We start from the raw sequence: 112,494 nt of genomic DNA, 5'->3' as shown, positions 1-112,494 counted from the left end.
GCCGGATCGGCATCAACGTCACGCTGGCCTCGCGTCCGGTGGCGCAGCATTCGCCGCTGGTGACCTCGAACACGACCGATTTCTACCTGCTGGGCTGGGGCGTTCCGACCTTTGATTCGGCCTATGTCTTCAACGATCTGGTCCATACCAAGGAAGGCAGCTTCGGCGCCTATAACGGCGGGCTCTATTCCAACCCGGAGCTGGACGCCAAGATCCAGTCGCTCGGGACCGAGACCGACATGGAGGTCCGCGACGCCACCGTGGCCGAGATCTGGCAGGTGGTGAAGGAGGACCGCGTCCTGCTGCCGATCCACAACCAGGTGCTGGCCTATGCGATGCGCGACGGGCTGACCCTGCCGGTCCATCCGGAAAACCAGCCGCTGCTGACCGACCTGACCCTGGGCGAGTGAGCCTGACGACCTGACCACCGCCGCGCCCGGGCGATCCCCGTGCGCGGCGGTTCCCTATTCGAGAGGATCTGGCCCATGCTGGCCTTCATCATCCGCAGGCTGGCCCAATCGGTGCTGGTCATGCTGTTCGTGGCGCTGATCGCCTTCATCGTCTTCCGCTATGTGGGCGACCCGATCGCCAGCATGGTCGGCGTCGAGACCCGGCTGGAGGATCAGGAGATCATGCGCGACAGGCTGGGGCTGAACGACCCGGTCATCTGGCAATTCCTGCGCTTTGTCGGCAATGCGCTGCAGGGCGAATTCGGGATATCCTACCGGCTGCAGCAGCCGGTGACCGAACTGATCCTGTCGCGCCTGCCCGCGACGCTGGAACTGGCCTTCGCATCCGCCACCATCGCGCTGGTCTTCGGCCTGACGCTCGGGGTGTTCACGGCGCTGAAGCCGAAAAGCTTCCTGACCGGGCTGATCATGGCCGTGTCGCTGATCGGGGTGTCGCTGCCGACCTTCCTGATCGGGATCGGGCTGATCTATATCTTCGCGGTCGAGCTTGGGTGGTTCCCGTCCTTCGGGCGCGGCCAGACGGTCGATCTGGGCTGGTGGCGCACGGGCCTTCTGACCGAAAGCGGGTTGCGCTCGCTGGTGCTGCCGGCGATCACGCTGTCGCTGTTCCAGCTGACGCTGATCATGCGCCTCGTCCGGGCCGAGATGCTGGAGGTGCTGCGCACCGAATACATCCGCTTTGCCCGCGCGCGCGGGTTGTCGCAGCGCGCGATCCATTTCGGCCATGCGCTGAAGAACACGCTGGTCCCGGTGCTGACCATCACCGGCCTGCAGCTGGGATCGGTCATCGCCTTCGCCATCGTGACGGAAACGGTGTTCCAGTGGCCCGGCGTCGGATCGCTGTTCATCGTGTCGGTGCAGGTGGTCGATGTGCCCGTGATGGCGGCCTATCTGATGTTCATCGCGCTGGTCTTCGTGCTGATCAACCTGATCGTCGATATTCTTTACTACGTCGTCGACCCGCGCCTGCGCGTCGATGCCGGAAGCGGGAAGTAACGCAATGGAAAACCCCACCCGAGGCAAGGCCGCCCCCATCGCGCCGCCCAAGCCCCAAGGCAGGCTCAAGGCCGCGCTGGACAGCGACATCTTCTATTCCTGGCGCCGGTCGCCCGTGACCATCGTGGCGACGGTCGTCGCGCTGTCGCTGATCCTGATGGCGATCCTGGCGCCGTGGATCGCGCCGCACAACCCGTTCGATCCGTCCAGCCTGAACCTGATGGACGGCTTCACCCCGCCGATGACGGAAAACCAGTTCACCGGCAACAGCTATGCCATGGGCACCGACAACCAAGGGCGCGACGTGCTGTCATCCATCATGTATGGCAGCCGGATCAGCCTGTTCGTGGGCGCCATGGCCACGGCCTTCGCGATCACGCTCGGCGTCTCGCTCGGGCTTGTCGCGGGCTATAACGGCGGGATGATCGACGGGATCATCATGCGCATCGCCGATATCCAGCTGTCCTTTCCCGGCATCCTGATCGCGCTCTTGATCTTCGGCATCGCGCGCGGCCTGATCCCCGCCAACCAGCAGGAGAGCATGGCGATCTGGGTCCTGATCATCGCGATCGGCCTGTCGAACTGGGCGCAGTTCGCGCGCACCGTGCGCGGCGCCACGATGGTCGAGCGGCAGAAGGACTATGTGTCCGCCGCGCGGATCATGGGGGTGCATCCCTTCCTGATCCTGCTGCGTCATGTCCTGCCGAACGTCCTCGGGCCCGTGCTGGTCATTGGCACGATCGGCCTGGCCTTGGCCATCATCGAGGAGGCGACACTGTCCTTCCTGGGCGTGGGCGTGCCGCCGACCCAGCCCTCGCTCGGCACGCTGATCCGCATCGGGCAGCAGTTCCTGTTCTCGGGCGAGTGGTGGATCCTGCTGTTCCCGGCGCTGACGCTGATCCTGCTGGCGCTGTCGGTCAACCTGCTGGGCGACTGGCTGCGCGATGCGCTGAACCCCAAGCTGCGGTGAGGACATGACAAAACCCGTTCTTTCCGTCCGCGACCTGACGGTCGAATTCCCGACCCGGCGCGGCATCCTGACCGCAGTCCAGGACATCACCTTCGACATCATGCCCGGCGAGGTGCTGGGCATGGTGGGCGAAAGCGGCGCCGGCAAATCCATGACCGGCGCGGCCATCATCGGCCTGATCGACCCGCCCGGCCGCATCGCCAAGGGCCAGATCTGGCTGGGCGATCAGCGCATCGACAACCTGTCCCCCGACCGGATGCGCAAGATCCGGGGCCGCCGGATCGGCATGATCTTTCAGGATCCGCTGACCTCGCTCAATCCGCTCTATCGCATCTCGGACCAGCTGATCGAGACGATCCGCACCCATCTGCCGCTGTCCCAATCGGATGCGCGCAAGCGGGCCGTCAAGCTCTTGGACGATGTGGGCATCCCCGATGCCGCGCGGCGGATCGACGATTACCCGCACCAATTCTCGGGCGGGATGCGGCAGCGCGTGGTGATCGCGCTGGCGCTCTGCGCCGATCCCGAGGTGGTGATCGCCGATGAGCCGACGACCGCGCTGGATGTGTCGGTGCAGGCCCAGATCATCGACGTGATGAAGGAGATCTGCGCCGAACGCGGGGCGGCCATCATGCTGGTCACCCATGACATGGGGGTCATTGCGGAAACCGCCGACCGCGTGGCGGTGATGTATGCCGGCCGCCTGGCCGAGATCGGGCCGGTCGCATCCGTCATCAAGGATGCCAAGCATCCCTATTCCCAAGGCCTGATGGGCGCGATCCCCAAGCTGGGCGAGAATCTGGACCGGCTGGTCCATATTCCCGGATCCATGCCGCGCCTGAACGCCATTCCGCAGGGCTGCGCCTTCAACCCGCGCTGCCCCAAGGTCTTTGACACCTGCCGCATCCGCCGCCCCGCCGCATCCGAGGTCGAACCCGGTCGCCGCGTCGCCTGCTGGCTTTACCCGGAGGTCACCGAAGCATGAGCGACACCCTTCTGGACGTCCGCCACCTGTCGCGGCGCTTCGACGTGTCGGCCCCTTGGCTCAACCGCAAGATCGAGGGCAAGGACAAGGTCTATGTCAACGCGGTCAAGGATGTCAGCTTCACCGTCGAGCGGGGCAAGACCTTCGCGCTGGTGGGGGAAAGCGGATCGGGCAAATCGACCATCGCCCGCCTGATCGTGGGCCTGCTGGAGCCGACCGAGGGCGAGATCGTCTTTGACGGCACCTCGCTGGCCCGCGGTCTGCGGGGCGCCGAGGCGCGCCGCCTGCGCCGCCGGTTCCAGATGATCTTTCAGGACCCGCTGGCCAGCCTGAACCCGCGATGGCGGGTGACGGACATCATCGCCGAACCCCTGCGCGTCTTCGAGAAATCCATGAACGACTGCGCGCGTCGTCTGCGGGTGGGCGAATTGCTGACGCTGGTGGGGCTTTCGCCCGAGGATGGGGTCAAGTTCCCGCATCAATTCTCGGGCGGTCAGCGCCAGCGGATCGCCATCGCGCGGGCCTTGGCGGCGAAACCCGAATTCATCGTCTGCGACGAGCCGACCAGCGCGCTGGACGTGTCGGTGCAGGCCCAGATCCTGAACCTGATGAAGGATCTGCAGGACGAATTCGGGCTGACCTATGTGTTCATCTCGCACAACCTTCAGGTCGTGCGGCATATGGCGGACGAGATCGGGGTCCTCTATCTGGGTCGCCTGGCCGAGGTCGCGCCCGCCGAGGCGCTGTTTGCGACACCCCAGCATCCCTATACCCGGATGCTGCTGGACGCGGTCCCGGATATCGAGATGACCGGCCGTCGCCGCAAGCCGGTCGAGGGCGAGATCCCGTCCCCCATCGACCCGCCGCCGGGCTGTCCGTTCCACCCGCGCTGCCCCTTTGCCAATGACCGCTGCCGGATCGAGATCCCCGGCCTGACGCGGCGCGGCGATCAGGCCGCCGCCTGTCACGCGGTCGAGGAAGGGCGCATCTGACCCCGCCTCACCGGTCGCGGGTATTGACCGGATAGGCGGTGCTGTGGCGCAGGCTCTCCAGCGCGAATCGGGCGGTGACGGCCTTGATCGGCACCGCCCCCGTCAGCTGGCGATAGAAGGCGTCATAGCCCGCCATATCCGCCACCGCGATACGCAGCAGGTAATCCGCATCCCCCGCCATCCTCCATGCCTCCATCACCTGGGGCAGGCGGGTCAGGGCCCGGGCGAAACCCTCGCGCCATTCGGCGGAATGATCGGGCGCCTCGATCCCCACGAAGACGGTCAGCCCCAGCCCGAGCCGCGCCGGATCGGCCAAGGCCACGCGGCGCAGGATGACGCCCGAGGCCTCCAGCCGCTGGATGCGTTTCCAGCAGGGGGTCTGGGACAGGCCCACCGCATCCGCGATCCGGGCGATGGGGGTGGTGGCATCGGCCATCAAAGCCGCCACGATCTTGCGGTCGATCAGGTCCAGCGTCGCGTCATGGGTCATGATGCCTCCCTCCGTTCGCGGCAGGATGCCACGAATGAGCGTAAAGTCTAGCGCCATTGTCGTTATTTAGGCGGAAACCCGCGCCGCGCTGTCGTCTTTTCTTTCCCAAGCGCGGGCCGCTGCGTTATACCCGGTGAACGATATCGCATCCGGGGGCCGCGCCATGATCACGCAAAAGATGAAATACGCGCTGAAATCCCTGCTGGTGCTGGGCGACGAATCCCGCCGCGACCGCCCTGAGGCCCTGACCATCGAGGAGATCGCCCGCCGGTCCGGCACCCCCAAGCGGTTCCTGGAACAGATCCTGCTGGAGATCCGCAATGCCGGGATCGTCGCCTCGATCCGCGGCAGGGCAGGGGGCTACACCCTGATCAAGCGCCCCGAGGACGTGTCCATATCCGAGCTGCTGCGCCTGATCGACGGGCCGATCGCGCCCTTGCCCTGCCTGTCGCGCCGCGCCTATCAGCGCTGCGAGGATTGCACCGACGAGGCCAGCTGCCGCCTGCGCCGGGTCTTTTCCGAGGTCTTCTGGTCCTATCTGATCCTGATCGAATCGCTGAGCCTGGCCGACATGCTGGGCACCCCCGATCTGGCCGACAGCGTGATGCAGGACAGCGCCGCGCGCTGATCCGCCCGGGGTCGCGGAGAAGTTTCTTCCCCAATCACGACCAAAATGAGCGTCTTTTTTCCGTTGTCAAACACGACTGATTCGGTCGTTAATAGAGGTATTGAACCGCCACCCATGGCCCGCATCGAAAGGGAAGACCCGATGACCTCGACCAGCCTCCCCCGCACCTCCTGCGCGATGACCCTGTCCGATCGCCGCCCCGGCCCGATCCGCCGTATCCCCGCCCACCGCCGCTGAAGGAGGCCCGCCATGACCCACACCCCGCCCATCGTGACCATCGCCACCGGCGGCCGATCCTCGGCCCAAGGCCCGCGCGTCGCCACCGCCCCCGACGGGCGCGTGACCGTCCAGACCGGGCGCGGCACGCTGACCGGCTGGCCGCTCGCCCGCCTGACGCCCATGGGCATCTGACGCCCTCATTCTCTGACGCAACGATCACCGGGGCGCCGCGCGGAAACTGCGGCAGGGCAGTGACCCGACCCGGCCCACCATAGTTCCAAGGGACCGCATGATGATCCTCCGCACCACCGCCCTCGCCCTGATCCTGCTGGCCCCCGCCGCCCATGCGGAAAGCCTGCTGAATGTCAGCTACGACCCCACGCGCGAGCTCTATCGCGAGTTCAACGAAGCCTTTGCCGCCCATTGGCAGGCCCAAGGCAACCCCGCCCCGCAGATCGAGACCAGCCATGGCGGGTCCGGCGCGCAGGCGCGTTCGGTGATCGATGGGTTGAACGCGCAGGTGGTGACGCTGGCGCTGGCGGGTGACATCGACCGCATCGCGCAGGACACCGGCAAGCTGCCCGAGGACTGGCAAACCCGCCTGCCGCATAATTCTAGCCCCTATACCTCGACCATCGTGTTCCTGGTGCGCGACGGGAACCCCAAGGGCATCGCCGATTGGGGCGACCTGACCGCCGATGGCGTCGAGGTCATCACGCCCAATCCCAAGACCAGCGGCGGCGCGCGCTGGAACTACCTCGCGGCCTGGGCCTGGGCCGAGATGAACGGCCGCGACCCGCAGGACTTCGTGGGTCAGCTGTTCGCCAATGTGCCGGTGCTGGACACGGGCGCGCGCGGCTCGACCACGACCTTCGCGCAGCGCGGCATCGGCGACGTGCTCTTGGCTTGGGAGAACGAGGCCTATCTGGCGTTGGAGGAGCTGGGCGAGGACAGCTTCGACATCGTCGTCCCCAGCCTCTCGATCCTGGCCGAGCCGCCGGTGGCCCTGGTCGACGGCAACCTTGCCAATGACGAACAGCGGGCCTTGGCCGAGGCCTATCTGGATTACCTCTATACCCCCGAGGGGCAGGCGCTGGCCTTCAAGCATTTCTACCGGGCCTGGGACGACAGCGCCGCCGACCCCGAGGATGTCGCCCGCTTCCCCGAACTGGAGCTGGTCACCATCGACGATCTGGGCGGTTGGGCCACGCTGCAGCCCGAACACTTTGGCGATGGCGGCATCTTCGATCAGATCTACACCGTTCGCTGATGGCCAGCCGCGCCCACCTGGTGCAGCGCACCGCGATCCCCGGTCTCGGCCTTTCGGCCGGGATCACGCTGTTCATGCTGTTGCTGGTGGTGATCCTGCCCATCGGCGCGCTGCTGGCCAAGGGCGCCAGCTTCGGCGCGGCCAATGTCTGGGAGGTGGTGAACCGCCCCCGGGTCTGGGCGGCGCTGTGGCTGTCCTTCCGCCTGTCCTTCCTGGCCGCCGCCTTCAACCTGGTCTTCGGCGTGATCCTGGCCTGGGTGCTGGTCCGCTACCGCTTTCCGGGCAAGCGCATCATCGACGCGGCGGTGGATCTGCCCTTCGCCCTGCCCACGGCCGTGGCGGGGATCGCCCTGACCGCGCTTTATGCACCCAACGGCATGCTGGGCAGCCTCACGAACCAGATCGGCTGGCAGATTGCTTATACGCAATGGGGCATCTGGCTGGCGCTCGTGTTCGTGGGCCTGCCCTTCGTCACCCGCACCGTCCAGCCGGTGATCGAGGAGATCGAGACCGAGGTCGAGGAGGCATCCGCCACGCTCGGCGCGGGCCGCCTGCACACGATCCGCCACGTGATCCTGCCCATGCTGATGCCCGCCGCCCTGACGGGCTTCGCGCTGTCGCTGGCCCGCGCGGTGGGGGAATACGGATCGGTCATCTTCATCGCGGGCAACATCCCGCTGCGCACCGAGATCGCCCCCCTGCTGATCGTCATCCAGCTGGAGGAATACAATTACGACGCCGCCGCCGCGATCGGCATCGCCATGCTGGTGATCAGCTTTGCCATGCTGCTGGCGATCAACCTCATCCAGATCTGGTCTCGCCGGAGGATCGGTCATGTCTGACGCCGCCCTGAACACCCCCGCGCGCCCCCGCGCCGCGACGGAGGAACCCGCCGCCGCCCGGATCGCGCTGATCGCCATCGCCGTCGGCGGGCTGATGCTGCTGGTCGGCGCGCCCCTGGTCATCGTCTTCGTCGAGGCGCTGGCGCGGGGCTGGGCCGCAGCCGTCGCCAGCCTGGGCAGCCGCGACGCCCAGGCCGCGATCCGCCTGACGCTGCTGATCACCGCCATCGCGGTGCCGATGAACGCGGTCTTCGGCATCGCCGCCGCCTGGTTCATCACCAAGTTCGACTTTCGCGGCAAGGCCTTCCTGATCACCCTGATCGACCTGCCGTTCAGCGTCAGCCCGGTCGTGGCGGGCCTGTGCATCGTGCTCTTGTTCGGGGCGAACTCGGCCATGGGCGGCTGGCTGGTCGCCAATGGCTATCCGATCGTCTTCGCGGTCCCGGGCATCGTGCTGGCCACGGTCTTCGTGACCTTCCCCTTCGTCGCGCGCGAGCTGATCCCCGTGATGATCGAGCAGGGCCGATCCGAGGAGGAGGCCGCGCTGACCCTCGGCGCCTCCGGCTGGCGGGTCTTCCGCACGGTGACCCTGCCCAACATCCGGTGGGCGCTCCTCTACGGCACGCTGCTCTGCACCGCCCGCGCGATGGGCGAGTTCGGCGCCGTGGCCGTCGTCTCGGGCAAGATCCGCGGCCAGACCGCCACCATGCCGATCACCATCGAGATGTTCTACAACGAATATCTCTCGGTCGCGGCCTTCTCCATGGCGGCGCTGCTGACCGGGTTCGCCCTCTTCACCCTGCTTCTGAAAACCGTGTTGGAGCTGCGTCACGCCGATCAGCTCGCCGCCACCCGCCGCCATTGAGGGACACGCCCATGCACATCACCATCGACGAGATCGCCAAGGAATTCGGCGCCACCACCGCGCTGCATCCTGTCTCCCTCTCCATCCCCTCGGGCGCGCTGGTCGCGCTCCTCGGGCCGTCCGGATCGGGCAAGACCACGCTCCTGCGCATCCTGGGGGGCCTGGAATTCCCGACCTCGGGGCGGGTCCTCTTCAACGGGCAGGACGCCACCGGCCTCTCGGTCCAGGAGCGTCGCGCGGGCTTCGTGTTCCAGTCCTATGCCCTCTTCCGGCACATGACGGTCTTCGACAACATTGCCTATGGCCTGCGCGCCCGGCCCCGCGCCTCGCGCCCGCCCAAGGCCGAGATCGAGCGCCGCGTCCTGAAACTGCTGGACCTGATCCAGCTGCCCCAGATCGGGTCACGCTATCCCACCCAGCTCTCCGGCGGTCAGCGCCAGCGCGTGGCCCTGGCCCGGGCGCTCGCCATCGAGCCGCGCATGCTGCTGCTGGACGAGCCCTTCGGCGCGCTGGACGCCAAGGTCCGCAAGGAGCTGCGCCAGGGCCTGCGCGACATCCATGACGAGACGGGCCTGACCACCGTCTTCGTCACCCATGACCAGGACGAGGCGATGGAGCTGGCCGATCTGGTCGTCGTCATGTCCATGGGCCGCATCGAGCAGATCGGAAAACCCCAGGATATCCGCGCAAAACCCGCAACCGAATTCGTGCGCGCGTTCATCACCGCGTAGGGGACCTCACGCCTCGATGGCGTCGAACATCTCCGGGCGGTCCTGCTTCAGGCGGTCCAGGATCGCGCGGATCTGGCTCAGATGCCCGCGCACGGCGGCCGAGGCGGCATCCCCGTCACGGTCCCGCAGCGCCTTCAGGATGGACAGATGTTCGTCGATGACCCGCGGCGCGCCGAAGGACAGCGACAGGAACCGCGCCCGGTCCATATGGCCCTTGTTCTCGCGCACCAGGGTCCAGACGAAATCCAGCCCCGCCGCGGTGCAGATGTCGCGGTGGAAACGGTCGTCCAGGTCGTGAAAGCGCGCGTGGTCCCCCGCCTGCAGCGCATCGCGCTGGCGCTGGATCAGCCCGTCCAGATGGTCGTGATCCGCCGGGTCGAGCGCGCGGGCCGCGTCGCGCATCACCGCCTCCTCCAGCGCGCAGCGGATGAAATAGGCCTGCGTCACCGCCCGCTCCGAGATCGGCGTCACCGTCGTCGCCCGCTGCGGGCGGATCAGGATGAATCCCAGCTGCGACAGCCGGTAGAAGGCGTCCCGCACCGGCTGGCGCGACACGCCCATGCGGCCCGCCACCTCGGCCTCGGACAGGCGCGTGCCGGGGGGCAGGGTCAGGTCGATCACCCGGTGATAGAGCGCGTCGAACACCTGATCCGTGATCGTGCGTGTCCGGGCCTCGCCCAGATGGGGCAGCGCGTCGATTTCCGTGACCGGCATCCCGTCTCTCCGATTGACTGGCTCGTTCAACTAGCATATTAGATTACCAGACTCAGATCAAGCGGAGCCCGAGCCCCGGCCATGACCTTGCTGGACGATGATCGCCTGTTTCCTCTCGAAGCGCAAAGCCGCGATATCGCCCGCGCGCTTTACGCCCAGATCCGCGACATGCCGATCCTGTCGCCGCATGGCCATACCGATCCGCGCTGGTTCGCCGAGGATCAGGCGTTCCCCGACCCCGCGCAGCTCTTCGTGACGCCCGATCATTACGTGTTCCGGATGCTGTGTTCGCAGGGGGTGGCGCTGGCCGATCTGGGCGTGCCGCGCGTCGATGGCGGCCCGGTCCAGACGGATGGGCGCAGGATCTGGCGGCTGTTCGCCGAGAATTACCACCTGCTGCGCGGCACGCCCTCGCGGCTGTGGCTGGATCATGCCTTTCAGGATGTCTTCGGCCTGGACCGCCGCCTGACGGCCGAGACGGCGGATCACTGCTACGACCACATCGCGGATTGCCTCGCGCGCCCCGAATTCCGCCCCCGTGCCCTGTTCGAGCGGTTCAACATCGAGGCCATCGCCACGACCGAAGCCGCGACCGACGATCTGCGCTGGCACCGGATGATCCGGGACAGCGGCTGGCAGGGCAGGGTCATCACCGCCTATCGCCCCGATGGCGTCATCGACCCCGAGATGCCGGGCTTTGCCGAGAACGTCGCCCTGATGGGCGAGCAGACCGGCTGCGACACGGCCACATGGGCCGGATATCTGGAGGCGCATCGCGCGCGGCGGGCCTTCTTCATCAAACACGGCGCGACCTCCAGCGATCACGGCCATGCCACGGCCCGGACCGAGGACCTGCCGCAGGATCGGGCCGAGGCGCTGTTCCTCAAGGCCCTGCGCGGGGACTGCACCGCTGACGAGGCCGACGCCTTTCGCGGCCACATGCTGACCGAGATGGCGCGGATGAGCCTGGATGACGGGCTGGTCATGCAGATCCATCCCGGATCGCGCCGCAACCATTCGGACGAAATCCTGGCCACCTTCGGCCGCGACAAGGGCTTCGACATCCCCGGCCGCACCGATTACGTCACCGCCCTGCGCCCGCTCTTGAACGCGGTCGGCATGGACCCCCGCCTGACCGTGATCCTGTTCACGCTGGACGAGACCGCCTATGCGCGCGAACTGGCGCCTTTGGCCGGCGTCTGGCCCTGCCTGCGCCTTGGCCCGGCTTGGTGGTTCCACGACAGCCCCGAGGGGATGCGCCGCTTCCGCGAGATGACGACGGAGACGGCAGGCTTCTACAACACCGTGGGGTTCAACGACGACACCCGCGCCTTCTGCTCGATCCCGGCGCGGCATGACGTCGCCCGGCGGGTGGATTGTTCCTGGCTGGCGACCTTGGTCGCCACGGGCCGTCTTGCGGAAGACGAGGCGCCCGAGGTCGCGCGCGACCTGACCTATGGCCTGGCGAAACGGGCCTACAAACTCTGAGCTTCACATCGGGAGGATAAGATGAAGTTCCTGTTGACCACCACCGCAGCCCTGCTGGCCAGTGCCAGCATCGGCGCCGCCTGCGAAGTGACCCTGCGCTCGTCCGACACGCATCCCGACGGCTATCCGACCGTCGAGGGCGTCAAGGCCATGGCCGAAGAAGTGCGCGAGCGCACCGAGGGCCGCGTCTGCATCGAAGTCTTTCCTTCGGCCCAGCTGGGCGAGGAGCGTGACACGATCGAACAGACCCAGTTCGGCGTGATCGACATGGTCCGGGCCAGTTTCGGCACCTTCAACGACATCGTGCCGGTGACGCAGACCTTCTCGCTGCCCTATCTGTTCCGCGACGTGGATCACATGCATGCCGTCATGGACGGCCCCATCGGCGAGGAGATCGGCGCGGCCTTCGAGGAGCGCGATCTGGTCGTGCTGGCCTATTACGACGGCGGCGCGCGCAGCTTCTACAACTCGCAGCGTCCGATCAATTCCATCGAGGACCTTCAGGGCATGAAGATCCGCGTCATCCAGAACGACGTGTTCGTGGACATGATGACCGCGCTTGGCGCGACCGCGACGCCGATGCCTTACGGCGAGGTCTATTCGGCCATCCAGACCGGCGTGATCGACGGGGCGGAAAACAACTATCCCAGCTATGACAGCTCGGGCCATGCCGAGGTCGCGCGCTACTTCACGCTGGACGAACATCTGATGGTGCCGGAACTGGTCGCCATGTCCAAGACCAGCTGGGACCGCCTGTCGCCCGAGGATCAGGAGGTGCTGCGCGAGGCCGCGCGCAATTCCTCGACCACGCAGCGCCAGCTCTGGGCGGATGCCGAGGCGGAATCGCGCAGCCGCGTCGAGGCCGCGGGGGCCGAGATCGTCGAGGGCATCGACAAGCAGCCCTTCATCGACGCCATGGCCCCGGTCTACGAGAAATACGCGACCAGTGCCGAATCCCAGGACCTGGTCGAGCGCATCCGCGCGACCGAGTGACGCCTGCGGGCCGTCCCCATCCGGGGGCGGCCCTTTCTGTTCGGGGGGCGCGATGCGCAATGCGATGATCGGACTGGCCCGCGCGACGGGCGCCCTGGCGCAGCTGGGGCTGTGGCTGGCGGGGATCGGCCTTGTGCTGATGTGCGCCTTCGTCTTCGCGCAGGTGGTCTCGCGCTATCTGCTGGGCTTCAGCCTGTTCTGGGCGGAACCGGCATCCGTGATGCTGATGGGCTGGTTCATCTTCATCGGCGCGGCCGTCGGCGTGAAGGAGGGCTATCACCTGTCCTTCGACGTGGGCCTGATGGTCGTGCCGGCCAGCTGGCGGCCGTGGTTCCACACCCTGTCGGACCTGGTCGTCGTGGCCTTCGGCGCGGGCATGGTCTGGTTCGGCTGGCAACTGGCGGCGCGGGCGGCATCGGGCGTGGTGCCGGGGCTGGGCATCTCGCGCCTGTGGGATTTCGCGCCGCTGATCGGGGGCGGTGTGCTGCTGGTCCTGTTTTCCGTCGAGCGCATCCTGCGCCGCGCGGCGGGGCTGAGGACGCGGCGCTTCGGCGACATGGACGATGCGGCGGATGGCGCGCGGGACGGGACCGGCGCGCCCGGCCGGGCCGAGGCGATGCTGGAAAGGAAAGAGTGAGATGGAATACTGGATCCTCTTCGGCAGCTTCGCGGGGCTTCTGCTGATCGGCACGCCCGTCGCCTTTTGCCTGGGCGCGGCGAGTTTCGCGACCGTCCTCTATCTGGGCCTGCCACCGGTGGTGGTGTTCCAGCGGCTGAATTCCGGCATCTCGGTCTTTGCGCTGATGGCGATCCCGTTCTTCATCTATGCGGGCGATCTGATGGTGCGCGGCGACATCGCGCGCAGGCTGGTGGCGCTGGCGGGCGCGCTGGTGGGCCATATGCGCGGCGGGCTGGGGCAGGTGAACATCACCGCCAGCCTGATGTTCGGCGGCGTGTCCGGCTCGGCTGCGGCGGATGCCAGCGCGGTGGGCGGCCTGATGGTCCCGCAGATGAAGGCCAAGGGCTATGACGTGGATTATGCGGTCAACATCACCGTCGTCAGCTCGATCATCGCGCTGATGATCCCGCCCAGCCATAACATGATCATCTATTCCATCGCCGCGGGGGGCCGCCTGTCCATCGCGGATCTGTTCACCGCCGGCATCGTGCCGGGGATGCTGCTGGCCCTCATGCTGATGATGGCCGCATGGTGGGTGGCGCGTAAGAAGGGCTATCCGACCGAGCCGTTTCCCGGCCTGCGGATGCTGGGCGTGCTGTTCGTCTCGGCCCTGCCGGGGTTGATCCTGATCGCGATCATCTTCGGCGGCGTGCGCTCGGGCATCTTCACCGCGTCTGAGAGCAGCAACATCGCCGTGGTCTATGCGCTGGCCATCACCGCGCTGGTCTATCGCAGCCTGCCATGGAGCGAATTCGTCGAGGCGACCAAGGGCGCCGTCCGCACCACCGCGATGGTGCTGCTGGTCATCGGCTGCGCGGCCTGCTTCGGCTGGCTCCTGGCCTATCTGCGCGTGCCTGCCCAGCTGGTCGAGCTGCTGCAGAGCGTGTCCTCGAACCCCATCGTGATCCTGCTCCTGATGAACATCATCCTGTTGATCCTGGGGACGTTCATGGACATGTCGCCGCTGATCGTCATCACCACGCCGATCTTCCTGCCCGTCGCCATGGCCTTCGGCGTGGACCCGGTGCATTTCGGGGTGATCCTGATCCTGAACCTCGGGATCGGCCTTTGCACCCCGCCGGTGGGCGCGGTGCTGTTCGTGGGCTGCGCGGTGGGGCGGATCAGCATCTGGCAGGCGATGCGCACCATCTGGCCCTTTTACGGCGCGGCCTTCGCGACGCTGATGCTTGTCACCTATGTTCCGGCGCTGTCGCTCTGGCTGCCGTCGCTCTTCCGCTGAGGTCCCCCATGCCCGATCCCGTCCGCACCGTCCTGGCCCATGCGCCCGAGCTGATGGTCGTCCGCTTCGCCTTTGCGGCGGGCGACAGGGGCGCGCTGCACAGCCACCCGCATGTGCAGTCCACCTATGTGCAGTCGGGCCGCTACCGCTTCACCATCGACGGCCAGCCGTCCGAGGTGGGGCCGGGCGACGCCTTCATCATCCCCTCGGGCGCCGAACATGGCTGCCTGTGTCTGGAGGCGGGCGTGTTGATCGACAGCTTCACGCCGCGCCGCGACGATTTCCTCTGAAAGGCCCCCCGATGACCCAAGTCGAGACCCGCCACGCGGTCCATCCCGACCATGCGAAAGCCATGGACACCGCGACGCTGCGCCGCCATTTCCTGGTCGAGGGGCTTTTCGCCACGGGCGAGATCCGCCTGACCTACACCCATTACGACCGCTTCGTGGTCGGCGGCGCGGTGCCGGACGGCGCGCCGCTGACGCTGGATGTGGTGCCCGAGACGCGCACGCCCGGCTTCCTCGACCGCCGCGAGATGGGGGTCGTGAACATCGGCGGCCCGGGCCGCGTCGAGGCGGCGGGGCAGGGCTGGGACATGGCCGAGGGGGACGTGCTTTATCTGGGCATGGGTGCGGGGCCGGTGACGTTTTCGGGGCAGGGGCGGTTCTATCTGACCTCGGCGCCCGCGCATCGGGCGCTGCCGCATCGGCTGGTCACGGTGGCCGAGGCCAAGCATGTCCACATGGGCGCGGTGGAAACATCGAACAAGCGCACGATCAAACAGTTCATCCACCCGCTGGTGATGGAAAGCTGCCAGCTGGTGCTGGGTTACACCACGCTGGAGGATGGCTCGGTCTGGAACACCATTCCCAGCCATGTCCATGACCGGCGGATGGAGGCCTATCTCTATCACGGCATGTCCCCCGAGGCGCGGGTCCTGCACCTGATGGGCGAGCCGCAAGAGACGCGGCACCTCTTCGTCGCCAATGAACAGGCGGTGCTGTCGCCCCCTTGGTCGATCCATTCGGGCGCGGGGATCGGCGGCTATACCTTCATCTGGGCCATGGCCGGGGACAACGTGGACTATACCGACATGGACTTCATCCAGCCGGAGGACCTGCGGTGAGCCCCTTTTCGCTTGAGGGCCGCACCGCGCTGGTGACCGGCGCGAATACCGGCATCGGGCAGGCCATCGCGGTGGCGCTGGCGCAGGCGGGGGCCGATGTCATCGCCGCGGGCCGGCGTGACTGCGACGAAACGCTGGCGCTGATGGGGTCGGGCCGTTCGCTACGGCTGGACTTCGCGGACCCGATGGCCGCGCGCGATGTGTTTGCCGATCAGCGCATCGACATCCTTGTGAACAATGCCGGCATCATTCGCCGCGACGACGCGGTGGATTTCACCGAGGCCGATTGGGACGCGGTGATGGATGTGAACGCCAAGGCGCTGTTCTTCACCTGCCAGGCCTTCGCCCGCGCCGCCCTGCCGAGGGGCATGGGCAAGATTATTAATATCGCGTCCCTGCTAAGCTTTCAAGGCGGCATCCGGGTGCCGTCCTACACCGCGTCCAAACATGGCGTCGCAGGGCTGACCAAGCTGATGGCCAATGAATGGGCCGCGCGCGGGCTGAACGTCAACGCCATCGCGCCGGGCTATATCGAGACCGCCAATACCGAGGCGCTGCGCGCCGATCCCGACCGTTCCAAGGCGATCCTCGACCGCATCCCCGCCGGCCGGTGGGGCCGCCCCGAGGATATCGCCCAGACCGCCGTTTTCCTGGCGGCCCCTGCGTCCGACTATATCAACGGCGCGATCCTCACTGTCGATGGAGGCTGGCTTGCCCGCTAGACTGACCCGCATCCCGTCCGAGGCCCCCGCGGGCATCGTCCATCTGGGCCTCGGCGCCTTCTTCCGCGCGCATGGGGCGATCTTCGTGGCCGAGGCCATGGCCCGGTCGGGCGGCGATTGGGGGATCATCGGCGTCTCGCTGCAATCGCCCGGCACGCGCGACCGGCTGGCGCCGCAGGGCTGGGCCTATACCGCGCTGGAGCTGGGCCCCGAGGGCGAGACCCCGCAGGTCGTGACCGTGCTGCGCGATGTGCTGGTCGCGCCCGAGGATCCGCAGGCCGTGCTGGACGCGATGGCCGCGCCCTCGGTCAAGATCGTCAGCCTGACCGTGACCGAAAAGGGCTATTGCCACGAACCCGCGACGGGCAGGCTGAACGCCGATCATCCCGACATCCGGCATGATCTGGACCACCCGCTGCCCCGTTCCGCGCCGGGCTTTCTGGTCCGGGCGCTGGCCGCGCGCCGCGACCGGGGCCTGCCGCCCTTCACGGTGCTCTGCTGCGACAACCTGCCGGAGAACGGCCGCGTGGTGCGCGGCGTGGTGCTGGATCTGGCCCGCCTGATCGACCCCGCACTCGCCGACTGGATCGCGGCCGAGGGGGCGTTCCCCGCGACCATGGTGGACCGGATCGTGCCCGCGACGACCCCCGCCGATCTGGACCGGCTGGCGGCGCTGACCGGCACCCGCGACGAGGCGCCCGTGATGCACGAACCCTTCCGCCAATGGGTGGTCGAGGACGATTTCTGCGCCGGCCGCCCCGATCTGGGCGCGGTGGGCGTGCAACTAGTGAAGGACGTCACCCCCTTCGAGCATATGAAGCTGCGGATGCTGAACGGCACCCATTCCAGCCTCGCCTATCTGGGCTATCTGGCGGGACATGAGACGATCGCCGACACGGTGGCCGACCCGGTCTTCGCGGGTTTTGTCCGCAGGCTCTGGCGGGCCGAGATCATCCCCGCGCTGACCCCCCCGCCGGGCGAGGATCTGGCCGCCTATGCGGAGGCGCTGGCCGCCCGCTATGCCAATCCCGCGATCCGCCACCGCACGTGGCAGATCGCGATGGATGGCAGCCAGAAGCTGCCGCAGCGCATCCTCGGCACCATCGCCGAGGGCCGCGCGGCGGGGCGGGCGGTGCCGGGGCTGACCTTGGCGGTGGCGGCCTGGATGCGCTATGCCTCGGGGCGGGACGAGGACGGCGCGGCGATCGAGGTCAAGGACCCGCTGGCCCCCCGGCTGGCCGCGCTGTGGCAGGACGACCCGGCGCGGACGGTCGCAGGGTTCCTGTCGCTGGCCCAGGTCTTTCCCGCCGCCCTGCGCGACGATCCGGGCTTCGCGGCCGATCTGACGGCGGCGCTGGAGGGGCTGATCCGCGACGGCGCGCGCGCGTCGGTGGCTGCGCATGGCTGATCCCTTGGTTCTGAACCCCGCCGATACGGTGGCGATCCTGACCGCGCGGGGCCCGGCCCCCGCCGGGCACAAGATCGCCCGCCGCGCGATGGCGCGGGGTCAGGCGGTGGTGAAATACGGCCAGATCATCGGCTATGCGACCTGCGACATCGCGCCCGGCGATCACGTCCACGGCCATAACTGCGCCTTCGGCGATCACGACCGCAGCCACCGTCCCGGATCGGGGCTGGAGGCCGCGCGCGCCGTGCTGGACCGCCATCGCGGCCCGGCGCTCGGCTTTCAGGGCTATCACCGGCCGGGCGGTCAGGTGGGCACGCGCAATTACATCGCGCTGGTCGCCACGGTGAACTGTTCGGCCACCGTCATCCGCCGCGCCGCCCAGGAGATCGAGGCCGAAGGCAGCTTGGCCGATTATCCCAACGTGGACGGCATCGCCGCCTTTGCCCATGGCACGGGCTGCGGCATGGCCGATCACGGGCCGGGCTGGCAGGCGCTGCAGCGGGTGCTGACGGGCCATGCCGGCCATCCGAATGTCGGCGCGGCGCTGTTTGTGGGCTTGGGCTGCGAGGTCATGCAGATCGCCCGCATGAAACAGGACCTGGGGCAGGCCGCGCGGTTTCACGGCCTGACCATCCAGGACAATGGCGGCACCCGCGCCACGATCGAGGCGATCAAGACCCGCCTGCGCGCCATGCTGCCCGAAGTGAATGCCATCCGCCGCGCGCCCGCGCCCGCCCGCGCGCTGCGCATCGGGCTGCAATGCGGCGGCTCGGACGGGTTTTCGGGGATCACCGCCAACCCGGCATTGGGCGTGGCCAGCGACATCCTGGCCGCGCAGGGCGCATCGGTCGTCCTGTCCGAGACGCCCGAGATCCACGGCGCCGAACGCCTGCTGCTGGACCGCGCCGCCAGCCCCGAGGTGGCCAGCCGCCTGGCCGAACGCCTGCGCTGGTGGGAGGGGTATGCCGCCATGCACGGCGCCTCGCTGGACAACAATCCCAGCCCCGGCAACAAGGCGGGCGGGCTGACCACGATCCTGGAGAAATCGCTCGGCGCGGTCGCCAAGGCCGGGGGCACGCCCCTGAACGCGGTGCTGGATTACGGCCAGCCGATCACCGCGCCGGGGCTGAATTTCATGGACACGCCCGGATATGACCCGGTCTCGGTCACGGGCCAGATCGCGGGGGGCGCGCAGCTGATCGTCTTCACCACGGGGCGCGGATCGGCCTTCGGATCGAAACCCGCGCCGACGATCAAGCTGGCCACGAATGACGCGCTGTTCGCAGCGATGCGCGACGACATGGACCTGAATTGCGGCGATGTGCTGACCGGCATCGACCTGCAGACCAAGGGCCGCCAGATCGTCGATCTGATCCTGGCCACCGCATCGGGCCGCACGACCCGCAGCGAGGCCTTGGGCCTGGGCGACAGTGAATTCCAGCCCTGGCAGATCGGCGCGGTGATGTAGGCCTTTCCCCGCTGCCCTGAATTGCGGCGGATCGCGGGGCAGGGTGGCGCGGGATCGGGCGGTATCGGTTTCCCCCGGCCACAGCCCGCATCAGGGGCCGTTTCCCTTTGACCGGCCCCGGCGGTTTCGACAGCGTCGGCATTGTTAACAATCTTGTTCTCAATCAGCCTTGCTGGCCCGCCCGGCCTTGTCGAAAGGAAAAAGCCCATGGCATCCCGATTGTCGCGCCTGATCGCCGCCTGTCTTGCCGGTTCGGTCCTGACCGTCCCGGTCACGGCCTTGGCGCAGGACCGGATCCTGCGCATCGGCATGACCGCCGCCGACATCCCCCGCACCCTGGGCCAGCCCGACCAGGGGTTCGAGGGCAACCGCTTCACCGGCATGACCATCTATGACAGCCTGACGGCCTGGGACCTGTCCAAGGCAGACGAGCCGTCGGTCATCATCCCCTCGCTGGCGACGGAATGGGCGGTCGACCCCGAGGACAGCACCCGCTGGACCTTCACCCTGCGCGACGACGTGACCTTCCATGACGGCAGCCCCTTCAACGCCGAGGCCGTCGTCTGGAACGTGGAGAAGGTCCTGAACGAGGACGCCCCCCATTTCGACGCCAGCCAGGTGGGCGTCACCGCATCGCGCATGCCGACCCTGACAGGCGCGCGCGCCATCGACGAATTCACGGTCGAGCTGACCACATCCGAGCCCGACAGCTTTCTGCCCTTCAACCTGACGAACCTGTTCATGGCCTCGCCCAGCCATTGGCAGGCCAAGTTCGACGAGACCGGCGATGCCGAGGCGGCCTGGGCGGCCTTCGCCGCCGATCCCTCGGGGTCCGGGCCGTTCCGCGTCACCGCCTTTTCCCCGCGCGAGCGGCTGGAGCTGGCGCCGAACGCGGATTACTGGAACCCCGCCCGCACGCCCAGGCTGGACGGCGTCGTGCTGGTCCCCCTGCCCGAGGCGAATGCCCGCACCGCCGCCCTGCTGTCGGGTCAGGTCGACTGGATCGAGGCGCCCGCCCCCGACGCCATCCCCCAGATCGAGTCGCGCGGCTTCACCATCCATTCCAACCCCCAGCCTCATGTCTGGCCGTGGCAGCTGTCCTTTGCCGAGGGCTCGCCCTGGCTGGACCGGCGGGTGCGCCATGCCGCGAACCTGTGCTTTGACCGCGAAGAGTTGCAGATCCTGCTGGGCGGCTACATGGGCATCCCCAAGGGCACGGTCGATCCCGAACATCCCTGGTGGGGCAACCCGTCCTTTGACATCCGCTATGACCTGGACGAGGCGCAGCGCCTGATGACCGAGGCCGGCTATTCGGCGGAAAACCCGGTGCGGGTCAAGGTCCAGACCTCGGCCTCGGGCTCGGGGCAGATGCAGCCCATCCCGATGAACGAATATCTGCAGCAGGCGCTGCGCGAGTGTTATTTCGACGTCGAGCTGGACGTGATCGAATGGAACACCGTCTTCACCAACTGGCGCCGCGGCGCAAAGGATGACAGCGCCGCCGGGGCCAACGCGATCAACGTGACCTTCGCCACGATGGACCCGTTCTTCGCGATGGTGCGCTTCACCTCGACCAAGGCCTTTCCGCCGGTCTCGAACAACTGGGGCCATTTCGGCAATGACGAGATCGACGCCCTGATCGAGGATGCCCGCACCAGCTTTGAACCCGAGGAGCGCGACGCGGCCTTGGCCCGCCTGCACGCCCGCATCGTCGAGGAGGCGCCCTTTGTCTGGGTCGCCCATGACACCGGCCCGCGCGCCATGTCGGACCGGGTGACGGGCGTGGTGCAGCCGCGCAGCTGGTTCATCGACATCGCGCCGATGGACATGCAGTGATCCCGCGCCCCCCTGGCCGTGGGCCGGGGGGCGCCGAACCCGCGGGGGACAGCCGATGCTCGCCTATACGATCCGCCGGATCATCCTGACCCTGCCCGTGCTGCTGGGCGTGTCGGTGGTCTGTTTCGCCTTGGTCCATATCTCGCCGGGCGATCCCCTGATCTCGATCCTGCCGGCCGATGCCTCGGTCGCGCTGCAGGAACGGCTGATGGTCCTCTATGGCTTCGATCGCAGCTATGTCGAACAGTTCCTGCTGTGGCTGGGCCGCGCGGTGCAAGGCGATCTGGGCACCTCGATCGCGACCGGCCGCCCCGTCACCACCGAGGTGATGCGCGCGGTGGGCAACACGCTGATGCTGGCCTCGGTCGCGACGGTGATCGGGTTTCTGCTGGGCAGCCTCTTCGGCTTCGTCGCGGGGTATTTCGCGAATTCGCCCTTGGACAAGGCGGCTTCGGCGGCGGCGGTCTTCGGCGTCTCGGTGCCGCATTACTGGCTGGGGATGGTGCTGGTCATCGTCTTTTCCGCCCAGCTGGGCTGGCTGCCCGCGGCGGGGGCGGGGCCGGGCGGATCCGGGCAATGGCGGCTGGACCTGGAGCATCTGAGCTACATGATCCTGCCCGCCATCACCATGAGCGTGATCCCCATGGGCATCATCGCCCGCACCGTCCGGGCGCTTGTGTCGGAGATCCTGGCCCAGGAATTCGTCATCGGGCTGCGCGCGCGGGGCCTGTCGGAATGGGGCGTGTTCCGCCATGTTGTCAAGAACGCCGCCCCGACCGCGCTGGCGGTGATGGGCGTCCAGCTGGGATACCTGCTGGGCGGGTCGATCCTGATCGAGACGGTCTTCAGCTGGCCCGGCACCGGGATGCTGCTGAATTCGGCCATCTTCCAGCGCGACCTGCCGCTGTTGCAGGGCACGATCCTCGTGCTGGCGATGTTCTTCGTCATCCTGAACCTGATCGTCGACGTGATGCAAAGCGCGCTCGACCCCCGCATCAAGAGGTAAAGCCATGGCTGACGCGACCCTGGGCCTGGCCCCCACCGCCCCCGTCCGCAGCGCGGGCTATTGGCGCAATGTCGGCGCGCGGCTGCGTCGTGACCGCACCGCGATGGGCGCGGCCATGGTGCTGGGCCTGATCGTGCTGGCGGCGATCCTGGCCCCGCTGATCGCGCCGATGGACCCGCTGGAGGGGCGGATGATCAACCGCCTGAAGCCCATCGGGACCGAGGGCCACCCCCTCGGCACGGATGAGCTGGGCCGGGACATGCTGTCGCGGCTGATCTGGGGCGGTCGGCTGTCGCTGTTGATGGGGGTGACGCCGGTGGTCATGGCCTTCGTCATCGGATCGGCCATCGGCATCGTCGCGGGCTATGCGGGCGGCTGGACCAACACGCTGATCATGCGGACGATCGACGTGTTCTACGCCTTTCCCTCGGTCCTGCTGGCCGTGGCCCTGTCGGGGGCGCTTGGCGCGGGGCTGGGGAATGCGCTGTTCTCGCTGACCGTCGTCTTCATCCCGCCCATCGCACGGGTGGCGGAATCGGTCACGACGCGGCTGCGGTCGTCGGATTTCATCGAGGCGGCGCGCGCATCGGGGGCAGGCGCGCTGACCATCCTGCGGGTGCATGTGCTGGGCAATGTGCTGGGGCCGATCTTCGTCTATGCGACATCGCTGATCGCGGTCAGCATGATCCTGGCCTCGGGGCTGTCCTTTCTGGGGCTGGGGGTGCGGCCGCCGAACCCGGAATGGGGGCTGATGCTGAACACGCTGCGTACGGCGATCTATGTCCAGCCTTGGGTCGCGGCGCTGCCGGGGCTGATGATCTTCATGGTCTCGATCTCGTTCAACATGCTGGCCGACGGGCTCCGCTCGGCAATGGAGGTGCGGCAATGACCGTCCAGCCGATCCTGTCCGTGCGCGGCCTGCGCAAGTATTTCCCCGTGACCGGCGGCCTGTTGGGCAGGCGCGTCAAGGATGTCCATGCCGTCGATGGCGTGGATCTGGAGGTCATGCCGGGCGAGACCTTGGGCGTCGTGGGCGAATCCGGCTGCGGGAAATCCACGACCGCGCGTCTCTTGATGCATTTGATACAGCCTGATGCCGGAGAGCTGTTCTTCGAAGGCAAGCTGGTCGGCGGCCCTGATCTGCCGCTGAAGGCCTATCGCCGTCAGGTGCAGATGGTGTTCCAGGACAGCTATTCTTCGCTGAACCCGCGCCTGACGATCGAGGATAACGTGGCGTTCGGCGCCCGCGTCCACGGCCTGCCCGCGGCGCAGGCGCTGGCCCGGACGCATGACCTGCTGACCCGCGTGGGCCTGTCGCCCGCCCGTTTCGCAGGCCGTTACCCGCACGAGCTGTCGGGCGGCCAGCGCCAGCGCGTCAACATCGCCCGCGCCCTGGCCCTGCGCCCCAAGGTCATCATCCTGGACGAGGCGGTATCCGCACTGGACAAGTCGGTCGAGGCGCAGGTCCTGAACCTGCTGGCCGATCTCAAGGCGGAATTCGGGCTGACCTATGTCTTCATCAGCCATGACCTGAACGTGGTGCGCTTCGTGTCGGACCGGGTGATGGTCATGTATCTGGGCAAGGTGGCCGAGATCGGCGGTGCCGACGCGCTCTATGACCGGCCGATGCATCCCTATTCGGGGGCGCTGCTGTCATCCATGCCCTCGATGGATCCGGACAACCGCAACACGGAACCCGCGCTGGCGGGCGATCCGCCGAACCCGATCGACCCGCCGCCCGGATGTCGCTTTCACACCCGCTGTCCCATCGCCGCGCCGGTCTGCGCCACGCGCGAGCCTGCGCTGACCGGCTCAGGCCCCCATCACAATGTCGCCTGCCACGCCCGCGATCCGCAATCGGGCCATGCCGTGACGGAGGCCGCCGAATGACCGAACCCTATCTGTCGATCCGGGACCTGGGCGTCACCTTCACCGGCGGCACGCGGCCCGTGCGCGCGGTGGGCGGCGTCTCGCTGGACATCGCGCCGGGCGAGGCGGTGGCGCTGATCGGCGAAAGCGGATCGGGCAAATCCGTGACCATGCGCGCCGTCATGCGCCTGAACCCCGAGAAACGCAGCCGGATCGAGGGCCGCATCCTGGTCGGCGGGCGCGACGTGATGGCGATGAACGGCCGCACGCTCTCGGCCTTTCGGGGCGCCGAGGCGGCGATGATCTTTCAGGAACCGCTGCTGGCCCTCGACCCGGTCTATTCGGTGGGCGACCAGATCGCCGAGACGATCCGCCGCCACGAATCCGTCACCCGCGAGGCCGCCCGCGCCCGCGCGCTGGAGCTGTTCGAGCGGGTGCGCATCCCCTCGGCCCGGGCGCGGCTGGACAATTACCCGCACGAGATGTCGGGCGGCATGCGCCAGCGGGCGATGATCGCGCTGGCCCTGGCCTGCCGGCCCCGGCTGCTGCTGGCCGACGAGCCGACGACCGCGCTGGATGCGACCGTCCAGATGCAGGTCCTGCTGCTGCTGCGCGAATTGCAGCGCGATCTGGGCCTGTCGATCCTGTTCGTGACCCATGACATCGGCGCCGCCGTCGAGGTCGCGGATCGCATCGCCGTCATGTATGCGGGCCGGATCGTCGAGGAGGCCAGCGCTCGCGACCTGATCCGCGCGCCGCGTCATCCCTACACCGTGGGCCTGCTGAAAAGCCGGGCGCATGACGCGATGGTCAAGGGCACCCGGCTGGAGGCGATCCCCGGCGCGCCGCCCGATCTGGCGCATCTGCCGCCCGGCTGCCCCTTTGCGCCGCGCTGTCCCGTGGTGACCGAGGCCTGCCGTCAGGGCAGCGTCCCGATGCAGCCCGTCGGTCCCGCCCATGCCGCGCGCTGTCTGCGTGTGGGCGAATTCGCGACCTGAGGGATCAGACCGCCGCCCGCACCAAGGCGCCCGGATGGGCGATCACCCGGCGGCTGAGCGCATGGCCCGCGCGGATCGCATCCGCGCAGGTCCCGCCCTCCAGCCGCGCGGCCAGATAGGCGGCGTTGAAGCTGTCGCCCGCCGCCGTGCTGTCCACCGGCCGGTCGCGGGGCAGGTCGTCCACCACGCCCGAGCCTTCGGGGCCGCCATAGGCCACCGGCCCGCCGCCGTTCTTGACCACGACCTGGCCCGCGCCTGCCGCGCGATAGCGTGCGATGGTGGCTTTGGGATCGGCATCGCCGAAATGCGCGGCCTCGTCGTCGAAGCTGGGCAGGACCAGCGCCGCCAACCCCGCCGCCTCGGTGATCGCCGCCCGCATCCGCCCCGCATCCGGCCAGAGCCGCGGGCGCAGGTTCGGGTCGAAGACCACATCGCGGCCCCGCAGCGCATCCAGCAGCGCCGCCCGCCCCGCATCGGGCAGGATCGCCAAGGTGATCCCCGACAGATAGGCGATGTCGCAGCCCACCAGCGCGGACTGCAGCCGGTCGGGACCGTCGGCCAGCCCGCGGGCCGCCGATGTGTCGCGCCAATAGGTGAAGCTGCGTTCACCCTCGGTCAGGGTGATAGCGTAAAGGCCGATCTCGCGCGTGGGGTCGGTCGTGACATGGGAAGTGTCGATCCCCTCGGCCGCCATAAAGTCCACCGCCCGGCGCGAGAAATCGCCCCGCCCCACCCGGGTCAGGTAACCGACATGATGCGACGGCCCCAGCAGGCGGCGCAGATACCAGGCGGTGTTCAGCGTGTCGCCCGCGATGCCCGCGCGCCACAGATCGCCTTGGGCCGACAGCTCGACCATCGCCTCGCCGATGCAGAGGATGCGGGTCACGACCGCCCCCGCGCATGGGCCAGCCCGGCCTCGACCCCGCGCAGTTCGGCCAGGCCCTTCAGCCGCCCGATGGCGGGATAGCCCGGCTGGCCGCCCCGGCCGATATCGTCCAGGATGTCCTGGCCGTGATCGGGGCGCATGGGGATCTGGACGTCCGCGCGCCCGGCGGCGGCGCGGCGGGCCTCCTCGTCCAGGATGGCGGCGATCAGGGCGGGCATGTCGGTCTGGCCGCCCAGATGCTCGTCCTCGAAGAAGGATGCGGGCACGGTATCCGCGTCGCGACGCACATTGCGCAGATGCAGGAAATGCACCCGGTCGCCCAAGCGGCGCATCATGCCCGGCAGGTCGTTGTCATGGCGCGCCCCGAGCGATCCGGAACACAGCGTGATCCCGTTGGCGGGCAGGTCCACCGCCGCCATGCGTTCGGCGTAATCCGCCTCGGTCGACATGATGCGGGGCAGGCCCAGCAGCGGAAAGGGCGGATCGTCCGGGTGACAGCAGAGGCGCATCTCCAGATCCTGCGCGACGGGCGCCACCTGTTCCAGAAAGGCGTCGAAATTTGCCCGCAGCCGCGCCTCGGTCACGGGGGCATAGCTGGCCAACAGGTCGCGCAGATCGGCCATGGACAGCCGGTCGGCCGCGCCGGGCAGGCCGCAGACGATATTGGCGGCCAAGGCCTCGGCGCGATCGGGGTCCATGGCGGCGAAGCGGCGGGCGGCCTCGTCCCGGACGGCCTCGGGGAAATCCCGCGCGGCGTCGGGCCGGGCCAGGATATGGATGTCGAAGGCCGCGAAATCGGCCAGGTCGAAGCGCATGCAGCGCGCCCCCGTGGGCCGGGGCCAAGCCAGGTCCGTGCGCGTCCAGTCCAGCACCGGCATGAAGTTGTAGCACACCACCCGCAGCCCCGCCGCATGCAGGTTCCGCAGCGATTGCGTCCAGGCGGCGACATGGTCGCGCCAGCCGGGGCCTTGGGTCTTGATCGCCTCGCTGACGGGCAGGCTCTCGACCACCTCCCATGCCAGGCCCGACGGGGCGCCGTCGCGCATGCGGGCGATCTGGTCCTGGCGGGCGGCGATCCCCTCCGGGGTCCAGACGGCGCCGGTGGGGATGTGGTGCAGGGCGCTGACGACGCCTTGGACCCCCGCTTGCCGCATGTCATCGACCGAGACCGGATCCACCGGTCCGAACCACCGCCATGTCTGCCGCATCCCTGCACCCCCTTCGCGATCCGCGGGCCGACGCGGCCCGGGATCCGAATATAGCATACTAACATATTAGTAAAGCGTCAGGGCGCGTCGGGGATCGTCTTGCCGGGGTTCAGGATGCCCGCCGGGTCCATTGCCCGGCGCAGGGCGCGCATGGCGGCCAGCCGCGCGGGGTCGCGATAGGCCGCCATCAGGTCCAGCTTGTCCTGCCCGATGCCGTGTTCGGCGCTGAAGGACCCGCCCATCGCCGCCACCCGGTCCAGGATGCGCGCCCGCAGCGCCCCCAACGCCGCCCCGCCGCCCGGCGCGATAGAATAATGCAGGTTCCCGTCGCCCAGATGCCCGACGGTCAGGGCCGTCATCCCGGCCCGGGCCACCTCGGCATCGGTGACCTGCAAAAAGGGCGCGATCTGCGACAGCGGCAGCGACAGATCGAAGATGTAGCCATCCACCGCCATGATGGATTCCGCCGTTGCCTCGCGCATGGCCCAGAGGTCGCGGCGCTGCTGGCCCGATGCGGCGATCACCGCGTCCAGCACCAACCCCCGTTCCATCAACCCGGCCAGGCAGTCCTGGACCAGATCCTCCAGCCCCCCCGCATCGCGGTCCGAGGGGCGGGTCGATGCGGCCTCCAGCAGGATGCCGGTGGGGGCGGGCGCGGCCAGGGGCGGGCGCGCGCCGGTATGGGCGCAGATCCGGTCGATCAGGGGGGCGGGCATGTATTCGAAGGCCTCGACCAGCCCGCCGGTCGCATCCTGCAGCGCGTTCAGCACCCCAAGCGCGGCCTCCGGGCCCGAGAGCGACAGAAAGCCCGTGGTCACCGCCACCGGGGCGGGATGCAGGCGCAGCACGGCGGCGGTGATGACGGCCAGCGTGCCCTCGGACCCGATCAGCAGGTCGCGCAGGTCATAGCCGGTATTGTCCTTGCGCAGCCCCTGCAGGTCGCTGATGGCGGTGCCGTCGGCCAGCACCGCCTCGACCCCCAGGCACAGCGCCCGCGCGGTGCCATAGCGCAGCACGTTCGACCCGCCCGCATTGGTGGCCAGCGTGCCGCCGATGGTGCAGCTGCCCCTTGCGCCGAACATCAGCGGATAGGTCAGGCCGTGATCGGCCACCGCCTCCTGCAGGGTCTGCAGGACGGTGCCCGCCTGCACGGTGGCGGTCCGGGCGGCAGGGTCGATGGCCAGGATGCGCTGCATCCGGTCCAGCGACAGCACGACATGGTCGCGGTCGGGGATGGGCGTCGCGCCCCCGGCGATGCCGGTATTGCCCCCTTGGGTCGTCACCGCGACGCCGTGGCGATGGCACAGGCCCAGCAAGGCCGCCACCTGGTCGGTGCCGTCGGGGCGCAGCACGGCGATGGCCTGCCCCGTCCAGCGCCCGGTCCAGTCGGTCAGATAGCCCGCCATGGCATCCGGCGCATCGACGACCCCGGCGGGGCCGGTGACGGCGCGGAATGCCTCCAGCAGGTCCTTGGTTGCCATGTCGCGCATCGCTGGTCTCCCCCCTTGATCGGCCCGCAGCATGGCGCAGCCGGTCGCGAAAGGCCAGCCATGCGGGATCAGTCGGCCCCGTCCAGAAAGAACCGCATCATCGCATCGGTGGCCGAGGGGCCGGGGGCGGTATGACTGCCCTCCGGCGCGCCACCGGACCAGGCATGGCCCAGGCCCGCGATGCGCCAATCCTCGATCCTGAGGGTGCCTGTGGCATCGCGATGGCGACCGATGCGGACCTCGTGCCCGGCCAGCCGGGCATCGGCGGCGCGGCGGGTCAGGCCCGGCTGGCGGCGCAGGGCCTGGGACAGGACCGCATCGGCATTGCGCGGCGAGACCGTCCCGTCCGCCGATCCGTGCAGGATCAGCAGCCGGCAGCCCACGCCCGCGCCGCCGTCGCGCCCGCCCTGCGACATGGCCGCGAAGGCCGATCCCATATCCGAGGCCGCGCCGTTGGGCAGGCCCGAATGGCAGGCGACCGCGCCGAAATCATCGGCGAAGACCGCGCCCAGGATCACCGCCATCGCACCCCCCGCCGACAGGCCCGCCGCAAAGCGCCGGTCGGGCGCGATCGCATGGTCATGGGCCAGGGTGCGGGTCAGGTCGGTCAGAAAGGCGGCCTCGCCCCCATCGGTGGCGGCGTGACGCGGCTCGAACCAGTTCCAGCATTTGTTCATGTTGGATTGGGCGGTCTGGGCGGGCAGCACGACGATCATGCGCCGCGCCTCGGCCGCGGCCAGGATGGCGGTGCCGCGGGCGAAGTCGTCGGGATCCTGGGTGCAGCCATGCAGCAGCAGCAGCAGGCCCTCGGCCCCGTCTGCCGCCGAGGCCGGGACATAGAGGCGGTATTGCCGCGCCTGGCCCGCCGCCGCGTGCTGGCCCATGGTCCAGCGCGCGCCTTCGGGGATGGCGGGGGTGGCGCGGCCCTGATGGGGCATCTGCGGCATCTGGCCCATCTGGGGCATTTGCGGCATCTGGGGCAGGGACGATCCGCCCAGGCCCGTCTGGATCATCCGCGTCGCCTCGGTCAGTTGACCCGCGCGCATCAGGCGGGTGATCTCGGACATGTTCATCGACATCGGCTTGGTCATGGTTTCGGTCCTTTCGGGGAACGGCAGGCATCCAGCGCGGCCTTGACGGCGGGATCGGCCTGAATGGTGCCCAGCACCTCGATCGAGCGGATGGTCGCTGTCACCAGGTCGGGGGGAATGTCGCGGGCAAAGCGGGCCAGCCCGATCACGCGCAGGTCCAGCATCTGGCGCGCGGCCTGCAGGCCCTCCAGCTCGGCCCGGGTCAGGTCGCGCAGGCCCATGACGAAATCGTCGCGCACGATGGTGGGGGCGATCAGCGCGTCATGGCGGTCCAGCTGGGCGCGGATCGCGGTGCGGATCAGGTCGCTGCGCGAGGCATAGAACCCCTCGCGCACCAACAGGTCGATCCGCCCCAGATCCACGAAGCCCAGGTTGATGGTGATCTTTTCCGTATCGGCTGTGCGGGCCGGTGATGGGGATGCCATGGCTGATTCCTTCCGCTTACCATCCATATGGATGTTTCACGGAAGGAAGTCCAGCCCTCACCCCACCAAGGTCAGGCGCCGCCGCCGTCTGGTGGCCATTCCGGCGGCGATGGCGCGGGCGATGTCGTCGCAGGCGGTGATGCCCTGCACGAAAGGCCGGTCATGCATCAGGTAAGGCAGCGCGGCGAGGCAGAGCCGCCCGGTGAAGGCGCCCGCATCCATCAACCCGTAATCCTCGGCCACCTCCGGGATGTCCTGTCCCGCCGCCGCCAAGGCCGCGCGCAGGGCGGGGAAGGGCAAGTTGGCCGAGCTCAGGGCCTTCTGCCCGCGCGCGTCGATGAAGACGGCGAAACGCTCGGTCCGGTCATGGTGGTCGATGACGGTCTGCGCGCCCTCGCGGGTCAGGTCGTAATCGGTGCCCAAGGTCTGCAGCGACAGGATCCCCGCATCGCGCAGCGCCAGCAGGCGGCGGATCGATTCGGAGGGCACGGCGGCGTAATTGTCGACGAAGACCTTCTTTAGCCCCGCATCGAAGCGGTCGCGATCGGCATCGGGCAGGTCGGGGACGATCTCCTCGACGGCCTCGTGCAGGCGCAGCAGGGCATAGCGCCAGGCGACGGTCACCCGGTCGGCCTTGTTGCGTTCGACCTCGGCCAGGTTGCGGCGCGCCCAACGGAAGGGGTCGGCGGCCTGGCGCGCGGCGAAATAGGCATCCGCGAAGCTGTCCGCATCCAGCCCCCCCAGGCCGATGCGGAGGGCAAAGGCGGGGTCGGCCTGCATGATCTCGGCCCGGACCAGGTCGAAGGCCGCATCCAGGGGCGCCGGGCCCTGCAGGCAGGCGGCCAGGGCGGGGGCGGTGGCGATGCTCAGCGGCTCGTAGGGGATGGGGCAGTAGAAATCCGCCTCGGGCAGGATGCCGCTGCGCGACATCAGCACGATGCGCAGATCGGCCGAGCCGGGGTCCAGGTCGAAGGCCAGATCGTCGCCGTCGCGCCGGAACCGGCCATGCTGGGTCACCACCGCCATGGCCGCGTCGATCGCGCTGAGCGATGTGCCCATGATCCCCACCCGCGCGGCGGGGATGCGGGCCTGGATCAGCCCGGACCAGGGGCTGGGGAAATAGCTGCGGGTGGCCTCGTCCGCGTCGGGGAACTGATGGCCGGTGGCCAGGATCACCCGGTCGAAGGGCCGCGCCGGGCCGCCCGCGGAATCGCTCAGCCAAAGGCCGCGATCGTCGGCCCGGATGTCGGTGACCTCGGTTCCTTCGCGGATGGTGATGCGATGGCCCGCGGCGCGGGCGCGCCGGGTCATCGCCAGCAGCTGGTCGCGGTAATAGCGGCCCAGCAGCAGGCGCGGCGTGAACAGCCGGTCATGCAGGGCGTCGCGTTCCAGCCCGAATTCGGCCAGAACCGCATCGGGCTGGTCGCGCAGCCAGTCCAGATAGGGGTCCAGCACGGGCGGGATCTCGATGCTGGCGATATTGGCCAGCATGGGGGCGCTGACGCTGTCGGGGGAATAGGGCTGGCCGATGCCCGCGCGGGGGCCGCGCTCAAACAGCGTCACCTCCAGGGGGGTGGCCGTGTCCAGCAGATGTCTGAGGGTATAGATGCCGGTCGGTCCGCTGCCGACGATGGCGATTGTGCGGCGGGTCATGCGCGTGTCTCCATGATAGGGGAAACGCGGGCGCCGCGGGGGCGTTCCGATAACTTATGCTGGTCCGCCCGCCAGCACGGCGGACAGCGCCTGCAGCGCGTCGATGCCCGAAGGTTCCTGGGGGGTCTGGGGCACGCGGGTCAGGGGCAGGCGCGGCCAGGCCCGGGTCAGCGGTGCCAAGCGCGCGGCGATGGCGTCGGGCGCGTGTTCGGCGGGAACGCGGTTCACGACGATGCCCGCCAAGGGGATGCCCGCCTGATCCAGCGCCCGGCCCAAAGCCAGCGTTTCCTGGACGGGCATGCGTTCGGGCGTGGTCACCGCGACGAAGCCCGCCCGGTCCGGGTCCGTGATATGGTCGCGAAGACCCGCCAGCCGTTCCCGGCGGCGCCCCAGGGTCTGGCGGATGGCGGCGGCGCGGGGGTCCTCGCCGGTGCTGCCGGTGACCATGGCGCGGGCGCTGGCGGAAAATCGTTCCGCCTGCACGCGGTTCGCGATCATGCCATCGGTCCAGGCGGTCATCATCTCGGGCAGGGACAGCAGGGTCAGGGTATGGCCGGTGGGCGCGGTGTCCAGGACCAGATGGTCATGGTCGCGCCCTATGCCTTGGGCCAGATCGGCGATGCGGTCCAGCAGCGCGGCCTCGGCCATGCCGGGGGCGTGGCGGGCGCGCGACAGGTGGCGGTCGATCTCGGCCCGGCCGCCGCGGGGCATGACCTCGGACAGAAACCCCGCGACCTGGTCCAGATGGGCGGTGACGGTGGCCTCCGGGTCCAGCTCGATCGCGGTCAGGTTCGGGGCGATGGCGACCGGATGCGGCCCGACCGGACGTTCGAACAGATGCCCGAGATTATGCGCCGGATCGGTCGAGACCAGGCACACCCGCCGCCCCTGTCGCGCCAGGGCCAGGGCGGCCATGGCCGACAGGGTGGTCTTGCCGACCCCGCCCTTGCCGCCGAAGAAGATCAGCCCCCGCCGTTCCAGCAGGCTCAGCAGCATCGGATATGGTCCAGCGGCGAATGCGGCATCCCCATGCGCCGGTGCCAGTCGTGGAAATCGTCCCAGACCAGGGGCATCAGCTCCAGCGTGTAGGGGGCGGCGGGATTGGGAATCCCCAACGCCTCGGACAGGACCAGCAGGCGGAACAGGTCGTCGCGGTCCCGCGCCTCGCGCGCCATGGCCTGGCGATAGGGGGCGCGGTAATATTCCGCCAGCCCCTCGGTGATGGCGCGCCAGCTCATTCGGCGGGGTGCCGGTGGGCCAGCAGCGAAAAGCCCGTCTGGCGCAGCGCGGTGACGGCCGAGATGCCGACCATGATCGCCGCGCCCAGGATGAACAGCGCCATGATCGCCAAGGTCCAGTTCTGATCCCCGAGGAAGGTCCCGATCTGCAGCAGCAGCGCATAGATCGCCATGGTCAGGACCAGCACCAAGGGCACCAGCGTGAAGACCACCGGCCGCCCGAGCCGCGCCAGGATCACCGTCACCATCAACAGCGTCAGCGAGGCCAGCAGCTGGTTCGACGTCCCGAAGAGCGGCCAGATCACCATGCCCCCCGTCCCGTCCGAGGCCGCGCCGAAGGCGATCGCCAGGCAGAAGCCGATCGCCAGCAGCGTGGCCAGCGTGCCGTTCTTCAAGGCGGCGATGCCGGTGATGGCCCCCGTCTCCTGGATGACATAGCGCTGCAGGCGCACGCCGGTATCCATGGTCGTTCCCGCGAACAGCGCCGCCGTCACCGTCAGGATGGTCGCGGCCAGCCCGGCGGGGATGCCCAGGCCCTGCGAGACGATGTTGGCCCCGCCGGTCACGAAGGCGCCCACGCTGCCCGCGCCGAAATTGGTATAGACCGCCTGCCAGTCGGCCAAGGTGGCAAAGCCCGCGGTCGCGCAGACGATGGCGGCCAAGGCCAGCATCCCCTCGCCCACGGCGCCGCCATAGCCGACCAGCCGGGCGTCGGTCTCGCGGTCCAGCTGCTTGGAGCTGGTCCCCGACGAGACCAGCCCGTGAAACCCGGAGATCGCCCCGCAGGCGATGGTCACGAACAGCAACGGCGCGATGGGCGGCGTGCCCGCCGGGACCTGGTCGTTGATGAAGGGCACCACGACCGTCGGCGCCGACAGCAGCGCCGCCGCATAGATGATCCCGAGCGCCACGAACAGCTGGATGCCGTTGATGTAGTCGCGCGGCTGCAGCAGCATCCAGACCGGCAGGGTCGACGCGATCCCCGCATAGAGGAACAGCAGCAGCACCCAGACCACCCGGTCGCTCAGCCCGAAGATCTCGGCCGGCAGGGCCACGGGCACGGCATTGCCCAGCAGGATCAGCCCATAGAGCAGTCCGACCCCGATGATCGTGGGCCAGAGCAGCCCCACCTGCGCGCGATAGAGCAGCTGGCCGATGCCAATCGCCACCACGATCGCCCCCCAGACCGGGATCACCGCGGTCGGGAACTGGATCAGCAGGTTGGTGATGACGGTGGCGAAGGCCGCATTCACCATCAGCAGCACCAGGAACATGATCAGCATGAACATCCAGCGCGCCCGGCTGCCCAGCAGCTTCTCGCTCAGGCCGCCGATGGATTGCCCGCGATTGCGCACCGAGGCCCAGAGCGCCCCCATGTCATGCACGCCGGCGAAGAAGATCGTCCCCAGCACCACCCACAGGAAGGCCGGCCCCCAGCCCCAGATCACCGCGATGGCCGGCCCCACGATAGGCGCCGCCCCCGCGACCGAGGTGAAATGGTGCCCCCAGAGAACATAGCGGTTGGTCGGCACGAAATCGACGCCGTCGCGGAACTCATGGGCGGGGGTGCGGAACTGGGCGTCCAGCTGATAGATGCGCGCCGCGATGAAGCGCGAATAGAAAAACCAGCCCGACAGGATGCCCAGCAGGCCGACCGCGATCAGCACCAGTGAATTCATGACCCTCGCCCCCCGTTTGATTTGTGCGATCTTAGCATGTCGGGCGGAAAGGGCCAGCCGTCAGGCCGCGCGGCGCCCCTCCAGCGCGGCCTTCAGCAGCAGCGCGACCACCGCGATCAGCGTCAGGGTGGATGCGGCGGCGAAGGCGCCGACCGCGTTCAGGTCGTTGAACAGCAGCTCGACATGCAAGGGCAGGGTGTTGGTCTGGCCGCGGATATTGCCCGACACGACCGACACGCCGCCGAATTCCCCCACCGCCCGCGCCGTGCAGAGCACCGCCCCATAGAGCAGCGCCCACCGGATGTTGGGCAGGGTCACGCGGCGGAATATCTGCCAGCCATTGGCGCCCAAGGTGACGGCGGCCTGTTCCTGTTCGCTGCCTTGGGCCTGCATCAGCGGCAGCACCTCGCGCGCGACGAAGGGGGCGGTGACGAACATCGTGACCAGCACGATCCCCGGCAGGGCGAACATCACCTGCAGGTCGTTGGCCTGCAGCCACGGCCCCAGGAGCCCCTGCCGCCCATAGAGCAGCAGATAGCAGATCCCCGCGATGATCGGGGATATGGAGAAGGGGATCTCGATGATGGTGACCAGGATGCCGCGGCCGGGAAAGCGGTGCTTGGCCACGGCCCAGGCCGCGGCGATACCGAAGCCCACGTTCAGCGGCACGACGATCAGCGCGGTGATCGTGGTCAGCCAGATCGCGTGCAACGTCGCAGGATGCATGATGTTGGCGGCATAGACCTGCCAGCCGCCCGCAAAGGCCCGCACGAAGATATAGACCAGCGGCGCCGCGATGAAGACCAGCGTCAGCGCGACGGCCAGCCCGATCAGCAGGCGGCGCGCGCCCGCGCCGGGGGGTGTCACGGGGGTCATGGCGCGGCCTCGCGGTGACGGGCGGCCCAGTTCTGCAGCAGGTTCGACAGCACCAGCAGCACCAGCGCAAAACCCAGCAGCACCAGTGCGATGGCGGCGGCGCCGTTATAGTCGAACTCTTCCAGGCGGATGAAGGCCAGCAGCGCCGCGATCTCGGTCTGGAAGGGCAGGTTGCCGGCGATGAAGACGATCGCCCCGAATTCCCCGAGCGAGCGGGCGAAGGCGGTGGTGCATCCGGCCAGCCAGGCGGGTAGGATCGCCGGAAAGACCACCCGCGAAAAGATGGTCCAAGGCCGTGCGCCCAAGGTCACGGCCGCCTGTTCCAGCGCGGGGTCCATGTCCTCCAGCACGGGCTGGACGGTGCGGACCACGAAGGGGACCGAGGTGAAAGCCATGGCCAGCGCGATCCCCCAAATGGTATAGACAACCGGGATCCCTGCCGGGTGCAGCACCGACCCGAACCACCCATTGGCGGAAAACAGCGCCGTCAGCGACAGCCCCGCCACCGCCGTGGGCAGGGCGAAGGGCATGTCCATCAGCGCGTCCAGGATGCGCTTGCCCCGGAACTCGTAGCGGACCAGCACCCAGGCCATCAGAAGTCCGTAGATCGCGTTGAAGACCGTGGCGATCCCCGCCGCGATCAGGGTGATCTGGAAGGCCGCCACCGCGCGGGGCGATGTGACGATGGCCCAGAACCGCTGCGGGCCGATCTCGGCCCCCTTCAGGATCAGGGCCAGCACCGGGATCAGCACGATCAGCGTCAGATAGAGCAGCGTGGTCCCCAAGCTGAGCGTGAAGCCCGGCAGGACGCGCTTGGCCCGGATCGGCCCGGCCTGGGTGGTGGCGGCCGCGGTCATCACTGGTTCACGAAGACCTGGTCCAGGATCGCGCCATCGGCCAGATGCTCGGCGCGCACCGCGTCCCACCCGCCGAAGACGTCATCCACCGTCACCAGATCCACCGGCGGCAGGTTGTCGGAATATTCGGCCGACACGGATTCGTCGGTGACGCGGTAGTAATGCTGTGCCAGGATCTGCTGCGCCTCGGGGGAATAGAGCCATTCCAGATAGGCGGTGGCCACCTCGGTCGATCCGTTGCGTTCGGCGTTCTGGGTCACGACCGCGGCGGGGAAGGCGGCGAACAGGCTCTGGGACGGGGTGACGCGCTCGAAGCCTTGGGCCGCGTATTCGGCCGCGATGCCGCCGGTCTCGGCCTCGAAGGTCACCAGCACGTCGCCGATGCCGCGTTCCGCAAAGGTCTGGGTGGCCGCGCGCCCGCCCGTGTCGAAGACCGGGACCGAACCGAAGATCGAACGCACGAAGTCCTGCGCGCCCGCCTGGTCGCCGCCATTGCGGCCCAGCTCGAAGGCATAGGCCGCCAGATAGGTATAGCGCGCATTGCCGCTGGTCTTGGGGTTCGGAAAGACCGGGGCCACGTCGTCACGGGCCAGATCGTCCCAGTCCTGGATGTCCAGCGGATTGCCCTCGCGCACCAGGAAGGCGGGCAGCGAATAGAAGGGCGAGGCCCCGTTCGGCAGCAGCTCGCGCCAGTCGGCCGACAGCAGCCCGCCATCGGCCAGCACGTCGATGTCGGTTTCCTGGTTGAAGGTCACGACATCGGCGGGCAGCCCCTCCAGGATGGCGCGGGCCTGGCGCGAGGATCCGCCATGGCTCATGTCGATGGTGACGGTGCGCCCGGTGGTTTCCTGCCAATGGGCGGCGAAGGCGGGGTTCAGCGCCTCGAACAGCTCGCGCGCGATGTCATAGCTGACATTCAGCAGCTGGTCCTGGGCCAGGGCGGGGGTGGCGGTGGTCAGGGCCAAGGCGGCGGCCAGGATGCGGGGGGTCATCGCGAGATCTCCAGTTTCGGGGAATGGGGGACGGGGGCCGTGGCCGGGCGTGGGCCCGCAGCGGAAAAGATCGTGCCCGCCTCGATCCGCAGGCGCATGGGGGCGCCGGGGGTCAGGGATGCGGCATCGGTGCCGCGGCGGGGCAGGTCGGCCTCCAGCGCGGTGCCTTGGGGGTCCGCCAAGGCGACGCGCAGCCGCGCCCCGGTCGACCCGCGCCCGGTGACGCGCCACGGGGATGCTGCATCGGGCCGAGGGGTGATGTCCTCGGGGCGGACCAGCAGGCGGGCGGGGCCGTCGGGCAGGGCGCGGCGGGGCAGGGCGGTCAGGTCCAGGCCCGGCGCCTCGGCCCGCCCGGCGGCCAGCGTCACCGGCAATTCGACCGTGGCGCCCATGAAGCGCGCGACGAAGGGTGTGGCGGGGTGGTCGTGGATGGCGTCGGCATCGCCGGTCTGTTCGATCCGGCCCTCGCCCATGACCACGACGCGGTCGGCCAGCTCGAAGGCCTCCTCTTGGTCATGGGTGACGAAGATGGTGGTCGAGCCGGTCTTGTCATGCACGCCGCGCAGCCAGCGGCGCAGGTCGCGCCGGATGGCCGCGTCCAGCGCGCCGAAGGGTTCATCCAGCAGCAGGACCTTGGGTTCGATCGCCAAGGCGCGGCCAAGCGCCACGCGCTGGCGCTGACCGCCCGACAGCTGGGTCGGATAGCGGTCGGCCAGATGCGCGATCTGCAGGAAATGCAGCAATTCGTCCACGGTGGCGGCGATCGCGGCCTTTGACGGGCGCTGCGCGCGCGGCCGCACGGTCAGCCCGAAGGCCAGGTTGTCGCGCACCCGCATATGCGGGAACAGCGCGTAATGCTGGAACACGAAGCCGATGCGCCGGTCCTGCGCAGCCAGGCGCAGCCAGTCGGCGCCATCGACCTGCAGCGCGCCCGCATCGGGCCATTCCAGGCCCGCGATGATCTTCAGCAGCGTGGTCTTGCCCGACCCGGACGGACCCAGCAGCGCGACCAGCTCGCCCTTGTCGATGGACAGGTCGATGCCGCGCAGCACCTCGGTCCGGCCGAACCGCTTGGTCATTCCCGTCACGCTGATGGTCATGGATGGCCCTTCCCGCTGCATGTCGCCGCAGCGTGACCTAGGGCGTGGCGGGGGACCGGGCAAGCGGCGGGCCCATGGGGCGGGCGGGGGCCGGGCGACGGATATTCGCCCCGCCCCGGTAGCGCCGCGACAGCATCGACGGGCGCGCGCCCCCGGCCGGGCGGACATTCCGGCGCGGCGGGCGCGGGGCGGATCATCGTCCTTTTTTCGCGCCTTCAGGCGGGGGTGACGGTCCTCAGGATCGCATGGACCGGCTGGCCGGGTTCCAGGCCCATCCCGGCCAGCGCCCGGCGGGGGATGCGCGCGGTCACGCGGTCGGGGCCGATGGCCAGCACGACCTGCGCATCGGGGCCGTCGTCCGGATCGATGGCGGCGATCCGCGCCTGCAGGATGCCCAAGGCCGAGATGTCCCGCGGGCGGTCGCGGGACAGGATCACGTCGCCCGCAGCCACCCGCAGCCGGACCGGCGTGCCGGGGGGCGCGGCCAGGCGGGGCGCAAAGACCGCGCCCCCCGGCGTGGACAGGCGGGTCAGCCCGTCACCCTCATGCGCCTCGATCCGCGCCGACAGCAGCGAGGGCGCATCGCCCAGCACCCGGCCCGGCGGGCCTACCGCCGTCACGCGCCCGGCCTGCAGCGTCACGACCGTGGTGGCCAGGCGCGCGACCTCGGGCAGGGCATGGCTGACATAGAGGATCGGCACGCCGCCCTCGTCGCGCAGCCGTTCGAAATAGGGCAGGATCTCGGTCTTGCGGGCTTCGTCCAGGGCGGCCAGGGGTTCATCGGCCAGGATCAGGCGCGGGGCGGCCAGCAGGGCGCGGCCGATGGCCACGCGGCTGCGTTCGCCGCCCGACAGCGCGCCGGGGCGGCGTGCCAGCAGGGGGCCGATGCCCAGCATCTCGACCACGCGGGCCATGTCGGGACCCGCCGCCCTGCGCGGCGCGAACCAGCGGCCATAGAGCAGGTTCTGGCGCACCGACAGATGCGGGAAGAGCCGCCCCTCCTGAAAGACATATCCCAAGCGGCGGCGATGCGGGGGCAGGTGCCGCCGCGCCGCGCTGTCATCCAGCAGCCAGTCGCCCACCGCGACGCGACCCGCGCGCGGTCGCAAGAGGCCCGCCACCGCGTTCACCACCGTGGTCTTGCCCGATCCGGACGGGCCGAACAGCACGGTCAGACCGGGCGGCGCCTCGAACGCCACGTCCAGGGCGAAGCCCTGGAAGCGATGGGCCAGGCGGACCGACAGGGTCATGCGCCCGACACCCGCCGCCCGACCCGCCGCGCCAGGTATTCCGACAGAAGCAGCGCCGCCATGGCGATGGCGATGGCGATGACGACCAGCCGGCCGGCCGCGCCTTCGCCCCCCGGGACCTGCAGCAGGGCGTGGATGGCCGATGGCACGGTCTGGGTCTGGCCCGGGATGTTCGACACGAAGGTGATCGTCGCGCCGAATTCGCCGATCGCCTTGGCGAAGGCCAGGATCGCCCCCGCGATCACCCCCGGCAGCATCAGGGGCAGGGTCACGGTCAGAAAGACCCAGGGCGGGCTGGCCCCCAAGGTCGCGGCAGCCGCCTCCAGCCGCGGATCGACCGCCTCGACCGCCAGGCGGATGGCGCGGACCATCAGCGGAAAGGCCATGATCGCCGCCGCCAGCGCCGCCCCCGTCCAGCGAAAGGAAAAGACGATGCCCACCGTCTCCAGCCATTGGCCGACGCTGCCGCGCCGCCCGAAGGTGATCAGCAGCAGATAGCCCGTCACCACCGGCGGCAGGATCAGCGGCAGATGGACCAGCCCGTTGAGGATCTGCTTGCCCGGAAAGCTCCATCGCGCCAAGGCATAGGCGGTCAGGATCCCCAAGGGCAGGCTGACCAGCGTCGCGATCAGCCCCACGCGCAGCGACAGCCGCACCGCCTGCCATTCCCCGGGCCCCAGCCAGCCTGTCACCGCATCCATCATTCGGGCAGCGTGAAGCCGAACCGCGCCCAGACCTGCCGCGCCGCATCCGAGGAGAGGTGGTCCAGAAAGGCCTGCGCCTGCGCGGCATCCGATTGCGCGGTCAGGGCGGCGGGATAGGTGATGGGCGGGTGGCTGTCGGCGGGAAAGGTGCCGATGACGCTCACCGCTTCCTGGGCCGCGGCATCGGTGGCATAGACGATGCCCAAGGGGGCCTCGTTCCGGGCGACGAAGGCCAGCGCGGCGCGGACATTGTCCGATTGCGCGACCAAGGGCGCGACCGCGTCCCACAGGCCCAGATGCATCAGCGCCGCCCGGCCATAGATCCCCGCCGGGACCGCATCGACCAGCGCCATGGACAGCCGCCCCCCGCCCAGCAGCGCGGGCAGGTCCAGATCCGCGTCGATGGTCACCGGATCTGCGTCCCCATGCGCGATCAGCACCAGGCGGTTGCCCAGGATGTCGCGCCGAGTGCCCGGGCGCAGGTCGCCTGATGCCTCCAGCGCGTCCATCCAGTCCGGGCTGGCCGAGATGAAGATATCCGCAGGCGCCCCCTCGCGGATCTGGCGGGCCAGGGCAGACGACCCGGCATAGGAGGTCACGACCGCCGCGCCCCCCGCATCGGTCCAATCCGCCGCGATCCGGTCCAGCGCGTCGGTCAGGCTGGCGGCGGCGAAGACGGTGACCTGATCGGCTAGGGCGGGCGCGGCGCCAAGGGCAAGAGCCGCGGCGAGGGCGGCGGGGATCAGGCGCATCGCGGGCTCCGGTTATGGTCACCGGGAAATAACGCGCATGGGGGGCGGAAAGGCAAGCGTTATTTGCGCCCGGACATAGCGCCTGTCGTGCGCCGGTCGCGATGCGCCATGGGCGATGCGACGCCGCGCGGCGGGCGGCCCGCGACGGCCCACGCGGCCCCGGCGATCACCGGGCGCAGGGCCAGGCGGGTCATGCGCCCCGTGGCGCCGCGCGCCCGGACCAGCCGCGCCAGGACCGGGCCGATCCGCCAATAGGCGCGGATGAAGGCCCGCCCCGCCGCCGATCGGACCAGCACCTCGTCGCGCAGGCGGCGCAGCAGGATCACGTCGGGATGGGCCGCATCGCCATAGGCGGCGGTTGCCACGAAGCAGGCCCCGGCGGTGGACGGCTGCGCCTCGTCCTCGGGCGGGGTCTGGTCCTCGGGCAGGTCCTCGGCATCGACGGGGCGGGTGGTGCCGTCGACGGGGACGCCGTTCTCATAGGTGGTCAGGACGGGCTGGCCGTCCGCCTCCTCCTGGACCAGGACGGGGCGGGTGGTGGCGGCGAAGTTCTGGGTGATGAACAGCACGTCATGCTGGCCCAGCTGGCCGGTGGACAGGCCGATCCCCACGTAATCCACGTCCGGATCCAGGATGTTGTCGCGATGGGATTCGCTGTCCATCAGCGCGGCGTGCAGGTTGTCCACATCGCCCCGCCCGGGCGTGCCGCGATAGCTGACATAGCCCACATTCTCGGTCAGCTGCCAGCTGGCGCCGGCCATCGGGAAATCGGCATCCTCGGCCCGGTCGGCGGGACGGCTGTCATCCGCGCCGCGATGGGACAGCCCGCCGCCGCCCGCCATCCAGTCGGAATGGCCTTGGGCGGCGCTGTTCAGATGCACCTCGACATGGACGGGGTCCAGGCCGTTCTCGGCCCGGGCGGCATTCACCAGCTGGGCGGCGTGCAGCTCCAGCGGGGTGGCGATCTCGATGGGCATGGGGCCTCCGGGGTTCCTGTCGGCCCAGCATAGGGCGCAAGGCGGGCCGCGTGAACCCGGAGGCGCCTCACAGATCCTTCACCAGGCGCAGCGCGTCATGGATCGCGGCGTGGGTGTTGCGCGCGGCCACCGCGTCGCCGATGCGGAACAGCTGGAACCGGCCATCCGCGGTTGGGGGCTGGGGGGTGCCCGCGACTAGCGCGTCGTAATCCACCGCACCGCCATTCGCCGACAGGGGCCGCAGCGCGAAGTAAAGGTCGTCCAGCGGCCGCGTGCCGTGATTGACCACCACCTGATCCACCAGCCGGTCGCGCGTCACATCGCCGTAATCGCTGCCGAGCGTGGCGCGCAGGCGGTTGCCGTCGCGCGCCACCGCCAGCAGCCGCCAAGTGACGGTGAAGGTCACGTCGCCTGCCTGCAGGCTGCGCATATAGGGGACCAGGTTCATCGCCATCACCTCCGGGGCGAAGGCGCGGTCGGGGGTCGCGATCTCGACCCGGGCGCCGGTGGTGGCGATGCGGTCGGCCGCCTGCAGGGCCGCATGATCGCCCGCATCGTCGAAGATCAGCACATCGCGCCCCGGCGCCACGTCGCCCGACAGGATGTCCCAGGCCGAACAGACCAGATCGCCGCCCGCCCGCAGGTCCGGGACATGGGGCAGGCCGCCTGTCGCCACGATCACCGCATCGGGCCGGGTGGCCAGCACGTCATCCGCATCGGCCAGGGTGTTGAAGCGGAAGGTCACGCCGCGCGCCTGGCATTGGGCCATGCGCCAGTCGATGATCGCCATCATCTCGCGCCGCCGAGGCTGCCGGGCGGTCAGGCGGATCTGGCCGCCGGGGCTGTCTGCCGCCTCCAGCACGGTCACGGCATGGCCGCGTTCGGCGGCGACGCGGGCGGCCTCCAGCCCGCCGGGACCGGCGCCGATGACGGTGATGCGCCGCGGCGCGGGGGCGGGGGGGACGTGGTGGGGCAGGGTCTCCTCGCGGCCCGTGGCGGCATTGTGCAGGCAGAAGGCCATGCCGCCCTGATAGATCCGGTCCAGGCAATAGTTCGCGCCGACGCAGGGGCGGATGTCGTGTTCGCGCCCCTCGACGATCTTGCGCACCAGATGCGGGTCGGCCATGTGGGCCCGCGTCATCCCCACCATGTCCAGCAGGCCCGATGCGACGGCATGGCGCGCGGTCGCCACGTCGGGGATGCGGGCGGCGTGAAAGGTCGGCATGTCGGTCGCCTGCCTGACCGTGCCGGCGAAATCCAGATGCGGGGCGGCGGGCATGCCTTGGATGGGGATCACATCGGTCAGCCCGGCATCGGTGTCGATATGGCCGCGCACCACGTTCAGGAAATCGACCAGCCCGCTGTCCTTCAGGCGGCGCGATATGGCCAGGCCTTCCTCGGCGGTGATGCCGCCGGGCAGGCCCTCGTCGCCGGTATAGCGGATGCCGGTGATGAAATCCGGCCCGCAGCGGGCGCGGATGCCGCCCAGAACCTCGAAGGTGAAGCGCAGCCGGTTTTCCAGCGATCCGCCGTAATCGCCGTCCAGATCGTTGGTCAGCGGCGACCAGAACTGGTCCATCAGATGACCGTAAGCCTGCAGCTCGATCCCGTCGAGGCCTGCGGCCTGCATGCGTTCGGCCGCATCGACGTAATCGGCGATGATGCGGGCGATGTCCCAATCCTCCAGCAGCTTGGGAAAGGACCGGTGCGCGGCCTCGCGCGCATGGCCGGGCGACACGACCGGCAGCCAGTCGGCCTTGTCCCACCGGGTGCGGCGGCCCAGATGGGTCAGCTGGATCATCACCGCGCAGCCGTGATCGTGGCATTCATCGGTCAGCCGGCGCATCCAGCCCACGACCTCGTCCTTCCATGCCAAGATGTTGTTGAAGACCGGCGGGCTGTCGCGCGAGACCGAGGCCGATCCCGCCGTCATGGTCAGCGCCACCCCCGCCTGCGCCCGTTCGACGTGATAGGCGCGGTAGCGGTCCTTGGGCATCCCGTCCTCGGGATAGGCGGGTTCGTGGCTGGTGATCATGATGCGGTTGCGCAGGGTCAGATGCTTCAACCGGAAGGGCTGCAGAAGGGGATCGTTCGACATGGCGCGGACCCGGGGCATGGGGGATATGGCGGCCAGACTGGGTTGAATGTACACCACTGTCAAGCTTAAGGTCACAGGTGAACAGGATGCGGGGTCGGGGCGGTGGATGCAGGCGGGCGCGGATCGCGCGAAGGCTGGCTGGAGGCGGGGCGCCAGGCCCTGATCGAGGGCGGGGTCGATGCCGTGCGCATCCTGCCCTTGGCGCGGCGGCTGCGGCTGTCGCGGACCAGCTTCTACTGGTTCTTCGACGATCGCGAGGCGCTGCTGGCGGCCCTGCTGGCGGGGTGGGAGGACCGCACCACCCGGCCCCTGATCCAGGCCACGACCCGCTATGCCGTGACCGGGACCGAGGCGATGCTGAACGTGCTGGCGGCCTTTCTGGCGCCCGGGGCCTTCGACGCGCGGCTGGAATTCGCGGTGCGCAGCTGGGCGCTGCAGGACGGCGCGGTGGCGGCGCGGGTCGCGGATGCCGATGCGCGGCGGCTGGCGGCGCTGACCGCGATGCTGGCCGCATGGGGCCACCCGCCGGCCGAGGCCGACATCCGCGCCCGCACCGTCTATCTGGTCCAGATCGGCTATATCTCGATGCAGGCGCAGGAGGATCTGCCGACGCGCCTGTCGCGCATCCCGACCTATGTGACGATCTATACGGGCCAGCCCCCCGACCCGGCCGAGATGGCGCGTTTCGAGGCGGGGCTGATGCCGCCGGGGGGCTGAGGGGTCACGCGCGGCTCGGCTGCAGGGCGGTCATGGACAGCTGATAGCCGAAGCCGCGCACGTTCTGCAGCAGGCGCGATCCGTCCCGGCCCTCCATCTTCTTGCGCAGATAGGCGACATAGACCTCGACGATGTTCGTGTTGGGATCGAAGTCATAGCCCCAGACCGCGTTCAGGATCTCCATCCGGCTGACGACGCGATCGGCGTTTTCAACCAGATAGCGCAGCAGGTTGAACTCGGTCGCGGTCAGGCCCAGATCGGTGTCGCCGCGCCGGGCGGTCTTGGCGGCCAGGTCCACGGTCAGGTCGGCATAGCGGATGACGCGCGGCGCGGGGGCGGGGGCCGCGTCGCGGCGCAGCAGCGCCTCGATCCGGGCCAGCAGCTCCTCGAAGGCGAAGGGCTTGGTGACGTAGTCATCCGCCCCCGCGCGCAGCCCCTCCAGCTTTTCGTCCAGCGCGTCGCGCGCCGTCAGCATCAGGACCAGCACCCCGCTGCCCGCGGCGCGCAAGCGGCGGCAGAGGTCCACCCCCTCGCCATCGGGCAGCATCCGGTCCAGCACCACCAGCCGGATTCCGTCGGTGCGGACCCGGTCCATCAGCCCCGCGCCGTTCGGCTCGACGCTGACCTCGTAGCCTTCGGCGGTCAGGCCGAGCGACAGGAATTCGGCGATCTCGGCATCGTCCTCGACGATCAGGATGCGGGGGGCGGTCATGTCGCGGTCTCCGGCGTCGTATCGGGAAGGGTCTGGGCCAGGGGCAGGTCGATGCGGACCACCGCGCCCTGGCCCGGCTGGCTGTCGATGGCGATGGTGCCGTCATGGCGGTCCACGATCCAGCGCGCGATGGACAGGCCCAGGCCCAGGCCGCGCCCGCTGCGTCCGCGCCCCTGATCGCCGCGAAAGAAGCGGACGAAGGCGCGCTCGGCCTCCTCCGGGGTGAAGCCGGGGCCCTGATCGGCGATGGTGACCACGGCCCGGCCCTCCTCCGCGGTCAGCTCCAGCCGGACCGCGCTGTCGGCGGGGGCCAGGCGGATCGCGTTGTCCAGCGGGATCATGATCGCCTGACGCAGCCGCCCCGCATCGCCGGTGACGATCACCGGCCCCGCCGCCTGGCGCGGCGAGATGGTGACGCCCGCCCGCCGCGACAGGCCTTGGCTGTCCAAGAGCACGTCGGCCATGACCTCCTGCAGGTCGACGGGGCGGCGGTCGACGGTGATGGTCCCGGCCTCGGACCGGGCCAGGAACAGCAGTTCCTCGACCAGGCGGCCCATCTGGTCGGCCTTGGCCACCACCCGCGCAAGGGCCGCGCGCAGCCCCTCGGGCGACTGGCCGGGGGCGCGCAGGGCGACCTCGGCATGGCCGCGCAGCACGGTCAGGGGGGTGCGCAGCTCGTGGCTGATATCGGCGAAGAACCGGGCGCGGTTGCTGTCCAGCGTCTCCAGCCGGGCCACGGCCTGTTCCAGCGCGCCGCGCGCGCGCAATTCGCGGGTCCGCCGCGCGACCTGCTGTTCCAGCCGGTCATTCGTGCGCATCAGGTGGTCACGCTGCTCGCGGATCTGCGCGGTCATGGTGTTGAAGCGCTGCGCCAGCCGCCCCAGCTCGTCCCGGCGGCGGATGTCGACGACATGGCCCAGATCGCCGCGCCCGACCGCCTCGGCCCCCGCATCCAAGGCCCGGATCGGGCGCGAGATCGCCAAATGCAGCATCGATGCGCTGATCAGCGCCAAGGCCGATGCCGCCGCGACCATCGCGAAGGCCAGCAGGCGCAGCCGGTCGGCCAGCCGTTCGGAGCTGGCGATGGTGGCCACCACGTCGTCGCGCTCGCGCGCGGTCGCGGCCCCGATCAGCGCGCCCAGGACCGCGTCCAGCCGGTGTTCCAGCTGGTCGCGATACAGCGCCGCCGCCTCGTCGCGCAGGCCCTGGTCCAACAGTGCCGCGACCTGCAGGCGGGTGCCCTCGGACTGGCCGATGACATGGCGGATCGCCTCGATCCGGGCCAGTTCGGCGGCGCGGTCGGCCTCCGGCCCGGGGCCGGGGGGAAGGGGGTCGGCACGGATCAGCCCCTCCTTGTGATCCAGCGCCGCGGTCAGGTTGCGCCGCGCCTCCTCGATCTCGGTCGGGTCGGTGCCCAGGATGAACAGTTCGGCGATCTGTTCGGCGTAATCGTTGGACCAGGCCGCGACCAGGTTGATCGCCCGGATCCGTTCATAGCTGCTGCGCAGCTCGCGCTGGTTCGCCTCGCCCACGCGCAGGATGGCGATGATGCCGATGGCGATCAGCGTCATGGCGGCGACCGTCGCGCCGTGGCTGGCAAAGAGCTTGGTGCGGATCAGCATGGCGGGCATGTGCCTTCCCTTGGGGCCGGTCGGACGGGGTCCGTCGATCGGCAGGATACAGCCTGTCCCATCGGGGGAAAGCGCCGCGGCGCCATTCTAATGAACTTCTAATTTGAGCCTCGGGAACGGCGGGGGGATGGTGCGGATTGTCCCCGCGAACCGCGACCGGCCACCCCATCCCGCAGCCAGAAGGCGAGAACGCCCCATGTCCCAGATCCACGAATTCCCCCCGGCGCGGCGCGCGCCGCGCATCGTGCTCTATTCGCATGACACGCTCGGCTTTGGGCATCTGCGGCGCAACCTGCTGCTGGCCGGCGCCCTGAAGGAGGGCCTGCCCACGCCCGAGATCCTGCTGATCGGCGGCATGCGCGAGGCGGGCGCGTTCGAGCTGCCGCAGGGCGTCGACTGCCTGACCCTGCCCGCCTATGCCAAGGGGTCGGATGGCAGCTATCGCCCCCGCGACCTGGGGCGCGACCTGGCGCCCCTGACCGCGCTGCGGGCGCAGGCGATCAAGGCGACGGTCCAGGCCTTCGACCCCGATCTGATGATCGTGGACAACGTGCCGCGCGGCGCCCTGTTCGAACTGGACGCGACCCTGGCCGCCCTGTCGCGAAACGGGCACACCCGGCTGGTCCTGGGTCTGCGCGACGTGATCGACCGCCCCGCCGTGGTGCGCCGCCAATGGCTGCGCCAGCGCAATTTCGAGACCGTGCGCCGGTTTTATGACGCGATCTGGATCTATGGCGACCCCTCGCTTTACGATCTGGCCGAGGATTGCGGCCTGGACGGCGCCTTTGGCGGGCGCCAGCGCCATGTCGGCTATCTGGATCATTCCGTGCGGCTGGCATCGCCCACGGCGCGGATGGATGCGGATGCGGTCCTGTGCGGCGATCCCGCGCCCTATGTCTATTGCGCGGTGGGCGGGGGGCGCGACGGCGCCAGCCTTTGCGAGGCCTTTGCCCGCGCGCCGCTGCCCGCCGGGCATCGCGGCATCCTGGTCACCGGCACCCAGATGCCCCTGGCCCTGCGCGAACATATCCGCGACATCACCGCCCGCCGCCCGGAGATCACGCTGGTCCCCTTCGTGCGCGAACCCATTGCGCTGATGCAGGGGGCTGCGCGGATCGTGGCCATGGGCGGCTACAACACCACCTGCGAGATCCTGTCGCTGGAACGTCCGTCGCTGATCGTGCCGCGGGCGCGGCCCCGGGCCGAACAGGTGATCCGCACCGAACGCCTGGCCGCGCGGGGGCTGGTCGCGATGATCCATCCCGACGCGCTGACGCCCCAGGCCCTGGGCGACTGGATGGCGGGCCCGCCCCCGCGCCCGACCGGTCCCGCGCCCGACATGGGCGGATCGGGCCGCGTCCGCGCCCTGGTTCAGGACATCCTGTCCCGCCCACCCGTCCGAGCCATCGCCGCCCGCGCATCCTGACCCCGAAGGAGAAGACCGTGACCGACCAGACGCCCCTTCCCAAGGTGGGATATGTGATGAAGCGCTATCCCCGCTTTTCCGAGACCTTCGTGGTCAACGAGATCCTGGCCCATGAGGCCGCCGGCCAGCAGATCGAGATCTTTGCCCTGCGCGGCGTGGCCGAGACGCATTTCCAGGACATCATCGGCCGCGTCCGCGCCCCGGTGACGCGCATCCCCGAACAGTTCCGCGGCGCGGATCCCCTGTGGCGCCTGATCGCCGAGGCCCAGGCCGAGCTGCCGGGATCCTGGGACGCGCTGCGCGACATGGGCGCGATGGAGGGGCGCGACGTGGCCCAGGCCATCATCCTGGCCTTGGCCGCGAAGCGTCGGGGCGTCGCGCATCTGCATGCGCATTTCGGGACGGTGGCCACCTCGGTCGCGCGGATCGCGGCGGCGCTGGCGGGGATCGGCTACAGCTTCACCGCCCATGCCAAGGACATCTATTACGATTACGACGAGCCGCAGCATCTGGATCTGAAGATGCGCGACGCGACCGATATCGTGACCGTGTCGGATTACAATCTGGACCATCTGGCGCGGCGGTTCCCGGCGGATGCGCCGCGGATCACGCGGATCTATAACGGGCTGGATCTGGACCGCTTTGCCCATGCCGCCCCCCGGCCCGGCGCGGGGCATGTCCTGGCCGTCGGGCGCCTGGTCGAAAAGAAGGGCTTTCACATCCTGATTGAGGCGATCCGCCTGCTGCACGGGGCCGGGCGCCCCGTCACCTGCCGCATCGTCGGCCAGGGCGAGGAACAGGAGAACCTGGCCTTCCAGATCGCCGATGCGGGCCTGTCGCAGGCGGTCGAGCTGGTCGGCCCCATGGCGCAGGACGCCGTCATGGCCCAGATGCGCGAAGCCGCCGTGCTGGCCTGCCCCTGCGTGGTCGGCGGCGACGGCAATCGCGACGGGCTGCCCACGGTCCTGCTGGAGGCGATGGCCCTTGGCCTGCCCTGCGTGTCCACGGATGTGACCGGCATTCCCGAACTGGTGCGCGACGGCCAGACGGGCCTGCTCGTCCCCGAAGGCCACCCCGAGGCCTTGGCCGATGCCTTGGCTCGGATGCTGGACGATGCCGCCCTGCGCGACCGGCTGTCCCACGGGGCCCGCGCGCTGATCGAGGCCGATTACGACGTCACCCGCAGCGCTGAGGCCTTGCGCGGCGTTTTTGCCCGCGCCATCGCGGGGCGGATGGACGGCCTGCGGGGGGCCGCGTGATGCGCATCGCCTATGTCTGCACCGATCCGGGCATCCCGGTCTTCGGCACCAAGGGCGCCTCGATCCATGTGCAGGAGATGCTGCGCGCCTTTCTGGCCCATGGGGCCGAGGTCGCGCTGATCACCCCGCGGGCCGAGGGCACGCCCCCCGCCGATCTGGCGGCCGTGACGCTGCATCCGCTGCCGCCGCTGCCCAAGGGCGACGGCGATCTGCGCGCCGCCGCCGCATTGGCGCAGAACGGGCTGGTCCATGCGGCGCTGGACGGGCTGGGGCCCTTGGATCTGGTCTATGAACGCCACGCGCTGCATGCGCATGGGGCGATGGAATGGGCGCAGGGCCGCGCCTGCCCCGGCATCCTGGAGGTCAACGCCCCCCTGATCGAGGAACAGGCGCGCCATCGCAGCCTGTCCCTGCCGCGCGAGGCCGAGGACAGCGCCCGCCGCGCCATGCGGGCCGCGGAGATCGTGGCGGCGGTCTCGCCCGCGGTGGCGGCGCATTGCAGCCATATGGGCGCCCCGCGGGTCGAGGTCGTGCCGAACGGCGTCACCCCCGATCGCTTTCCCGAACGCCCCGCCCCGGACGGGCCCTTCACCATCGGCTTTCTGGGCGGGCTGCGGCCGTGGCATGACGTGGACACGGCCATCGCGGCCTTGGCCCTGCTGCGCGCGGGCCGGGTGCCCGATGCGCGGCTGCTGATCGTGGGCGACGGCCCGGAACGGCCCCGGCTGGAGGATCTGGCCCGCGATCTGGGCGTGGCGGAGGCCATCGAATTGACCGGCGCGCTGCCCCCCGATCAGGTTCCCGCCCAGCTGGCGCGGATGCATGTCGGCACCGCGCCCTATGCCGCGCGGCAGGATTTCTATTTCTCGCCGCTGAAGCTGCATGAATACATGGCCGCCGGGCTGGCCGTGGTGGCCAGCCGCGTGGGCCATCTGCCGCAGATGATCGACGAGGGCCGCACCGGCCTGCTGACGCCGCCGGGCGACGCGGCGGCGCTGGCGGATGCCTTGGCGGGGCTGGCCGCCGATCCCGTGCGCCGCGCCGATCTGGGGCGGAGGGCACGGGCCCATGTGCTGGCCCATCACAGCTGGCACGGCGTCGCCGCGCGCCTGCTGTCCTGGGCCGGGCTGGCCGGGCGGGCCGCCGCATGAGCCGCAAGGACCGCCTGGCCGAAACGCTGCCCAGCCTGCGCCGCGTCCTGGCGCGGCTGCGGCCCTATCTGCGGCCGCATCGCGCGATGCTGGGCGGGTCGCTGCTGGCGCTGCTGGCGGCGACGGCGATGAAGCTGCTGGAGCCTTGGCCGCTGAAATTCGTCATCGACCGCGTGGTGCCGGGGGTCGCGGCCGACGGCGCCGCCGCGGCGATGGATCCCATGACCCTGCTGACGCTGTGCAGCCTGTCGCTGGTGGCGATCATCGGGCTGCGGGCGGTCTTTGAATACCTGTCGACGATCGGCTTTGCGCTGGTCGGCAACCGGGTGCTGACGGCGGTGCGGGGCGATCTGTTCCGGCATCTGCAATCGCTGTCCCTGGGCTTTCACGCGCGCCGCCGGGCGGGCGATCTGACCATGCGCCTGATCGGCGATGTCGGCATGCTGAAGGAGACCGCCGTCACCGCCGCCCTGCCGCTGGCGGCGAATGTGTTGATTTTCGTGGGCATGATCGGGGTGATGATGTGGCTGGACTGGCGGCTGGCGCTGCTGGCGCTGTCGCCGCTGCCTCTGTTGTGGCTGCTGTCGCAGCGCCTGACCCGGCGCATCCGCGATGTCAGCCGCAAGCAGCGCAAGCGCCAGGGCGAGCTGGCCGCGACCAGCGCCGAGACCATGTCCGGCATCCGCAGCATCCAGGCCCTGGGCCTGGAGGAGACCACCGCCGGCGCCTTTGCCGGATCCAACGCCAAGGACATGCGCGAGGGGGTCAAGGGGAAGCGCCTGTCGGCCGGGCTGGAACGGTCCGTGGACCTGCTGGCGGGTCTGGGGCTGGCGCTGGTCCTGTGGTTCGGCGCGCTGCAGGTGATGCGCGGTCGGATCACGCCGGGCGACCTGCTGGTCTTTCTGACCTATCTGAAGCACACCTTCCGCCCGGTCCGCGATTACGCGAAATTCACCGCGCGCCTGGCCAAGGCCGCCGCCGCGGGCGAACGCGTCGTCTCGATCCTGGACGAGGCCCCGGCCGTCGCCGATGCGCCGGATGCGGTCACAGCACCGCCCTTCACCGGGCGCATCCAGATCGAGGATCTGGCGTTCTCCTATGACGGCGAGGGCGCGCCGACCTTTTCCGAGGTCGATGTGACGGTCCCGGCGGGCACCTCGCTGGCCATCACCGGGCCGTCGGGGGTGGGAAAATCCACGCTGGCCAGCCTGGTGCTGCGCCTGCACGACCCGTCGGGCGGGCGCATCTTGATCGACGGCCAGGACATCCGCGGGGTCACGCTGCGCTCACTGCGCGCCCAGATCAGCCTGGTCCCGCAGGAGCCGCTGATGATCCACGGCACCATCGCCGAAAACATCACCCTGGGCGCGGGCCGCACCGTGACCCAGGCCCAGATCGAGGATGCCGCGCGGCTGGCCAATGCCCATGACTTCATCCTGGCCCAGCCCGAGGGCTATGACACGACCGTGGCCGAACGCGGCGCGACCCTGTCGGCGGGCCAGCGCCAGCGCATCGCCATCGCCCGCGCGGCCCTGCGCGCCAGCCCGATCCTGATCTTTGACGAGCCGACCGTGGGCCTGGACCGGGCCAGCGAGGCCGCCGTGACCGAGGCGATTTGGTATCTGGCGCGTGACCGCACGACGCTGATCGTGACGCATGACCTGTCGCTGGCGGCGCGTGCCGACCGCGTCATCGTGTTGGGCGGCGGCACCATCGCCGAGGCGGGCAGCCCGGACGAGTTGATGCGCCAGGGCGGGCTGTTCGCCAGCCTGCGCGCCCAAGGGGGGGCGGGCCGTGCTGTCGCCTGCTGACCGGGCGCTCTGCGCGCGCGACCCCGCGCTGCCGGGCCTGGCGGCGGTGCTGGATGCCGACCGGCTGAGCGCGCTGGCGGGGCAGGGGGCGCTGCGGCCGATCTATCTGCGCTACAAGCCCGGGACCAGCTGCGTGCTGGGGGTGGTGGCCGATGACGGGGCGGTCTTGGCCGCGATGACCTATCCCCCCGCCCGCTATGCCGAGGTGCGCGCCCGGCCGTCCTGGTGGACGGGGCCGGATGCGGTGCGGTTCCTCGACGCGATCTGCACGGCCTTGGTGCCCCTGTCCCGCGACCGCCACCTGAAGGCCGCGCGGGCGCTGCGCACGCCCGCGCGGCGTCAGGCCTTTCTGCAGGCCCTGGGTCTGGAGGGCGCGGGGCTGACGGTCCTGCGCTACAAGCCCGGGCGGCGGCTGGTGATGCGGGCCGATCTGCCCTCGGGGCGGGTCGCGCTGATCAAGGCGCATGGGACGCGCGATTTCGCAGGCGCGCTGGCCGGCGCGCATCACGCGGGGCCGCCCCCCATGGCGGTGTCGCGGCGGTTTCGCTGCATCGTCCTGCCATGGATCCCGGGCGAGGTGCTGGACCCCGCCCGCCACGGCCCCGAGGGCTTTCACCAGGCGGGGGCACTGATCGCGCGCCTGCATGGCATGGCCGTGCCTGCGGATCTGCGCCCGGACGCCCCCGACCCCCGGGCCGATGCCGCGGCCATGGCGGCGCTGCTGCCCGATCTGGCCGTGGCGGCCACGGCGGATGCCGTCGCCCGCGCCCTGCCCGGATCCCCGATCTGCGCCATCCACGGCGATTTCAGCGCCGATCAGGTGGTGATCGGCGCGGATGGCCCCCGGATCATCGATTGGGACAGGCTGGCCGCCGGGCATCCGGCCCGCGATCTGGGCCGTTTCCTGGCACGGCTGGATGCCGATGCGGCCATGGGCGCGATCACGCCCGAGGTCGCGCAGGCCGCCGGCGCGGCGCTGCTGCAGGGCTATGGGACGGTCGCCGCCCTACCGGACGGAATTGCGCCCTGCCGCGCCGCAGCCCTGCTGGCCCTGCTGCCCGAGGGGTTTCGCGCCCGCCACCCCGACTGGCCCGCCCTGGCCCGGGCCTTGGCCGCCCGCGCGGCGCTGCTCGTCACCCCGGGCCTGGCCCGGGCGCAGGACGGCGATGCCATGGCCGCGCCCTTGGCCCAAGCGCTGCGCCGCCCGCAGGCGGACCGGCCCGCCGTCACGCTGCTGCGGCACAAGCCGGGGCGGCGGGCGCTGCTGCGCTATGACCTGCCGGGCGCGGCGCCGATCCTGGGAAAGCTGCGCGCCAAGGGCCCCGACCGCCGCACCCCCGCGCTGCACCGCGCCCTGCGCGCCGCCGGGCTGGACGGGACCGCCGAGACGGGCGTCCCCGCGGCCTTGGGCGAGATGGGCGCGCTCTGGCTGCAGGAGATGGTCCCGGGGCGGGTGCTGACCGATCTGCTGCGGCCGGGCGGTGCCACCGATGCGGCGCGGCTGGCGGGGCGGGCGCTGGCGCGGCTGCACGGGGTCGCGCCCGGCGCGCTGCCCGCCTCTGCCGACCGGCGCTGGACGCTGGAGGACGAATACCGGGTCCTCGACCGCGCCTTGGGGCAGGCCGCGACGGCCGATCCCCTGGCCGCGCCCCGCATCGCGGGTATCCGGGACGCCGCCCGGCAGGCCTTGGCGGCCCTGCCGCCCGAGGCGCCGGTGGGCATCCACCGGGACTTCTATCCCGATCAGATCCTGATCGACGGGGGTCGGGCATGGATCCTGGATCTGGACCTTTTCACGCAGGGCGATCCGGCGATCGACCTGGGGAATTTCCTGGCCCATCTGGACGAGCAGGGCCTGCGCGCCCACGGCAGCATCACCGCGCTGGAGGCGCAGGGCGAGGCCTTCCTGTCGGGCTATGCCGCGCGGCGTCCCCTGGACCGCCCGCGCATCGCGCTGCTGCGGCGGGTCTCGCTGGCCCGGCACATTTGGCTGAGCCGTATCATCCCCGGTCGGGGAGGCACGACCGAGGCGCTGATGGAGCATTGCGCAGCGTGGTCATGGGGCCTGACGGAGGGCGATGAGGGGCTGGGGGGCCTTTGGCCGGACGGCGTGATGCGAGCCGGGATCACTGCATCGGATACGTTCTCATTCTGTCGACAAAGCCTGACAAACGAGTTCAGCGAAAGCAACGGTAGGAGGTCATAAAGTCTTTTGATACCCACAGGGCGCTTTGCCACTGTATTTCTCATGCTGTCGCGGTGGTTCATTTCTGAGGGCTTTTGCACAGGGCGTTCGCGATGGTGACGAGCTTTCCGGCAGCTGCGGTGATGATGACCTTGTGCGGTTTTCCGGCCTTGCCGAGGCGATCTGCGAAGGGTTTCAGGCTTGGGTTGTGATGTGCTGCGACCAGTGCCGCCTGGAATATCACGTGCCGCAGGGCTCGGCGACCTCCGGCGATTGCCCGTTTCCCACGAAGGGTTCTGCTGTCATGCGCGACCGGGGCCAATCCCGTGAGTGCCGCAGCCTCTTCGCCGGTGATGGTGCTGATCTCGGCCATGTCGGCGATCAGCATCGCGCTGGCCACCGGGCCGATCCCCGGGATGGAGCGAAGGACGATGGCGGTCTCCGAAAGGCGATGGTCACCGGCGATGGCCCGGGTAATCCGATCTTCCAGTTCCTTGATCACGCGGTCGATCCGGTGCTTCAGCTCGGTGTCGATGTGCTCGAACATCGCGGCGGTGCCCAGTTTCTGATGGGCACGGATTTGGGCCGACGGCCGTTTGCGCATTTCGACCATTTGCGCTCTTTTTTGACGTCAAGGCTCTGAGAAGGCGTATCTTGTCCGCCGGAAGACTGCGGCCCGCTTCGGGTCGGAAGGCGAAAAAGCGGGCGATGAGCTCCGCATCGATCCGGTCGGTCCTGGCGCGCGTGCCCCGGCCTTGCGCAAACGCCTTCACCTGAGCGGGAGGCACCTGACGTTCCCCAATGCCTTCTGTCTTCAGAAACGGTCGGAGCTGCCCCTCCTGACCACCAGTCGCCTCGAAGCAGGCGACGGCATCTCTGTCCCGGGCAAGATCCGCCACAGCAGCATGACCTGCCGGATCGTTTGGCATTCTACAGCGATGCCCGTCGGGCAGGCAATGAAGGTCCAGCCGGTCGCGGCTGACATCCATACCGATGACGCGGCCATGGGATAGATTGTCCATGCTCTCGTTCGGGCATTCCTTTGAACCGGTGGCAGCATGCCCTCACTCTGGTGCGCGGTCCTTCGAAGGCCGCGATCAACTGTCCAAGACGATGAAGAGAAGCGGTGCCGACATGCCAAGAGCCGTGGTCATGCCACAAGGGTCAGACGTCGCGCACCACCCGCCATCGGCCCTGCCGGTGACGGGCCGGTTTGGCGGGACGGAGATACAGAAGGGTCAGGATGCAATGATTTTCATTGCGCTGCGTCATTCACGGCCCGGAAACGGAGCGGTGACATGAGCGACCTTTTGTGGCTGACTGACGCGCAGATGGCACGCATGGTCGGCTTTTTCCCAAGGTCAAACGGCAAGCCACGCGTTGATGACAGGCTTGTTCTCAGCGGGATTATCTTCACTATCCGCAATGGCTTGCGCTGGCGTGATGCACCCCGCTTATGGCCCCGCAAGACACTTCACGGCCGTGGGAGGCGTTGGAGCGAAAAGGGCATCCGTGCTGGGGATGATGGCCGGCCTCGCAGCCAAGCCTTGAAGAACGTCGGAGGGCTGCTTGGCGATCGCGGTCTTGACGCTGAATGATCGAGAGGCGCTTCGCAGTACAAGGGGATACGCGCCTGACTCCCTGGTCGGAAGCAGCGCAAGACGCCGATCGCGTATGACAAGCGGCGCAGCCGCATCGAGATCATGGTCGGGAAGCTCAAGGATTGGAGGCGCGTGGCGGTGCGACAGGACAGACGTCCAAAGATCTTCCTCTCGGCCATCGCCCTCCCAGAAACCGTAATCCGTCGGTTATAAAGACTCACCTTAGCCGTCCTGCAGGCGCAATCGGTAATCCGACGGCGATTCCCCCATCCGCCGCCGGAAGCGGCGCGAGAAATAGGACGGATCGCCAAAGCCCAAGCGATAGCCGATCTGCGCCACCGGCATCCGGGTGAAGGCGATCAGGCGGCAGGCCTCGGCCATGGTCGCGGCCTCCAGATGGGCGGTCAGGCTGTGACCCTTGGCGGCGCGGATGATCCGGTTCAGATGGCTGGTCGTCACGTTCATCGCCGCCGCATAGTCCCGCGCCGTCCAGCCGCGGCCCAGATTGGCGGCGATCAGCGATTCCAGCCGGGTCAGGGCATGGCCCGCAGGGGGGGCCGCGGCGTCGCTCTCCTCGGCCAAGCTGGCCAGCAGGACCTGGGTCAGCCCGACCAGCTGCTGGGCGCGAAATGTGCCAGCGCCCGCATGGACCGCCTGCAGGTCGTCCATCAGCGTCCCGGCCCGCGCGCCCACCCGCCCGCGCCGCACCGCGCCCAGCCATGGCGCCATATCGGGCATCATCCCCGCCGTCACGGGGCTGGGAAAGGACAGGACCGCCCCTTCGGCCCCTTGGGAAAAGACGAAGCCATGCACCACCTGCGCGGGGATATAGAGGTAATCCCCCGCCCGCAGCCGCATCGCCTCGCCATCGGCGCGGGCCTGCGCCTCGCCCCCTCGATGCGCAGGATCTGGGACATCTGGGGGTGGCGATGCGGGGTGATCACCCAGTCATGCAGCCGCGCGCGGTCCAGCACGCGTTCGCAATGCACGACATCGGGAAAGGCGCTGGTTTCGCCATAGAGGGAAAAGACCGGGATCATGCGCGAAAAGTACCACTCAATGCCGGGCGCGTCCATTCGCGCCGGACCCGCCGGCGCTAGGCTGGGACCAGACAAGGGGGAACGCGCCATGACCACCATCCGCAGCCAGGTCGCCATCATCGGCGGCGGCCCGTCGGGGCTGCTGCTGTCGCAGCTGCTGAACCGGGCGGGCATCGACACGGTCGTGCTGGAACGCGCCACCCGCGACCACGTCCTGTCGCGCATCCGGGCGGGCATCCTGGAAAGCGGCACGGTGGACCTGCTGGCCGAGGCCGGGGTCGATGACCGCCTGCGGGCCGAGGGCATCCCCCATGACGGCTTCTGCCTGTCGGACGAGGACCGGATGATCCATGTTGACATCCATGCGCTGACCGGGCGGCAGGTCACTGTCTATGGCCAGACCGAGGTGACGCGCGACCTCTATCAGGCGCAGGATGCGATGGGCACCCGGATCCTGCACGGGGTCGAGGATGTGCGCATCACCGATCTGGACCAGCCCCGATCGGTCGTCACCTTCACCCATCAGGGCCGCGCCATGCGGCTGGAGGCCGAATTCGTCGCCGGTTGCGACGGGTTTCACGGCGTGTCGCGCCGCACCATTCCCGAGGATCGGCGCCGCGAATTCGAACGGGTCTATCCCTTCGGCTGGCTGGGCATCCTGGCGCGGATGGCGCCCTTGGCGCCCGAGCTGGTCTATGCCAATTCCCCCGACGGCTTTGCCCTGGCCTCCATGCGCAACGCCGCGCTGGTGCGGATGTATGTCCAGGTCCCCGCCACCGACCGCCCCGAGGACTGGTCCGACGAGCGGTTCTGGCAGGCCTTCGCGCGCCGCATCCCGGCCGAACTGGCCGCAGGCCTGACCCCCGCCCCCTCGATCGAGAAATCCATCGCGCCGCTGCGCAGCTTCGTCTCCGAGCCGCTGCGATGGGGCAACCTGTTCCTGGTCGGCGACAGCGCCCATATCGTGCCGCCGACCGGGGCCAAGGGGTTGAACCTGGCGGCCTCGGACGTGTTCTATCTGCACCAGGCGCTGATCGCGGCGCTGCGCGGCGGCGACCGGGCGGGCATCGACGGCTATTCCGACTGCGCGCTGGCGCGGATCTGGAAGGCGATGCGGTTCAGCTGGCAGATGACCACGATGCTGCACCGCTTCGACGGCGAGGACGGCTTTGCCGCCCAGATGCGCCGCGCGACGCTGGACCACCTGGCCCGGTCCGAGACCGCGCGCCGCGACCTGGCCGAGAATTACGTGGGCCTGCCCCTGTGAACCGGGGCGGGAAAGGGAGGACTCAATGACGCTATCCATGATCATCGACGGGCAGGACAGCCCCGCCGCATCCGGCGCGACCTATGACCGCCGCGACCCGGTGACGGGGGATGTGGCCACCACCGCCCCCGCCGCGGGCCCGGACGACATGCGCCGGGCGGTGGATGCGGCGGCGGCGGCCTTTCCCGCCTGGTCCGCCACCGGCCCGGGCGAGCGCCGCAAGCTGTTGTCCAAGGCCGCCGACGCGCTGGAGGAGATGACCCCCGAGATCATCCGCACCGCCATGGCCGAAACCGGGCGACCGGCCCCTGGATCGGCTTCAACTGCAGCCTGGCCGCCGGGATGCTGCGCGAGGCCGCGGCCATGACCACCCAGATCGCGGGCCAGATCATCCCGTCGAACAAGCCCGGCACCCTGGCCATGGCGCAGCGGCGCCCGCATGGCGTCTGCCTGGGGATCGCGCCGTGGAACGCCCCGGTCATCCTGGGCACGCGGGCGGTGGCCATGCCCATCGCCTGCGGCAACACCGTGGTGCTGAAGGCCTCCGAGATGTGCCCCGCCACCCATATGGCCATCGGCGAGGCCTTCCGCCGCGCGGGCTTTCCGCCGGGCGTGCTGAACGTGGTGACGAACGCCCCCGACGATGCCGCCGCGGTGGTCGAGGCGCTGGTCGGCGACGACCGCCTCAGGCATGTGAACTTCACCGGATCGACCAAGGTCGGGCGCATCATCGCCCGCCTGGCCGCCGAGGGGCTGAAGCCCGCCCTGCTGGAACTGGGCGGCAAGGCGCCGCTGATCGTGCTGGACGATGCGGATGTGGATGCGGCGGTGAACGGCGCGGCCTTCGGCGCCTTCATGAACCAGGGACAGATCTGCATGTCCACCGAACGCATCATCGTCCAGCAGGGGATCGCCGACCGCTTCGTCGCGGCGCTGGTCGACAAGGTCCGCGGCCTGCCCGCGGGCGATCCGCGGGGCGAGGTCGTCCTGGGCGCCCTGGTCACCCCGGAGGCGGTTACCGGATGGACGACATCATCGCCGACGCCACCGCCAAGGGCGGGCGGGTGATCGCCGGGGGCGGCCGCGACGGCGCCGTGGTCGAGGCGACGCTGATCGACCATGTCACCCCCGACATGACCGTCTATGCCGAGGAAAGCTTCGGCCCCGTCAAGCCGATCATCCGCGTGGCCGATGACGACGAGGCCGTGCGGGTGGCCAATGACACGCCCTACGGGCTGTCGGCGGCGGTCTATGGCGGCGACCTGACGCGCGCGATGCGCGTGGCCGACCGGATCGACAGCGGCATCTGCCACATCAACGGCCCGACCGTGGGCGACGAGGCGCAGATGCCCTTCGGCGGGGTCAAGGATTCGGGCTATGGCCGGTTCGGCGGCACCGCGGCCATCGACGCCTTCACCTGGCTGCGATGGGTCACGATCGAGGACCCGCATCAGCATTACCCCTTCTGACGCCCAAGGCGCAGCGGGCCGTGAAGGCCCGCTGCGCCGGTAGCGGACGGGACCGCTTGCAATCCATGATATGTGATATAATAACGCCGCATATCATCGGAGTTGACCATGCGTCCCGCTTTTCTTTCCGCGGCGGCCCTTGCCGCCCTGTCGCTGCCCCTGACCGCGGGGACGAATGACGGTGTCCTGGACATCGTCGCCCCGTTCGAGATCAAGGGGGCCGATCCCGTCACCTCGGGCAACATCTTCATCAAGATGGACTTGGCCGAGACCTTGGTGAATGTCGACCCGGACGGGCGGCTGACCCCGGGGCTGGCGCTGTCTTGGCAGGCCTCGGATGACGGGCTGGAATGGCGCTTCGATCTGCGCCCGGACGTGGTCTTTCACGACGGCAGCGCCTTCGACGCCGATGCCGCCGCCCATGCGCTGAACGTGGCCCGCGCCAAGCCCGGCCTGTTGGAGACCGCGCCCATTGCGGCCATCTCGGCGGATGGCGGGGACCTGGTCGTCACCCTGACCGAACCCTTCGCGCCGCTGCCGGCCTTCCTGTCGGAATACCGCTCGCTGATCCTGGCGCCCGCCGCCTATGGCCCGGGGGGCGAGGTGACCGAGGTGATCGGCACCGGCCCCTATCGCGTCACGCGCCTGGACGCGCCGCTGCGGCTGGAGGCGCAGGGATTCGCCGATCACTGGGACGGACCCCCTTTCATCGACCGCGCCAGCTATCAATCCGTGGGCCGGGCCGAGACGCGCGCCCTGCTGGCCGAAAGCGGCGATGCCGATTACGTCTTCAACCTGGACCCGGCCTCGGTGGCGCGGCTGTCGGGGCTGGACAGGCTGGAGGTGCAGTCGGTCTCGGTCCCGCGTTCGCTGCTGATCAAGCTGAACGGCGATCATCCGGCCCTGTCGGATGCCCGCGCGCGCCAGGCCCTGTCCATGGCCATCGACCGCGAGGGGCTGGCCCAGGCCATCCTGCGCTATCCCGCCGGGGCCGACCAGATCCTGCCGCCCTCGCTGGCCGATTGGCATTCCGAGACGGTCGCGCCCCTGACCCATGACCCGGAGGCCGCGCGCGCGCTGCTGGCCGATCTGGGCTGGCAGCCGGGGCCGGACGGCATCCTGACCCGCGACGGGGACCGCTTCAGCCTGGTGCTGACCACCTATCCCGACCGCCCCGAGCTGCCCTTGTCGGCGGCGGTGCTGCAGCAGATGTTCGCCGATATCGGGGTCGAGGTGGTGATCGATTCCACCAACTCCTCCGAGGTGGCGGTGCGGCACGGGGACGGGTCGCTGGACATGGCGCTGTTCGCGCGCAACTTCGCGCTGGTGCCGGACCCGATCGGCACCTTCCTGACCGATTACGCGCCGACCGGCGATTGGGGGGCGATGAACTGGGACAGCCCGGAATTCACCGCCCTGATCCGCGACCTGGCCCGGGGCGAGGGCGGCCAGCCCGAACGCGACCGCGCCATCGAGATCCTGCAGACCGAACTGCCGGTGATCCCTGTCGCATGGTATCAGCAGACCGCCGCCATATCCGGGGCGATCACCGGCGCGGTGGTCGATCCCTTCGAGCGCACGCTCGGGCTGCGGTCCATCCGGTGGGCGGAATGAGGCGGGCGATCCTGCACCGGCTGGCGCAGGCCGTGATGGTCGCACTGCTGGTCGGGGTCCTGACCTTCCTGATGATGCAGTCCCTGCCCGGCGACATGGCCTTTCGCATCGCGGCGGGGCGCTATGGCTATGACAATGTGAACGCCCAGGCCGCCGAGGCCGTCCGGCAGGAGCTGGGGCTGGACCGCCCGGCCATCGCGGCCTTCGGGTCATGGCTCTGGGACTTGATGCGGCTGGATTTCGGCACGTCGGTGATCTCGGGCGCGCCGGTGATGACCGAGATCCGCCACCAGCTGGGCGCCAGCCTGCAGCTGGCCGGGGCGGCCTTGGCACTGTCCCTGGTGATCGGGCCGCCGATCGGCATCCTGGCCGGGCTGCGCGCGGGGGGCCTGCTGGACCGGGTGCTGCTGGTCCTGTCCACCGCGCTGCGATCGGTGCCGCAATTCCTGATGGGGCTGGTATTGATCGTGCTGCTGTCGATCCAGCTGGGCTGGCTGCCCGCGGCGGGGCATGGCCGGGCCGAGCATTTCATCCTGCCGGCGCTGACCCTGGCCTTGGGGCTGGCGGCGGTCTCGGCGCGGGTGGCGCGGGACGCGATGGCCAGGGTGGCGGGCAGTCCGCATTACGCCTTCGGCCGCTGGAAGGGCCTGTCCGAGGCGCAGATGCTGCGCCGCCACGGGCTGCGCAATATCGGCGTGGCGATGGTGACCTATCTGGGCCTGCAATTCGCGATGCTGGTCGAGGGCGTGGTGGTCATCGAGGCGATCTTCGGCTGGCCGGGCATCGGGCATGCGCTGGTCCATGCGATCTTCGGGCGCGACGTGCCGATGGTGCAGGGGACCGCGCTACTGCTGGGGCTGGGCTTCGTGCTGCTGAACGCGCTGGTCGACCTGGCCGCGCGCTGGATCGACCCCCGCGCAGGGGGGGTCGGGACATGATCGTCGCCGACATCCCCCTGGCCCCCGCCGCCCGCCCTTGGGGCCGCTGGATCGGAGCCGGGCTGCTGGCCGCGGTGCTGGGCCTTGCGCTGCTGGCGCCGTGGATCTTTCCCGCCGATCCGCTGCGCCAGAGCCTGCGCCACATCCTGGCGGGGCCGGATGCCGCGTCGCCCCTGGGTTACGACCATCTGGGCCGGTCGCTGACGGCGCGGCTGGCGGCGGCTTTGCGCCTGTCGCTGGCGATCGCGGCGGCGGCGGTGGTCAGTTCGGCGGTCCTGGGCGTCGCCATGGGGGTGCTGGCGGCGTGGCGCGGGGCTGGGTCGACCGGCTGGCCAGCCTGGTCGCGGACAGCTTTCTGGCCCTGCCGGGGCTGCTTCTGGTGCTGATCGTCCTGGCTATTGTGCCGGTGACGCCGGTGGCCTTCTGGATCGGCCTGACCTTGGTCCTGTGGATCGAATATTTCCGCCTGACCCGGGCCACGGTCAGCCGCCTTCTGGCGGCGCCGGGGGTGCAGGCCTCGCGCCTGCTGGGCTTTGGGCCATGGCACGTCTTCCGCCGCCATCTGTGGCCCGAGCTGGCGCCGATGCTGCTGACGCTGGCGGCCTTCGGTGCGGCGACGGCGGTGATGACCATCGCGGCGCTCGGCTTCGTCAGCGTGGGCATCCGCCCCCCCGAGCCCGAGCTGGGCCAGATGATGGTCGAGATGCTGCCCTATTACCGCGAGGCGCCGATGGCGCTGCTGGTGCCGGTGCTGGCGACATTCGTCACGCTGCTGGGCCTGAACCTGATTGCCGGAGGACGCCGCCCGTGACCGAATTGCTGATCGCCCGCGATGTCGCGGTCACCGCCCGGGGCGTGCCGCTGGTCCAACCCGTCTCGCTGTCGCTGCGGGCGGGCCAGGTCCTGACCATCCTGGGTGAGACCGGATCGGGCAAGAGCCTTCTGGCGCAGGCCATCATCGGCACCCTGCCCGCGGGCCTGGCCGCGCAGGGCGCCGTCACGCTGGAGGGGCGGGCCTTGGACCTGTCGCGCCCGGGCGGCCACCGCGCGCTCTGGGGGCGGGTGCTGGGCGTTCTGCCGCAGGAGCCGTGGCTGGCGCTGGACCCCTTGATGCCTGCCCGCGAGCAGGTGGCGGAGGGTCACGCGCTGGTCCGCGGCCTGCCTTGGGCCGAGGCCCGCGCCGCCGCCGATCGCGACCTGGCCGATCTGGGGCTGGAGGGTGCGGGCGGCCGCCGGCCCGACCAGCTGTCGGGCGGCATGGCGCAGCGCGTGGCCTTCGCCGCCGCGCGCACCGGCGGCGCCCGCATCGTCATCGCGGACGAGCCGACCAAGGGTCTGGACATCGCGCGGCGCGACGGGGTGATCGGCCTTCTGGCCCGCGAGGTCCAGGCGGGCGGCGCGCTGCTGACCATCACCCATGATCTGGCGCTGGCCCGCCGCTTGGGGGGCGAGCTGATCGTGATGCTGAAGGGCCGCATCGTGGAACGCGGCCCCGCCGAGCGGGTCCTGTCGCGGCCCGGTCACGACTATACCCGCCGCCTGATCGCGGCGGATCCGGCCAGCTGGCCCAAGCGTCCGGCCCGGCCCGTCACCGGCGCCCCGGTGATCCGGGCACGGGGCCTGACCGCGCACCGCGGCGGTCGGACCCTGTTCCAGGGTCTGGATCTGGACCTGCATCCCGGCCAGATCACCGGCATCTGGGGTCCGAGCGGTTGCGGCAAGTCCACCTTGGGCGACCTGCTGCTGGGGCTGGCCCCGCCGCAGGCGGGCTGGGTGGAACGGGGCGCGGGTCTGGCCCCGGCGCGGTTCCAGAAGCTCTATCAGGATCCGCCGAGCGCCTTTCCCCGCCATGTCACCCTGGGCCGGTCACTGCGCGACGTGATCCGGCTGCACCGGCTGGACGGCGGGCGGGTCGCGCCGCTGCTGACGCAGCTGCGGCTGGATCCGGGGCTTCTGGCGCGCAAGCCGACCGAGGTTTCGGGAGGCGAATTGCAGCGCCTGGCCCTGCTGCGGCTGCTGCTGCTGGATCCGGTCTTCCTGTTCGCGGACGAGCCGACATCGCGGCTGGACCTGATCACCCAGGCCGAGGTGACGGATCTGCTGATCCGCACCGCCCGTGACGGCGGCATGGCCCTGCTGATCGTCAGCCATGATCCCGACCTGCTGGCGCAGAGCTGCGACCGGGTGATCGCGCTGGACCGCGACCATGCGATGCCCGAACGGCTTGCGGGCTGGGGGCGGTCAGCCCCCGGGGCGTTTGCGGGCGTAAAGCTCCAGCCGGTGCCATTCGATCTCGTATCCCAGCTCGGCCGCGATCTGGGCCTGCAGGGATTCGATCAGTTCGGAATGAAACTCGATCACCTCGCCCGTATCCAGGTCGATCAGGTGGTCGTGATGGGCGCGGTCGGCCAGCTCGAACCGCGCGCCCGCGCCGTCGAAATCGTTCTTCAGCACCGCGCCGACCTTTTCCAGCGCGGCCAGGGTGCGATAGACCGTCGCCTGCGAGATGCTTTCATCCTCCAGCTTGGCCCGGGACAGGATCTCGTCGGCGGTGGGGTGATCGCTACCAGGCGCAGCACGTTGACGATGGCCAGCCGCTGACGCGTGACCTGCACCCCCTTGGCGCGAAGCTGGGCTTCGATATCGTCGATCTCGTGCGTCATGCCCGTGGTTCTAGACCGGTGCGCGGGGCGGCTCAAGCATCTCCGCGCGCAGAACTTGCAAACAATTCTCATTCGCATATCCTGCGCCGGACCGAAGGGGCGAATCAGGATGGGACGAATGGTGATGCGATGCACGACCCTGCTGGCGGCGCTGTGGCTTGCGGCACCGGCCCAGGCCCAAGATGCGCCCTTGCAGGTGCTGGCGACGGTGGGGATGATCGGCGACCTGGCCCAGGGGGTGGCGGGGGATTGCGCCGCGGTCTCGACCCTGATCGGGCCGGGGGTGGATCCGCATTCCTTTTCCGCCACGCCGCGCGACGTGCAGGTCATCGCGGATGCCGAGCTGATCGTCTATGTTGACCGCGCGCTGGAGGAACGGCTGGCCGATGTGCTGGAACGGTTCGACGGGCGGGTGCCGACCCTGGGCCTGGTGCAGGCGACCTTCGGCGCCGATGCGCTGCTGGAGGATCCCGAGGCGCCGGGCCGGATGGACCCGCATCTGTGGATGGATGTGGACCGCTGGTCGCGCATCGTGCCGGTCCTGGCGGATGCCATCGCCGATGCCCGCCCGGCCTGCGCCGACACCTTGGCCGCCAATGCGGATGCGCTGGTCGCGGATCTGGCCGCGCTGCATGACTGGGTGGGGCAGGCCATCGCCTCGATCCCGGAGGAGCGGCGCGTGCTGGTCACGGCGCATGACGCCTTTTATTATTTCGCCGATGCCTATGGGATCGAGGCCTCCGAGGCGATCGAGGGCATCTCGACCGCGTCCGAGGCCAGCATCGGCGACATCCGCCAGGTGGCCGATTTCGTCATCGCGCGCCAAGTGCCCGCGGTCTTCGTCGAAAGCACCATCAGCCCCCGCACCATCGAGGCGCTGCAGGCCGAGGTTGCCAGCCGCGGCCATGACCTGGCCATCGGCGGCACGTTGTTTTCCGATGCGATGGGGGATGCGGGCACGCCCGAGGGCAGCTATATCGGCATGATCCGCGCCAATGCGGTGACCATCACGCGGGCCCTGGGCGGGCAGGTGCCGGATTGGCCCGAGGCGCTGGAAGGCTGGGCGGCCGAATGGGATCTGCCCCGCTGAGCCGCGGGATCTTGGCGAAAGGCCGCATATGGGCAAGGACATGCTGCACGAACCCGACCAGGCCCTGCATGTCGAGGACCTGACCGTCAGCTATGGCAGCATGCCGGCGCTGTGGGACATCGACCTGGACGTGCCGATCGGGGTAATGTGCGCCATCGTGGGGCCGAACGGGGCGGGCAAGTCGACGCTGATCAAGGCGGCCTTGGGGCTGGTGCGCCCGGTCGCGGGCCATGTGCGGTTCCTGGGCCGGCCGGTCGGCGCGATGCGCGGGCGGATCGGCTATGTCCCGCAGCGCCATTCCGTGGACTGGGATTTCCCCACCACCGCCGCCGACGTGGTCGAGATGGGGCTCTATCGCAGCCTGGGCTGGTTCCGTCGACCCGGCCGCGCGGCCCGGGCCCGCGCCATGGCGGCCCTGGCCCAGGTCGGCATGCAGGATTACGCCGACCGCCAGATCGACCAGCTGTCGGGCGGCCAGCAGCAGCGGGTGTTCCTGGCCCGGGCGCTGATCCAGGACGCGCCGATCCTGATCCTGGACGAGCCCTTCGCGGGCGTCGACGCGGCCACCGAGGCCTTGATCATCGCCCTGCTGAAGCGCCTGCGCGACGAGGGGCGCACCGTCATCGTCGTCCATCACGACCTGACCACGGTCCAGAGCTATTTCGACTGGCTGGTGATGATGAACATCCGCATCGTGGCCCAAGGCCCGGTGGCGCAGACCTATACGCCCGAGAACCTGCGCGCCGCCTATGGCCGCCATCTGGCGATGATCGCCCTGCCCGACGGGGGCCGCCCGTGACCGAGCTGCTGTCGTCCCAGATCGTGCGCACGGTGCTGCTGGGGGCGGTGATGCTGGGGGCGGTGTCGGGGATGCTGGGCGCCTTCGCCGTGCTGCGCGGCAGAGCCTGCTGGGCGACGCCTTGGCCCATGCGGCCCTGCCGGGCGTCTGCCTGGGGTTCCTGGTCGCGGGCGGTCGCGATCTGGGCAGCATCATGGCCGGGGCCCTGCTGACCGGGGCCTTGGCGGCGCTGTCGGTCATGGTCATCACCCGCCGCACCCGGCTGAAGACCGACCGCGGCGCTCGGCGTCGTGCTGGGGGTGTTCTTCGCGGTGGGGGTGGTGATGCTGACCCATCTGCAGGCCGCGGGCGGATCGGCCAGCGCGGGGCTGTCGGGGTTCCTGTTCGGTCAGGCGGCGGCGATCCTGGTGGGGGATCTGTGGATCATCGGGGCGGGGGGCGCGCTGGCCTTGGCGGTGATCCTGGCGCTGTGGAAGGAATTCAAGCTGGTCAGCTTCGACCCCGACTTCGCCCGCGCCCAAGGCATGCCCGTCGTCGCGCTGGAGGCCGCGCTGACCGTGCTGATCGCGCTGGCCATCGTGCTGGGGCTGCAGCTGGTGGGGGTGGTGCTGATGGTCGCGCTGTTGATCGCGCCGGCGGCGGCGGCCCGGCAATGGACGGACAGGCTGGGGCCGATGGTCCTTTTGTCGGCGGCGATCGGAGCGGCATCAGGCGCCGGCGGCGCGCTGATCAGCGCGGGCGCGCGGGGGCTGGCCACGGGGCCGGTCGTGGTGCTGATCGCATCGGCGGTGGTGCTGGTCTCGCTGATCCTGGCGCCGGGGCGGGGGCTGGCGTGGCGGGCGGTGGCACGCGCCCGCGCCCGTGCGCGCATCAGCGAGGCGCGCATCCTGGCCGCGATGGACGGGCTGGCGCGCGATCACGACGACGCCGCCTATCCGGCCGAACGCGGCATGCTGGGGGCGGCGCTCGGCAAGGCACCATCGCCGCGCCGCCTGGCCGCGCTGGAGGGGCAGGGCCTGATCCGCCCTGTCGCCCATCCGCCCGAGACCGCGCCCCGCTGGCAGCTGACGCCCGCCGGCCGCGACCGCGCCGGGTCCGATCGGGGGGACGCGGGATGATCGACGCCTTCTTCGCCTCGATCCCCGCGATGATCCTTCTGACCGGCATCCTGGTGGGGCTGTCGGGGGCGGTGCTGGGGACGTTCCTGGTGCTGCGCGGCAATGCGATGCTGACCGATGCGATCAGCCATTCCATCGTCCTGGGCGTCATCACCGTCTGGCTGGCCACGGGGCATCTGTCCGGGCCGGTCCAGCTGATCGGCGCGGCGCTGACCGGCGTGCTGACCGTCATCCTGACCGAGGCCTTGGCCCGGTCGCGCCTGGTGCGGATGGATGCGGCCATCGGGCTGGTCTTTCCGGCGATGTTCGCGGCGGGGGTGCTGCTGATCTCGGTCCATGCGCGCGACGTGCATCTGCATGTCGACAGCGTCCTTCTGGGCGAGATCGGCTTTGTCTGGCTGAACATCGTCACGGTCGCGGGACATCCCGTGCCGGTGGCGGTGGCGACCTTGGGGGCGGTGCTGGCGATGAACCTGGCCTTCGTGCTGGCCTTCTGGAAGGAATTGAAGCTGGCCAGCTTCGATCCCGGGCTGGCCGCGGCCTTGGGGTTCCTGCCCGGGGTCCTGCATTACGGGGTGCTGACCCTGACCAGCGTGACGGCAGTCGCGGCCTTCGACGCGGTGGGGGCGATTCTGTTCATCGCCTTCGTCATCGTGCCGCCCGCGACGGCATTCCTGCTGTGCCGGCGGCTGTGGTCGATGATGGCGGTGGCGGTCCTGCTGGCGGTGGCGTCCTGCCTGGCGGGCTACGCGCTGGCGCTGCGCTGGAACGTGTCCATCGCGGGGATGATGGCCAGCATGGCGGGCCTGTGGTTCGTGCTGGCGCTGATCGCAGCGCCCGATCGGGGGCTGGTGGCGCAAGCGCTGCGCCGCCGGGGCCAGCGCATGGACCATGACAGCCGGGCGCTGGTCGCGCATCTCTTCACCCATCGCGACAGCCCCGACATGGCCGAGGAAAGCACCCTGCGCACCCTGACCGACAATCTGGGCTGGTCCGCGCCGCGGGCCCGCGCGGCGATCCTGCGCGCCCATGACCGCGGGCTGGTCACGCGGCGCGACGGTCTGCTGACGCTGCGCCGCAAGGGCCTGGCCGAGGCCGAGGCGATCTTTGGCCGCATGCCCTGAGGCGTCTCAGCGATGCCCGATCCAGCCCCGGTCGTCGGTGAAGGCGCGGGCGGGCGTCACCGCGACCGGGGCGAACCCGTCGGGCAGCGCCGCCAGCGGGGCCAGCGCCCGGTCGGATGCCGCCAGCACCAGGTTCGCCCGGCCCCGCGCGCTGACGGGGCCCTGCACGGCCTGGACATGGGGATAGATCTCGGACAGGATCGCATGGACCCCGCGCAGCAGCGGCCCGTCGGGGCGGTCGATCAGGTTCACATAGACCGGCCCGTCCACCATCGCGCGCAGCCGGGCATAGGCCTCGCGCGTGGCCAGATGCGCCGGGACCGACCCCGAGGAGAACGCATCCATCACCGCCGCGTCGAACCGTTCGGTCGCCTCGTTCAGAAACAGCCGCCCGTCGGCATGGGCGATGCGCAGCCGCGGGTCACCCCCCCCGATCAGTGCCCCGGCGCGGGGCAGGTGGCCTTGGGCGACGCGGGTGATCAGCGGGTCGATCTCGACCGCCATGGCGCGGGCCCGGGGGTCCTGGTCCAGCAGCACCGCGGGCAGGCTGTAGCCGCCACCGCCGATGAACAGGACCGATGGCGCGGGCCCCAGATCGGCCTGCATCCGCGACCAGATCCAGCGCGTATAGGGCAGGGCCAGCATGGCCGGTCCCGGCGCATCCGCCTCGGCCGCCTGCGGGGTGCGGTCCGACAGCAGCCAGACGGTGTCGCCCTGGACCTGCACATCGATGCAGGATATCCCCGATTCATGGCGGCACATCGGCCCGCTGGCCGTCACGCCCAGCACGGCCAGCCCCGCCAGCCCCCGGCCACCGCCATGCCCGGCCCGCCGGGCCCGCGCCCCGCCCCCGGATCAGCGGCACGCAGGCCAGCGCGACCAGCCCGCATCCCGCGAAGGTCGCCACCGACCCCACCACGGGCAGCGCCACGAACCCCGCCAGCACCGCCCCGAAGATCGCCCCGAGCGAGCCCGCGGCCAGCACCAGGCCCAGGGACGACCCCTCGCGCCCCGGCCGGGCCTCGATCGCCATCTGCGCCAGAAAGGGCGAGGGGAAGGTGACCAGAACCGATGCCGGAAAGAAGGCCAGCATCACCGCCGCCAGCATCCCCCCCGTGCCCCGCGCGCCCAAGGCATAGACCAGCCCCAGCACCGCGGGCGAGACCGCCATCAGCAGCGCCGTCGCGATCAGCGCGATCCGCACCGCGCGCACCGCCACCGCCCGGTCGCGATCCGCGACCAGCCCGCCAAGTGCGCTGCCTAGAGAAAATCCCGCCAGGATCACCGCGATCACCGATGTCCATGTCACCAGCGAGGTCCCGAAGAACGGCGCCAGCACGCGGCCTGCCGCGATCTCGTAGGTCAGCCCGACCGCCGAGAGGACGAGGATCAGGGTGATTGTGGTCCAGAACCGCATCGGCATTCTCCCTTGGCGCGGAGGGCGGCCTAGCGCAGCGCGCACCACGGTGCAATCGCGCGCATAGTTTTTATAATCTGTCTTATGTTGCAGTAGCGCGTGTGACTAATTCTGTTGGCGGCCGCTTCGCGGGACGAAGCTGTCGGTCGCATGCGATCGGGCAAGGTAATGAAGCTCTGCCTGACATGTTATCAGCTCTTCAGGCTAAGTGTCGCATTCGGGAACGGAAAGCCGAAATCGTCGATATCGCGCCGAGAAATGAGCTACTCCCCGCCTCTTGGACAGATATCCGGTTAATATAAGCTACTGCCTGCACCTGCTGATCGGTTTCTATGGTTCTGAAGTAGACCACGGCGGGGGGTTGTCCGCCATGGGCGGCGTGGGGCCGCTGGTGGTTGTAGAAAGTGATCCACCGCCCGATGCCGGTTCTAGCCTGCGAGACGGTCTCCCAAGCGTGCAGATAGACGCATTCATACTTCAGGGATCGCCAGAGGTGCTCGATGAAGATGTTGTCGAGGCAGCGCCCCTTGCCGTCCATCGAGCTCCGGGCGCCGACCCGCTTCAGCCGGTCAGTCCAGGCAAAGGACGTGAGCTGTGCCCCCTGGACGCCCTTTTGTGAGTCAAGACGTTGCCGCGGATACTTGGTCGATCTTCTTTTGTCGGGCACGGATAATCCCGAAGACTTCACGGGCGATGTATCGTTTGATCATCCTGATGGCTTCGAGCTTTGAATGTCCCATGGCGATGCGACTGGCCACGTATTCCTTCGTCCGCTGGTCGAGGCGCATTCGGGAGATTGCGATGATGTGCGGTGCGCTGTTGGCCGCCCTGTCGCCTCCGCGGTTCAGACGGTGCCGGATTGTCTTGCCGGAGGAGGCGGGGACTCGACTGACACCGCAAAGTGCGGCGCATCAGGCGGCGGATGCGTCTCTGGTTCACGGCATGGCCCTCGTTCTGCAGGTGCCACGTCATCTGCCGGACAACGTAGAACGGGGTATCCAGGAACTGCTTGTCGATCAGCAGCATGAGGTCGAGGTTCATCGCCGTTTCGCTCTGCGGCTCGTAATAGAACGATGAGCGCTAGATCGACAGCAGGCGACATTGCAACCCAACCGACAGGCTCGGGTGGTTCTTTTCGATCATGCCGCGCCTCACTTGCCGATCCAAGGCTTGAGCTTTCGTGACAAAAAATCGTTGGCGACCGCCAGCTCCCCGATCTTCGCGTGCAGCGCCCGCACCGTGTCTTCATCGACCTCTGGGGCCTTCTTGCCGCCTCGCTCGGAGATGTCAGCCGCGCCCTCCAGCAGAGCCTTCTGCCACTAGTGGATTATCGTCGGGTGAACATCGTATTCGGCGGCCAGTTCTGACACCGTGCGCTCGCCCTTCACCGCCTCCAGCGCCACGCGGGCCTTGAACCCAGAGGCATGGTTCCTGCGTTTCTTCATGTCCTGATCTCCTCGTTCTTGGAGACCAGCAAACGTTAGATCGTAGCTTCCTTCACTGTCCGATTTTCGGTGAGTAGCTCAAACACCTAAGGGATGTTCGCATCCGCCCCAAGCTAGAGCGTAGTCGTGGCGGTTCAGTCAAGGCGCACCATGTAGCTAAGGTCCTCCGTGAGATACAGGCTATGCCGACGCTCGATTGTCCGATCGAGTACATCTCGAGCTAGACGTTCGACTCGCAGCAGCGGAGTGCCAGCCTTGACATTGAGTGAGGTGGCCTCGTCGATTGACGCCACGGACGCACGAATTGCCTCGTCGGCATGCAGGACAATGATCCCGTAGGCCTGCTGATACAGAACATAGAGGGCGCTTGGTAAAGGGCTGCGCCGCTCGATCCCCGAAAAGAGGTCGACCGATATGACGGAGGTCTCCATGACTCCGCGGCGATCCAGTAGGCTGCGCACCCGACGAATCTCGATCACCTCGGTGGGTGTCCCATGCAGCGTTTCACGCTCAATGGGTGTGGCTGCGCGCCTTGCGATCCTCTCTTCCAGAACCTTAGGTTTGATTACGCGTCCATCTGGCGGGCGAAGGCGAAAAAAGTTGAACAGGGACGATTCGGGCGTCCGCGCGGTGACGAATGTACCTCGACCTTGTTCACGTCGGACGATTCCATGCTGTTCGAGCATCATGAGGGCCTTGCGCGCGGTGCCTTGAGACACACCGATATCATGAGCCAGTTGCGTCTCACTGGGCAGCATGCCGCCCGGCAGCAGATCCCCCGCCGCAATTTGGGCGATGATGGAGTTGATGACCGTCTGGTAGAGCGGGGGTGCCATTCAGTTATCCTTTCTTCCCGCATTAGCACCAGCTGACGAGGAAGCGCAATACATATAGGAATAGTCTTGTATATGATATGATATGTATGTTATGGCCTTTGCAGCCGCTTTGGTTTATCTGCAAGGGGAGGATCACTTGAGTATTCCGCAACTTCTGGTCCATGATCGCGAGGACAATGTCGGTGTCGTCGTCGTCGAGGATCTCGCCGCCGGTACCGAGATGCTATGCGTAGTTACCGCCGATAATTCGGATTTCCGCCTGACGGCCAAGGCCGACATTCCCATCGGGCACAAGGTGGCGCTGAAGCCGCTGAAGGCGGGGGACACGGTCATCAAATACGGCGAGGATATCGGCCGGATGATCGGCGATGCCGATGTGGGCGGTCACGTCCACACGCAAAACTGCAAGACAAAAAGGTGGTAATCCATGGCGCTTGATTTCAGCACTGCGACCGTCAAGGCATGGCGTCGCGAGAATGGCCGTGTGGGCGTGCGCAACCACGTCCTGATCCTGCCGGTCGACGACATCTCGAACGCGGCCTGTGAGGCGGTGGCCAACAACGTCAAGGGCACGATGGCCCTGCCGCATGCCTACGGCCGCCTGCAGTTCGGCGAGGATCTGGAGCTGCATTTCCGCACTATCATCGGTACCGGCGCGAACCCCAACGTCGCCGCCGTGGTCGTGATCGGGATCGAGCCGGAATGGACCAAGGTCATCGTGGACGGCATCGCCAAGACCGGCAAGCCCGTCACCGGCTTTTCCATCGAGCAGAAGGGGGATTTCGAGACGATCCGCCAAGCCAGCTGGAAGGCCAAGGAATACGTCCACTGGGCCAGCGAGCTGCAAAAGGAGGATTGCCCGGTCAGCGATCTTTGGATCTCGACCAAATGCGGCGAAAGCGACACGACCACGGGTCTGTCCTCGTGCCCGACGGTCGGCAACATGTATGACAAGCTACTGCCGCAAGGCATCTATGGCTGCTTTGGCGAGACGTCCGAGATCACCGGCGCCGAACATATCTGCGAGACCCGCGCCGCCACCCCCGAGGCCGCCAAAAAGTTCAAGCAGATCTGGCAATCCTACCAAGACGACGTGATCGAGGCCTTCAAGACCTCGGATCTTTCCGACAGCCAGCCGACCAAGGGCAACATCCTGGGCGGGCTGACCACGATCGAGGAAAAGGCCCTGGGCAACCTCGAAAAGATCGGCCGCAGCTCGACCTATATCGACGCGATCGGCCCCGCCGAGACGCCCGAGAAGGGGCCGGGGCTGTATTTCATGGACAGCTCGTCGGCGGCGGCGGAATGTGTGACGCTGATGGCGGCGGGCGGTTATGTCATCCACACCTTCCCGACCGGGCAGGGCAATGTGGTGGGCAACCCCATCGTGCCGGTCATCAAGATCTCGGGCAATCCGCGCACGCTGCGGACCATGTCCGAACATATCGACGTGGACGTCACCGGCGTCCTGACACGCGAGATGACCATCGACCAGGCCGGAGACAGCCTGATCGAGATGATCATGCGCACCGCCAACGGCCGTCTGACCGCCGCCGAGGCCTTGGGTCACCGGGAATTCTCGATGACCAAACTGTATCGCAGCGCCTGAGGGCCGCCCGCCTGCCGCACCTTTGAGGAGGGGGGCGGCAGGCACCGGGCATCATCGGGACCATTCACGAAGCGGGAGGAGAGACCCATGATCGGAACGACGACACGGCGCCTGATCGGCGCGGCCAGCCTTGCACTGATGGGAACCGCGGGGGCCGCGCTGGCCTATCCGGACGGTCCGGTCACCTACATCATCCCGTTCAACGCAGGCGGGGAAAGCGACGTGACCGCGCGCTATCAGCAGGCGCGGTTCCGCGAGCTGACCGGCCACGACATGATCGTGCAGTATCTACCCGGGGCGGGCGGTGCGCAGGCCTGGGCCGGGCTGAACGGCATCAGCGGCGACGGGCAGACGATCATGGGCACCAACCTGCCGCATATCGTGTTGCAGCCGATGCTGCAGGACCCCGGCTATACGACCGAGGTCATCACCAACGTCTATATGTTCCACTTTACCCCCGACGCGCTGATGGTCGCGAATGACAGCCCGTTCCAGACCGTGCAGGACGTGATCGACGCGGCCAATGCGATGCCGGGGGGCGTCACGGCGGGCGGATCGGCCACCAATTCGGCCAATCACATCGCCAATCAGGTGTTCATGAACGAGACCGGGGTCGAGACAACCTATATCCCCTATACCGGCACCGGCGCGACCGAGACCGCGCTGGTGGGCGGAGAGGTGGACATGCTGTGGGGCTATACCACCGTGGCCGTGCGTCAGGGCGATGCCACCCGCGTCCTGGCCGTTGCGACCGAGGAACGCCACCCGCTGTTCCCCGACAGCCCCACCTTCCGCGAGCTGGGGATCGAGATGGTCGGCGGCGCTTATCGCGGCATCGGCGTGCCCGCCTCGACCCCCGAGGAGATCCGCACCCAGCTGTCCGACATCATCGGCCAGATCAACCAGGACCCCTCCTTCCGCGAGCAGATGGAGAATGACGGCTATGCCCTGATCGACGTCCCCTATGCCGAGATGGACGCCTTCATGGCCGAGCGGATCGAGGCCTATACCGCCATCGCCCAGCAATTGCAGCAATAGGCCGCATCACGACCGCCGCCGGACCGCCCGCGCGGCGGCCCGGCGGTGGACCTGTGCCACGTCCAAGGGGGTGAACCATGGCCAATGCAGCAACCATTCTGTTCGAAGCGCTCAGCCCGATGAACCTGCTTCTGGCGCTGCTGGGGGTGCTGGGCGGCACGGTCATCGGCGCCCTGCCGGGGCTGTCGGCCACCATGGCCATCGCCGTACTGGTGCCGTTCACCTTCGTCATGGACCCGGCATCGGGGCTGATCATGCTGGGGGCGATCTATACCGGCGCGATCTATGGCGGGGCCTTTGCGGCGATCCTGGTGAACACGCCGGGCACGCCCAGTGCCATCGCCACCACCTTTGACGGCTATCCCATGGCCCGGCGCGGCGACGGCGATCTGGCCGTGACGCTGGCCACCATCGCCAGCGTCTTCGGCGGACTGGTGGGGGCGATTCTGCTGATCACGTTGGCGCCGGGGCTGGCCACGCTGGCGCTGGCATTTCAGTCGACCGAGTATTTCTGGCTGGCCATCCTGGGCCTGACGCTGATCGCGACCCTGTCGCAGGGCAATCTGGTCAAGGGCCTGATGGGCGGCATGTTCGGGCTGTTCCTGTCGATGATCGGCGTGGCCGTCATCGGCGGCGACATGCGGTTCACGGGGGGCATGCCCTCGATGCTGGGCGGTATCGACATCATCGCGGCGCTGATCGGGCTTTACTGCATTCCGGTGCTGATCGGCATGGTCGCCACCCCGGGCCAGCACCTGGACCCCGGCGAGGCGCGCGGCTTTCGCCTGTTCGAGGCCATCGGAATTTCCGTCAAGAACTGGTTCAACCTCATCCGGTCGTCGCTGATCGGTACGCTGGTGGGCATCCTGCCGGGGGCGGGCGGCTCGATCGCCTCGCTGATCGCCTATTCCGAGGCGCGCCGCGCCTCCAAGAACACCGCCAATTTCGGCAAGGGCGAACCGGGGGGCCTGCTGGCCACCGAAAGCGCCAACAACGCCACCGTCGGCGGCGGCTTCATCCCCACGCTGGTGCTGGGCATTCCGGGCACACCGCCGGATGCGGTCATCATGGGCGCGCTGATGGTGCAGGGCATCCGGGTAGGTCCGTCGCTGTTCCAGTCGGGCGACGGCACGGTCTATGTCTTCATGACCGGGCTGGTCATCGCCACGCTTCTGATGCTGCCGGTGGGCCTGATCATCGGGCGCTATGCCTTCCGCTTCATCACCAATGTCCCCAAGGCGATGCTGGTGCCGCTGATCGCCTTCATGACCGTCATCGGCAGCTTTGCCATCCACGCCAACCCGCATGACGTGCTGGTCATGGTGGTGCTGGGGCTGGTCGGATGGGCCGCGGGGCTGGCGGGGTTCGGCGCCTCGCCCATCGTGCTGGGGCTGGTCCTGGGCCAGATCGCGGAACAGGGCTTCATGCGCGCCTGGATGATCGGGGGCGCGCGCGGCGATTTCATGGGCCAGCTGCTGCTGAACCGGCCGATCAGCTGGGCCATCGTGGCGCTGATCCTGCTGACGATGATGCTGCCGCTGCTGCGCGGCCGCACGGCGCGCCGGCTGGTGGCCCAGGACCTGGCCCGAGACGGCATCGCGGCGGCGACGCGGGTAGACCGGGCGGGCCTTGCGGGATCGGTCGTGTTCCTAGGGCTGGCGGTCGTGATGCTGATGCAGGCGCGGGGCCTGTCGCCCATGGCCGCGGCCTTTCCCTATGCCATCGGCGGCGCGCTGGCGGGGCTGTCGGTCCTGCAGATCCTGCGCAGCCTGCGCGGTCACGGCGGCATCAATGCCGAAGGCGCGGGCGCGGACGGCACGGTGCGCGGCCTGGTTCTGGCCGCCACAATGCTGGGCTGGGCGCTGGTCTTTCCGCATCTGGGTCTGTTCGTCACGTCGCTTGCGGCCTGCATCATCCTGATGCTGACGGGCCAGTTCGGGCGCCTGACCGCACGCCGTCTGGCGGTCTATCTGGCCTGCCTGCTGGCGATGGTGGTGGGCTTTTATCTGACGCTGGACAGGGTGCTGAACGTGCCCCTGCCCCAGGCACTGCTGTTCTAGGAAAGGAAACGCCATGTCGCGTATCGTCATCACCGAATTCATGGACGAGGCTGCGGTGCAGCGGATCGCGGCGTCCCATGACACGCTCTATGCGCCCGATCTGGTCGACCGCCGCGCCGATCTGCTGGCCCAGGTCGCCGCGACCGACGTGCTGATCGTGCGCAACCGCACCCGCGTCGATGCCGATCTGCTGGCGGCGGCGCCCCGGCTGCAGGCGGTCGGGCGGCTTGGCGTGGGGCTGGACAATATCGACATGGAGGGCTGTCAGGCGCGTGGCATCACGGTCTGGCCCGCCACCGGGGCCAATGATCTGGCGGTGGCGGAATATGTCATCACCACCGCGATGATGCTGCTGCGCGGGGCCTATGCGGCGACCGAGCGGGTCATCGCGGGCGACTGGCCCCGCCAGGACCTGATCGGGACCGAGGCCTCGGCCCTGACCCTGGGCCTGATGGGCTATGGCGCCATCGCGCGGCAGGTCACGCGGCGGGCGCAGGCGATGGGCATGAGGGTCATCGCCCATGATCCGCACCTGCCCGCCGATGATCCGGCCTGGGGCGATGTCGCCCCCGTGTCGCGCGCGGACCTGCTGGCGGGATCGGATGTCATCAGCCTGCATGTGCCGCTGACCCCGCAGACCCGCCACATGATCGACGCCGCCGCGTTGCGCGCCATGCGCCCCGGCGCGGTGCTGATCAATGCGGCCCGGGGCGGTGTCGTGGACGAGGATGCCTTGGCCAATGCCCTGCGGCAGGGCCATCTGGCCGGTGCCGCGCTGGACGTGTTCGAGGTCGAGCCCCTGACCGCCAAGGCCGGTCAGCGTTTCGCGGGCCTGTCGAACCTGATCCTGACGCCGCATATCGCCGGCGTCACCGCCCAGGCCAATGTCCGGGTCAGCAGCCTGATCGCCGACCGGGTCCTGGACCACCTTGCGGAGAGGGTCTGAGCCATGGTCACGATGACGCCCGATCAGGTCCATGACCTGATCCTTCGCACCCTGATGCGCTGCCGGACCGCCGAGGCGAATGCCCGCTCCGTCGCCCAAGCGCTGGTCGCAGCCGAGATGGTGGGCCAGTCGGGCCACGGGCTGCGGCGCGTCCCGTCCTATGCCGCGCAGGCGCTGTCGGGCAAGGTGGACGGCTTTGCCACGCCCACCGCCACCCATCCGCGACCCGGCGTCGTGGCGGTGGATGCCGCGATGGGCTTTGCCTATCCGGCGCTGGATCTGGCCGTGGATTGGCTGGCCGAGGCCGCGCCGCAACAGGGCATCGCCGGGGCAGGCATCGTCCGGTCGCATCATTGCGGCGTCGCCGGCGTCACGGTCGAGCGTCTGGCCCGGTCCGGTCTGGTCGCGCTGCTGTTTGCCAACACGCCCGCCGCGATGGCGCCCTGGGGCGGGCGCAAGGCGCTGTTCGGGACGAACCCTATCGCCTTTGCCGCGCCCCGTTCGGGCGGGCGCAGCCCGATCGTCGTGGACGTGTCGCTGTCCAAGGTCGCGCGCGGCAAGATCATGGCCGCCGAGCAGCAGGGCACCGCCATCCCCGAAGGCTGGGCGCTGGACGCCGACGGACAGCCCACCACCGATCCCGCCGCCGCGCTGGCGGGCACCATGATCCCCATGGGCGATGCCAAGGGCACCGCGCTGGCGCTGATGGTGGAATTGTTGGCGGCGGGCCTGATGGGCGCCAATTTCGCGCATGAGGCCTCGTCGTTCTTCGACGCCGATGGCCCGCCGCCGGGCGTCGGGCAGGTGATCCTGACGCTGGACCCGGACGCATTTTCCGACATGGCGCGGTCGCGGATCGACGATCTGGCCGATGCGATGGCCCAGCAGCCCGGCGCCCGCCTGCCCGGCGCGCGCCGCGACGACCTTCGGAAAGCGGCGGCGGACGGCCTGCAGGTCGATGATGCGCTGCTGGCGCAGATCGACGCGCTGGGGGCATGATCAGGTGATTGCGGCCCTTGACCAGTCGCGGATCAGGGCACTGTTTCCGGGCATCGCGGTCGCGACCCTCGTGGCCGTGACCGCGCAGTTCCTGGCCGAACATTACGGCGCGCCCGCCATGCTGATGGCCCTGCTGCTGGGCCTGACGCTGAATTTCCTGGCCGAGCCCGAGACCCGCACCGCCACCGGGGTCGCGTTCTCGGCCAAGACGGTGCTGCGCCTTGGCGTCGCTCTGCTGGGGGCGCGGATCTCGGTGCAGATGCTGGCGGAACTGGGCGGCCCGATGATCGCGCTGGTGATCGCGGGCGTGGTCGTGACGATCCTGTTCGCGCTGCTGGCGGCGCGGCTGTTCGGGCGAGGCTGGCGGCTGGCGCTGCTGACGGGGGGATCGGTCGCGATCTGCGGCGCCTCGGCGGCGATGGCGATCGCGGCCGTCCTGCCCCGAACCGACAAATCCGACCGCAACCTGGCCTTCACCGTCCTGTCGGTGACGATCCTGTCCACCGTCGCCATGGTCATCTATCCGCCTCTGTCCACCGCCCTGGGGTTCAACGCGCTGGAATCGGCGGTGTTTCTGGGCGGGACCATCCATGATGTGGCGCAGGTGGTCGGCGCGGGCTTTTCGATCAGCCCCGAGGTCGGCGAGACCGCGACGCTGGTCAAGCTGATCCGCGTGTCCATGCTGGCGCCGGTCGTCCTGATCTTTTCGCTGGCGATCCGGGGCGGGGGTCTGGGCGATCTAGAGCCGGGCGCCAAGCGTCCGCCGCTGCTGCCGTCATTCGTGGTGGGTTTTCTGGCGCTGGCCACGCTGAACTCCCTGGGGGTGATCCCCCCTGCCCTGTCATCGCTGGCCGAGGGTGCCAGCCGGTGGGCCCTGCTGATCGCCATCGCGGCGGTGGGCATCAACACCTCGCTGGTCCGCATGCTGGATGTGGGCGGCACCGCCATCGCCCTGATCGTCGCCGAGACGGTCCTGCTGGGCACATTCATCGTCGCGGGCGTCCACCTGCTGGGATGACGCGCCCACCCCCGAAAAAGGAGCCAGACCATGCGCATCATCGACATCCGCGAGGTGACCAAGCCGATCGCCTCTCCGATCCGCAACGCCTATATCGACTTCAGCAAGATGACGACCAGCCTGGTCGCAGTCGTGACGGACGTCATCCGCGACGGTCAGCGGGTCGTGGGGTACGGCTTCAACTCGAACGGGCGCTATGGTCAGGGCGGGCTGATCCGCGAGCGGTTCGCCGACCGGATCCTGCAGGCCGCGCCCGAGAGCCTGCTGACCGAAGCGGGCGACAACCTGGACCCGCACCGCATCTGGGCGGCGATGATGGCGAATGAAAAACCGGGCGGGCACGGCGAACGCTCGGTCGCGGTGGGCACCATCGACATGGCCATCTGGGACGCGGTCGCCAAGATCGAGGGCAAGCCCCTGTTCCGCCATCTGGCCGCCCTTCACGGGCGCGAGGCGGACCCCCGCGTCTTCGTCTATGCGGCGGGGGGCTATTACTATCCGGGCAAGGACAACGGCGCCCTGCGCGCCGAGATGCGCAGCTATGTCGACCGCGGCTATACCGTGGTCAAGATGAAGATCGGCGGCGCATCCCTGGACGAGGACCGCCGGCGGATCGAGGCCGTGCTGGACGAGATCGGGTCGCAGGCGCAGCTGGCCGTGGACGCCAACGGCCGCTTTGATCTGGAGACGGCCATCGCCTATGCCAAGATGCTGCGTGCCTATCCGCTGTTCTGGTACGAGGAAATCGGCGACCCGCTGGATTATGCGCTGCAGGCCGCCATGTCGGAATTCTACGACGCGCCGATGGCCACGGGCGAGAACCTGTTCTCGCATCAGGACGCCCGCAACCTGCTGCGCTACGGCGGCATGCGGCCCGACCGCGACTATCTACAATTCGACTGCGCGCTGTCCTATGGGCTGGTCGAATACCTGCGCACGCTGGAGGTCCTGCGGCAGTTCGGCTGGTCACCCGCGCGCTGCATCCCGCATGGCGGGCACCAGATGTCGCTGAACATCGCAGCCGGGCTGGGGCTGGGCGGCAATGAAAGCTATCCCGACCTGTTCCAGCCCTATGGCGGCTTTCCCGACGGGGTCGCGGTGCAGGACGGCCATGTGCTGATGCCCGAACTGCCGGGCATCGGGTTCGAGGGGAAATCAGACCTGATCGCCCAGATGCACGCTCTCGCGCGCTGAGAATGCGCTCAGAGCTTGCGGACTGGCGGCCCCGATCACGCTTCATGATCCCGGCGGCGCAGCCAGCCCGCCGCCAAGATGGAGCCGGGAAAGTTCAGCATCTGGTGTTCCAAATTTGGGAAGCAGCGCACAAGTCGGCAAACTTTGTTATGGATCAGGGATGACCGGGGGCAGGCCAAAAGGCTAGGCTCCAGGCTCATTGAGTTTCAAAGCCAGAACAAGACGGTTGCGTCGAGCATGATCGATCTTTCTTGGCTGACCGACGCGCAGATGGCACGTCTCGCTCCCTATTTTTCGAAGTCCGACGGCAAGCCATGCGTTTTTTGCAGACGTGTTTTCAGCGGGATCACCTTCATGATACGCAATGGCTTGTGCTGGCGTGATGCACCCACCGCCTATGGGCCTCACAAGACGCTTTATAACCGTTGAAGGCGCCGGAGCGAGAAGGGCATTTTCGCCCGGACGATGGCCGGTCTCGCTGCGGAACACGGTGAGGAGACGACTGAGCCGCGCCGGGTTTGCCGGAGGCTCCATGTGTGAATGCCCGTTCCATGCAAATTCCATCTGCGTCTTCGAGCATGTGGTAGGGTGCGTTCATGTGTCACGCCTATGATGCGGCGGCGGAGGTGCCGCTGGCCGTCTTGGATGAACGCGGATCAAGCGCAAATCAACTATACAAGCTTTTTGCTCCTGGAGCCTCGGTGCATTTCCTGATCCCGATCAAACTGATCATTTTCCATAGACGCTCACGACCTCCTCACATGCCGCCAATCATGGCGTCACAGTCGCTTTGCAAACGCTCATGCGGCCGCGCTGTCAAAATCCCGGTTGTTCTCCTTCTTGGGCAATATTGCCCATACCGAGCGAGCCATTTTGTTAGCCAACGCCATGACGACCAACATCAGCGGTTTGCGATTCAGCATGCGCGCAAGCTACCAGCCTAAGCTCGTGCCGCGACGAGAGGCCCATTGGATGACGGACATGGCGCCGATGATCAGCAGTCGTCGGATGTCCCGTTGCCCATTTTCGACGTGCGGCCGGGCCACTGCTTTCCGCCTGTCAAATGTTGAACCCGCACCATCCCCAGTTTGGCTACAAAGTCGCGACAGCGCTTGAAGGTCGGCATTGGAGGCGCAAACGCCTCCATCGCCATCGCCATCGCCATCGCCATCGCCATCGCCATCGCCATCGCCATCGCTGTGACAGGGTCAATAGCAGGGCCTGCGTCTTGCCTGATTTAAGCTTGATGCAGCATCTGCGATCGCTGTTCGTGGCTTGGCGCTGCGCGGTTTCAATGATGAGGCGATGTCAAATCGAACTGCGTGCAATCTGCAGTAGTGCCATGTTTATTTTTTCGCGCCCGGGCAATATGTTGATCCTGCAACCATCGGGGCGATCATCTGCATGCCGGCCATTCTTCACGACAAGTTCTACACGCCCCTCCCGATCGTCCGAAAATGCGTGGGGGCGCTCTGGCGCGCGCTCGGCATGAGGCCTGACGATCTCTTCGTAGAACCCTCTGCCGGAGCAGGCGCTTTCTGCCGGCATCTGCCGCAGAACCGATTGATGGCGCTTGACATCGCCCCGGAGGCCGAGGGCATCGCCACCGGCGATTTCCTGGCGTTTGAGCCGCCGGCCCATGAAGGGCGCGTCGTGGTTATCGGAAATCCGCCCTTTGGTCGCAACGGCGCTATGGCCCGGGCGTTTCTGCGGCACGCCATGGGTTTTGCCGATATCGTGGCGTTCATCCTGCCCGTCTCGTTTGCGAAGCCCTCCATGCAGCGGGGCATCGATCAACGCTTTCATCTGATTCACGAGACGCAGCTCGGTGATCAGCATTTCGAAACCTCGGAAGGTGATCACGTCGTCAACACGGTTTTCCAGATCTGGCAGAAGCGTGACGTGCCGCGCCAAATCGAGACGGATCCGGTGGCGCATGTCGATTTCACGTTTGTCGCCAACATCCATGACGCCGATCTTGTCATCCGTCGTGTGGGTGGTCGTGCGGGTGCGGTGCTTGATCGTCCGATCGCGACTGAGGATGGGACGCTGCCGCCGGGATATTCGCGCAGCTCCAACTACTTCATCAAGGCTGTTGGATGTGATCCCGGGACACTGGAGGAGCGCCTGAGGTCACTGGACCTGTCGCGACCCGCCGGTATCGCCGTTTATCCGTCCCTGTCGAAGCGGGAGCTCATCGGTGCTTATATCGAGGTCACGGAGCCGAAGGTTGCCGTTCGAGTAACAGCTCGTTCCAGCCAGGAACCAAGGCCTATGGTTCCCTCGCAAAGGCATGGTCTTCAAGGCCACAGCGTAAAGGTTATCGTTGGCTGGCCCGCGAACCAGAGCGCGCTGGTCGATCCAGCTTGTGGGGGCAGGGTGCATCTAGAAATGGCCCCACCATCCCGACGACCGCCCGGGCGTGGTAGGATATCGAAAATTTCTGAAGCTTCAGCAGCAGATATCCTACGGAGACATAGCCCCGCTCCAGGCGCCGCCCATTCGGAGGGCCGTTCTCGCGCTGAACAACGAGGGCATCAGGCGACCTCGGCGCCGGGGCTGCGTGGCCCGGTCCGGCCCCCGGCCGCGACGGCCGCGATCTGCAATTCGGCGCAGGATCCGAAGGCCGGAACACCTGCCTCGAAGACCCGTGTCATGAAGCGGGCAGCGGCGCGGGCCTCCGCGCCGTCCCGGTGCATCTGGATGGGGGAGCCGATCAACAGGCCGGATACATATGAGCGATTTCCGAAGTCGTGCCAAATTCTCAATTGCGAACAGCAGCCGACACATACAAAAGGGCCGTGAGCAGGCTCGGGGCTGCCCCGCGCCGCCCCTCGTGCAAAGAGCGGCCGATCGACGTGAAGAGCCCTTCTCTGACATTCGGCACCTCCGCAGCGAATGCATGCGCAGCAAGTGCTGTCGCGTAAAAATCGTTGGCCAAGCTCATATCGTTGCTGCGGTGCAGCTTCCCCATGCCGACACTTGTGGATGCCGCAGCGATATCCGCGATGCGGAACGCAGGCAAAGACTAAGGGTTGTTCTAGCCACCAATTTCAACAGCAAGGAGAAACCGAGATGAACTTCGCAAAGACGAGCTTCGCAGCAGCCATTGCCGCAGCCACCTTCGCCGCACCTGCTCTCGCCCAAGACGGAGAGTTCCGCCTGCCTGAGCAATGCACAGCGGCCGCTGCCGGGGGAGAGATGGATCACGCCAGCATGGGTCACGGCGGGGCGCACGCCGATCATGGTGCGGGGATGGATTCCGGCATGATGGAGATGATGGGCATGGGCGGTATGGACGTTGAGGCCATGCCGGAGCATGTCCAGGAGAACATGCGTCGGATGATGGTCACGATGCCGGCAATGCACGACGGCATGATGAACGAAGATGCCGACGTCGCCTTCGCCTGCGGCATGATTGCTCACCATCAGGGTGCCATCGATATGGCCGAGGTGCTGCTGGCACATGGTGAGGACGAGCAGATGCGCGCCTTGGCCCAGGAGATCATTAACGCACAAGAAGCCGAGATCGAGCAGATGACGACGTGGCTGGTCGAGAACGCTAACTGATCCACCCTGGGGCCGCGCGGCACTGCACCGCGCGGCTTCTGGCACAGCTACCTCTTCCGCATCAGCAGAAACAGAGGAGGTTAGGCATCAGGAAAATCCTGACGCCGCTCTTGACCTTCCCATGATGGGAAGCCCCATATCCGCTCCAAAGACATGATGGAGCTCAGTCCATGAACATCGGAGATGCTTCTTCCCGCTCGGGCGTATCGGCGAAGATGATCCGCTATTACGAGCAGATCGGCCTGATCCCGCCGGCAAGGCGCACCGCCTCCGGCTATCGCGACTATGCTGAGGCCGACATCCACATGCTCCGGTTCATCGCCCGGGCGCGGGATCTGGGCTTCCCGGTAGCGGAGATCACGGATCTTCTGGATCTGTGGCGCGACACCGGCAGGCGCAGCGCCGATGTGAAGGCGCTGGCGCAGGCGCGGGTGCGCGACCTTCGCCAGAAGATCGCGCATCTGCAGGAGATGGCAGAAACGCTCGAGGATCTGGCCCGGTCCTGTGCCGGAAACGACCGTCCCGAGTGCCCCATCCTGCGGAACCTCGAGGCGGCGACATCCCCGGCGCCAGACGATTGCGGGCACCATGCTCGAAACCGCACCCATCCCAAGGAAAGGATCACGTCGTGATCGACAGGCGTATGTTTATCGCCGCGCTTGCCGCGGCCCTGGCCCCCGCAACTGGCGTGCTCGCCGCCCTGCCTGCAGCCGAAACGCTGGTCAAGGTGGTTCGCTCGCCCGATTGCGGCTGCTGCGGCGCCTGGATCAACCATTTGCGGCAGGCGGGCTTCACCGTCGACGTGACCATGGCCGACGACGTTTCAGCCTTCAAGGAGCAGCATGGCGTTCCTCAGGCCCTCTGGTCCTGCCACACCGGCCTCGTTGAGGGCTATCTGATTGAGGGGCATGTCCCGGCCGAAGCCATTCGCGCCCTGCTGGACCAGCGGCCCGAGGCGGCCGGTCTGGCCGTTCCCGGCATGCCCATTGGCTCGCCCGGGATGGAGATGGGCGATGAGACTGAGTCCTTCGACGTGATCGCTTGGAACGCGTCCGGCACCAGCGTCTTCGCAAGATATTGAGGGTTTCCAGTGGCTACAACAACTTCCAAAACCGCGACCCTGCACCGGATGGTGATGACGAAGCACATGTGCCCTTACGGGCTCAAGTCGCTCGATCTCCTCCGCCGCCAGGGCTACAGCGTCGAGGATCATCACCTGACCACCCGCGCCGAGGTCGATGCGTTCAAGCAGCAGCACGGCGTCCAGACCACGCCGCAGACCTTCATCGGCGGCCAGCGCGTCGGCGGCTATGACGATCTGCGACGGCATTTCGGCAAGACGGTCCGCGACAAGAGCGCGACGACCTACCGCCCGGTGATCGCGCTCTTCGCAATGGCTGCCGCGATGGCTCTCGCCACCAGCTGGGCTGCCCTTGGCCAGCTGATCACGGTCGCCGCAGCCGAGTGGTTCGTGGCCTTCGCCATGTGTCTTCTGGCCCTGCAGAAGCTGAAGGACGTGGAGAGCTTCGCGACCATGTTCCTGAACTACGACCTGCTGGCGCAGCGTTGGGTGCGCTACGGCTATGTCTATCCCTTCGCCGAGGGGCTCGCAGGCGTCCTGATGGTCGCAGGGGCGCTGATGTGGCTGTCGATCCCCGTGGCGCTGTTCATTGGCACGATCGGCGCGGTGTCGGTCTTCAAGGCGGTCTACATCGACAAGCGGGAGTTGAAATGCGCCTGCGTCGGCGGCGACAGCAACGTTCCCTTGGGCTTCGTGTCGCTGACGGAGAACCTGATGATGATTGCGATGGCCGTCTGGATGCTGGTCAAAGTCACCGTGCTGCAGCACTAGCTGGATTGTGCGAACCGTTGCCGCGTCCGTCGCGCCTAATACGTGTCCGGGAAGAGCGGTTGAAAATGTCCGCTTTCCCTGATGCCATGCTTCTCATGCTGCATCGCCATCTCGCGGCTTTGTCGCCCTGTGAGCGAATCTGTCTCATGTAAGGATGCCAAAGCTGCAGGTGCAGCGAATGACCGGAAGGTCCCGCATTGCAGACTGTGCCTGCTAGATCTCGCTCCGCCGAGCATGAACGTGCGGTCTCGGAATGCTGCAAGGCAGCTTCAGTCCGGCACTGTCAGGCCGCTCTGGGCCAAGTGCGCGTGTTTTGGACTGCCCCGCGCCGTTCTGATGCACCAGGAAGGGCAGATCAGCAGAATGTTCCACAGTGTCGAAAACAGATGGCGCTTGGTCAGGTCTGTGACAACCTATTGCGATAGGTCTGACACTTACGGCGATCCGTCATCCGTAGTGTCTGTAGACCAGATCAGAAGGATCAGGTCGGCGGGCGTCGTGATCCAGTCTCGCGCCAAGGCGCTCCGCCAATCTGGCTGATCTCCGGTTGCCAGGATCAACATAGCTGACCAGCGTATCAATGTGTCGCACCCCAAGGCTCCATAAGCGCATGGCAACTGCCGCCTCATGGGCGAAGCCCTGTCCCTCGGCCTCGGGGTAAAGAAACCATCCAAGTTCGAATTCCGGAAACAGCGGACCTGAATTGATGCCCACCTGTCCCAGGCATCCGCCATTGGCCCTGTTCTCGATCATCAGGGCGCCGCAGCCAAACAGGCTCCACTGGGCGTGATCCGCACAGAACATTCCCCAGGCCACAGCTTCCGAAAACGGACCGCCCATGTAGACCGAGCGGTCGGATACCATGAGGCGATGATAGGCGGGCCAATCGTCTGCCTGCATTGGCCGGAGGGACAGCCGATCCGTGACGAGTGTTGGTATCGTTGTCATGCGAAAGCTCTCCTCCTGCTTCTGCGCCGTCCGCCAGAGATCATCATGGTGACCACTCGTCTCGCTGCCGTCGAACCGGCATGCGCCCCACGCCGCATCAGGCCGAGCCGTCATTCACATGTCATGTCCAGCAGATTAGCTGAACGCCTTGGCGGAGGACAGGATGTCGGACCTTGATCGTCTCATGGCGGCCGCGATCTGCTTGGCCGATCTGGCTGCAGACATCGCCGCCGATGCATGGCGCAGCGATATCGTGGTAGACTACAAGCCGAATGGCTCGTCCGTGACCCCGGCGGACCTGCTGATCGAGGAACGATGGCGCAGCGAGATCAGGCGGCAGTTCCCGTCGCACGGCATTCTGGGGGAGGAATATGGCCCTCAGGCGGGGACCAGCGCCTTCACATGGGTGTTGGATCCGATCGACGGAACCCGTCAGTTCGGAGCCGGGCTTTTGAACTACGCGTCTCTCATCGCTGTCTGCAGGGACGGCGTGCCGGTTCTGGGGATCATCGATACGCCGGTTCCGCACGCCCGCTATGCGGCTGCAGCCGGTCAAGGCGCGCTGTTCGCCGGACGCCAAATTCGCAGCAGTATGCGGACCGACATGACGGGCGCCGTCATCAGCCTGGCGAACCCGGACAGCTTCAGCGATGAAACCGCCTTCGGATACGAAGCGCTGCGCTCAACGGGCCGCGTGCGGGTCCATGATGGGGGCGCCTTGGCTTATGGTGCCCTTGCCAGGGGACGCGTCGACGCCTGCATAAATGGCGACGATTTGGATGCGTATGACATCTGCGCCCTGTGCCCAGTGGTTCAGGAGGCCGGCGGAGTGATCACCGATTGGAGGGGAGAGCCCCTGACTCTTGCATCACGAGGGGGGATCGTTGCAAGCGCGTCACCCGAACTCCACGCCAAGGTGTTGGAGCGGCTGCAGGGTTCACTCTGACCAACATCCCGTTTGGTATCGCTCATGGCCCCCCGGCGGTCGCGGAAGGGCGGGACCGACAGGGTTGCACCGTGGCAGCAGCAATGTTGCGGCGGGGGCAAGGGCCAAAGGACCTGATGGAGGCAGAGCCTATCGACCCTCGATGCAGGTATTTCGGGCTTGCCCATGCGGTCCGCCCGCCTAAAAGCCGAGGGATGAAGCAGAAACGTCGCCGCAAGGCCAAGAACACTCCCGGGCTCAAAGGGTGGCTGGCCGCTCTGGCGATCGTCGCCGCGCTTTTCGTGATCGGCGACAGCAATCCGCAGCTTCGGCAGATGCTCGAGGGCATGATACAGGAGATCATCACGGGGGAGCCGCCGACGCAGCGCCATGCAGGCAGCGTTCGGGTTCTCGATGGTGATACATTGGACGTGGCGGGGACGCGAGTGCGCCTCTTCGGGATCGATGCGCCCGAGACCGCTCAAACCTGCACGCGTGGCGGCCGCCAATGGAACTGCGGCGCGGAGGCGACGCAGGCGCTTGCAACCCAGATCGGCGGACAGGATGTCACCTGCGAAGAGCGGGACATTGACCGTTATGGCCGCGTGGTGGGCATCTGTCATGCGGGCACGCGCGATCTGAATGCCTGGATGGTTCGGAATGGCTGGGCCGTCGCATACCGGCGCTATGGAGGTGACATCTATGATGCCGATGAGATCGTGGCACGGGTCGCGCAGCGGGGTGTCTGGAGCGGCAGCTTCGTGATGCCTTGGGATTGGCGGCGCGGCGAGCGGTAGATTTCCGGACGCCGACATCTGCCACCTAGGGCACTGACTTCCGTCGGCGTGGTGATGGCACGACCCATGGATTTTCTTCGCAGACTACTCCCCTGTTACCATGGATGCCCCCTTTCGGTTTCGACGCGCCTTGTTCCCGGCCCGCGGCGAGGAAGAAGGCCATCCACCAATCCGGCTATCGATGTTACGTTGGCCTTAGCCGTCGCCATTTTGTTCCGGCCTATCAATGCCGCGTTTTGAGGAAGGGTATTTCAGTGTCCGTATTCAGTTGGCTGTTCGACCGTCCCTCCTCCAAGCAGACCGACCCGCGTCCCGATGCCAGTCGGCTGGCACCGATGCCCGCACCCGCGCCGGACAGATCCCGCTTCGGCCATGCGGACAGGATCCCCTCCGGTCGCTTCCGGTTCATCGCGATCGACGTCGAGACCGCCTGCAGCGATGCGGCCAGCATCTGCCAGATCGGCATCGCCTGCGTGGACCAGGGTGACCGGATCGAGACCTTCTCGATGCTGGTCAACCCGCGCATGCGCTTCGACCCGTTCAACATCCGGCTGCACGGGATCGGCCCTGACCATGTAGAGGCTGCGCCTTGCTTCACGGATGCCATCGAGATGCTGATGCCGCTCCTCGACCCGCATCACTTGGTCCAGCACAGCAATTTCGACAGGCAGGCCGTGACGGCCGCCTGCCGCAGCTGCGGGCGGGACGTGCCGGATTGGAAGTGGGCGGACAGCGTGACGATCGCCCGGCGGGCCTGGCCCGAGCTGAAGGGGAATGGCGGGCATGGGCTGGCGAACCTCAAGAAGAGGCTGAAGCTGGACTTCCACCATCATGACGCGGGCGAGGATGCACGGGCAGCGGCGATGGTCGTGCTTCATGCCGAGCGCCAGCTGGGGCTGCCCTTTGAGGATCTGCTGAAGTCCCCACCACGCAAGACCTACGCCGCCAAGGTGACCCTGGAGGGCGAGCCGGCCGGTGCGCTGGCGGGTTCCGTCGTGGTCTTCACGGGCGCCCTGCAGATGCCGCGGACCGAGGCCGCCACGCGGGCCGCGCAGGCGGGGATGTGCGTGCGGGCCGGGGTGACGAAGCAGACCACGCATCTGGTGGTCGGTGATCAGGACCTGACCGTTCTGGCCGGTCACAACAAGAGCAGCAAGCACCGCAAGGCCGAAGAGATGCGGGACGCGGGCCACCCGATCCGGATCATCGGGGAAAGTGCGTTTCGAGAGCTGGTCGCTGACGCATGTCCGGATCACGGCAAACGGTGAGCAACGAGGAATGGAAGGACCACCTGCTTCCATTACTGTTATGATCGTTTCAAACTGATAGTCCGTGCTGACGTGGGCAGGCATCAGCCCGCCGCGCTTTCCTCGCTTCGCGCTCGGGCCGGTTATCAACGCCAACGTAGGCAGCACTCAATAGGTGATGCGCGGCAAATCAATGTCTTTTCGAAGAGGCAAACCGCCTGATGTCTTGTGATCGCCGCAATCGCGCTTCGAATCTATGGCTTTGTTAATCAACTCTACCGACATCGAGCTTCGCGCCGATGTGCTGAAAAGTCGGCAACTGTCAGCATCACGTCGGAAGGTAACCGGTGTCCTTCAGGTGCTGAACAAGAAGACGGTCGATATACGATGCGACTGAACGGTCGTCATTGCTTGCCGCCTTTTCGACAGCTTCCTTGGTTTCCTGCGAAACTCGGACGGATATTGCTGCTGTTTTCGCCATGAATCTCATTGTGTGCAGTTGACATCTAGATTTGCAAGATGCATATTAAACTCAGTTGCACACATTTGCAACGGACCAAGCGAGGGTTGCCCCCCTCAACCTGGTCCTAACCAGCTTGATCGAGAAAGGATCAACGATGGCTAATCGCAGCCTTACCACGCCTTTCGGCGTGACGGAACCGGCATCGCGCCACTTCACCCACACGCCGATCTCGCGGGCCTTCTCGGGGCTCGTCGCGGCTCTCACGGCCCATGTCGAGGCCGAGCGCGACATCAGCGCGGCCGACAGCGAGGATCCGGGCTTTGCCGCCTGGCTCGGCGATGCCGAAGCGGCGCGCACGGACGTCCTTGCCCGGATCGACAGGGTCCGCAGCGCGGAGATCATCCGCCCCGAGGACCGGCCGCTGCGGCACATGGCGGTGATCTGCTACCTGCTGATGCAGGCGGGCGCGAATGCCGAGTTTCTCGAGGCCCGGCAGGTCCTCGACAGGGCCCCGGCCCTCTTCGCCTGCCCCGGCGATGGCGCCGCCGCCTGGCGCTGCCGGCAAATGCTGCGGAGCACGCGCCTGCGCATCCGGGAGATGTCGGCCCTGCCCTGCCATCTCGATCCTCGCGAGATCGCGCCGGACGCTCCGGAGATCGCAGCGCCGGTCCCGGCCTGACTCCTTCCCCTTTCTGATCCGCGCTGATTTCCGTCCCGACCCTGCCTGGGGTTCGGCCTGATGGTGCATGCGCCTTGCATATCCCTCGCGCGGACGGGTCGCGCGAGGGCGGGTTTTCCATACCTTAGCTCCTGGAGGCATTCATGCCCCGCAGACCCCGTTCCGCCGCACCTCGCCGGGCGATCGTTCCTTCCTGCCCAACTGTTACTCACGAGGCCCCCGACGCCCCGGACACGATCCTCGTGGAGGGCACGCCCTTGGCCGTCCATCCGGGCCCCGTCGCCGCCCGCTGGTCCCGCGCCGCCGCCGCCAAGGGCTTCGACATCGCCGCCCGGGTCATCGACCGCCTGCATCTGGCGCTCTGCTGCCGAACCTGTGGTCATGTCTTCGCCTGCCGGATCTCCGTGCTGACGGTTGCGCAGCCGATCTGCCATGCCTGCCTGGAGGCTCGCCGCAGCGACACAGCGATCCGGGCGGCGCTGGTGTATCTGGGCCGTGATCCGCAGAGCACCGCCTACGGGTTCTACCGCGCCCGCTGCGGCCATGTGCTCCGGCGGCAATACGAGATCATCATCCGCGTGGCCGAGGGGCTGACCGGGCTGCGCTGCGAGACCTGCTTTGCCGCCCGCGAGGCGGCCATCGCAGCAAAGCACGGCTGGACCCGGATCGGGCCGGACCCGGAGGGCAACCCGAACTACCACCTCTACCGCCATGTCTGCGGGACTGAGCGGCGCCTCGCCCGGGCAAACCTTTCCTGGGGCCAGGTCGACTGCCCCGGTTGCGGGCAGAGCTGGAGCGCGCGGGAGAGCCGGATCTACCTCCTGGACCTGCGCCATGACGGACGGCACTTCCTGAAGCTGGGCTATTCCGCCCATCCGACCAAGCGCCACCGCCATCAGCTGGGCCTGCCCAAGGGGGCCGCCGTGCGGGTGCTGCGCGAGCTGGTCATGCCCACCGGCGCCGCTGCCTGCGCGGCCGAGACACGAATGCATCGCGATCTGTGCCGGAGCTTTCCCGATGCGGTCGTTCCTCAGGCCGAGTTCGCCGACATGCTGAACGTGACCCGGGAGATCTACCGCCCCGCTCTCCGCGCCGAGATCGAGGCCCGGCTCGACGCCCTGGCGGCCCGGATCGAGGCCGCGCCCTCCGGGAGCGCGGTAGCCAGCGAGGAAGGCGGCGCGACCCGCAGCGCCGCAGAGAGCGCACCCGTCAGTGCCGCAGACAGCTAGGTCGCCCTTCGCATCCGACGCGCCCACCGGCCGCTGAGGCCCGTCACCTCGGCCAGATCCTCCGCAAGGCGTCCACCGCCCTGCCCTCCTTCCCCATGCCCGGAGCCGACCCATGCCCGACTGGCTGCCCCGCTTCTACACCGCCGCCGCGCTGATCGACGCGCGCCCCCTCACCGCGGAGGAGATGCCCGAGCATGTCTTCGAGGCCCTGGTCGAGGGCCGCATCGGTGAGATCGACCTCGAGGAGATCGACGAGACCGTCCCCATTGAGGAGCCCGAGATCAGCTTTGCCGAGACCCGCCCCGGCCTCGCGCAGCGGCCGCTCAGGGCGCTGGCCCTGGCGCGGCTCTGCCGGGCGCTGCCCACGGCCGAGGACCTCGCCCGGTGGCTGGCGCCCGGCGCCATCACCGTGATCGCCTGCCGGCCCGCCGGCCTCGCGGGCGATCTGGCCATCGTGCTGGCGCAGCTGATCGAGGCCGAACATCCCACCCGCAAGCTGAACCTCGTCTGCAGCTCCGGCCGGGCCACTGCGCCCGAGACCAAGCCGCTCGATGCCGTGTCCGGCTTCTGGAAGGACGCGCTGGAGGGCGGCGGCGGTGCGCATCTGCTGATCCTCGGGGATGCCGCGCAGCTGCCGCGGCGCATGGCGCGGCTGCTGCCGCCGGTGCTGCAGCTCGGCCCCCCGGACCGGGAGGTGGTGGCCGCCGCGCTCAGCCTCGGCGATCCCGGCCCGCTGGTCGGCGACTGCGCGCTGCCGCAGGACGCGGCGCTGGCGCGACTCGGTGCCGATGCCTGGCGCCTGGCGCTGCGGCTGCCGGACCTCGCCGGCCGCGCGGCCGAGTTGCGCCGGCTGACCGAGGTGGCGGCAGGGACACGCGACGCCGGCCCGGTGCTGGAGGATCTGTGCCTCGACGGCCCCGTCGCCGCGGCGGCCCGGCGGCTGGTCGCGGACATCGCCGCCTGGCGCGCGGGGCGCATCGCCTGGTCGCAGATGACCCGCTCGCTGCTGATCTATGGCGAGCCCGGCACCGGCAAGACTTGGCTCGCGCGCGCGGTGGCGGGATCGGCCGGGCTGCCGCTCGTTACCGCCTCGCTGGCCGAATGGCAGGCGGCGGGCCATCTCGGCGACATGCTGCGCGAGATGCGTGCCGCCTTCGCCCGCGCCCGCAGCAACGCGCCCTGCGTGCTGATCCTCGACGAGCTGGACGCCGCCGGCAGCCGCGCCTCGGGCGACCGGCATGCCGTCTCCTACCGCGCGCAGGTGATCGCCGGGCTTCTTCAGGAACTGGACGGAGTCCTGGGCCTCAAGGGGGTGCTGGTCCTCGCCACCACCAACGACGCCCGCGCCATCGACCCCGCGCTCTTGCGCCCCGGCCGCATCGACCGGGTGCTGGCGCTGCCGCGCCCCTCCCCGGCGGCGGTGCGCGCCATCCTGGCGCGGTTGGTCGCCGCACTGCCCGGCGCGGTGCGTGGGGCGATCACCGGCGCGGATCTCGACCGGCTCTCCCGCCGCGCCGCGGGGCGCAGCCCGGCCGAGCTGGACGCCGCGCTGCGCGAGGCGCAGAGCCGCGCGCGCGAAGCGGGCCGCGCCGTCACCGCGGGCGACATTGCCGCCGCGCTCGGGCTCGGGCGCGAGGACCCTGCGGTGCTGCGCCGCGTCGCGGTTCATGAAGCGGGCCACGCGGTGATGCTGCACCAGACCCGGCGTGGGCGCATCACCGGCGCGCGGATCGGGATGACCGGCGGCCATGTCGCGGTCGAGGACCTGCCGCTTCTCGACACCCGCGCCGGGCTCGAGGACCAGCTGGCCTGCTGCCTAGCCGGCCGCGCCGCCGAGGAGCTGATCCTCGGCGCGCCCACCACTGGCGCGGGCGGCGGCGCCGCCTCGGATCTCGGCCGCGCGACGCAGCTGGCGGCCGAGATCGAGCGCGGCTACGGGCTCGGCGCGGGCCTCCTCTGGCAGGCCGATCCCGGGGCAGTGCTGGCGACGGATCCGGCCCTGGCGGCGCGGGTCGAGGCGCATCTGCAGCGCGCGCTGCGCCACGCCCGCGCCACGCTCATCGCCGAGCGCCCGCGACTGGAGGCGCTGACCGCACGCCTCCTCGCCGAGCGGGTCATCGAGGGCGATCCCTTCGCCGCACCGCGCACCGCGCCGGCCGCCGCTCGGTGGGGCGCGGAGGCGGGCGCGGGCGTCGCAGCCGTCACCACCCCCGCTGCTGGCGGCCCCACCGACCCTGCCGCCACGGAGGCGCGCCATGACGGTGCGTGAGCCGGCAGGTCCTTCCCATCAGGCGTTGACCGAGGCCTTGGACGAGGCGGCGGTGCTGCGCGACCTCTTGGCGCTCCTCTTCTGGGCCGCCGAGGCCGTCCCCGGCCCCAAGGGCGCCGGCCTCGCCCGCGGCGCCATGATGGCCCAGGACCGGCTCGAGCTGCTCATCGCCCGGATCGAGGCCGCGAGGTCGGAGCTGCGGCCGGGGACTGGGCCGCGCGGGCGATGGTGATGACCGCGACAGGCGGCGACAGGCGGCGACAGGCGGCGACAGGCGGCGACAGGCGGCGACAGGCGGCGACAGGCGGCGACAGAATTGGTGCGGGTGGCGACGGTGTCAACCGTGGCGGCGCTGGCGCCGCGCTCAGCTCCCGCGGGGGCCGGCAGCGGCGCGCTCCGCCTCGATCTCGGCGACGAAGGCCGCCAGCGGTATCCCGAGCGCCAGCGCGATGCCGTCAACTGTGGCGAGGGTGGGATGGTATTTGCGGGTCTCGAGCAGCGAGACGTAGCGCGGGCTGACGCCGGCCTTATGGGCCAGCTCCTCCTGGGTCATCCCGGCGGCGAGGCGGTGCCGGCGCAGGACGGTGGCGAAGGCGGAAAGGAGGGCATCGGCACGATCGGTCATCCCGATCCTAGACCTGAAAGAACCCGATTCGCGCCACGAAGTATACTATGGAAATAGAAGCATCCTGTGAATAAGATGCGCCAAGTCCTCACCGCCGCCCCAAGCCCCGGCCCCATCCCTCGCAGCCGAGAGACCCCGATGCCCGAGACCCCGCCTGTTGATGCCCCCGTGCCGCGCCTGCCGCCGGGCACGCCACGGCTCCGCCCGCCCGCCGCCGGCTGAGCGCTGACGCGCCGCGACAGCCTCATCTGCCTGCCTTGCCGTCCGTCCTGCCGCGCTCAGCTGCCCGGTGGCCGGATGCCGGCTGCCCGATCCCTGCTGCCCAATCTTGCCACCACCCGAGGATGACCCTGATGACCTGCCTCTTCCCGAACCGCCCCGCCACCGTGATGGCCCCCATCATGGCCGCAGCCCTGACCGCCGCCGCTCTCGCGACCCCGGCGCAAGCCATGCCTGCCGGTCCGGCGACCACGGCAGGGGCCGATGCCGCGGCGGAGGCCCGCGGGGCCGAACTGGCGCAGGGGTTCGAGCGGATCACCGAGCCCTATCTTGTCAGCATGCACTGCATGGTCCGGATGAGCGAGGCGTTCGGCTTCGAGCGCGATGCGGCAGCCGAGGCGGCCGGTGCCGCCTGCGAGGCCCGCGCCGGGGCCCGGCTCGCCCAGATCGCCGGGGAACGCGCAAGCCGCGCCCTGGCCGAGATCGAGGCCGCACCCGCCACGCTCGACGCGGCGATCGCCGCGAATGGCTACGCGCCTGCCGACGACGCTTTCGCCCGGATCTCGGCCAGCGCTGCCTACCGCGCGGCGGCACCCGAGATCGCCACGGCCTTCGAGGAGGCCCGCCGCGCCGGCGCGGCCAAGCGGGACGAGGTGCTGGAGGCTGAGCGCAGGCGCCTCGACGCCGCAATGGACGCACTCGATCTCGCGCGGCACGGGCCGTCCGATCTGCCGGACTGCGCCGCCTTCGACGCAGATCAGCCCTGGCTGCGGCCTCTCCTCTCCCATTGCCGGGACCTCTGGCGCAGCTTCGAGGCCCGTCACACCCATCTACGCTGCGAGCGGATCTTCGAGATCGCTCCGGCCGAACTGCGGACCGGGGCCTTCGATGTCGGTGGCGGCGAGAGGTTCGATGCCACCGAGATGCTCTGCACCCACGGCTTCGAGGCCGAGGCGAGACGGCGCGGCGGGCTCTTCTCGCCGAGCCGGACCGAGCTGAGCCTGCAGCTCGGGCCGCTGGAGGCGCCGCTGAGCCTGACCGGCACGCTCCACGGCCCGGACGCGACGGGGCTCTGGCAGCTGCGGGACCTCGCCCTCAGCCCCGGCCGCCTGGCGCGGGACCTCGATCCCGATGCCCCCGAGACCCTGCGCCACTGCCTTTCCGACCACACCCGCTGCCAAGACTGACCACCACCCTCACCCACCCCAGCACCACGGAGACGACCATGACCACCACCTCGACCACCAACACCCACCGTTCCGCGATCCCCCTCCCTGCCTTCCTGCTGCCGGCGCTCCTCCTGCCCGGCGCGGTGACAGCGGCGCCCTATCTCGGCCGCTGCCAGATGGGCGAATGCATCCATGTCGATCAGGTCTCGCGCCAGGTAGTGGGCGAAGGCAGCGCCGCCGTGCCGGGCGAACTGGTGATGGTCGCGCTGCGCACTGCCGTCTCCGCCGCGCCCGAGGCCGATCCCGCCACCCTGGACTGGGAGGCGCCGGCCCCGGTCCAGTTTTTCTGCTCCGAGGCACGGCCCGCCTTCCGCTCGGGCGACGGCAGCTACCAGGGTCTGGATCTCGTGACCCCCGTCGGCGCCACCACTCTGGTAACCGCCATGTATCTGCATGCCTGCCATCCGGAGGCGGCGATCGGCGGCGACCCCTTCGCCGCGGCCGCCGCGCTCGGCTACGGCGCCACCGGCACCGAGGTCTTCGCCGACCACAATGCCCTGACGGCGCGCTGATGCGCCGCCGCTATCACCCTGCCCGAGGCGGCCGCATCCGGGCCGCCTCCCTCCGCCCCACCCCTTTCCTGAAGGACCCCATCATGCCTCTCTCCCGCCGTCACCGCGTCATCGCCGCCACCGCCTTGGCCCTCATCATCGCACTGATCGCCGTCATCGTTCTGACGACACAAGGCGGTGCCCTCGGCGGCGCCGACCGCCGCCTCGTGGACCGCCATCACGCCAGCATGGAGCGCTGCATGGCGGATGGCATCTCGATCACCGAACGCTCGATCGCTTGCGTCGAGATGAGCCGCATCCGCGAGGACATCCGCGCCCGCGGTCTCTGCTTCGATCTCACCGGCACGCGGCAGAGCTATCAGGATGTCTACCGCTGCGACGGATGACCGGCGTCGCCAAGGCCGGTCCCGTCAGGACATGATCGGGACCAGTCCAGGGAGAGGAGGGCGAAAAGGGGCGTTTCGAAATAAAAAACAAACCGGACTTCCGAAATATTGACTTTTTATAAAATTAGATTTTAAATTTAAAAAAACCCAATTAAATAAGGGCTTTTTATGAATTTAGAAAACTATATTTAATATTTTATTAAAATCGTGTTAAATATATTTTTCCGGTAAAGATGTTCCAAATCCCGAAAATCTGACCAACGGGGCGGAGAAACGCCGAGAAACAGGAACACTTTCGCAATGCATTTTTAACTATTTTCAGAAAGCAAAAAGGAATTGCCCCATCTGCGGATCCCTGCCTCCGGCCTACGCCCCGGGCATCAGTGCTGCCATACAAACCTCGCCCGTCTGCATGGTCGAAGTGAACGTGATCCGTCCATTCAAGCCAGCGGATCTCTACCGTGATCAATGAGCATAGGCGCGGCAAAAGGTCCTTACATGGGTTCTGCCGCGTAATTCTCAAGGACCGCATCCATCCCATGATGGCCAGGATATTTTGACGACCTTAACTCGGCTATATCGCATGCCTGGCCATTCCCTATCGGTTGCGGAGAAACTGGCCCCTCACGGTCGTCGAGCAGCTGCGACCTTAAGCCTCCGAAGCCGGCCCCAGGCAGTGCCGATCTCCATGCCGAGCAAGGGGAGGACCGTGTCCTCCCGTGAGCATCGCCGCAAAGGGCGGAGTTCATCCCGCCCTCCAACACGTCCTCGATAACAGAGATCATGGCAGGACGCTGCGGGGCCGGGCCACGCCGCACGCCGCTGGCGCCGCGATGGGCGAAGTGGGCCTTGGACCCGGGCCCCTGCCACCTCGCGGGTCAACGGTGTCCGGTCCGCAATATCGAGAGTGATCAGGCTGGCATTCAGGCGATTGCCCTCGTCGCCCGCGGAGCGGCCGCGCCCATCGGTGACGCGGACCGGTCCAGCTCCTTCCTATCTCACCCGAAATGCGCGACCTGCAGGCCGAGCGTCAGCGCGGGATACGCGACGCGACCGGTCATGGTGATCTGGGCACCCGCATGGATCGCCTCTATGCGAGAGGCGCTCCGCAGGCGCACACTCCGCAGCCATATGAAACGGCATATCGGTCAGGATGCGAAGGAAGGACGAATGACCGTTTCGGATGCTGCCGGTCAGGCGAAGGGATTGACCAACCGCAGCTGGCCTTCGACCAGGAGGCCTGCATGCATGTCCTCCGTCCACAAGGTCTCGCACCCGGCAATCAAGGCTGCCGCGACGATCATCGCGTCATAGACCGAAAACCCATAGCGCTCGGCAAGCGCGCGACCGACGTCATGGGTGCGCAGAGTGAGATCCTCGACAGGGCACAGCGCCCGCACCCCTGCCAAAAAACTGGCCGTGTCGTTCCAGTCCATGCCCGCCTTGCGACGACAATTGACCATCGCCTCATTCAGCACCTGCACACTGATACGGGGGCCCTGAGCCAGAATGGCTTCGGCGCGGTCGGCCTTGGGGCCGTCATCCAGCAGATAGAGAATGACGTTCGTGTCGACGAACTCAACGCTCATGCGCGGCGTCGCGGCTCAGCCGTTCGGAGGCGGGCAGTCTGCCGCGAAAGCGACGCAACCCGTCCAGCACCTCGTCGGCACGGGGCAGGCGCCGGATCCTCAGAGGGCCGTCATCCGGCAGCAGATCGATCTGATCTCCCTCTTTGAGGCCCATGTCCCGCACCAGTTCCGCAGGGAGCCGAACAGCCAGTGAGTTGCCCCATTTTGCGACCTGCATCTGAACCTCCGCGGGAATGTATATCCTTCCCACAATGTATATCAAACCTTCTTCGCAAGCAAGGTGGGACATCCTCCGTCACAGCAAGATCAACCGCAGTTACGAGACCGCGAGGGCTGGTGGCTCATCGTCCGATTTTTGCCCGGACGCTGGCCCGGAAATGCCGCCGGTCACGGGCTCATTCCGCTGCCCGCAGCGCGCGGGTTGTCACGGGCCCTGAACGTGCATTGTCCATCAGCGTGGACTGCTCCTTAGCAACCAGGCCTGCCTTTCATATCAAGAAATCTGCGTCTTTGGCTCGGTGTGAGCGCTTATCATCCTCAGGTGCGAGGTCCTACAGACAAAGGTCGGAAGGCTACAGTGCCAGAATGTTCCAAAAGACGGGTGCAAATTCCATCGCGCGACAGCTAAATAAGCGCAGACGCATTCATCGAGGCTGATCCATTGTCATATGACTTACCGCATGAAGGGTCTTCGCATTATCCCTTGCCCCCGGCGGACAATCCTTTCGCAGCCGCATTCGCGGCGACCCGCATGCCGATGCTGGTCACGGACCCCGGCCAGCCCGACAACCCGATCACCTATGTCAATCAAGCCTTCACGAACCTGACCGGCTATAGCCGGGAGGAGATCCTGGGCACGAACTGCCGGTTCCTGCAGGGCCCCGGCACCAATCAAGAGGACGTGGCAAAAGTCCGTCAGGCGATCGAACGCAGAGAGCCCATCGAGATCGACCTGCTGAACTACCGCAAGGACGGCACGTCCTTCTGGAACCGTCTCCTTGTCTCGCCGGTCTTCGACACCGAAGGGCGGCTGACGCATTTCTTCGCATCCCAGTTCGACGTCTCGCCCGAGCGGAACCGCTTGGCTGAACTGGCCTTCGAGCATGGCGAACTCGAGGCGGAGATCGCCAAACGGATGCAGGATATCGCCATGTCCGAGGCACGCCTGCGCTTCGTGCTGGGCGCGGCGGGGATGGGGATCTGGACATTCGACGTGACGAACAGCCGGGCGATCTTCTCCAGGCAGTGCCTCGAGAATTTCGGCCGTGATCCGCAGGAGAAGTTCGGTCTCGATGAGCTTCGTGATGCCATCCTCCCCGATGACATGCCGCGGTGGCAGGAGGCCATGGAGGCGGGCATTCGCGATCGGTGCGAGGTCCAGGTCGACTATCGCATCATGACGCCGGGCGGAGAGATCCGCTGGATCGAGATCAAGGGTCATGTCATCACGGCCCCGGACGATCCGCAGATCACCATGGTGGGCGTCTCGCAGAACATCACCGAACGCAAGCGGGCCGAGGAGCATCGGCGCCTCCTGTCCCGGGAACTGGCCCATCGCGTCAAGAACTCGCTGGCGACGGCGCAGGCGGTCTTCAGGCATTCGCTGCGGGGCGCACGGGATCTGGACGATGCGCGGGACAAGGCCATGGGTCGCATTCAGGCGATGTCCACGGCACAGGACCTTCTGACACGGGAGAGCCTGACGCGTGCCGAGCTGCGGGAAACGGTCGAGGAGGCCCTGAAGCCTTTCAAGACCTTTGACATTCGTGTCGATGGGCCAGAGATCACCTTGCACGAAAAGGGCGTTTCCGCCTTCATTCTGGCGCTCTACGAACTCGCGACGAATTCGCTGAAATATGGTGCGCTCAGTGCCGATGGTGGCAGGGTCACGATTCAGTGGCGTCTTTGCGACGATGATCCGAACCGGTTTCAGTTCGATTGGGTCGAGGAGGGCGGTCCACCTGTCACCGCGCCCAAGCGTCAAGGCTTCGGGACGTCCATCATCGAGACATCGACACCGGCTGATCTTGATGGCACCGCAACGCTCTCGTTCGATCCGGCTGGTGTCAGATACAGGCTGGAAGCTCCGTTGCCGGTCTGAAACCAGTGGGTCGCGCTGCGCTGGATACGACTCAGAAAAGGAGAGTTCCAGCCGCCGATGATGACCATCTTCCTCAGGGGCGTGAGCGCTATGCGGGTCGGCCCGACGGCAGGATCACGTGGAATACACCGCTTTCTCCAGTTGCTCCGGCTGCTCACCATCCGGAAGGATCTTCCTGAGATGGTCATGGACGACTGCGGCGCTGAATGGCTTGGTGATGAACGTCCCGCTCGGTGGCATGTCGCCGGGCCCGGGCGTCATCCCACCCGACGCGATCAGGATACCGATATCTGGCCATTTGCGCGCGCATTGCCATGCCAGATCGAACCCTGTCAGCGTTCCGGGGGGCATCTGCACATCGCTGAAAAGCAGCCTGATATTGGGGCCAAACTCCTTGAGGATCTCCAGTGCCTTCTCCGCCGTGGCGGCCTCATAGCATCTAAAGCCGGCATCCGAGAGGATGTCGCAGGCATCCATCCTGATCAGAGCATCGTCATCCGCGACAAGTGCGTAGGGGGCGGTGTTGTTCATCGGCCATGACCTCGTGGTTCAAAGGCTCAAGGCATCGGCCAATGTTTCGTTCCCACGCCCGAGCGTCTTCGTGCCGCATAGCACCCCCTCGATCGCCTGCGTGATCCGTCCAGTTTGCGGGACTTTGCGGTCATTCGCTGCAGGGCAGCCTCATTGCCGCTGTAGGCTGATAAAGCATGTGGCGACGCAGCAGAAGATTGTCTGACTGACGCAAAGCGGTCGGTGCGTCGTTCGATAGCAGCTCGCCGCACCCATTTCTTTACGCGTTCCTTACGCGACCGTCCGGGATCACGCATAGCTTCCTTACGCCACCTTCGGTGATCGTCCACCCGACGCAACACGAAGGTGACGCATGTTCGACATCATCTATCTCGCGCTCGGTGCGGGCGGGTTTCTGGCTTTCATGACCGGGACCCGCGCGCTGACGCGCCTGTAACGGAGGGCCAGATGTTCGATCTGATCCTCGGCCTCGCCGTTGCTGCGGGGCTTTTGGGCTATCTGGTCGTGGCGCTGATGCATCCCGACCGCTTCTGAGGGAGCGGCCATGCCAACGAGCTATCTGGTCCTTGTTCTCTATTGTGCCGTCACGGTCGGCCTCGCCTGGCTGCTGGCGGGCTATATGCACCGGGTCTTCACCGGTCAGCGCGTCTGGTCGAGCACCATCATCGCGCCGATCGAGCGCGGCTGTCTCGCCGCCGCCGGGCCGGCCGCGACTCGCGCGCAGGGCTGGGCCACGTATGCCATGGCGGTGCTCGCCTTCAACCTGGCGGGCTTCGTCTTTCTCTATGCCGTCCTGCGCCTGCAGGGGGTGCTGCCGTGGAACCCGGTGGGGATCGGGCCGATGCCCGCCGATCTGGCCTTCAACACAGCGGTCAGTTTCGTCACCAACACCAACTGGCAGGCCTATTCCGGCGAGGTGCAGCTGAGCTATCTGGCGCAGATGGTCGGGCTGACCGTGCAGAACTTCGTCTCGGCAGCCACCGGGATGGCGGTGGCCGTCGCCGTGATCCGCGGATTTGTCGCAACGGGTGACGGACGGGTCGGGAACTTCTGGACCGATCTGACCCGGGCGGTCCTCTATGTGCTTCTGCCGATCTCGATCCTGGTCGCGATCCTCATGATCTGGCAGGGCGTGCCGCAATCGCTCGACGCCTATATCCGCGCCACCACGCTTGAGGGCGCGAGCCAGGTCATCGCGCAGGGACCTGCGGCCAGCCAGATCGCGATCAAGCAGCTGGGCACCAATGGCGGCGGCTTCTTCGGCGTCAACTCGGCCCATCCGCTCGAGAACCCGACGATCCTGTCGAACATGGTCCAGTCGGTGCTGATCCTGCTGATCCCGGTCGCCTTCTGCTTCCTCTTCGGGCGCATGGTCGGCGACCGGCGCCAAGGCTGGGCGATCTTTGCCGCCATGGGCGTGCTGTTCGTCGCGGGCCTCGTGCTGATCCACGGCATCGAGCAGGCGGGCAACCCGATGCTGACCGAGCTGACCGGCATCACCGGCCCGAACATGGAGGGCAAGGAGGTCCGTTTCGGCGCCACCCTCTCGGCGCTCTGGGCGCAGGCGACGACGGCGGCCTCGAACGGGTCCGTCAACGCGATGCATGACAGCTTCATGCCGTTGTCGGGCCTCGTCATGCTGCTAAACATGCAGGTGGGCGAGGTGATCTTCGGCGGCGTCGGCGCAGGCTTCTATGGCATGCTGCTCTATGTCGTGCTGGCGGTGTTCCTGGCCGGTCTGATGGTCGGGCGCACGCCGGAATACCTTGGCAAGAAGATCGAGGGGCGCGAGGTGACGCTGGCCGTGCTGGCCTTCCTGTCGATGCCGCTCGGCATCCTGGTGCTCAGCGCGATCTCGGCGGTGGTGCCGGCGGGCCTTGGGGCGGTGCAGGACGCGGGGCCGCATGGCCTGTCCGAGATCCTCTATGCCTACAGCTCGGCCACAGGCAACAACGGCTCGGCCTTTGCGGGTTTCGGGGCGGGTGTGCCCTTCCACACGACACTGCAGGGCATTTCCATGCTGCTGGGCCGCTATGCGATCATCATCCCCATGCTGGCCATCGCCGGATCGCTGGCGATGAAGCGCCCGGCGCCGGCCACGGCCGGGACTTTCCCGACCCACGGGCCGCTTTTCGTGACCCTTCTGGTGATCACAGTGCTGATCCTGGGCGCGCTGACCTTCTTCCCGGCCCTCGTCCTGGGCCCCATCGCCGAGCATGTGTCCATGCTGGGCGGGCAAAGCTTCTGAGGTGGAACCATGAGCAAATCCACACTTCCCCTGCCGTCGATGACGGCCCTCGCCCCGGCGGCGGCGCGGCAGGCGCTGGCCAAGCTGGCGCCCCGCACCCTGATCCGCAGCCCGGTCATCTTCGCGACCGCCGTTGTGGCGCTGATGGTCACGCTGATGGGGCTGCGCGACCTTGCGCTCAGCGTGCCGGGTGCGGGCGTCGCGGTGCAGATCGCGGCCTGGCTCTGGGCGGCGGTCCTGATCGCGAACTTCGCCGAGAGCCTGGCCGAGGGCCGCGGCCGTGCCCGCGCGGACAGCCTGCGCGCCACGAAATCCGAGACAATGGTGCGTGTCCTGCCCGCCCCCGACAGCCCGCATGAGGCAGCCATGCAGGTGTCCTCCGCCAGCCTGAAACAGGGCCAGATCGTGCTCGTAGCAGCGGGCGACATCATCCCGGCGGATGCCGAGGTAATCCAGGGCGTTGCCTCGGTCGATGAAAGCGCCATCACCGGCGAAAGCGCCCCGGTGATCCGCGAATCCGGCGGTGATTTCAGTTCGGTCACCGGCGGCACGCGGATCGTGTCGGACTGGCTGGTCCTGCGCGTGACGGCCGAGCCGGGGCGCAGCTTTCTGGACCGCATGATCGCGCTGGTCGAGGGGGCCGAGCGCGGCCGAACCCCGAACGAGATCGCGCTGAACATCCTTCTGGCCGGGCTGACGCTGATCTTCCTGTTCGTGGTGGTCACGCTAGAGCCCTTCGCGGTCTATTCCGGCACCTCGATCCCGGTCGTGTTCCTCGCGGCGCTCTTCGTGACGCTGATCCCGACGACGATCGGGGGCCTGCTTTCGGCCATCGGCATCGCCGGGATGGACCGCCTGGCCCGCGCCAACGTGGTCGCCAAATCCGGCCGCGCGGTCGAGGCGGCGGGCGACGTGGACGTGCTGCTTCTGGACAAGACAGGCACGATCACCTTCGGCAACCGCATGGCCGACGCGCTGATCCCGGCGCAGGGCGTCAGCCCGGCGGCGCTGGCCCGCGCCGCGCTCGGCGCCAGCCGCGCAGATGAGACGCCCGAAGGCAAGTCAATCGTCGAGATCGCCCGCAAGCAGCCCGGCGCTGCCGAGGGGCTGGTCGCTGTCGCCGAGGCGATCCCCTTCTCGGCCCAGACCCGGCTGTCGGGCGCCGACCTGACCGATGGCACGCAGCTGAGGAAAGGCTCGGTCGATGCGATCCTGCGTCATACCGGCGCGGCGCTGGACGCCTCACTGGCGGCCAGCGTGGACCAGATCGCCCGCTCGGGCGGCACCCCGCTGCTGGTCAGCGAAGGGCCGCGCATCCTTGGTGCGGTGCATCTGAAGGACATCATCAAACCCGGCGTGCGCGAGCGCTTTGCGGAATTGCGTGCGATGGGCATCCGCACGGTGATGATCACCGGCGACAACCCCCTGACCGCCGCCGCCATCGCGGCCGAGGCGGGCGTGGACGACTTCCTCGCAGAAGCCACCCCCGAGAACAAGCTGGAGTTGATCCGCGCCGAGCAGGCCAAGGGCCAGCTGGTCGCCATGTGCGGCGACGGCAGCAACGACGCGCCCGCGCTGGCACAGGCCGATGTGGGCGTTGCCATGAACTCGGGCACCTCGGCGGCGAAGGAGGCCGCGAACCTGATCGATCTGGACAGCGACCCGACCAAGCTGATCGAGGTCGTGCTGGTCGGCAAGCAGCTGCTGATCAGCCGCGGCGCGCTGACCACGTTCAGCATCGCCAACGATGTGGCGAAATACTTTGCCATCCTGCCGGCACTGTTCATCGCGGCCTATCCCGGCCTTGCGGTCCTGAACGTGATGGGCCTCGAAAGCGCGCAAAGTGCGATCCTCTCGGCGGTCATCTTCAACGCGCTGGTGATCCTGGCGCTGATCCCGCTGGCCCTGCGTGGCGTCAAATACGCCCCCGCCAGTGCCGCTGCGCTGTTGCGGCGCAATCTGACCCGCTACGGTCTCGGCGGGCTAATCGTCCCCTTCATCGGGATCAAGGCCATCGACATGGCCGTCACCGCCCTTGGCCTGGCGTGAAGGAGAGCGCCATGAACGAACATATCCGTCCCGCGCTGGCGACCCTCGGCCTGATGATCCTGCTGACCGGCCTCGCCTATCCGCTGGCGATGACCGGCCTTGGGCAGGCGCTGATGCCGTCCAAGGCCAATGTCAGCCTGATTGAACGGAACGGTCGGATCGTCGGATCGGCCCTCGTCGGCCAAGGCTTCACGGCGCCGCAATACCTGCACTCGCGTCCCTCGGCCGTGGATTTCGACGCGTCCAGCGCCGGGGCCAGCAATCTCGGCCCGACCAGCGCCGAGCTGCTGGCCGAGCAGGCCGCGCGGGCCCAGGCCTTCCGCAGCGAGACCGGCGCCACGCGCGTGCCGGTCGATGCCGTCACCGCCTCGGGCAGCGGGCTCGATCCCCATGTCTCACCGCAGAACGCGGCCGCGCAGGCCGCCCGCATCGCAGGGGCGCGGGGCGCGGCCGAGGCTGACGTGCGCCGGCTCATCGGGACCCATGTCGAGCCGCGCTGGCTCGGCCTCTTTGGCGAGTCGCGGGTGAATGTGCTGGCGGTGAACCTTGCTCTTGACGAGGCCTTCCCCTTGGCGGCCACTACACCCGCAACCGAAGGCTGATCCATGACCCCGACCGACCTGCGTCCCGAACCCGAGGCTCTTCTGGCAGAGGCCGGGCGCGAGGGGCGCGGGCGGCTCAAGATCTTCCTCGGCGCGGCGCCCGGCGTCGGCAAGACCTATGCCATGCTGGAGGCCGCGCGACGCCGGGCGGCCGAGGGCGTGGACGTGGTCGCCGCCGTCGTGGAAACCCATGGCCGCGCCGAGACCGAGACCCTGCTGCAAGGCCTGACGCTGTTGCCCAAGCGGGCGCATTTCTATCGCGACCGCATCCTGCACGAGATGGACCTCGATGCACTTCTGGACCGTCGCCCGGCTCTGGCGCTGATCGACGAGCTTGCCCATTCCAACATTCCTGGCTCGCGCCACGAGAAGCGCTGGCAGGATGTCGAGGAGGTGCTGGCCGCGGGCATCGACGTGCTGACCACGCTGAACGTCCAGCATCTGGAAACGCTGAACGACCGCGTCGCCCGCATCTCTGGCGTGCGCGTGCGCGAGACGGTGCCGGACGCCGTGCTGGAGCGCGCGGACGAGGTCGAGCTGATCGACCTGCCGACCGAGGAGCTGATCGAGCGGCTGCGCGCGGGCAAGGTCTATGTCCAGGACCAGATCGCGCGGGCGGTGCAGAACTTCTTTTCCAAGGGCAACCTGACGGCGCTGCGCGAGATGGCCATGCGCGCCGCCGCCGACCGGGTGGACGCACAGCTGCAGGAGCATATGCGCGCCAACGCCATCGGCGGCCCGTGGCCCGCTCAAGAGCGTATCCTTGTTGCGCTGTCCGAGAGCCCGGTTGCCCGGACGCTGGTCCGCACCGCCAAGCGGATGGCTGATCGGGCGCGGGTCGAATGGGTGGTGGTCACCGTCACCCCGGCCGATGCCGAAGCAGCCTCGGACCCCGACAAGGACATGGTCGCGCAGGCGCTGCGCCTGGCCGAGCGCCTTGGCGCGGAGGTCGCAACCCTGCAGGCGGCGGGACCGATCGCGACCGAGATCCTGGACTATGCCCGCCGCCGCAATGTCAGTCGCATCCTGCTGGGCCGGGCCCGCGCCCGCCCGATCTGGCGGCGCCTGTGGCGCGAGGATGTGGCCAGCGCCGTCATCGATGGCGGCCGCGATTTCGAGGTGACGGTCGTCTCCGAACCCAAGGGCGAGCCCGCGCCCGCGCCCACCCGGATATGGCCGCTCGAACGCGACCCGCGCGCCTATGGCAAGGCCACGCTGACCGTGGCGGCCACCGGCCTCATCGCCTTTGCGGCGGATTGGGTTTTCCCCGTCCCGTCGCTGGCGCTGATCTTCATGACCGGGGTCATCACGGTGGCCGCGCGGCAGGGGCTGTGGCCCTCGCTCTATGCGTCCTGTCTCAGCTTCCTGACCTATAACTTCTTCTTCACTGACCCACGCAGCACGCTCTTCGTGATCCGACAGGACCAGATCCTGACGCTGGTCCTCTTCCTGATCGCGTCGATCCTGACGGGAAACCTGGCCGCCCGACTGCGCGACAGAGCCTTGGCGCAACGCGAGATCGCCCTGCGCACGAACCTGCTCTACGATTTTGCGCGTCAGGTTGCCGGGGCCGCCTCCTCGGTTGAAGTGCTGCGCGCGGCCGCCAGCCATGTCCGCGCCGCGCTTGGCTGCGAGACCGTGCTGCTGCGCCCTGGCCCGGGCGGCCGCCCGGCCATCGAGGCCGCCGAACCCCTGCGCGAGGATCTTGCCCTGCGCGACGCCTCGGCTGCCGAATATGCCTGGCGCCGCGGCGAGGAAGCGGGTCGCGGCTCGGGCACCTTGCCAGCTAGCGCTTGGCTGTTCCTGCCCGTGGGCCGGGGCGAGCGGCCGCTTGCCGTCCTCGGCATCACCTTTCCGGACGGTCGCTCGATTGCCCCTGTCGACCGGCGCCTTCTGGACGCGATGACCGACCAACTGGGCGTCGCGCTGGAGCGGATCGCGCTGCAGGGCGATCTGGAACAGGCGCTCGTCGCCTCCGAGGCCGAGCGGCTGCGGGCGGCGCTCCTGTCCTCCGTCAGCCACGATCTGCGCACGCCCTTGGTCTCGATCATCGGCGCCGCCTCGACACTGGCCGATCCGGCGCTGGAGCTTCCCGATCACGCACGCGGCGCGATGGCCGAAACCATTCGCGACGAGGGCGAGCGGCTCGACCGCTATATCCAGAACCTGCTGGACATGACGCGGCTCGGCCATGGCGCGCTGGTTCTTAGGCGGCTGGCGGCCGATCTGCGCGAAATCGCGGGCAGCGCCCGCCACCGCCTGCGCGGCGCGCTGCGCGATCATCACGTCAGGGTCGATGTGCCTGAGGGCCTGCCGCCGGTTCTGGCCGACCCGCTGCTGATCGAGCAGGTGGTGATGAACCTTCTGGACAATGCCGCGAAATACGCCCCCGACAGAAGCGCCATCACCGTTGCGGCCTGCATCAAGGGCACCCAGGCCGAGCTTTCCGTCAGCGACACCGGACCGGGCATCCCACCCGGGGCCCGCGCCCGGGTCTTCGACATGTTCTACCGCGTGGCCGAAGGGGACGGACAGCGTGCCGGGACCGGTCTCGGTCTTGCCATCGCCCGCGGGATCGTCGAAGCGCATGGCGGGCGGATCAAGGCCGAGCCGTCGCAGCCGGACGGCACCGGCACCCGCATCGCCCTGACCCTGCCGCTGGCCAACCCGGAGGCCCCCGCATGACGCCCGCCCGCATCCTCATCGTGGACGACGAGGCCCCCATCCGCCGCTTCCTGCGCGTCGCGCTGGAAGCCGAGGGCCACTACGTCACCGAGGCAGCCACCGGCCGCGCCGGAATTGAGGCCGCCGCCCTGACCACGCCCGAGGCGGTGATCCTGGACCTTGGCCTGCCCGACCTCGACGGACGCGAGGTGCTGAAGCGCCTGCGGGAATGGAGCCAGGTGCCGGTACTGATCCTGTCGGTGCGCGCCGACGAGGCCGAAAAGGTAGCCCTGCTGGACGCCGGCGCGCAGGATTACGTCACCAAGCCCTTCGGCATCGGGGAATTGCTGGCGCGCCTGCGCGGCATTCTTCGCGACCGCAGCGCATCGACGCCGCACGGCGCCGTTCTGCAGATCGCCGATCTGACGATCGACGCCGCCACGCGCACCGTCGGCAAGAACGGCGCGCCGATCCACCTGACCCGGAAGGAGTTCGACCTGTTATGGCTCTTGGCCTCGAATGCGGGCCGGCTGGTGACGCAGGGCGCTGCGCTGGAGCATATCTGGGGTCCGGCGCATCGTGAAGACAGCCAATATCTCCGCGTCTTCATCAGGCAGTTGCGCACCAAGATCGGCGATGATGCCGGTGATCCCCGCTACATCTTCACCGAGGCCGGTGTCGGCTACCGCTTCGCGAGCACATAGGTCGTTGCCGACACAATATCGAAGAGAAGCAATGCCCGCTTTGGCGGTGCAGATGCGGCATGGCAAAAGTTCAATCGCTGAATATGTCACCCGGGCTCCTGCAGCGAATGCATTCGCTGCACCTTGTGAGACTATCGCAGATCGGGTGTTCATATTGATCTGCCAAACCTGACGTCCGGGACAGTCCAAGGCTACCTCTGACCAGCGCGCTCGGCCTATTATTGTCGCTCGACCACTGACGAAGGTGCCCGCGCAACATCCTCAAGCTGGCCATTGGCGCTTGCACCCAGCAAGGTTGATCGTCGGGCTACTGGTCGATCCTCCATCAGAGTAGCTGCCGAGAGTCTTCCTTGCACCGTTTCGTTAGTTTGCCGTCCACAACGGTCAAGCATGCAAGTCGCGGGAAATCGCCTCTTTCACTCGGAAGTCCTTGAAAGTTGCCTCGAAACCGGAACGCTGCGGCGAACAGCACATCATCCCGACATCCACCGCAGTGGTTGGGGGAAAATATGCCAGCCGAACTGGGACGAACGTCGCTTCGACCGGACTGTACTGAACCCGGATGGCTTCGGCATGGCGCGTTAGGCGAATGCGGATG

106 protein-coding genes and 10 pseudogenes (2 of these 116 only partly in view) are annotated in these 112,494 nt (G+C 68.4%); 74 read left to right on the top strand and 42 right to left on the bottom strand.

Annotation, left to right across the window (positions count from 1 at the left end; all coding sequences use genetic code 11):
- The 5 genes from JHW48_RS16715 to JHW48_RS16695 all read left to right on the top strand — a co-directional run.
- Positions 1-410: the final stretch of an ABC transporter substrate-binding protein gene (locus tag JHW48_RS16715; protein WP_119885160.1), read on the top strand. It extends 1,174 nt beyond the left edge of the window; the window shows 410 of its 1,584 coding nt (coding positions 1,175-1,584); the start codon falls outside the window, past its left edge; it ends in the stop codon at positions 408-410.
- Positions 411-485: 75 nt separating this feature from the next.
- Positions 486-1,466, top strand: coding sequence for an ABC transporter permease (locus tag JHW48_RS16710; protein ID WP_119885159.1), 981 nt, complete (start codon positions 486-488; stop codon positions 1,464-1,466).
- 4 nt (positions 1,467-1,470) lie between these two features.
- Positions 1,471-2,436, top strand: coding sequence for an ABC transporter permease (locus JHW48_RS16705; protein ID WP_119885158.1), 966 nt, complete (start codon positions 1,471-1,473; stop codon positions 2,434-2,436).
- 4 nt (positions 2,437-2,440) lie between these two features.
- The gene (locus tag JHW48_RS16700; RefSeq protein WP_119885157.1) at positions 2,441-3,421 is read left to right on the top strand and encodes an ABC transporter ATP-binding protein; all 981 of its coding nucleotides are present in this window, start codon (positions 2,441-2,443) and stop codon (positions 3,419-3,421) included.
- Entirely contained in the window at positions 3,418-4,413 is a 996-nt protein-coding gene (locus JHW48_RS16695; RefSeq protein ID WP_119885156.1) for an ABC transporter ATP-binding protein, read from the top strand. Before JHW48_RS16700 ends, JHW48_RS16695 begins: the two co-directional genes overlap by 4 nt.
- Positions 4,414-4,420: 7 nt before the next feature.
- Here JHW48_RS16695 and JHW48_RS16690 read toward each other — a convergent pair whose 3' ends face one another.
- Positions 4,421-4,903: an Lrp/AsnC family transcriptional regulator gene (locus JHW48_RS16690; RefSeq protein ID WP_119885155.1), complete on the bottom strand. Its 483-nt coding sequence runs from the start codon at positions 4,901-4,903 to the stop codon at positions 4,421-4,423.
- A 163-nt stretch (positions 4,904-5,066) separates the two neighbouring features.
- On the opposite strand from JHW48_RS16690, the gene JHW48_RS16685 reads away from it, so the two are divergent.
- The 7 genes from JHW48_RS16685 (at position 5,067) to JHW48_RS16655 (ending at position 9,458) form a co-directional block, all read left to right on the top strand.
- Positions 5,067-5,531, top strand: a complete 465-nt coding sequence (locus tag JHW48_RS16685; RefSeq protein ID WP_119885183.1) for an RrF2 family transcriptional regulator — start codon at positions 5,067-5,069, stop codon at positions 5,529-5,531.
- 114 nt (positions 5,532-5,645) lie between these two features.
- The gene (locus JHW48_RS16680; RefSeq protein ID WP_272835871.1) at positions 5,646-5,768 is read left to right on the top strand and encodes a hypothetical protein; all 123 of its coding nucleotides are present in this window, start codon (positions 5,646-5,648) and stop codon (positions 5,766-5,768) included.
- A 12-nt stretch (positions 5,769-5,780) separates the two neighbouring features.
- The gene (locus JHW48_RS16675) at positions 5,781-5,942 is read left to right on the top strand and encodes a hypothetical protein (protein WP_170152221.1); all 162 of its coding nucleotides are present in this window, start codon (positions 5,781-5,783) and stop codon (positions 5,940-5,942) included.
- Positions 5,943-6,039: 97 nt separating this feature from the next.
- Positions 6,040-7,020 (top strand): sulfate ABC transporter substrate-binding protein, encoded by a 981-nt coding sequence (locus JHW48_RS16670; RefSeq protein WP_119885154.1) that lies wholly within the window; start codon positions 6,040-6,042, stop codon positions 7,018-7,020.
- Positions 7,020-7,862, top strand: a complete 843-nt coding sequence (gene cysT, locus JHW48_RS16665; protein ID WP_119885153.1) for a sulfate ABC transporter permease subunit CysT — start codon at positions 7,020-7,022, stop codon at positions 7,860-7,862. Before JHW48_RS16670 ends, cysT (JHW48_RS16665) begins: the two co-directional genes overlap by 1 nt.
- Positions 7,855-8,727 (top strand): sulfate ABC transporter permease subunit CysW, encoded by an 873-nt coding sequence (gene cysW / locus JHW48_RS16660; protein WP_119885152.1) that lies wholly within the window; start codon positions 7,855-7,857, stop codon positions 8,725-8,727. The genes cysT (JHW48_RS16665) and cysW (JHW48_RS16660) overlap by 8 nt, the downstream gene beginning before the upstream one ends.
- 11 nt (positions 8,728-8,738) lie before the next feature.
- Positions 8,739-9,458, top strand: a complete 720-nt coding sequence (locus JHW48_RS16655; RefSeq protein WP_119885151.1) for a sulfate/molybdate ABC transporter ATP-binding protein — start codon at positions 8,739-8,741, stop codon at positions 9,456-9,458.
- Between the two features lie 6 nt (positions 9,459-9,464).
- Here JHW48_RS16655 and JHW48_RS16650 read toward each other — a convergent pair whose 3' ends face one another.
- Complete coding sequence (locus JHW48_RS16650; RefSeq protein WP_119885150.1) at positions 9,465-10,172, bottom strand: GntR family transcriptional regulator; 708 nt, start codon at positions 10,170-10,172, stop codon at positions 9,465-9,467.
- Between the two features lie 81 nt (positions 10,173-10,253).
- Here JHW48_RS16650 and uxaC point away from each other — a divergent pair, with 81 nt between their 5' ends.
- The 14 genes from uxaC (at position 10,254) to JHW48_RS16580 (ending at position 25,005) form a co-directional block, all read left to right on the top strand.
- Entirely contained in the window at positions 10,254-11,660 is a 1,407-nt protein-coding gene (gene uxaC / locus JHW48_RS16645; RefSeq protein ID WP_119885149.1) for a glucuronate isomerase, read from the top strand.
- A 21-nt stretch (positions 11,661-11,681) separates the two neighbouring features.
- Entirely contained in the window at positions 11,682-12,653 is a 972-nt protein-coding gene (locus JHW48_RS16640; RefSeq protein WP_119885148.1) for a TRAP transporter substrate-binding protein, read from the top strand.
- A 52-nt stretch (positions 12,654-12,705) separates the two neighbouring features.
- A complete protein-coding gene (locus tag JHW48_RS16635) occupies positions 12,706-13,290 on the top strand; it encodes a TRAP transporter small permease (protein WP_119885147.1) in 585 nt (194 codons plus the stop codon).
- A 1-nt stretch (position 13,291) separates the two neighbouring features.
- A complete protein-coding gene (locus JHW48_RS16630; RefSeq protein ID WP_119885146.1) occupies positions 13,292-14,572 on the top strand; it encodes a TRAP transporter large permease in 1,281 nt (426 codons plus the stop codon).
- An 8-nt stretch (positions 14,573-14,580) separates the two neighbouring features.
- Positions 14,581-14,862: a cupin domain-containing protein gene (locus JHW48_RS16625; protein ID WP_119885145.1), complete on the top strand. Its 282-nt coding sequence runs from the start codon at positions 14,581-14,583 to the stop codon at positions 14,860-14,862.
- Positions 14,863-14,873: 11 nt separating this feature from the next.
- A complete protein-coding gene (gene kduI / locus JHW48_RS16620) occupies positions 14,874-15,698 on the top strand; it encodes a 5-dehydro-4-deoxy-D-glucuronate isomerase (RefSeq protein WP_119885144.1) in 825 nt (274 codons plus the stop codon).
- Entirely contained in the window at positions 15,695-16,420 is a 726-nt protein-coding gene (gene kduD / locus JHW48_RS16615; protein ID WP_119885143.1) for a 2-dehydro-3-deoxy-D-gluconate 5-dehydrogenase KduD, read from the top strand. Before kduI ends, kduD begins: the two co-directional genes overlap by 4 nt.
- 1 nt (position 16,421) lies before the next feature.
- The gene (locus JHW48_RS16610; protein ID WP_473093028.1) at positions 16,422-17,828 is read left to right on the top strand and encodes a mannitol dehydrogenase family protein; all 1,407 of its coding nucleotides are present in this window, start codon (positions 16,422-16,424) and stop codon (positions 17,826-17,828) included.
- Positions 17,821-19,296 (top strand): UxaA family hydrolase, encoded by a 1,476-nt coding sequence (locus tag JHW48_RS16605; RefSeq protein ID WP_119885141.1) that lies wholly within the window; start codon positions 17,821-17,823, stop codon positions 19,294-19,296. The genes JHW48_RS16610 and JHW48_RS16605 overlap by 8 nt, the downstream gene beginning before the upstream one ends.
- Before the next feature lie 207 nt (positions 19,297-19,503).
- Positions 19,504-21,132, top strand: coding sequence for an ABC transporter substrate-binding protein (locus JHW48_RS16600; RefSeq protein WP_119885140.1), 1,629 nt, complete (start codon positions 19,504-19,506; stop codon positions 21,130-21,132).
- Between the two features lie 55 nt (positions 21,133-21,187).
- On the top strand, positions 21,188-22,138 hold the full coding sequence (locus tag JHW48_RS16595; protein WP_119885139.1) for an ABC transporter permease: 951 nt from the start codon (positions 21,188-21,190) through the stop codon (positions 22,136-22,138).
- Between the two features lie 4 nt (positions 22,139-22,142).
- Positions 22,143-23,027, top strand: a complete 885-nt coding sequence (locus JHW48_RS16590) for an ABC transporter permease (protein WP_119885138.1) — start codon at positions 22,143-22,145, stop codon at positions 23,025-23,027.
- Positions 23,024-24,028, top strand: a complete 1,005-nt coding sequence (locus JHW48_RS16585; RefSeq protein WP_119885137.1) for an ABC transporter ATP-binding protein — start codon at positions 23,024-23,026, stop codon at positions 24,026-24,028. The genes JHW48_RS16590 and JHW48_RS16585 overlap by 4 nt, the downstream gene beginning before the upstream one ends.
- Positions 24,025-25,005 carry an ABC transporter ATP-binding protein gene (locus JHW48_RS16580; RefSeq protein WP_119885136.1) on the top strand — a complete coding sequence of 327 codons (981 nt, stop codon included), beginning with the start codon at positions 24,025-24,027 and terminating at the stop codon, positions 25,003-25,005. The genes JHW48_RS16585 and JHW48_RS16580 overlap by 4 nt, the downstream gene beginning before the upstream one ends.
- A gap of 4 nt (positions 25,006-25,009) precedes the next feature.
- Here JHW48_RS16580 and JHW48_RS16575 read toward each other — a convergent pair whose 3' ends face one another.
- The 18 genes from JHW48_RS16575 to hpbA form a co-directional block, all read right to left on the bottom strand.
- On the bottom strand, positions 25,010-25,891 hold the full coding sequence (locus tag JHW48_RS16575) for a sugar kinase (RefSeq protein WP_119885135.1): 882 nt from the start codon (positions 25,889-25,891) through the stop codon (positions 25,010-25,012).
- The gene (uxuA, locus tag JHW48_RS16570; RefSeq protein WP_119885134.1) at positions 25,888-27,099 is read right to left on the bottom strand and encodes a mannonate dehydratase; all 1,212 of its coding nucleotides are present in this window, start codon (positions 27,097-27,099) and stop codon (positions 25,888-25,890) included. The genes JHW48_RS16575 and uxuA overlap by 4 nt, the downstream gene beginning before the upstream one ends.
- Before the next feature lie 77 nt (positions 27,100-27,176).
- Positions 27,177-28,589 carry an FAD-binding oxidoreductase gene (locus JHW48_RS16565; RefSeq protein WP_240637705.1) on the bottom strand — a complete coding sequence of 471 codons (1,413 nt, stop codon included), beginning with the start codon at positions 28,587-28,589 and terminating at the stop codon, positions 27,177-27,179.
- A gap of 68 nt (positions 28,590-28,657) precedes the next feature.
- Positions 28,658-29,680, bottom strand: a complete 1,023-nt coding sequence (locus JHW48_RS16560; protein WP_119885133.1) for an extracellular catalytic domain type 1 short-chain-length polyhydroxyalkanoate depolymerase — start codon at positions 29,678-29,680, stop codon at positions 28,658-28,660.
- Positions 29,677-30,105, bottom strand: coding sequence for a CopG family transcriptional regulator (locus JHW48_RS16555; protein WP_119885132.1), 429 nt, complete (start codon positions 30,103-30,105; stop codon positions 29,677-29,679). Before JHW48_RS16555 ends, JHW48_RS16560 begins: the two co-directional genes overlap by 4 nt.
- Positions 30,106-30,162: 57 nt before the next feature.
- The gene (locus JHW48_RS16550; protein ID WP_119885131.1) at positions 30,163-31,758 is read right to left on the bottom strand and encodes an FAD/NAD(P)-binding protein; all 1,596 of its coding nucleotides are present in this window, start codon (positions 31,756-31,758) and stop codon (positions 30,163-30,165) included.
- Between the two features lie 54 nt (positions 31,759-31,812).
- The gene (locus JHW48_RS16545) at positions 31,813-32,754 is read right to left on the bottom strand and encodes an ArsA family ATPase (RefSeq protein WP_119885130.1); all 942 of its coding nucleotides are present in this window, start codon (positions 32,752-32,754) and stop codon (positions 31,813-31,815) included.
- Positions 32,745-32,996, bottom strand: a complete 252-nt coding sequence (locus JHW48_RS16540; RefSeq protein ID WP_119885129.1) for a cory-CC-star protein — start codon at positions 32,994-32,996, stop codon at positions 32,745-32,747. The genes JHW48_RS16545 and JHW48_RS16540 overlap by 10 nt, the downstream gene beginning before the upstream one ends.
- The gene (locus JHW48_RS16535) at positions 32,993-34,675 is read right to left on the bottom strand and encodes a carbon starvation CstA family protein (RefSeq protein ID WP_119885128.1); all 1,683 of its coding nucleotides are present in this window, start codon (positions 34,673-34,675) and stop codon (positions 32,993-32,995) included. The genes JHW48_RS16540 and JHW48_RS16535 overlap by 4 nt, the downstream gene beginning before the upstream one ends.
- Before the next feature lie 60 nt (positions 34,676-34,735).
- A complete protein-coding gene (cysW, locus tag JHW48_RS16530) occupies positions 34,736-35,551 on the bottom strand; it encodes a sulfate ABC transporter permease subunit CysW (RefSeq protein ID WP_119885127.1) in 816 nt (271 codons plus the stop codon).
- Positions 35,548-36,408, bottom strand: a complete 861-nt coding sequence (gene cysT, locus JHW48_RS16525) for a sulfate ABC transporter permease subunit CysT (RefSeq protein ID WP_119885126.1) — start codon at positions 36,406-36,408, stop codon at positions 35,548-35,550. Before cysT (JHW48_RS16525) ends, cysW (JHW48_RS16530) begins: the two co-directional genes overlap by 4 nt.
- The gene (locus tag JHW48_RS16520; protein WP_119885125.1) at positions 36,408-37,400 is read right to left on the bottom strand and encodes a sulfate ABC transporter substrate-binding protein; all 993 of its coding nucleotides are present in this window, start codon (positions 37,398-37,400) and stop codon (positions 36,408-36,410) included. The genes cysT (JHW48_RS16525) and JHW48_RS16520 overlap by 1 nt, the downstream gene beginning before the upstream one ends.
- Complete coding sequence (locus JHW48_RS16515; RefSeq protein ID WP_272835869.1) at positions 37,397-38,500, bottom strand: sulfate/molybdate ABC transporter ATP-binding protein; 1,104 nt, start codon at positions 38,498-38,500, stop codon at positions 37,397-37,399. Before JHW48_RS16515 ends, JHW48_RS16520 begins: the two co-directional genes overlap by 4 nt.
- Positions 38,501-38,715: 215 nt before the next feature.
- Positions 38,716-39,750 (bottom strand): molybdenum ABC transporter ATP-binding protein, encoded by a 1,035-nt coding sequence (modC, locus tag JHW48_RS16510; RefSeq protein WP_119886786.1) that lies wholly within the window; start codon positions 39,748-39,750, stop codon positions 38,716-38,718.
- On the bottom strand, positions 39,747-40,451 hold the full coding sequence (modB, locus tag JHW48_RS16505) for a molybdate ABC transporter permease subunit (protein WP_119886785.1): 705 nt from the start codon (positions 40,449-40,451) through the stop codon (positions 39,747-39,749). The genes modC and modB overlap by 4 nt, the downstream gene beginning before the upstream one ends.
- Complete coding sequence (gene modA / locus JHW48_RS16500; RefSeq protein WP_119886784.1) at positions 40,451-41,206, bottom strand: molybdate ABC transporter substrate-binding protein; 756 nt, start codon at positions 41,204-41,206, stop codon at positions 40,451-40,453. Before modA ends, modB begins: the two co-directional genes overlap by 1 nt.
- Positions 41,207-41,265: 59 nt before the next feature.
- Positions 41,266-42,183 (bottom strand): CAP domain-containing protein, encoded by a 918-nt coding sequence (locus tag JHW48_RS16495; protein ID WP_119886783.1) that lies wholly within the window; start codon positions 42,181-42,183, stop codon positions 41,266-41,268.
- A gap of 67 nt (positions 42,184-42,250) precedes the next feature.
- Complete coding sequence (hpbA, locus tag JHW48_RS16490) at positions 42,251-44,281, bottom strand: N-methyl-L-proline N-demethylase HpbA (RefSeq protein WP_119886782.1); 2,031 nt, start codon at positions 44,279-44,281, stop codon at positions 42,251-42,253.
- 102 nt (positions 44,282-44,383) lie between these two features.
- Here hpbA and JHW48_RS16485 point away from each other — a divergent pair, with 102 nt between their 5' ends.
- Complete coding sequence (locus JHW48_RS16485; RefSeq protein ID WP_119886781.1) at positions 44,384-44,998, top strand: TetR/AcrR family transcriptional regulator; 615 nt, start codon at positions 44,384-44,386, stop codon at positions 44,996-44,998.
- A gap of 4 nt (positions 44,999-45,002) precedes the next feature.
- Here JHW48_RS16485 and JHW48_RS16480 read toward each other — a convergent pair whose 3' ends face one another.
- Together JHW48_RS16480 and JHW48_RS16475 are read right to left on the bottom strand one after the other, a co-directional pair.
- Positions 45,003-45,710 (bottom strand): response regulator transcription factor, encoded by a 708-nt coding sequence (locus JHW48_RS16480; protein ID WP_119886780.1) that lies wholly within the window; start codon positions 45,708-45,710, stop codon positions 45,003-45,005.
- Positions 45,707-47,341, bottom strand: coding sequence for a sensor histidine kinase (locus JHW48_RS16475; RefSeq protein WP_119886779.1), 1,635 nt, complete (start codon positions 47,339-47,341; stop codon positions 45,707-45,709). The genes JHW48_RS16480 and JHW48_RS16475 overlap by 4 nt, the downstream gene beginning before the upstream one ends.
- Positions 47,342-47,537: 196 nt before the next feature.
- Between JHW48_RS16475 and JHW48_RS16470 the strand changes: the two genes are divergently transcribed.
- From JHW48_RS16470 to JHW48_RS16450, 5 genes are read left to right on the top strand one after another with little or no spacing between them, the layout of a single operon-like run.
- Positions 47,538-48,767 carry a glycosyltransferase family protein gene (locus tag JHW48_RS16470; RefSeq protein WP_119886778.1) on the top strand — a complete coding sequence of 410 codons (1,230 nt, stop codon included), beginning with the start codon at positions 47,538-47,540 and terminating at the stop codon, positions 48,765-48,767.
- 56 nt (positions 48,768-48,823) lie between these two features.
- Positions 48,824-50,026, top strand: coding sequence for a glycosyltransferase family 4 protein (locus JHW48_RS16465; RefSeq protein ID WP_119886787.1), 1,203 nt, complete (start codon positions 48,824-48,826; stop codon positions 50,024-50,026).
- Positions 50,026-51,177, top strand: coding sequence for a glycosyltransferase family 4 protein (locus tag JHW48_RS16460; RefSeq protein WP_119886777.1), 1,152 nt, complete (start codon positions 50,026-50,028; stop codon positions 51,175-51,177). Before JHW48_RS16465 ends, JHW48_RS16460 begins: the two co-directional genes overlap by 1 nt.
- On the top strand, positions 51,174-52,988 hold the full coding sequence (locus JHW48_RS16455; protein ID WP_119886776.1) for an ABC transporter ATP-binding protein: 1,815 nt from the start codon (positions 51,174-51,176) through the stop codon (positions 52,986-52,988). The genes JHW48_RS16460 and JHW48_RS16455 overlap by 4 nt, the downstream gene beginning before the upstream one ends.
- Positions 52,972-55,194, top strand: a complete 2,223-nt coding sequence (locus JHW48_RS16450) for a phosphotransferase (protein WP_119886775.1) — start codon at positions 52,972-52,974, stop codon at positions 55,192-55,194. The genes JHW48_RS16455 and JHW48_RS16450 overlap by 17 nt, the downstream gene beginning before the upstream one ends.
- Positions 55,195-55,252: 58 nt before the next feature.
- On the opposite strand, the gene JHW48_RS16445 is transcribed toward JHW48_RS16450, so the two are convergent.
- A complete protein-coding gene (locus tag JHW48_RS16445; RefSeq protein ID WP_240637889.1) occupies positions 55,253-55,786 on the bottom strand; it encodes a transposase in 534 nt (177 codons plus the stop codon).
- Positions 55,787-55,853: 67 nt separating this feature from the next.
- Positions 55,854-56,162, bottom strand: a pseudogene (locus tag JHW48_RS16440) (IS110 family transposase); the annotation flags it as partial.
- Positions 56,163-56,471: 309 nt separating this feature from the next.
- Between JHW48_RS16440 and JHW48_RS16435 the strand changes: the two are divergent.
- A pseudogene (locus JHW48_RS16435) lies at positions 56,472-56,987 on the top strand (transposase).
- Between the two features lie 9 nt (positions 56,988-56,996).
- Here JHW48_RS16435 and JHW48_RS16430 read toward each other — a convergent pair.
- Entirely contained in the window at positions 56,997-57,632 is a 636-nt protein-coding gene (locus JHW48_RS16430) for a helix-turn-helix transcriptional regulator (protein ID WP_272835868.1), read from the bottom strand.
- A 270-nt stretch (positions 57,633-57,902) separates the two neighbouring features.
- On the opposite strand from JHW48_RS16430, the gene pobA reads away from it, so the two are divergent.
- The 6 genes and pseudogenes from pobA to JHW48_RS16400 all read left to right on the top strand — a co-directional run.
- Positions 57,903-59,081 (top strand): 4-hydroxybenzoate 3-monooxygenase, encoded by a 1,179-nt coding sequence (gene pobA / locus JHW48_RS16425; protein WP_119887904.1) that lies wholly within the window; start codon positions 57,903-57,905, stop codon positions 59,079-59,081.
- 25 nt (positions 59,082-59,106) lie between these two features.
- A pseudogene (locus JHW48_RS16420) lies at positions 59,107-60,550 on the top strand (aldehyde dehydrogenase).
- Between the two features lie 108 nt (positions 60,551-60,658).
- The gene (locus JHW48_RS16415) at positions 60,659-62,164 is read left to right on the top strand and encodes an ABC transporter substrate-binding protein (RefSeq protein ID WP_272835867.1); all 1,506 of its coding nucleotides are present in this window, start codon (positions 60,659-60,661) and stop codon (positions 62,162-62,164) included.
- The gene (locus tag JHW48_RS16410) at positions 62,161-63,102 is read left to right on the top strand and encodes an ABC transporter permease (RefSeq protein ID WP_119887462.1); all 942 of its coding nucleotides are present in this window, start codon (positions 62,161-62,163) and stop codon (positions 63,100-63,102) included. Before JHW48_RS16415 ends, JHW48_RS16410 begins: the two co-directional genes overlap by 4 nt.
- A pseudogene (locus JHW48_RS16405) lies at positions 63,099-63,913 on the top strand (ABC transporter permease). The gene JHW48_RS16410 and the pseudogene JHW48_RS16405 overlap by 4 nt, the downstream one beginning before the upstream one ends.
- Positions 63,910-65,103: pseudogene (locus JHW48_RS16400) on the top strand (ABC transporter ATP-binding protein); the annotation flags it as partial. The pseudogenes JHW48_RS16405 and JHW48_RS16400, both read left to right, overlap by 4 nt.
- Positions 65,104-65,343: 240 nt before the next feature.
- On the opposite strand, the pseudogene JHW48_RS16395 reads toward JHW48_RS16400, so the two are convergent.
- Positions 65,344-65,765, bottom strand: a pseudogene (locus JHW48_RS16395) (Fur family transcriptional regulator).
- Positions 65,766-65,889: 124 nt separating this feature from the next.
- Between JHW48_RS16395 and JHW48_RS16390 the strand changes: the two are divergent.
- From JHW48_RS16390 to JHW48_RS16370, 5 genes and pseudogenes are all read left to right on the top strand, one after another.
- A complete protein-coding gene (locus tag JHW48_RS16390; RefSeq protein WP_272835866.1) occupies positions 65,890-66,855 on the top strand; it encodes a metal ABC transporter solute-binding protein, Zn/Mn family in 966 nt (321 codons plus the stop codon).
- A 40-nt stretch (positions 66,856-66,895) separates the two neighbouring features.
- Positions 66,896-67,654, top strand: a complete 759-nt coding sequence (locus JHW48_RS16385; protein WP_119887468.1) for a metal ABC transporter ATP-binding protein — start codon at positions 66,896-66,898, stop codon at positions 67,652-67,654.
- A 121-nt stretch (positions 67,655-67,775) separates the two neighbouring features.
- Positions 67,776-67,868: pseudogene (locus JHW48_RS16380) on the top strand (hypothetical protein); the annotation flags it as partial.
- Between the two features lie 76 nt (positions 67,869-67,944).
- A complete protein-coding gene (locus JHW48_RS16375) occupies positions 67,945-68,772 on the top strand; it encodes a metal ABC transporter permease (protein ID WP_272835865.1) in 828 nt (275 codons plus the stop codon).
- On the top strand, positions 68,769-69,896 hold the full coding sequence (locus JHW48_RS16370; protein ID WP_119887465.1) for a metal ABC transporter permease: 1,128 nt from the start codon (positions 68,769-68,771) through the stop codon (positions 69,894-69,896). The genes JHW48_RS16375 and JHW48_RS16370 overlap by 4 nt, the downstream gene beginning before the upstream one ends.
- A 6-nt stretch (positions 69,897-69,902) precedes the next feature.
- On the opposite strand, the gene JHW48_RS16365 is transcribed toward JHW48_RS16370, so the two are convergent.
- The 6 genes and pseudogenes from JHW48_RS16365 to JHW48_RS16340 form a co-directional block, all read right to left on the bottom strand.
- Positions 69,903-70,685, bottom strand: coding sequence for a spermidine synthase (locus JHW48_RS16365; protein WP_272835864.1), 783 nt, complete (start codon positions 70,683-70,685; stop codon positions 69,903-69,905).
- Positions 70,645-71,313, bottom strand: coding sequence for a fused MFS/spermidine synthase (locus JHW48_RS16360; RefSeq protein ID WP_272835863.1), 669 nt, complete (start codon positions 71,311-71,313; stop codon positions 70,645-70,647). Before JHW48_RS16360 ends, JHW48_RS16365 begins: the two co-directional genes overlap by 41 nt.
- A gap of 199 nt (positions 71,314-71,512) precedes the next feature.
- Entirely contained in the window at positions 71,513-71,851 is a 339-nt protein-coding gene (locus JHW48_RS18715) for an integrase core domain-containing protein (RefSeq protein WP_119887146.1), read from the bottom strand.
- Between the two features lie 82 nt (positions 71,852-71,933).
- Positions 71,934-72,221: pseudogene (locus tag JHW48_RS16350) on the bottom strand (transposase); the annotation flags it as partial.
- A 411-nt stretch (positions 72,222-72,632) separates the two neighbouring features.
- Positions 72,633-72,758, bottom strand: coding sequence for a hypothetical protein (locus JHW48_RS16345; protein ID WP_272835862.1), 126 nt, complete (start codon positions 72,756-72,758; stop codon positions 72,633-72,635).
- 134 nt (positions 72,759-72,892) lie between these two features.
- Positions 72,893-73,594: a GntR family transcriptional regulator gene (locus JHW48_RS16340; RefSeq protein ID WP_119887148.1), complete on the bottom strand. Its 702-nt coding sequence runs from the start codon at positions 73,592-73,594 to the stop codon at positions 72,893-72,895.
- A 136-nt stretch (positions 73,595-73,730) separates the two neighbouring features.
- Between JHW48_RS16340 and JHW48_RS16335 the strand changes: the two genes are divergently transcribed.
- The 9 genes and pseudogenes from JHW48_RS16335 to JHW48_RS16295 form a co-directional block, all read left to right on the top strand.
- Entirely contained in the window at positions 73,731-74,018 is a 288-nt protein-coding gene (locus JHW48_RS16335) for a UxaA family hydrolase (protein ID WP_240637921.1), read from the top strand.
- Between the two features lie 3 nt (positions 74,019-74,021).
- On the top strand, positions 74,022-75,203 hold the full coding sequence (locus JHW48_RS16330; protein ID WP_119887149.1) for a UxaA family hydrolase: 1,182 nt from the start codon (positions 74,022-74,024) through the stop codon (positions 75,201-75,203).
- 87 nt (positions 75,204-75,290) lie between these two features.
- On the top strand, positions 75,291-76,241 hold the full coding sequence (locus tag JHW48_RS16325; RefSeq protein WP_119887150.1) for a tripartite tricarboxylate transporter substrate binding protein: 951 nt from the start codon (positions 75,291-75,293) through the stop codon (positions 76,239-76,241).
- 119 nt (positions 76,242-76,360) lie between these two features.
- A complete protein-coding gene (locus JHW48_RS16320) occupies positions 76,361-78,301 on the top strand; it encodes a tripartite tricarboxylate transporter permease (protein ID WP_272835889.1) in 1,941 nt (646 codons plus the stop codon).
- A gap of 13 nt (positions 78,302-78,314) precedes the next feature.
- The gene (locus JHW48_RS16315) at positions 78,315-79,247 is read left to right on the top strand and encodes a hydroxyacid dehydrogenase (RefSeq protein WP_119887152.1); all 933 of its coding nucleotides are present in this window, start codon (positions 78,315-78,317) and stop codon (positions 79,245-79,247) included.
- 3 nt (positions 79,248-79,250) lie between these two features.
- On the top strand, positions 79,251-80,246 hold the full coding sequence (locus JHW48_RS16310; protein ID WP_119887153.1) for an Ldh family oxidoreductase: 996 nt from the start codon (positions 79,251-79,253) through the stop codon (positions 80,244-80,246).
- A gap of 4 nt (positions 80,247-80,250) precedes the next feature.
- Entirely contained in the window at positions 80,251-81,264 is a 1,014-nt protein-coding gene (locus JHW48_RS16305) for a YeiH family protein (protein ID WP_240637922.1), read from the top strand.
- A 30-nt stretch (positions 81,265-81,294) separates the two neighbouring features.
- Positions 81,295-82,458: a mandelate racemase/muconate lactonizing enzyme family protein gene (locus JHW48_RS16300; RefSeq protein ID WP_119887154.1), complete on the top strand. Its 1,164-nt coding sequence runs from the start codon at positions 81,295-81,297 to the stop codon at positions 82,456-82,458.
- A gap of 237 nt (positions 82,459-82,695) precedes the next feature.
- A pseudogene (locus JHW48_RS16295) lies at positions 82,696-82,962 on the top strand (transposase); the annotation flags it as partial.
- Between the two features lie 296 nt (positions 82,963-83,258).
- Here JHW48_RS16295 and JHW48_RS18745 read toward each other — a convergent pair.
- From JHW48_RS18745 to JHW48_RS16280, 3 genes and pseudogenes are all read right to left on the bottom strand, one after another.
- Positions 83,259-83,614: pseudogene (locus JHW48_RS18745) on the bottom strand (transposase); the annotation flags it as partial.
- Between the two features lie 152 nt (positions 83,615-83,766).
- Complete coding sequence (locus tag JHW48_RS16285; RefSeq protein ID WP_119887155.1) at positions 83,767-84,426, bottom strand: hypothetical protein; 660 nt, start codon at positions 84,424-84,426, stop codon at positions 83,767-83,769.
- 569 nt (positions 84,427-84,995) lie between these two features.
- Complete coding sequence (locus JHW48_RS16280) at positions 84,996-85,178, bottom strand: type 1 glutamine amidotransferase family protein (protein ID WP_119887156.1); 183 nt, start codon at positions 85,176-85,178, stop codon at positions 84,996-84,998.
- Between the two features lie 355 nt (positions 85,179-85,533).
- On the opposite strand from JHW48_RS16280, the gene copM reads away from it, so the two are divergent.
- The 4 genes from copM (at position 85,534) to JHW48_RS16260 (ending at position 87,880) form a co-directional block, all read left to right on the top strand.
- Positions 85,534-86,028, top strand: a complete 495-nt coding sequence (copM, locus tag JHW48_RS16275; protein WP_272835888.1) for a CopM family metallochaperone — start codon at positions 85,534-85,536, stop codon at positions 86,026-86,028.
- 170 nt (positions 86,029-86,198) lie between these two features.
- A complete protein-coding gene (gene cueR / locus JHW48_RS16270) occupies positions 86,199-86,660 on the top strand; it encodes a Cu(I)-responsive transcriptional regulator (RefSeq protein ID WP_272835622.1) in 462 nt (153 codons plus the stop codon).
- Positions 86,657-87,109 carry a DUF411 domain-containing protein gene (locus JHW48_RS16265; RefSeq protein WP_240637993.1) on the top strand — a complete coding sequence of 151 codons (453 nt, stop codon included), beginning with the start codon at positions 86,657-86,659 and terminating at the stop codon, positions 87,107-87,109. Before cueR ends, JHW48_RS16265 begins: the two co-directional genes overlap by 4 nt.
- A gap of 48 nt (positions 87,110-87,157) precedes the next feature.
- Positions 87,158-87,880, top strand: a complete 723-nt coding sequence (locus JHW48_RS16260) for a MauE/DoxX family redox-associated membrane protein (protein WP_119887917.1) — start codon at positions 87,158-87,160, stop codon at positions 87,878-87,880.
- Positions 87,881-88,327: 447 nt separating this feature from the next.
- Here the strand turns inward: JHW48_RS16260 and JHW48_RS16255 are convergent, their stop codons facing one another.
- On the bottom strand, positions 88,328-88,828 hold the full coding sequence (locus tag JHW48_RS16255) for a GNAT family N-acetyltransferase (RefSeq protein ID WP_119887681.1): 501 nt from the start codon (positions 88,826-88,828) through the stop codon (positions 88,328-88,330).
- Between the two features lie 163 nt (positions 88,829-88,991).
- Between JHW48_RS16255 and JHW48_RS16250 the strand changes: the two genes are divergently transcribed.
- The 3 genes from JHW48_RS16250 to JHW48_RS16240 all read left to right on the top strand — a co-directional run bounded on the left by JHW48_RS16250 (position 88,992) and on the right by JHW48_RS16240 (position 91,818).
- The gene (locus JHW48_RS16250) at positions 88,992-89,774 is read left to right on the top strand and encodes an inositol monophosphatase family protein (protein WP_119887678.1); all 783 of its coding nucleotides are present in this window, start codon (positions 88,992-88,994) and stop codon (positions 89,772-89,774) included.
- A 194-nt stretch (positions 89,775-89,968) separates the two neighbouring features.
- Positions 89,969-90,550: a thermonuclease family protein gene (locus JHW48_RS16245; protein WP_205961991.1), complete on the top strand. Its 582-nt coding sequence runs from the start codon at positions 89,969-89,971 to the stop codon at positions 90,548-90,550.
- A gap of 104 nt (positions 90,551-90,654) precedes the next feature.
- The gene (locus JHW48_RS16240) at positions 90,655-91,818 is read left to right on the top strand and encodes an exonuclease domain-containing protein (protein ID WP_240637969.1); all 1,164 of its coding nucleotides are present in this window, start codon (positions 90,655-90,657) and stop codon (positions 91,816-91,818) included.
- A 307-nt stretch (positions 91,819-92,125) separates the two neighbouring features.
- Here JHW48_RS16240 and JHW48_RS16235 read toward each other — a convergent pair whose 3' ends face one another.
- Entirely contained in the window at positions 92,126-92,278 is a 153-nt protein-coding gene (locus JHW48_RS16235) for a type II toxin-antitoxin system antitoxin (protein WP_147388162.1), read from the bottom strand.
- A gap of 136 nt (positions 92,279-92,414) precedes the next feature.
- Here JHW48_RS16235 and JHW48_RS16230 point away from each other — a divergent pair, with 136 nt between their 5' ends.
- The 4 genes from JHW48_RS16230 (at position 92,415) to JHW48_RS16215 (ending at position 96,669) form a co-directional block, all read left to right on the top strand.
- Complete coding sequence (locus JHW48_RS16230) at positions 92,415-92,939, top strand: hypothetical protein (protein ID WP_119887677.1); 525 nt, start codon at positions 92,415-92,417, stop codon at positions 92,937-92,939.
- A gap of 143 nt (positions 92,940-93,082) precedes the next feature.
- Positions 93,083-94,168: a hypothetical protein gene (locus JHW48_RS16225; protein WP_147388161.1), complete on the top strand. Its 1,086-nt coding sequence runs from the start codon at positions 93,083-93,085 to the stop codon at positions 94,166-94,168.
- A 112-nt stretch (positions 94,169-94,280) separates the two neighbouring features.
- Positions 94,281-96,437 (top strand): AAA family ATPase, encoded by a 2,157-nt coding sequence (locus JHW48_RS16220; RefSeq protein ID WP_272835887.1) that lies wholly within the window; start codon positions 94,281-94,283, stop codon positions 96,435-96,437.
- Positions 96,424-96,669 carry a hypothetical protein gene (locus JHW48_RS16215; RefSeq protein ID WP_119887967.1) on the top strand — a complete coding sequence of 82 codons (246 nt, stop codon included), beginning with the start codon at positions 96,424-96,426 and terminating at the stop codon, positions 96,667-96,669. Before JHW48_RS16220 ends, JHW48_RS16215 begins: the two co-directional genes overlap by 14 nt.
- Positions 96,670-96,801: 132 nt before the next feature.
- Here JHW48_RS16215 and JHW48_RS16210 read toward each other — a convergent pair whose 3' ends face one another.
- Positions 96,802-97,062, bottom strand: coding sequence for a helix-turn-helix transcriptional regulator (locus JHW48_RS16210; RefSeq protein WP_119887966.1), 261 nt, complete (start codon positions 97,060-97,062; stop codon positions 96,802-96,804).
- A gap of 344 nt (positions 97,063-97,406) precedes the next feature.
- Here JHW48_RS16210 and JHW48_RS16205 point away from each other — a divergent pair, with 344 nt between their 5' ends.
- From JHW48_RS16205 to JHW48_RS16195, 3 genes are read left to right on the top strand one after another with little or no spacing between them, the layout of a single operon-like run.
- Positions 97,407-98,468 carry a hypothetical protein gene (locus JHW48_RS16205; protein ID WP_272835886.1) on the top strand — a complete coding sequence of 354 codons (1,062 nt, stop codon included), beginning with the start codon at positions 97,407-97,409 and terminating at the stop codon, positions 98,466-98,468.
- Between the two features lie 38 nt (positions 98,469-98,506).
- The gene (locus JHW48_RS16200) at positions 98,507-99,022 is read left to right on the top strand and encodes a hypothetical protein (RefSeq protein WP_119886390.1); all 516 of its coding nucleotides are present in this window, start codon (positions 98,507-98,509) and stop codon (positions 99,020-99,022) included.
- Positions 99,022-99,408, top strand: a complete 387-nt coding sequence (locus JHW48_RS16195) for a hypothetical protein (protein WP_147388097.1) — start codon at positions 99,022-99,024, stop codon at positions 99,406-99,408. Before JHW48_RS16200 ends, JHW48_RS16195 begins: the two co-directional genes overlap by 1 nt.
- Before the next feature lie 1,193 nt (positions 99,409-100,601).
- Here the strand turns inward: JHW48_RS16195 and JHW48_RS16190 are convergent.
- Positions 100,602-100,997: a PIN domain-containing protein gene (locus JHW48_RS16190; RefSeq protein ID WP_119886392.1), complete on the bottom strand. Its 396-nt coding sequence runs from the start codon at positions 100,995-100,997 to the stop codon at positions 100,602-100,604.
- A complete protein-coding gene (locus JHW48_RS16185) occupies positions 100,987-101,214 on the bottom strand; it encodes an AbrB/MazE/SpoVT family DNA-binding domain-containing protein (RefSeq protein ID WP_119886406.1) in 228 nt (75 codons plus the stop codon). The genes JHW48_RS16190 and JHW48_RS16185 overlap by 11 nt, the downstream gene beginning before the upstream one ends.
- A gap of 540 nt (positions 101,215-101,754) precedes the next feature.
- Between JHW48_RS16185 and JHW48_RS16180 the strand changes: the two genes are divergently transcribed.
- Entirely contained in the window at positions 101,755-103,098 is a 1,344-nt protein-coding gene (locus JHW48_RS16180) for a PAS domain-containing protein (RefSeq protein WP_240637857.1), read from the top strand.
- A gap of 114 nt (positions 103,099-103,212) precedes the next feature.
- Here the strand turns inward: JHW48_RS16180 and JHW48_RS16175 are convergent, their stop codons facing one another.
- Entirely contained in the window at positions 103,213-103,629 is a 417-nt protein-coding gene (locus JHW48_RS16175) for a response regulator (RefSeq protein ID WP_119886393.1), read from the bottom strand.
- A 447-nt stretch (positions 103,630-104,076) separates the two neighbouring features.
- Here JHW48_RS16175 and kdpF point away from each other — a divergent pair, with 447 nt between their 5' ends.
- Genes kdpF through JHW48_RS16150 form a run of 6 tightly spaced genes read left to right on the top strand, consistent with a single transcriptional unit; the run spans position 104,077 to position 111,896 of the window.
- A complete protein-coding gene (gene kdpF / locus JHW48_RS18705; RefSeq protein ID WP_119886394.1) occupies positions 104,077-104,163 on the top strand; it encodes a K(+)-transporting ATPase subunit F in 87 nt (28 codons plus the stop codon).
- Between the two features lie 10 nt (positions 104,164-104,173).
- A complete protein-coding gene (kdpA, locus tag JHW48_RS16170) occupies positions 104,174-105,877 on the top strand; it encodes a potassium-transporting ATPase subunit KdpA (RefSeq protein ID WP_119886395.1) in 1,704 nt (567 codons plus the stop codon).
- Between the two features lie 9 nt (positions 105,878-105,886).
- Positions 105,887-107,926 (top strand): potassium-transporting ATPase subunit KdpB, encoded by a 2,040-nt coding sequence (gene kdpB, locus JHW48_RS16165; protein WP_119886396.1) that lies wholly within the window; start codon positions 105,887-105,889, stop codon positions 107,924-107,926.
- A gap of 11 nt (positions 107,927-107,937) precedes the next feature.
- The gene (gene kdpC, locus JHW48_RS16160) at positions 107,938-108,528 is read left to right on the top strand and encodes a potassium-transporting ATPase subunit KdpC (protein WP_119886397.1); all 591 of its coding nucleotides are present in this window, start codon (positions 107,938-107,940) and stop codon (positions 108,526-108,528) included.
- 3 nt (positions 108,529-108,531) lie between these two features.
- Positions 108,532-111,213, top strand: coding sequence for a sensor histidine kinase (locus tag JHW48_RS16155; protein ID WP_119886398.1), 2,682 nt, complete (start codon positions 108,532-108,534; stop codon positions 111,211-111,213).
- Positions 111,210-111,896: a response regulator gene (locus JHW48_RS16150; RefSeq protein ID WP_119886399.1), complete on the top strand. Its 687-nt coding sequence runs from the start codon at positions 111,210-111,212 to the stop codon at positions 111,894-111,896. The genes JHW48_RS16155 and JHW48_RS16150 overlap by 4 nt, the downstream gene beginning before the upstream one ends.
- A 384-nt stretch (positions 111,897-112,280) precedes the next feature.
- On the opposite strand, the gene JHW48_RS16145 is transcribed toward JHW48_RS16150, so the two are convergent.
- On the bottom strand, positions 112,281-112,494 hold the 3' portion of the coding sequence (locus tag JHW48_RS16145) for a DUF1349 domain-containing protein (protein ID WP_119886400.1). Its footprint extends 353 nt past the window's final position; the window shows 214 of its 567 coding nt (coding positions 354-567); the start codon falls outside the window, past its right edge — the gene reads right to left on this strand; its stop codon occupies positions 112,281-112,283.

It is taken from the genome of Paracoccus aestuarii, from assembly GCF_028553885.1.
Classification (GTDB): domain Bacteria; phylum Pseudomonadota; class Alphaproteobacteria; order Rhodobacterales; family Rhodobacteraceae; genus Paracoccus; species Paracoccus aestuarii.
The sequence above is the reverse complement of the archived record's forward strand: the minus strand, read 5'-3'. Positions and strand labels throughout refer to the sequence as shown.

Bases quoted from the DNA above. Each gene is read 5' to 3' on its own strand.
- JHW48_RS16710 (WP_119885159.1), top strand. From the start codon at position 486: ATGCTGGCCTTCATCATCCGCAGGCTGGCCCAATCGGTGCTGGTCATG.
- JHW48_RS16705 (WP_119885158.1), top strand. From the start codon at position 1,471: ATGGAAAACCCCACCCGAGGCAAGGCCGCCCCCATCGCGCCGCCCAAG.
- JHW48_RS16700 (WP_119885157.1), top strand. From the start codon at position 2,441: ATGACAAAACCCGTTCTTTCCGTCCGCGACCTGACGGTCGAATTCCCG.
- JHW48_RS16695 (WP_119885156.1), top strand. From the start codon at position 3,418: ATGAGCGACACCCTTCTGGACGTCCGCCACCTGTCGCGGCGCTTCGAC.
- JHW48_RS16690 (WP_119885155.1), bottom strand. From the start codon at position 4,903: ATGACCCATGACGCGACGCTGGACCTGATCGACCGCAAGATCGTGGCG.
- JHW48_RS16685 (WP_119885183.1), top strand. From the start codon at position 5,067: ATGATCACGCAAAAGATGAAATACGCGCTGAAATCCCTGCTGGTGCTG.
- JHW48_RS16680 (WP_272835871.1), top strand. From the start codon at position 5,646: ATGGCCCGCATCGAAAGGGAAGACCCGATGACCTCGACCAGCCTCCCC.
- JHW48_RS16675 (WP_170152221.1), top strand. From the start codon at position 5,781: ATGACCCACACCCCGCCCATCGTGACCATCGCCACCGGCGGCCGATCC.
- JHW48_RS16670 (WP_119885154.1), top strand. From the start codon at position 6,040: ATGATGATCCTCCGCACCACCGCCCTCGCCCTGATCCTGCTGGCCCCC.
- cysT (WP_119885153.1), top strand. From the start codon at position 7,020: ATGGCCAGCCGCGCCCACCTGGTGCAGCGCACCGCGATCCCCGGTCTC.
- cysW (WP_119885152.1), top strand. From the start codon at position 7,855: ATGTCTGACGCCGCCCTGAACACCCCCGCGCGCCCCCGCGCCGCGACG.
- JHW48_RS16655 (WP_119885151.1), top strand. From the start codon at position 8,739: ATGCACATCACCATCGACGAGATCGCCAAGGAATTCGGCGCCACCACC.
- JHW48_RS16650 (WP_119885150.1), bottom strand. From the start codon at position 10,172: ATGCCGGTCACGGAAATCGACGCGCTGCCCCATCTGGGCGAGGCCCGG.
- uxaC (WP_119885149.1), top strand. From the start codon at position 10,254: ATGACCTTGCTGGACGATGATCGCCTGTTTCCTCTCGAAGCGCAAAGC.
- JHW48_RS16640 (WP_119885148.1), top strand. From the start codon at position 11,682: ATGAAGTTCCTGTTGACCACCACCGCAGCCCTGCTGGCCAGTGCCAGC.
- JHW48_RS16635 (WP_119885147.1), top strand. From the start codon at position 12,706: ATGCGCAATGCGATGATCGGACTGGCCCGCGCGACGGGCGCCCTGGCG.
- JHW48_RS16630 (WP_119885146.1), top strand. From the start codon at position 13,292: ATGGAATACTGGATCCTCTTCGGCAGCTTCGCGGGGCTTCTGCTGATC.
- JHW48_RS16625 (WP_119885145.1), top strand. From the start codon at position 14,581: ATGCCCGATCCCGTCCGCACCGTCCTGGCCCATGCGCCCGAGCTGATG.
- kduI (WP_119885144.1), top strand. From the start codon at position 14,874: ATGACCCAAGTCGAGACCCGCCACGCGGTCCATCCCGACCATGCGAAA.
- JHW48_RS16605 (WP_119885141.1), top strand. From the start codon at position 17,821: ATGGCTGATCCCTTGGTTCTGAACCCCGCCGATACGGTGGCGATCCTG.
- JHW48_RS16600 (WP_119885140.1), top strand. From the start codon at position 19,504: ATGGCATCCCGATTGTCGCGCCTGATCGCCGCCTGTCTTGCCGGTTCG.
- JHW48_RS16595 (WP_119885139.1), top strand. From the start codon at position 21,188: ATGCTCGCCTATACGATCCGCCGGATCATCCTGACCCTGCCCGTGCTG.
- JHW48_RS16590 (WP_119885138.1), top strand. From the start codon at position 22,143: ATGGCTGACGCGACCCTGGGCCTGGCCCCCACCGCCCCCGTCCGCAGC.
- JHW48_RS16585 (WP_119885137.1), top strand. From the start codon at position 23,024: ATGACCGTCCAGCCGATCCTGTCCGTGCGCGGCCTGCGCAAGTATTTC.
- JHW48_RS16580 (WP_119885136.1), top strand. From the start codon at position 24,025: ATGACCGAACCCTATCTGTCGATCCGGGACCTGGGCGTCACCTTCACC.
- uxuA (WP_119885134.1), bottom strand. From the start codon at position 27,099: ATGCGGCAGACATGGCGGTGGTTCGGACCGGTGGATCCGGTCTCGGTC.
- JHW48_RS16565 (WP_240637705.1), bottom strand. From the start codon at position 28,589: ATGCGCGACATGGCAACCAAGGACCTGCTGGAGGCATTCCGCGCCGTC.
- JHW48_RS16560 (WP_119885133.1), bottom strand. From the start codon at position 29,680: ATGACCAAGCCGATGTCGATGAACATGTCCGAGATCACCCGCCTGATG.
- JHW48_RS16555 (WP_119885132.1), bottom strand. From the start codon at position 30,105: ATGGCATCCCCATCACCGGCCCGCACAGCCGATACGGAAAAGATCACC.
- JHW48_RS16550 (WP_119885131.1), bottom strand. From the start codon at position 31,758: ATGACCCGCCGCACAATCGCCATCGTCGGCAGCGGACCGACCGGCATC.
- JHW48_RS16545 (WP_119885130.1), bottom strand. From the start codon at position 32,754: ATGCTGCTGAGCCTGCTGGAACGGCGGGGGCTGATCTTCTTCGGCGGC.
- JHW48_RS16540 (WP_119885129.1), bottom strand. From the start codon at position 32,996: ATGAGCTGGCGCGCCATCACCGAGGGGCTGGCGGAATATTACCGCGCC.
- JHW48_RS16535 (WP_119885128.1), bottom strand. From the start codon at position 34,675: ATGAATTCACTGGTGCTGATCGCGGTCGGCCTGCTGGGCATCCTGTCG.
- cysW (WP_119885127.1), bottom strand. From the start codon at position 35,551: ATGACCCCCGTGACACCCCCCGGCGCGGGCGCGCGCCGCCTGCTGATC.
- cysT (WP_119885126.1), bottom strand. From the start codon at position 36,408: ATGACCGCGGCCGCCACCACCCAGGCCGGGCCGATCCGGGCCAAGCGC.
- JHW48_RS16520 (WP_119885125.1), bottom strand. From the start codon at position 37,400: ATGACCCCCCGCATCCTGGCCGCCGCCTTGGCCCTGACCACCGCCACC.
- JHW48_RS16515 (WP_272835869.1), bottom strand. From the start codon at position 38,500: ATGACCATCAGCGTGACGGGAATGACCAAGCGGTTCGGCCGGACCGAG.
- modC (WP_119886786.1), bottom strand. From the start codon at position 39,750: ATGACCCTGTCGGTCCGCCTGGCCCATCGCTTCCAGGGCTTCGCCCTG.
- modB (WP_119886785.1), bottom strand. From the start codon at position 40,451: ATGGATGCGGTGACAGGCTGGCTGGGGCCCGGGGAATGGCAGGCGGTG.
- modA (WP_119886784.1), bottom strand. From the start codon at position 41,206: ATGCGCCTGATCCCCGCCGCCCTCGCCGCGGCTCTTGCCCTTGGCGCC.
- JHW48_RS16495 (WP_119886783.1), bottom strand. From the start codon at position 42,183: ATGCCCATCGAGATCGCCACCCCGCTGGAGCTGCACGCCGCCCAGCTG.
- hpbA (WP_119886782.1), bottom strand. From the start codon at position 44,281: ATGTCGAACGATCCCCTTCTGCAGCCCTTCCGGTTGAAGCATCTGACC.
- JHW48_RS16480 (WP_119886780.1), bottom strand. From the start codon at position 45,710: ATGACCGCCCCCCGCATCCTGATCGTCGAGGACGATGCCGAGATCGCC.
- JHW48_RS16475 (WP_119886779.1), bottom strand. From the start codon at position 47,341: ATGCCCGCCATGCTGATCCGCACCAAGCTCTTTGCCAGCCACGGCGCG.
- JHW48_RS16470 (WP_119886778.1), top strand. From the start codon at position 47,538: ATGTCCCAGATCCACGAATTCCCCCCGGCGCGGCGCGCGCCGCGCATC.
- JHW48_RS16465 (WP_119886787.1), top strand. From the start codon at position 48,824: ATGAAGCGCTATCCCCGCTTTTCCGAGACCTTCGTGGTCAACGAGATC.
- JHW48_RS16460 (WP_119886777.1), top strand. From the start codon at position 50,026: ATGCGCATCGCCTATGTCTGCACCGATCCGGGCATCCCGGTCTTCGGC.
- JHW48_RS16455 (WP_119886776.1), top strand. From the start codon at position 51,174: ATGAGCCGCAAGGACCGCCTGGCCGAAACGCTGCCCAGCCTGCGCCGC.
- JHW48_RS16445 (WP_240637889.1), bottom strand. From the start codon at position 55,786: ATGGTCGAAATGCGCAAACGGCCGTCGGCCCAAATCCGTGCCCATCAG.
- JHW48_RS16430 (WP_272835868.1), bottom strand. From the start codon at position 57,632: ATGCGGCTGCGGGCGGGGGATTACCTCTATATCCCCGCGCAGGTGGTG.
- pobA (WP_119887904.1), top strand. From the start codon at position 57,903: ATGACCACCATCCGCAGCCAGGTCGCCATCATCGGCGGCGGCCCGTCG.
- JHW48_RS16415 (WP_272835867.1), top strand. From the start codon at position 60,659: ATGCGTCCCGCTTTTCTTTCCGCGGCGGCCCTTGCCGCCCTGTCGCTG.
- JHW48_RS16410 (WP_119887462.1), top strand. From the start codon at position 62,161: ATGAGGCGGGCGATCCTGCACCGGCTGGCGCAGGCCGTGATGGTCGCA.
- JHW48_RS16390 (WP_272835866.1), top strand. From the start codon at position 65,890: ATGCGATGCACGACCCTGCTGGCGGCGCTGTGGCTTGCGGCACCGGCC.
- JHW48_RS16385 (WP_119887468.1), top strand. From the start codon at position 66,896: ATGCTGCACGAACCCGACCAGGCCCTGCATGTCGAGGACCTGACCGTC.
- JHW48_RS16370 (WP_119887465.1), top strand. From the start codon at position 68,769: ATGATCGACGCCTTCTTCGCCTCGATCCCCGCGATGATCCTTCTGACC.
- JHW48_RS16360 (WP_272835863.1), bottom strand. From the start codon at position 71,313: ATGCGGTTCTGGACCACAATCACCCTGATCCTCGTCCTCTCGGCGGTC.
- JHW48_RS18715 (WP_119887146.1), bottom strand. From the start codon at position 71,851: ATGGACGGCAAGGGGCGCTGCCTCGACAACATCTTCATCGAGCACCTC.
- JHW48_RS16345 (WP_272835862.1), bottom strand. From the start codon at position 72,758: ATGAAGAAACGCAGGAACCATGCCTCTGGGTTCAAGGCCCGCGTGGCG.
- JHW48_RS16340 (WP_119887148.1), bottom strand. From the start codon at position 73,594: ATGGCACCCCCGCTCTACCAGACGGTCATCAACTCCATCATCGCCCAA.
- JHW48_RS16330 (WP_119887149.1), top strand. From the start codon at position 74,022: ATGGCGCTTGATTTCAGCACTGCGACCGTCAAGGCATGGCGTCGCGAG.
- JHW48_RS16325 (WP_119887150.1), top strand. From the start codon at position 75,291: ATGATCGGAACGACGACACGGCGCCTGATCGGCGCGGCCAGCCTTGCA.
- JHW48_RS16320 (WP_272835889.1), top strand. From the start codon at position 76,361: ATGAACCTGCTTCTGGCGCTGCTGGGGGTGCTGGGCGGCACGGTCATC.
- JHW48_RS16315 (WP_119887152.1), top strand. From the start codon at position 78,315: ATGTCGCGTATCGTCATCACCGAATTCATGGACGAGGCTGCGGTGCAG.
- JHW48_RS16310 (WP_119887153.1), top strand. From the start codon at position 79,251: ATGGTCACGATGACGCCCGATCAGGTCCATGACCTGATCCTTCGCACC.
- JHW48_RS16300 (WP_119887154.1), top strand. From the start codon at position 81,295: ATGCGCATCATCGACATCCGCGAGGTGACCAAGCCGATCGCCTCTCCG.
- JHW48_RS16285 (WP_119887155.1), bottom strand. From the start codon at position 84,426: ATGGATGTTGGCGACAAACGTGAAATCGACATGCGCCACCGGATCCGT.
- copM (WP_272835888.1), top strand. From the start codon at position 85,534: ATGAACTTCGCAAAGACGAGCTTCGCAGCAGCCATTGCCGCAGCCACC.
- cueR (WP_272835622.1), top strand. From the start codon at position 86,199: ATGAACATCGGAGATGCTTCTTCCCGCTCGGGCGTATCGGCGAAGATG.
- JHW48_RS16260 (WP_119887917.1), top strand. From the start codon at position 87,158: ATGGTGATGACGAAGCACATGTGCCCTTACGGGCTCAAGTCGCTCGAT.
- JHW48_RS16255 (WP_119887681.1), bottom strand. From the start codon at position 88,828: ATGACAACGATACCAACACTCGTCACGGATCGGCTGTCCCTCCGGCCA.
- JHW48_RS16250 (WP_119887678.1), top strand. From the start codon at position 88,992: ATGTCGGACCTTGATCGTCTCATGGCGGCCGCGATCTGCTTGGCCGAT.
- JHW48_RS16245 (WP_205961991.1), top strand. From the start codon at position 89,969: ATGAAGCAGAAACGTCGCCGCAAGGCCAAGAACACTCCCGGGCTCAAA.
- JHW48_RS16240 (WP_240637969.1), top strand. From the start codon at position 90,655: ATGCCCCCTTTCGGTTTCGACGCGCCTTGTTCCCGGCCCGCGGCGAGG.
- JHW48_RS16235 (WP_147388162.1), bottom strand. From the start codon at position 92,278: ATGGCGAAAACAGCAGCAATATCCGTCCGAGTTTCGCAGGAAACCAAG.
- JHW48_RS16230 (WP_119887677.1), top strand. From the start codon at position 92,415: ATGGCTAATCGCAGCCTTACCACGCCTTTCGGCGTGACGGAACCGGCA.
- JHW48_RS16225 (WP_147388161.1), top strand. From the start codon at position 93,083: ATGCCCCGCAGACCCCGTTCCGCCGCACCTCGCCGGGCGATCGTTCCT.
- JHW48_RS16220 (WP_272835887.1), top strand. From the start codon at position 94,281: ATGCCCGACTGGCTGCCCCGCTTCTACACCGCCGCCGCGCTGATCGAC.
- JHW48_RS16215 (WP_119887967.1), top strand. From the start codon at position 96,424: ATGACGGTGCGTGAGCCGGCAGGTCCTTCCCATCAGGCGTTGACCGAG.
- JHW48_RS16210 (WP_119887966.1), bottom strand. From the start codon at position 97,062: ATGACCGATCGTGCCGATGCCCTCCTTTCCGCCTTCGCCACCGTCCTG.
- JHW48_RS16205 (WP_272835886.1), top strand. From the start codon at position 97,407: ATGACCCTGATGACCTGCCTCTTCCCGAACCGCCCCGCCACCGTGATG.
- JHW48_RS16200 (WP_119886390.1), top strand. From the start codon at position 98,507: ATGACCACCACCTCGACCACCAACACCCACCGTTCCGCGATCCCCCTC.
- JHW48_RS16195 (WP_147388097.1), top strand. From the start codon at position 99,022: ATGCGCCGCCGCTATCACCCTGCCCGAGGCGGCCGCATCCGGGCCGCC.
- JHW48_RS16190 (WP_119886392.1), bottom strand. From the start codon at position 100,997: ATGAGCGTTGAGTTCGTCGACACGAACGTCATTCTCTATCTGCTGGAT.
- JHW48_RS16185 (WP_119886406.1), bottom strand. From the start codon at position 101,214: ATGCAGGTCGCAAAATGGGGCAACTCACTGGCTGTTCGGCTCCCTGCG.
- JHW48_RS16180 (WP_240637857.1), top strand. From the start codon at position 101,755: ATGCTGGTCACGGACCCCGGCCAGCCCGACAACCCGATCACCTATGTC.
- JHW48_RS16175 (WP_119886393.1), bottom strand. From the start codon at position 103,629: ATGAACAACACCGCCCCCTACGCACTTGTCGCGGATGACGATGCTCTG.
- kdpF (WP_119886394.1), top strand. From the start codon at position 104,077: ATGTTCGATCTGATCCTCGGCCTCGCCGTTGCTGCGGGGCTTTTGGGC.
- kdpA (WP_119886395.1), top strand. From the start codon at position 104,174: ATGCCAACGAGCTATCTGGTCCTTGTTCTCTATTGTGCCGTCACGGTC.
- kdpB (WP_119886396.1), top strand. From the start codon at position 105,887: ATGAGCAAATCCACACTTCCCCTGCCGTCGATGACGGCCCTCGCCCCG.
- kdpC (WP_119886397.1), top strand. From the start codon at position 107,938: ATGAACGAACATATCCGTCCCGCGCTGGCGACCCTCGGCCTGATGATC.
- JHW48_RS16155 (WP_119886398.1), top strand. From the start codon at position 108,532: ATGACCCCGACCGACCTGCGTCCCGAACCCGAGGCTCTTCTGGCAGAG.
- JHW48_RS16150 (WP_119886399.1), top strand. From the start codon at position 111,210: ATGACGCCCGCCCGCATCCTCATCGTGGACGACGAGGCCCCCATCCGC.